Raw genomic sequence first — 115343 nt, 5'->3', positions numbered from 1 at the left:
TAAGTTTGCTCAATCAGATTTTACCCTTGCATGGCACCTACTGTTTTGGTGAATTTTTTACCACTCAGTTTGGCACTAGAATCATGCAACACGCGCTCACTTACTTAGCAATCAACGAATCCGGCTGCGGTTTAAAACGTGACGCTGAGCCAATTCAAATAGCAGACGCCGACGACTCTCTGGCAGCAATGTTCAATTTGATCCGTAATGCCTTTCAAGACCTTGAACAAGAGCACGCCTCTCTTGTCACATCAAATGTCTCATCAAATGTCACATCAAAAAATGATGCGTCGAATAATGAGACATCAAGAAATGATTGGTTACACGATTTACAAACTGGCTTACTCAATCGATTCTCTTTGCTCGGACGCCTTAGTAATAAGGAGGATATTTTTCATCTAGCCGTTCTTAGAATTCGTAACTTTCGTCTTATTAATCAACAATATGGTTACAACACGGCCGATGATTTATTTGCCCAGTTAGCGCACTATTTAAAACGCCGCTTAAGTACCAACTCAGTGGGGATTGAATTCACCTGCTACCGCTTATCTGCCAACGAAATTGCGGTCTCAATCCACAGTGACATTGCACCGAAAAAGATCGTCAGATTATTTCGCAACTTAGCCGAAGATATTGAAAGCCAAGAGTTTTCCACCATAAACAAAATAGAACACTTACTCACACTCAGCTTGTCTGTTGGTATGGCTTCCGCATTTGATGAGCTGGGCGAACTTCTCTGCGAGCAAACACACCTTTTAATCAAAGCCAGCGAAGCAAGACGATTTGCTCAAATCAATAATCAGCCCATTTATTGGAATGGTGACTTACAAGATCATGCGACCTCAGAAGAAAATCTCGATTGGATTCTAAAAATACGTAAGGCCCTCGAAAACGACGACATCTTGGCTTTCTTCCAACCGTATTATGACAGCCAAACAGGCAAAGAAGTCGGTGCAGAAGCGCTTCTTCGAGCACGCATCGACGGCAAAATAGTGAGCCCTTCTTTCTTTTTAGATTTAATAAAGCAAACTCAACTTTACGCTAAGATAACCCTCGCCATGTTGTCGAAGTGTGAACGCATACTCAACACCTACCCCAATGTCCATGTCGCGTTAAACCTCTCTGTTTTAGACTTTAAACACTATGCAACCTTAAAAGCCTTACGAGAGTTTTTTAAACGCAACCACGTTAATGGACGCTTAACATTGGAGATTACCGAATCAGAGTCCATAAAAGATTATGAATGGATCAGTCCGATCATTAACGAGTTTCGCGAAGCGGGCGCACTGTTGGCTATTGACGACTTTGGCGCGGGTTATTCGAATCTAGAAAAGCTCATTGCCCTTAATCCAGACATTTTGAAACTGGATGGCTGTATCGTTAAAACCATCGACACGGATGAAAAACTACGAAAGCTGGTTCAACACATTAACAGCCTCGCGCACTCTTTAGGCATCAAGACTCAAGCAGAGTTTGTCCACAACAGCGCGGTTAAACAACGACTAGTTGATATGAAAATAGATTATTTGCAAGGATTTTACCTATCCGAACCCTTGAGTGAATCCGAATGGCTAGAACAGTATAATGACGAAATAAACTGAAAATCGTTTGCTCACGCACGGGTGTGGGCAAACGGCAATACCTCGGTAATATGAGCTTTACGGCACATCAGCATCAATAATCGGTCCACACCCAAAGCGACGCCTGCGCATTCAGGCAAACCGTGCTCTAGTGCATTAATTAGTCGTTCATCAAACTGTCGACCCACCAAACCCAACTCTGCGCGCGTTCGTTTATCCTGAGCAAAACGTTTAGCCTGCTCTTTTGCATCGGTTAATTCATGGTAGCCATTAGCCAATTCCATACCTTGCCAATAGAGCTCAAATCGAGCGGCCACCTGCAAACCCTTTTCATCCAAATGAATTTTCGCTAAGGCCGCCTGAGAAGCTGGGTAACTATGAACAAAACACGGCGAATTTACGCCGATGGCAGGCTCTATCACGCTGGAAAAAACCAACTCTAATAAGGTGTCTCTGTCCTCTTCCTGCAAACCATATTCTGTGTACTCATGAGCATACTCTTGCAACGACAACAGGGTAGCACTGAAAGGATCTAATCCAGTGTGACGCAAAAAAGCCACCTGATAGCTCAGTCGTTCACACGTCAGCGTTTCGTCATCCAATAACACACCCAACAGGCTTTGAATGTCATCCATTAACTGCCAATGATCAAAGCCAACCCGATACCACTCCAACATAGTGAATTCAATACTATGACGACGACCGATTTCTTCCGCTCGGAATACTTTACCTAATTGGTAAATGGAACCCGAACCGGCGCACAACAAACGCTTCATCGCGTATTCTGGTGAAGTTTGCAGATAATAGGTTACGTCTTGGCCTTGTGAACGCGTCTTGCTGGTCAATACTTCAATATGAGGGTCGGTAATGCTGCCCAGTGACAAACATTGTGTATCAACTTCCATCACATTTTGCACATCAAAAAACGCACGAGTGGCTTTCAATAACTGAGCTCGTTTTTGTAAGATTAAAATATTGGCACTGGGTTGCCACAAAGAAGCGTCGTACATAGGAAACACTCAAAAAAATAAAATCCATCATAACAAAGCCTGACGCATTAATTCAGCTTACTCAATGGTATTTTAAGGCCCGTAATGCCAAAGAAAGCGATTCCGTATCATTCATCCAAACACTTTGTCGTATTACGCTCTTTTCGTTATTTTCAAGGATCTGAATGCTGGCAACGCCATTTGTCCAATACACAAACCTAATAGAATCAATACTGCCGCGATAATATGACTCATTTCTACCACTTCATCGTAAAAGACATAACCGCCCAAAATACCGAATACTGGCACCAATAACGTCATTGGCGCGACGCTGGAAATGGAGTATTTCATAATCATCTTATTCCAAAACCAATAACCTAATAATGTCGTTGGATACGCTTGAAACAATACAGAAAACAAAGTCCATTGCGTAAACTGACTGGGTAGCTCAGTAATGACCTGTGTGCCTTCAAAAATAACCGCAAGCAACAACAAAGGCAAAGGCGCAAACAACATACCCCAGACGTTAAAAGCGAAGATAGATTGCGTATTCGCCCGCTTCACAATCAAACCATTAAAGCTCCAAAATATCGATGCCATCAATACTAAGATCAAACCTTTTCCTGTCACCGCACCGCCGTCGGCCATCATGATCAAAATAAGCCCGAGCAAGGCCAGCCCTACACCCAATATTTTATTGCGTGTGATGGTTTCGTTTAAAAAAAACCAACCCACCAGCAAGCCACTCACCACGCTCATGTCCAATAACAAAGACGCCATCCCTGCCGACACACCCGCGCCAATGGATAACGTGGTTAACCCCCAAACACCCACACCAAAAGACAAGCCATAGGCCATCAAATAGCGCCATTCTACATCGGGCTTTTTGATAAAAAAGATTAAAGGAAACACGGCGAAACTAAAACGTAATGCAGTGAGCACCAAAGGATGAACCGTGCTCACGCCCAGTTTAATCACACTAAAGTTCAGCCCCCACAGCGCCATCAAAGCAAACAGCAACCCAAAGTCTCGTAATTTCATATTTTCTCTCTTCGCTAAACGGTGATGTTGAATAACATTAGTATCCGTAAAAACAATCAAAGAGAACAGATTCAATTTTTAATAAAAAATAGAGTACAATTTAAAAACCTTTTTTTACAGCACCCAAAAGCAGTGAATACAATGGCACTATACGAAACGCTTGCTCAACAGTTTATCGAAGACATACAAGCCCAAAAAATGCCTGTCGGAACTCGCTTACCTGCACTACGGTCGATGGCCAAACAACATCAAGTCAGCCTGTCTACAGCGACTAAAACCTACGACTACCTGCAACAAATGGGCTGGATATATGCGCAACCTCAGTCAGGGTATTTTGTTGCAAATCAAATAACCAGCACCTCGTTCCCAACGCTGAATGCCCATGACTTAACACTAAAAGGATTAGAACAAAGAGACCCAAAACGCTTTGCGCCATCAAGTGGATACAATCCTGCCTCGGCACTGTTTAGCCCACTTGGCACCTCCATGATATCGCCAGATTTGCAACCCAGTATTGCCTTACAGCGCAGTATTAAACGCGTCACTCGACGAGCAGGGAAACACCTTTTTCAATACCCAGACACTCAAGGCGACACTGGTCTTCGAAACGCACTGGCCGAACATTTTCGTTATTACAACCTCGCCTTTTCGGCCACTGATTTTGTCATTACCAATGGTTGTATCGACGCCGTGAAACTCGCCATCGAGAGCCTCACTAAAGAAGGCGATACCATCGCGATCAGTTCTCCGTGTTTTAGTGGTTTACTTGATTTGCTCAGCGCACTGTCACGTAAAGTGATTGAAATTCCTATTAGTGAAAAGGGCCTCGATTTAGACCATCTACAAACCATTCTGCAGCAAGGTTTAATTAAAGCCTCGTTGTTCAGTACCTCAAACATGAACCCCACAGGCATGACGTTACCCATTGAACAAAAGCAAGCCTTAGCCAAACTCGCGGCGCAATACGAAACGCCAATGATCGAAGACGATGTGTATTTCGAGCTGGGTCATCAAAAGCAACAAACCTTGCCTGCGAAGTATTGGGATAAAGAAGGTTACGTGATTTGGTGCGGTTCTTTTTCAAAAACCTTAGCCGCAGGGTTACGACTTGGATGGTGTGTTCCGGGGCGTTATTTCACGCCGTACCTAAATCAACACGCCCTAACCAGCTTTGGGGTGAATGGGCTGATGCAATCTTGCATGGCTGAGTTTATCAACACCGGAGAATACCGTTCTCATGTGAATAAAGTCCGCGGGGTGCTGACTCAACATATTCACCGCTACCAACAGTTTCTCATTGAGCATTTACCAGACAACGCAAACATCAGCACACCACAAGGCGGAATCGTACTTTGGGTACAAATCCCCGGTTTGAATGCCGTGCAGCTAGAAAAAGAAGCCAATGAACAGGGCATCGACATACGCAGCGGCGCGTGTTTTAGCACACACGACTTTTATCGCGACTGTTTTCGCATCAACTGCGGCTGGCCATTGGAAGAGAACAGAGAAGAAAACACTGTTGATAAACAGGGTATTTATCAACAGTTAAGCACGTTATGTTTATTGATTAAAAAATTGTTACATCATGCAACCGCTATCCAATAATGGCTATAAATCAAATTGTGACGGCAGTATGACCACATCGCGAATAGTCACATGACGAGGACGAGTCAGCATAAACAACAAGGCTTCGGCCACATCACTGGCTTCCATTAAACTGCCTTTATCCTTGGCTTCTTGAAGCTTTTCCGCGGGCCAGTCAGATAACAAGGTCGTAATGACAGGACCAGGTGAAACGGAGCCTACGCGAATACCATGTGGACAGACTTGGCGGCGCACGGTTTGTACAAAACAGTTCATCGCCCATTTGGACGACGCGTAAACGGGCTCCCACGGCGTTGGATAATGTCCAGCCAAAGAACTGGTCACTAAAATATCACCCACACCGCGCTCAATCATATGCGGCAACACATCACGCACATTTTTAATGACCACATTGATGTTCAGATTCAACATACGATCGATGGCGTCGTTATCGGCATCGACCAAATCTCCACCCACATAGAGCCCTGCATTGGCGTGAAAAATATCAATCACCTTGGTTTTTTCTAAAATGCGAGGAATCAGAGCACGGCAGCTTTCTGGGTCTAGCAAGTCCGCCTCTAATGTCACCACAGCATCACCATGCTTTTGTTGCAATGCCTGCAATGCGGCTTGATCTCGATCGACAATAACAACTTGTGCGCCTTCCGCTATCATTGACTCAGCACTCGCAAGGCCAATTCCTGACGCGCCACCGGTGACAACGGCAATCTTTCCTAATAATGCTTTAGACATGTTTTACCCTATTGTTGTTATTGCTTATAAAAAATGGATATAAACACACGTTATCATCATATCTAAACGAAGCTCTGCTACTTTTTTGCGCATAACTAATCTAAAACAACACTTATTCTGCTACTGAGCAAAAAGCGGAAAAGCTATCTACCTATAAGGCTAAAAGTCCATAAATAGGCGGTTTACATCCCAAAGTACCTTGATATAGCTTGTTTTGATAAACATTCAATTTTTTTGAACATTTACCTCAAAATACTCCGTTACTTTATCCACTGTTTTTTATATATAGTACTTAAAAGTTAAACAAAGCCCTCAAACATTAAGGTAAATAAACATGACATCATTTATTCAAAAAATTACTAATACAACCTCTGGTCTTGCTAGCACGATTTTGCGGATCCCTGTTGGTCTAATTTTAATGGCCCATGGCGCGCAAAAACTGTTTGGTGCTTTTGGTGGCTACGGTTTAGAAGGAACGGGGCAGTGGATGGCGTCTATTGGTCTAGAGCCTGGCTACTTGATGGCTCTATTGGCGGGCAGCGCAGAATTCTTTGGCGGTTTGGCATTGGTCATCGGTTTGCTTGTTCGCCCTGCGTCGGCGGTCATTGCTTTCACTATGTTGATGGCCATTTTTTCTGTGCATATCTCAAACGGTTTATTCATGGCAAATAACGGCTACGAATACGCACTAACCTTGTTGGTTGTCGCGGTTTCTTTGGCCTTTAGCGGTGCAGGCTCTTTCTCTATCGATAAGGCCATCTCAGCAAAAAGCTAAATGGCACTAAGCACAAGCAGATCATATCCAAAACCTCGATACCAAGGTATCGAGGTTTTTTTATGTTGAAATCAACTATGCCACTACAAACAGCCAAGAAAAAACCATAAAGGGAAACGACAATAACATTGAGCGTTTTTGGTATTGCTCACAAATGCTAACTAACGCGATGATGTTACTTCATATAAAAATACCCATTATAAAAATAACAATAGGCTATCTGTCATGTCTGATTACGTCATTATTGGCGGCGGTGCTGCGGGCTGTTTACTCGCCGAACGCTTGTCTCGCAACGCCAATCACAGCGTCACATTACTCGAAGCTGGCCCTCCCGATACAAACCCGCTCATCCACATACCAGCGGGCATTATCGGACTCATGCGAAGCAAAACATTAAATTGGGCATTACGAACAGAACCCCAACCTGAGCTAAACCAACGTTGCCTTTTCTGGCCGAGAGGAAAAACCCTCGGTGGCAGCACGTCCATCAATGCCATGTGCTATACCCGTGGGCAAGCCGACGACTTTGATCATTGGAAAGCATTAGGAAATACCGGTTGGGGTTACCAAGAACTACTGCCACATTTTAAAGCCGTAGAGAGCTTCTATCAGGGTGAAAATGAGTGGCACGGCGCTAAAGGCGAACTGTCAGTTGAACCGTTACGCCACATGAATCCTCTCTCGGACGCTTTTATCCAAGCCGGACAAGAAGCTGGCACGCCATTCAATCAAGATTGTAATGGCGAAAGCCAACACGGCGTGGGCCCTTATCATGTCATGCAAAAAAACGGTGAACGTTGTAGCGCAGCAAGTGCATTTTTAAACAAAGCGAAGTCTAGATCAAATTTAACGATTATTACTCATGCCCAAGTCGAACGTATCGAAGTTCAAAACAAACGTGCTGAAGGCGTTCTCTATAAGGTAAACGGCAGGTCTCATTTTATTAAAGCGACACGAGAAGTACTGTTATGCGCTGGCGCGCTGCACAGCCCCCAATTGCTTATGTTGTCTGGCATTGGTCCAAAAGAAACACTAGAACAGCATAATATTGACGTGAAACACGAACTTGCTGGCGTGGGGAAAAACCTCCAAGACCACCTCGACATTAGCCTTATTCATCTCGATAAAAACCGCACCAGTATTTCTTTTCACCCTAGTTTTTTGCTCACGGGAATAAAAAGTCTATGGCAGTACAGAAAACGCCAAGGCATGCTGACCTCAAACATGGCCGAAGCGGGTGGCTTCATCACCACACAACCCAACGACACACGCCCAGATGTTCAACTGCACTTTTTACCGGCTGTTGAAGCCGATCATGGCTTAAACCTTTGGCCAACGTTCAAACACTATGGCTTTACGCTTCGGGCTTGTTTACTCAGACCAAAAAGTCGTGGTGTTATCAGCTTGTATTCCAACCAAGCCAGTGATCCACCAAAAATTGACGCAGGTTACTTAACCGACGCAGACGACATGGAAGGCATGATTCGAGCATTTGATGCCGCAAGGGACATTATGAAACAACCCGCGCTGGCACAGCACAGCCAAAAAGAATGGCAACCGGGTGTATATTGCCAAACCAGAGAACAGAAAATCGCTTACATTCGGTCTCATGCAGAAAGTATTTATCATCCCGTTGGCACCTGTAAAATGGGCCACGATGCACTCGCCGTTGTCGACCAAACACTAAAAGTACATGGTATTGATAAACTTAGAGTGATTGACGCTTCTATCATGCCAACGCTTATCAGCGGAAACACCACTGCCGCTACGTTAGCCATCGCCAATAAAGTAGCCGAAGAAATATTAATGTCATTAAGATAAGTTAAAAGTAAAAAGTAAAAAGTAAAAAGTAAAAAGAGCAATCCATTCGATTGCTCTTTTTTAAACAACATATATTGGCAGTGTCTACTATTTTACTCACGATACAAAATCATACCGGCGTGATAAAGCACTCCATCTGTAAAGGTGCCATCAGCAGTAAAACCTGTGTCATCCCAATACTCAATATAGTCACCTGTGATTCGATATCGGCCTTCGTAGGCTAATTCGATGTTTCCTCTGGCTTCTACATAGCGATTGTTAGGCAAAAGCTCATGACGTATATAACCATCTACTGTCATCCACATGCCTGAATAGCTTTGCCTAATTTTTGATTCGCTATGCGTCATTACTTTCCCGCCTTGTAATAATGTGCAATCTCCTCCTCTGTAACAACCCACGCATAGTTTAATTCTTGATGAATTTTCCAGTCACCATTATCGCATCTCCAACCTATTTGAGAGCGTCCATTGAATGGGATAGCGCCACCATTTTTTTGCGTTATTGTGCCAACAAAACCAATTGCAGTGGAAGCGATTTTTTCTCCTACTAACTCACCAAAACCTTCAGTCAAAGCATGAGTCACAGTTTCTGCATTCGCTTGAAGTCCTTCCCAATTCGCACCATATACAGACGAATCATCAAACAACTGACTTTCACCAGGAGCAAAATTATCCCAATAAATTCCCTTAGGATCTTTCAAGTTGTAATAACGACTCATTTTATTTTCAAATATAAATTCGGGGGCATTTTTCTGTTTTTCCCACCCCTTCATAATCCAATGCTTATGAAGTACCAAGGGAGAGTTTACGCCTGTTTGCTCACACGCATTTCCCGCTGCCTGAAGCAGCCCTGAGCTAAAACTTGAAAGAAGTAATAAAGAAAGTGCTGATGCTATATATGTCATGATTTGCCTCTTATGTTTATCAAAATATTATCAATACATTGGTATGTCTCAACTTGCTTTGCCATTATAAAAAAGCGATATTGATTAGAGTAGTGATCCATCGGTTAACACATTGGTAAGCAAAAAATGACAATGAAAATAGACTTAAATATATTACCCGTATTTATTGCGGTTGCTGAAGAACATAATTTTCGTGCAGCAGCAGACCGATTAGGCATTACTCGCTCGGCCGTTAGCCAAATGATTCGAAAGCTTGAAGATCAACTAGGTATCGCTTTATTTACCCGAACCACAAGAAGCGTGAAACTTACGGAAGCTGGAGAACATCTTTACAGCCAAGTGCGCCCCCAATTAGAGAATGTGAATTCTTCTTTAGAAAATATTATCAGTCACAAATCCCCACGAGGATTACTAAGAATAGCGTCGACCTCCATTGCAGAGCCTTTTTTATCAGGAAAGTTTATTGTCGAGTTTTCAAAAAAGTACCCAGATATTGAATTGGATATTACAGTCACCGATGATGAATTTGATATTGTAAAAGCAGGCTTTGATGCGGGAGTTCGTCTTGGCGATAGCCTAGAACAAGATATGATCGCCCTACCTATCTGCGGCTTACAAAGAGATATGGCTGTTGCTTCGCCAGACTACATAGCGCAGCAAGGTATTCCAAAACACCCTAAAGACTTACTCAATCATCGCTGTATTGGTTGGCGCCCAAAGCTAAACAATCGCCCCTATTATTGGGAGTTTAGTGAAAACGAAAAAGACTTTGAGGTATCGGTAGAGCCTCATATCACCACTAATGACTTCCGCTTAATGTTGCGTGTTGCACTGGCTGGAGGTGGAATCACTTTTGCGACAGAAGAAACCTTCCGTCCCTTTCTTAAGACAGGCAAACTAGTCCCTTTACTCGAAGAGTTTCTACCAACTTTTTCTGGCTTTTACTTCTTTTACCCAAACCGAGAAAACATGTCTCCGAAATTAAGGGCCATGGTAGATTTTGTAAAATCTTGGAAGCAAACGAATTGATTACCAAGCTAGCTATTTAACAGCTCAAAATCGTATAAAAAAAGCCTTCGACAGAAAACGGTCGAAGGCTTTTTAGGATTCGTTTGCGAGAACAGGGACGTGTTACTTGCCTGTTGCGCGAGAAACGTATTCGCCTGTACGTGTGTCAACACGTAGGATTTCACCAATGTTGATGAACAATGGAACACGAACCATTGCACCAGTAACCAAGTAAGCCGGCTTAGAACCGCCGTTAGCGGTATCGCCTTTCACACCTGGGTCGGTGTCTTTTACTTCAAGTTCGATGAAGTTAGGTGGCGTTACGGCTAATGGTGCGCCGTTGTATAAAGTAATGACGTATTTTTCTTGCTCTTTCAGCCATTTTTTCGTGTCTGAAACTGCATTTTCATCGGCAGCGTGTTGTTCGAAAGAACCATCAATCGCCATGAAATGCCAGAACTCACCGTCGGTGTATAAATACTCCATGTCGGTGTCCATTACGTCAGCTGCTTCTAGGCTTTCGCCAGATCTAAACGTACGTTCCCAAACTCGACCAGAACGAAGGTTACGAAGCTTTAGACGGTTAAAGGCTTGGCCTTTACCCGGTTTAACGTGTTCATTGTCCAGTACCGCACATGGTTCGCCATCGACCATGACTTTAGTGCCGCCGCGCATATCGCTGGTAGTAATATTAGCCATACATCCTCACAGTATATTTTTAGAGAAAAGGCTCTGACTGACGTATCATGTCAGCCCTAAGATCTATTCAAGAGCCGCAGGCCTAATCGGCCTAGAATAAGTTGGCGCAATCATAACCCAAATGAACATAATTTTGCAGATATTTGACGTGATACCTATTCAAACAAAGAACAATATAAGCTGGTCACAGCACCTGTCACAAGCCGTAACGTCCTTGCCAGAACTGGTTAAGCACCTTGGTTTGCCTGAAAGTCTATCTCAACAAGGTATTGAGGCCCACCAAAGCTTTAAATTATTGGTGCCTCGTCCTTACTTGTCTCGTATTGAATACGGCAATCCGAATGATCCGCTGTTGTTGCAAATTTTGCCCAGCGCCGCCGAGATGCAAAACGTCATCGGTTATACGAAAGACCCATTAGAAGAAGCGGATCACAATCCACAAAAAGCCATCGTACATAAATACAAACGTCGCTTATTGGTCATCACCACAGGCACTTGCGCGGTAAATTGCCGTTATTGTTTTCGTCGTCATTTTCCTTATGGTGATAACCAATTAGCGCAAGCTGAGTGGCAATCGGTGATTGAGTATCTAGAAAAACACCCTGAGGTGAACGAGGTTATCCTAAGCGGCGGCGACCCATTGATGATGAAAGACGCCCTGCTCGCGGACAAAATTCGTCTACTCGAAGCCTTACCGCAAATAAAACGCCTGCGCATTCATTCACGATTACCCGTGGTGATTCCCGCTCGAGTTTGCGATGACATGCTGACATGGATAAACAAAAGTCGCCTCGACATCATTATGGTATGGCACATTAACCACGCCAATGAAATGGACAGCGAACTCGCTCACGCGGCATTCAAATTAAAGCAAGCCGGCGTCACTATGTTAAACCAAGGCGTGTTATTAAAAGGAATAAACGACACGGTCGCCGCTCAAGTCAATCTGAGCGAAGCCGTGTTTGATGCGGGGATTTTACCTTACTACATGTTCACTTTGGACCCGGTCGAAGGCGCGGCGCATTTTGATATTTCTATTGAAGACGCACAGCGATTAATGGGCAAGGTGGCTGCCGAGTTACCCGGCTATTTAGTACCAAGACTCGCCAAAGAAATACCCGGAAAACCCGCCAAGAGCGTATTCGCACCGCTGTTTGATACAGAAATTTAAGTTATCTTAACAACGCAATACGGCCGACTTTCACCTGTTGGCGCTGCACTTTCACGCTTGGAGCCAGTTGGTACAAATCACCATTTCGACCGATCAATTGTTGAGGTACATGACTGCGTTTTGCCACTTCTGCGTTCGCGTCCAAATGCTTCGGTTCGCCATGAACGGGAATCGCCAGTTGCGGCTGAACCCAAGTATAAAGTTGTTTCAATTCTTCTTGGCATGGATGGCCGCTCACGTGAATCGTTAAGTCGGTTTCATGAGCCTGTAAGGTGCGTATTTTTCGACCCTTGAATTGTTCGGCTAAGCGGTCTATCGCTTGTTCGTTACCCGGAATACGCATGGCGCTGAAAATCACTAAATCGTCTGCTTCAAGGCTTAGATCAAAACAATTGTCGGCGGCCAATCGGTTTAACGTCGCTCTTGCTTCACCTTGGCTTCCGGTGACGACGGCCAGCACTTCTTCTCTTGGCAAATAACCAAGATGCGCCGCATCGATAATAGGCAAATCGTCTGGCCAATGGCCAGTTACTCTGGCGGCGCTGACCATGTTCGTTAGCGATCGACCAATTAACGCGAGGTAACGCCCGGTTTCTTTGGCGACTCTGCCCAATCCTACTAAACGCGCCACATTACTGCTAAAACACCCCACCACAACACGATTCTTTTCTGCCTCAATGGTTTTCAACAAACCATGATAACAATCGCTCTCGGACGGAGAAAAACCTTCCTTTAATGCATTAGTAGAATCACAGACCATGGCCAAAATATTTTCTTTGGCTAAGGCTTTAAAAGTAGCAGGAGAAAAACCGTCTCCAATAATCGGTTTATTATCAATTTTCCAATCACCCGTGTGAAAAATACGCCCTACCGGCGTGTCGATGGTCATCGCAAAAGGCTCTGGCACAGAATGCGTTAACGCCAACCACTTCACGTTAAAAACACCAATTTTCTTGGTTTCGTTTTCCTTCACGACAATCACGGGTACGTCGTCGGCCAAACCCACTTGCAGCAATTTTCGACGCAGCACTTCGGCAGTAAACGCTGTGGTGTACACAGGACATTTGAAACGGCGCCATAAGAAAGGCAACGCGCCCACATGATCTTCATGGGCGTGGGTAATCACAATACCGGCCAAACGCTCTTTTTGCTCGCTAATAAAGCGAGGGTCTGCGCACACAATCTCGGACGTTCGAAGGTCGTCCGGTGTTAACGGTTCGTTAAAAGACACGCCACAATCGACCATTAACCATTGACCGTCATGACCATAAAGATTCATGTTCATGCCGATCTCGCCAGTGCCACCTAAGGGCAGAAACCATAAATCCTCTTGCGAGGGAATCAAAGATGAGATAACTCACTCCTTGTGAATAAAATGGAAAAATCAGTAAATGGTATCTATAGTACGCATTTTTAACGAAGACCTCTGCGTACTATTACAGATAAATTGAAAGAATCCCCAAGAGATACAAAGAAAATAGTAACGAAGGCGAGAAGCCTCTCTCTATGTAGCTCGTAGAAAGGCACTGTTTTACACTGCACTCAATCACTTAATTAAGACAGCGTGTTCTATTCCAACACGAAGATATTTTTGAAAACAGAGGACTATCAACTTGAACCTTAACATCACCACGAAGCTCACCAAGGCTTTAACCGCTTTGATTTTATTTTCTTGCTTAGCCATATTCGTTCTCTACTTGATTCAACGCTATGGCACACAATACGCCGAACACAAAATACAAGAACAGCTAGAGCACTCGGGGTTAACTTCTTTTGTTCATTATGAAAGTGTTCACTTTGATCCATTCACGTTAACGCCTTCGCTTGAGAATGTTCGTTTTGGGGCAGATAGCTCGCCTTGGTTGCGATTCGCACGGATTTCGCTCAATCAATATCCGATTAAATACCCAGATTTAGACGTGAAATTTTGGATTCAAGAAAGCCCAATCGCTAGCGTATCGGGTGACACAAAACGATGGATGCGAGCTGCAGGCATTGAAACACTGATAGGTAAAGGGTCTTTTTCATCAAAGGCTGAAGGCGAGAAAGTATTGTCACAATTCAAATTGGACATCAAAGACGTCGGAAAAATATCATTGTCGTCCAATATCAATCTATTAGATCAGTCCGTTAACCTACCAGAGCTACGCTCTGACCTTCTGGCGTCTTTTGCCTTAGGCCAACCAGAAGCCATGCTCATTATGTACGGTAAGGCCATTGAGCTTCGTTCTTTAGACATGACGTACCAAGACGCGGGATTAATCCATCATCTGTTTCCTCAGCCTGCTATCGGACAAGAATCTAAACAGTCACAACTAGATTATCTTACATTTGGAAGCCAAGCTTTAGGGCTCGCTGCTGTAGATTCAAAAGAAGCCAAGCAGATTGCTAGTGCCATTTGGGCTTTCTTAAATAAGCCGGAAAAATTGACACTGTCTTTGTCACCGTCTTCACCAGTCAATTTAAAAGCACTGGCTTTATCCGCGAGCGAGGAAAAACTGTACAACGACAGTAATATGACAATAACGAATCACTAACTAGCATTTTCTCAGCGCCGCTATGTTGGAAACTTAGCGGCGCTGACTGAGAAACGATTGCCTAAAAAGGGTTAAACATCACCCGATAGGACTGGTTAGACGTGGCTCTGGCAATGCCTTTTACCATTCTGAAAATTGACCAAACCCAGACACCAAATAACAAAATATAACCAATAAAAAAGAAAGCCAATATCACGCCAATCACACTCAAAAAGATCCCCCACCAAAAAGTACTGATAATGTTGGCGTAATGGTCTTCAAACAGAGTTCCGCGGGCTTCATTTACTTTTACCATTGCCCAAATAGCACCAATTAACCAAAAAATGCCGGTGAATATTCCCAGTAGCATAAACACATACGCAATCACGACGTTGCTTTTGGCATTCTCTTCTCTTGGTGTTAGCGGCCTAACGCGATTTTCGGGTTCAAATCCTGACATATTCAACAACTCCTTATTCACTATATTATCCAGCCAGAAGCGGACTCTCTATGCATTATAGGGATTCTTTTTCGTTTATCTCCCTCCGCTCGCCTAGCTTTATGATTTCTTTTCAATACGAATGCTTGTAACGTGTTCTCCCCTCACACTATCTCTAGGAAAAGCATGAGCAATGTAACGATTTTAGTCGATGTTCAAAACGTTTATTACACAACCCGACAAGCTTTTGGACGTTCTTTCGATTACAACACGTTTTGGCAACAAGCCACTCAAGGCCGAGACGTTGTAAAAGCCATTGCTTACGCCATAGACCGAGGTGATGAAAAACAACGTCAATTTCAGAATATTCTTCGAGCTATCGGCTTTGAGGTGAAATTAAAACCGTTTATTCAGCGATCCGATGGGTCCGCAAAAGGTGATTGGGATGTTGGTATTGCGATTGATGGAATAGAACATGGTAAAGACAGCGACGTGCTCATATTGGTTTCTGGCGACGGCGACTTTGACATACTGGCTAGAACACTGAGAGAAAAATATCAAACCAAGGTTGAGGTGTATGGTGTAGAAGCCCTAACGGCGCAGTCTTTGATCAATTCTGCCGACCACTTCACCCCTATTGATAACAAATTGTTACTCAAATAAATATAACTCACCTATATTTTTAAGAGAGAATATGATTTCTGAAAAATAACTAACTTTTATATATGTAAAAAGCGAATAGATGAGCATTCAACCAAACTCTTTATTATTAGAAACGAGACACACCCTACATAAGTGGCTTAGCCTAAGCACGGGCGTCATCATTCTTTTTTTCAGTTTTCTGAATGTCGTCATTTTAAAGCAGACGACTATTGGCTTAACAGAAGCGTTTTTTGGTCTATTGCACCTGTACTTTTTCTATTCGGCGTACCAAGGGAAGATTAAAAAATGGCATACTTATATGTTAATTACTTCTTTAACGGTCACTATTTTTTACGTGTTTTATTCTGCTGATTTAAGAGCAGGCTCCGTGTATTGGCTCATTATTTTACCGCCGTTATACTGTTTATTAGCAGGGCCAAAACTAGGCCTTGTTTACACCATTTTACTCTCTCTTCCTGCTATCTCTTTTTTATTCATCAAATCGGACATAGAAAGCTATATTCCCCATCGATCCGTACTGAATTTTTCGCTCGCGTATTTTCTGTCTTTTGCCATCTGTTATTTATATGAAACACAGTACACAAAAAGCAGTCAAATATTACATAGAATGGCATTTGAAGACCCGTTAACGGGTACTAAGAATCGACACGCATTGAAGTTTTTCTTTGATGATTTTAATCAAGAGGCTATGGACCCTTTCCAAGAAAAGTACGAACCAGAAGAAACGAGACTTTTGATGATTGATATTGACCACTTTAAGAGCGTCAATGATGAATTCGGACACGACGTCGGTGATTCGGTACTGGTGGAAATGGCCGAGTTACTTCAATCCTACACAGACAACCATCATGTTTACCGAATTGGCGGAGAAGAGTTTCTTATTATTCAAAATAGTACTTCAACGCAAGCGTATGAATTTGCAGAGTCAATTCGTAAGCGCATTGAAAACAACATTTTCAGAACTCGCCAAAAAAACATAAAAATTACGGTCAGTATTGGTATAGCAGAACTTAAAAGAGGGCAAACTTTCAGAGAGTTTTTGCGTGTCGCTGATAAAAATCTCTATTCAGCAAAGAATAAAGGACGTAATTTAGTGCACTACAACTCTATTAGTCTTTCCGAGGCGGTATAAGAGCAAAAATGCCTAGCACGCTAGTTTACATACCTATTGTTCTTAAGCGAAACCGTTAATGAGCACTCGACAACAGCCACAAACCTCGGTTCCACCTGAAGCATTACATAAATGGTTAAGCATTTTGGTGTGCGTGCTGCACTGTATGTATTTTTTATTAAACATGCTGTTGATGCAAAAAATAGGAATCGGCGCCGTACAAGTTATTGTGGCTGTCTTTAGTGGCTATTGCTTTTACTCTTCATTAAAAGAACGCTATCAGCCATGGCAAAGTTATACCTTAATGGCGCTTTTAACCTTCAACATTTTAGCGTCTGCATCATTAATGGAGTTTTGGGCGGGCGCGATCTTTTGGAGCCTAGCCTTACCACTTTGGTACTACAACTTATTTGGATTAAAAAAAGGCTTTTGTTGTAGCGCCATGATTGTCATATTTTCCGCTACCATTTTATACCTTCGAACAGACACAAGCCTTTTCATGCCCTATCGAACCGTTTTCAACTTCACCTTGGCTTATTCCTCTGTTTGGTTAATGTGTCATATCTACGAAGTACAACGCCAAAAAGCTAACCTATTTCTACGCTCTCTCGCATTGCAAGACGCCTTAACTGGTGTACAAAACCGCCACGCACTAAAAGCAGACTTTAGCGCTGTCCGTAAAAAAGCGGAAAGCATTCACATGCTCATCATTGATATTGATCGCTTTAAAAGCATCAATGATAAATTTGGCCATGACATTGGTGACTCCGTATTGATTAAAGTCGCCAATGAACTTAAACAATCAATTCAAGGCCTAAGCGTCTACCGTTTAGGTGGTGAGGAGTTTGTTGTTTTATTAAAGGGAATAAGCGATATACAAGCCTATGAACAGGCTGAAGTCATTAGAAAAGCGATTGAGCAAGCAACATTCCATAGCCATACAGATGCAATCACACTCACCGTCAGCATTGGCATCAGTTCATTACAACCAGAACAAGAATTTACCGACTTTCTGCGAGCGGCCGATGTGAAGCTTTATCAGGCTAAACATGAAGGACGAAATCAAGTACGTAATTAATGAGTAAATGTTTCTAAAAACAACGCTTCTACTTTTTCTCTCGCCCAAGGTGTTTTGCGTAAAAATTTCAAACTGGATTTCACCGACGGATCACTTTTAAAACAATTAATATTGATACGAATAGACAACTCCTCCCAGCCATAGTGCTCTACTAGATCCGTTACGACCTTTTCTAACTTCACACCATGCAAAGGGTTATTAACTTGTGTTTCGCTCATATTAATCTAATCCTGTTCTTCAATTAACGATTTTGGAGGAGTATACAGCAAGCAGAAGCAAACTCATTTTTTCTTTAACCTTACATTCTTGCTATGGTCAATTTGTTAAAAAAATAAAATTATCTAAGAATATTTGACTAATACGCAAAATCCCCAAACAATAGCATCAAACATAGGAGAATAAATGAATGGGTATTTTATCTGGCCTTAAAGGTCTATTTTCAGGCGGCGAAAGCCCACCAGAAAAAGCAGAAGAAACAATAGAGTATAAAGGTTTTTCAATCGTCCCCGCACCAATGAAAGACGGCGGTCAATTTAGAGTGGCAGCGATCATCACTAAAGGGGAAGGCGAAGATCAAAAAACACACAAATTCATTCGCTCAGATTTAATGCCAAACCGTGACGAATGTATTCAAATCACGCTTCGCAAAACAAAGTTGACCATAGACCAACTAGGCGACAATATTTTCGGCTAACGATAAAGGAAAGTAAGATGAGCGCATCAATAGGACAACACTGGAAACAAGTTAACAAATGTGAAGACCTATTAGGCGCCGATTTTATCGCTCGCACTTTTGCCTTTTCAGGCCCCAAAACCCAAGTCTATAGCACGCTCATTCATCATGTTGGCAACCCAAACGCCGAAAAAGCCATTTTGTATGTCCACGGTTATACCGATTATTTTTTTCAAACGGGTTTGGCTGAGCATTTCATTGGCCTCGGCTATCGTTTCTATGCTGTGGACCTACAAGGCTATGGTCGTTCTATTCGCCCTTCACCCCCACCCAATTGGTGTGATTCGATTGAGCAATACAGCCAAGACGTAGACATTGCCTTAGCCACAATGAAACAAGACGGCATTAATGACGTTGTCATACTAGGACATTCCACTGGCGGCTTAGTCGTGTCTACTTACTTGGCACTCCCCCATGCTTTGCCTGAGCGAGCGAGCCATTACCATAAAGCGTTTCCAGCTGTCAGTGGTCTCATTCTAAACAGCCCATTTCTTGCGCTTCCCTTTCCACCATTAGCACTCAATCAGATAAGCTGGTCCATTCGAGCCTTAGTTTCTGCTTTACCTTTTTTGTGTTTACGAGCCAAAAAAATCAATATTTATTCGAAGACACTGCACCGTAAGTTTGGTGGAGAATGGGACTATCGATTGGATTGGAAACCCGCAGAAGGCTTTGATTTGTCTTTCCATTGGCTGCGCGAAATCATCTTTGCACAACGTAATCTTGCCAATCAAAAAATAGACATTCCAACTTTGTTATGCCATTCAGACATCAGCACAATAGGAAAATCAACCATAGAAGAAACCCAACAAGGCGATGGTGTATTAGACGTCGACAGCATGCAAGACGCTGCCAGCAAAACCTTTAATAACCTAACAACCGCCTCTATTCCGAAGGGCTTCCATGATTTGTACCTATCACATCAGCCCGCTCAAACCGCCTATTTGTCGGCCATCACTGATTGGTTAAAACAGTTCAACGAAAATCACCAAGAACCCTAAGCGCCTTGGCGACGCATCACCCAGTCTAACAAACACGTTGGCAATACACGTTTCATGAAGACCGCCGCATAGGTTGGTGTTGTTACGTAATAACGCGCTCTAGGTCGTTTTGATTCTAAGGCATGAATCAATTTTTTAACCACCGCACTGGCTGGCAATGTTTGCGATGACGTCACACCTTCTTGACTGAGCCGTGCTATCGCTTCTTCGTAACCTTTTTGATGGCGACTGTTCACCATATCGATATTGTCTTTTAGCGCGGTCAACGCATTGGCACGAAAGTGACTTTCGATTGGACCGGGTTCAATCAAACTGACCTTTATCGGTGTATCGAATAACTCCAAACGTAAAGTATCTGTTAACCCTTCTAAGGCAAACTTGCTCGCGTTATAAGCCCCTCTAAACGGCGCAGCAACTAAACCAAGCACCGAACTGTTATTGATAATCCGACCATAACCTTGAGCTAACATGATACTAAGCACTTTTGTTGTCAGTTCATGAGTGCCAAAAAAATTACTCTCAAACTGCGCTCTTAATACATCCACAGGCAAATCTTCCACCGCACCAGGCTGACCATAAGCGCCATTATTAAACAGGGCAAACAAATGCCCATGCGTAATGGCTAATGTCTCCTCCAACCCTTTTGCAATCGAATCAGAGTCTGCCAAATCCAACTGTACAACATGCTTTATGCCCTGAGCTTTCAATGCGGCTACGTCTTCTTGTTTGCGGCAACTGGCCACCACAAGAAACTGACGGTCTTGAAGCATTTTGGCGGCTTCCAAACCAATGCCCGTTGAACAACCTGTAATAAGAATGGAGTACTGCATAGCGGTTCCTCATGAAGAATAAATAATCATTGTCTGGATAGTAGCAAACTGTCAAACAAAGTGCCTTCCTCTTGATTTCGATGACAGTAAATTTCGTCGTAACTGCCCATACTCTTACCTTATTTTTTGTGGCCTCTGAAGCCACTCAAGCCGCCAGTAATGAAGCAGAACTCAAGTATCAACGTTTCACGACACTCTACAAAAGCAAGGTGGTTGGCAAAGCCGATTTTGATACGGCAAAAGCCAACAGAGACAGTACCAAAGCCAAAGCGCAACAAACCTACGACCAATGGTTAGAATTAAAAAACGGTGCGCGTGAAGAAGACATCGCCCAATCCAATGCTAAGGTTCAGGCGGCGCAGGCCGCTCTGTTATGGCAGGAAAAAGCGCGTGAAGATCTCACTATTAAGGCACCGGTTGATGGCACCATTGATACACTTCCTTGGCATGTTGGAGATCGTGTTGCTTTTGGCAGTTTACTGTCTGCTCAGCGCCCTTATGCACTGGTATATTTACCCGCCAGTGTGTTAACAAAAATCAAAACGGGCGACGCCGTTAACGTCTTTGCCGATGGCATCGAAGCGCCTATTCAAGGACGAGTCAGTAATATCCGCTCACAACCTGCTTACACACCTTTTTATGCACTGAATGAGCGGGACCGAGCGCGGCTCATGTATCTAACAGACATCGACCTATTACAAGCAGACAATCTGCCCACAGGCTTGGCGGTTGAGATACGCCTACCATGAACAATTCAACACACACGACACCAGATCAAGTGGAATACGCCATTGAAGCAAAAGGTCTAAGCAAACGCTTTGGCAATAACATAGCGGTCAATAAGCTCGACTTAAAAATCCCTAAAGGCAGCATCTATGGCTTTCTTGGGCCAAATGGCTGTGGTAAATCCACCAGCATTCGTCTGCTTACCGGTTTATTAGGCGCCAGCGAAGGCGACGTCAGCATTCTAGGCAAACCGTTATACGACCACCAACAAACGCATGCATCACTCACGCTGCCAATAGGGCAATGGATCGTCGATGGTTCGGATACGGTGATTGCGTCCAGTATTCGAGCGCTGCGATACATGCCTTTAGACGAAGTAGCGAACCGTAATACGCACCACACCCAGCTTTGAAGTGGTGCAATACTTCAATCCAGAACAAAGAACTGTGGTCAATATCGTCCCAGGGCTGGTGGCTGTCATTCTTACCATGACGATGATTTTATTCACGTCTGCCGCTATCGTACGTGAACATGAACACGGCAATATGGAATTTCTAATCACAACCCCAGTTCGTCCAATAGAATTGATGATTGGCAAGATCTCACCCTACGTCATCGTCGGGCTTATACAGGTTGCGATTATTTTAAGTGTCGGCCATTGGGTCTTTTCCGTTCCGATTAGGGGCAGTTTTTGGTCTCTACTAAGCGGCTCCATTTTGTTTATTTTTGCCAGCTTAACCCTTGGACTGGTGCTGTCCACCATTGCCAAAACGCAACTACAAGCGACGCAAGTGACCATCTTTATACTGCTGCCTTCCATTTTACTTTCAGGCTTTATGTTCCCCTACGACGCCATGCCCGTTGCCGCGCAATGGATAGCAGAAGCCCTGCCCGTCACCCACTTTATCCGCATGATTCGTGCTATTGCATTGCGTGACGCCAATATTCTGCTATTGGGAAAAGACGCGTTATGGCTGGGGTTATTTACCGTAGGCGGGATAATCATTGCGTCATTACGCTTTAAAAAGACACTGGGATAGGTGTCTACCATTATACGAAAAAAACGTATATTAGTTATGAGACGTTTTTATGCACATACATTATCGAGTCTGCTTTCGCGATCATGTCATCAAGCGACAGCTTGGTATCGTAGGGAAAGGAGACTGCCCCTGCGCTAAATTTAATGCTATACGGTTTATTAAAGCGCAAATTCATCTCGATAACCGCCTCATTAAACCGACTTAGTAATGCATTAACCTCATCCATGTCCGTGTCAGACAACATCATAACGAACTCATCACCGCCCAAGCGACCTAAAATATCACTCTCTCGAAATGTCTTTTGCATTGTCTGTGTAAATTCAATCAGTACATAATCCCCTTCTTGATGCCCGTAATGGTCGTTAATTAACTTAAACTCATCCAAATCAAAGAATATAAACGTCATCGCCATTTTTTTACGAATGCACAGTTTCCGAGTGTGTTCTGCTACTGTAAAAAAGCCACGTCGACTATAAAGCATGGTCAATTCATCAAGCGTTGCCCATTGCATGGACTTAATTTCTTGCTCAATCATCGCACCAAAGTCTTTCAATAACCCTTTATCAGACTCACTGAACGTTCTGGGTTTAGTATCAAGAATGCACAAAGTTCCTAAATTAATACCCGTTCGAAGTTGAAGCGGATACCCAGCATAAAAACGAATGTTAGGATTTGCAGTAACAAATGGGTTATCAAGAAAACGATCATCTTCTAATGTATCAGCAATAACAAACACATCGTCTTGATTAATTGCATGCCCACAAAAAGAGATATCTCGCGGAGTCTCAGTCACCTCAACACCCTGACTGGATTTAAACCACTGTCGATCTTCATCTATCAAGGTAACTAAGGAGACAGGGACATCAAACATTTTCATCGCCATGCGAGTAACACGATCAAACCTTTCTTCATGAGAAGAATCTAAAATCTTAAGTGCTCGTAACGTATGCAGTCGTTCCGCTTCACTCTTCGGTTTTTCAGGTGGTTGCATGACGCTTCCTTCTGTTCTTGATCAATTGACTATAGCAGCTATTAAAAAATAAATTTTTCCTGACCAAAAGATCAGACAACTTAAACCAGTAATAACTGATAGCGGTCGATATTAAATTCTATCTGGTTTAACGCAGGACTTTACACTCATCATTTAAGTTAAGAAAACACGATATGAATTAATAAGACGCATAACTATAATGTCATTTTTTTGAAACCATTTAATTGACGAATGATATCTAAAAATAAATCCCGACCAATCGGAATCAATGCATCAGGAAAGTCATAATCTGGATTGTGTAATTGTGGACTAGTTTGACCTGCGCCCAAGGCAAACATGGCACCTTCTTTCGCCGTCGCGGTGAACTGTCCAAAGTCTTCAGACCATCGCATTGGCTCATCCAAAAGTAAGCAAGGGGTTTGCGTGGTTTCACAGGCACTGACAATACGATCGCAACCTTCTTGGGAATTGACGCTGGCTTGAAATACATCCTCGTATTCAAATGAAATACCAAGATTTTCACTTTTAGCGACCGATTGAGAAAACGCCTCGGCCTGCTCTATCAGCATTTGCATGCCTTCGTTGGTTTCACTGCGTAAGGTCACCATCACCACCGCGTCACCCGGCGATGTACCAAAAGCGACCTCACCCAATTTAGCGTGAACCACCGTCACCCAATGCCGCCCTTCTATTCCTTGATCCACGATTTTAGAAGGCAATGCACTCAATTCTTGAATAATATTACACATAACATTGGCTGGACTTATCCCATTTTCAGGGTGCGCTGCATGAGACGTTTTTCCTTTTAAATGGATAATCATGCCTCTCGAAGCGCAATTAAACGTACCCGCCCGCACCGCCACTTTGCCTAGCTCTAACCCTGGATAGTTGTGCAGTGCAAACGCATAATCTGGTTTAAGGGCAGCAAAACGTACATCGTTCACCACCTGAATCGCGCCCATCCCCGTTTCTTCGGCTGGCTGAAAACACAGCACGACACGACCCTTCTGTGGCCGAAATTTCGCCAGTTCCGCACCCAGTGCTGTCACAATACTCATGTGACCATCGTGACCACATTTATGAGAAACGCCTTTTACTTGCGAACGGTGCTTAAAAGTATTGGTTTCTTCGATTGGCAACGCGTCTAATTCACTGCGAATCAAGGTCGTGGGCCCACTATCAGTTCCATTAAATACAAAAGCAAGACCCGTTCCACCAAGATCGGTGACAATCTCGTCTGGCGAAAAAGACTGAAATTCATTGAGTATACGAACCGCGGTTGCTTCTTCTTGGTTAGAAAGTTCTGGATTCTGGTGGAGCGTTTTACGTAACGTGATTAAAGCGTCTAAAGATGACATATTTGAACTCGTTGACAATATGGCTTAAAGAATTTGAACCTAGCTCAAACATCCATTTATTGCGCAAACTCAACCATCAGATTAAGCGCTTCTTTTAAGTCTTCTAGCTCTTGGCCAGAAGGCACGGCTTGTTTCGCACATTCGTTTACCGCCATGGCATGATTCATAAAAATTTCATTTTGAGGGTAGGTAAGGTCATATCGTTTAGCAATTGTTTTCTTATACGCATCAACCTGTTCTTGCATTTTCTTCGTTTTAGATTGATCTCCGCCATTGAACTGTAATAACCCAGGAGTCACAATTTCACGTTGAATATATTGGTTATAACCTTCTAGCCCATTACGAACTTTTTTTACGGCATTTTTATCATATTTAGAACCCGTTTCATCCAGTTTCTTATCGATATGTTCGATGAGACCTTGGCACGTTTGCATTTCGTTTATCAACGCCGCCATTGATAATTGAGGGATCAAAAATAAAAGCGTTATTATAATTATTTTCTTCAACGTCATACTCCATTTAAACAATTAAGATCCTCAAAAGAATAGGCCATAAACCAAGATAGGCCAAGTGATGGCTGGTGAGTGATTTTTCTTAGCGTTAAAGAAAGCCAAAAAGCGAATCGTAGCTTGGTTGACGGCGTAGCGTAATCGGTGACCAACTTTTTCACAGGTGCCTTCTAGAGCGTCTGGTTTAAACTGTTCAACTAAAAAATTATCGGCTTCACCTTTATTTTGGAGGTGTTTTTTCTAAGCCTATTAAACGCTATTTATGACGTAAACAGACAAACTCATACTTCATAGCCGCCATACAATGACTCACCTTTAACTCATTCTATAATCTGGAGCGGCTATGTCTGACTTTATCACCGTTATGCGCGAAACTTGCCCAACACCTGTGGTAAACGCAACAAAATGGACTCGTATTGGTGGCGATCCACATACTGTGAACCTAAACGCCTACCTTTCAAAAGACGGTAGCAAAATAATGGGAACTTGGATCTGCACGCCAGGTAAATTTGAAGTGAACTATGACAAATGGGAGTTTTGCCACTTCTTAGAAGGTTACTGTATCATCACACCCGAAGGCGAAGAGCCAAAACACCTAAAAGCGGGTGATGTATTCGTCATCGAACCGGGAATGAAAGGCACTTGGGAAGTAGTAGAAACGGTTCGAAAATACTTCGTATTCGCTTAAATAATCAACTTGTGAGCTGAACATGATGTTCGGCTCACAAGGCTTTTATTCTCTCTTAGCAAATATCAAATAAGCGCTAGTCTTACCATTCATCTTCAACATCAGCAAAGATTAACCCAATCAGAATGAGTATATTTAGTAACAAAAAAAGCGAGTCGTAGCTCGCTTTTGTCGATTCCAGCAGAAGAAAACCCAAGAACTAACTCAAGGCGGTTGAGTGAAACTCTAGGTGTTCGTCGATAAAACTGGCGATAAAGAAGTAGCTGTGGTCGTAACCCGGTTGACGACGTAGCGTGATCGGGTGTCCAGTTTTTTCACAGGCGGTTTCTAGAGCGTCTGGTTTAAGCTGTTCAGCTAAAAAGTTATCGGCTTCGCCTTGATCGATAAACAAGGGTAAGCGCTCACTTGCGCTTTCGATTTGGCTTTCTACTAGACAAGTGGCATCCCATTCGTTCCAAGCGGCTTTGTCTTCACCTAGGTAACCGGTAAAGGCTTTTTCGCCCCAAGGACAATTCGTTGGATTGACAATAGGCGCGAACGCCGAGACAGATTGGTATTTCTCGGGATTTTTTAACGCACAAATCAAGGCGCCGTGACCACCCATAGAATGACCAGAAATAGAACGTTTGTCAGTGACAGGAAAGTTCGTCTCGATCAAATGTGGCAACTCTTGTACCACGTAATCGTACATGTGATAGGTGTTCGAATACGGCTCCACGGTCGCATTGAGATAAAATCCCGCGCCAGAACCAAAGTCGTAGCTGTCATGCTCGTTCGGATATTCTGTGCCGCGTGGGCTGGTATCAAGACATACAATCGCCAAGCCTAATTCTGCGGCTTTGCGAAAGGCACCGGCTTTTTGCATGAAATTTTCGTCAGTACAGGTCAAACCCGATAACCAGTACAAAACAGGGACGGTTTGTGTTTCCGCTTGCGGCGGTAAATAAATCGCAAACGTCATCTCGCCTTTTACCGACAAGCTTTCATGGCGATAGCGCTTTAGCCAGCCACCGAAGCTTTTAGTGCTAGAAAGTAATTCCATCGTTCCACTCCTTAGCGTTGGCTTTCTACTTTCTATAGGGAAGAAAGCCAACGTGATTTTCGATTGATTAGAAGCCGTTACTTTTTATCAAACAGGATAACCGTACGAATACTCTTACCTTCGTGCATCAAATCAAACGCTTTATTGATGTCTTCAAGCGGCATAGTGTGTGTCACGAATGGGTCGATTTCGATTTTTCCGTTCATGTAGTCTTCTACGTAACCTGGCAATTGGCTGCGGCCTTTAACACCGCCAAACGCCGATCCTCTCCAGACTCGACCGGTCACTAGTTGGAATGGTCTCGTTGAGATTTCTTGTCCAGCGCCAGCCACGCCAATAACAATGGATTCGCCCCAACCTTTATGGCAACACTCAAGCGCCTGACGCATGATTTGCACGTTGCCGATACATTCGAACGAGTAATCTACGCCGCCGTCTGTCATATCCACGATGACTTGTTGAATAGGCGCATCAAATGACTTCGGATTAACGCAATCCGTCGCGCCAAACTGTTTCGCCATTTCGAATTTAGATTCATTAATGTCGATGGCAATAATACGGCCTGCGCCAGCCATGCGTGCGCCTTGGATAACCGACAAACCAATGCCGCCCAAACCAAAGACCGCCACGGTGTCGCCTTCTTCGACTTTCGCTGTGTTCAACACGGCGCCGATTCCCGTGGTAATACCACAGCCTAACAAGCAGACTTTTTCTAATGGTGCATCAACATGGATTTTCGCAAGCGCGATTTCAGGAACCACACTGTATTCAGAGAAAGTAGACGTGCCCATGTAATGAAAAATCGGTTCGCCATTGATGCTAAAGCGGCTTGTGCCGTCTGGCATTAAGCCCTTTCCTTGCGTTTCGCGAACGGCACTGCACAAGTTGGTTTTGCCAGACAAGCAGAACTTACATTCCTTACATTCTGCCGTATAAAGTGGAATCACGTGATCGCCTGCTTTCAGCGTTGTGACACCTTCACCCACCGCTTCAACAACACCCGCGCCTTCGTGACCTAGGATCGCAGGAAAAACACCTTCTGGGTCTTCGCCAGACAACGTAAATGCATCCGTATGACAAACACCCGTTGCCACCATACGAACCAAGACTTCACCCGCTTGCGGATCTTGCACATCAATTTCTTCGATTTTAAGAGGTTGACCGGGGCCCCAAGCAACAGCAGCTTTACATTTCATTGTGTTCTCCAAAGTATGTTTTTAAGCAATTTTTCATCTAAATAATGGCACCCAGTGTAGTCGCAAATCATTACGACGATAATGCTCATTTTGGAAAATGATTATTGCTATACAGCAATAATCATTTTTTAATGTCACTCATTTGCGATAAAGTACCAAACATAAAATCAAGCCAAGTGAGTGAAATATGAAAAATTGGGAAGCGATGGAAGCCTTCATCGAAGTGGTTAAACAAGGTAGTTTTTCGGCGGCGGCGATTAAGCTCAGCGTTTCTGCTTCGCACATCAGTCGCTTAATCACTCAATTAGAAGCGGAGCTTGGCACCACGCTACTCTTTCGAACCACACGACGCATTCGTTTAAGCGAAGCAGGCGAGCTGTATTATCAGCATTGTCGCGGTTTACCTGAGGCGCTGAGTAGCGCGGAAGAAGTCATTTCAACGCTGAATCAAGCCCCGATTGGATTGTTTAAAATGACCTGCGCTACTACCTTTGGCGAGCGTTATATTGCGCCGCTGATGAACGATTTTTTATTGGATCACCCTAAAATCGAACTGGATTTTCACCTTACCAATCGCGCGGTAGACATCATCGACGAAGGCTATGACCTTGCTATTCGCATGGGCGCGATGAAAGATTCGAGCCATTTATCACGCCGTTTGTGTGATCGTGTTGAATATCTTTGTGCGTCTCGGGAATATATAGACCAACACGGTATGCCACATACGCTTGCAGAACTTAATAAACATCGCTGTTTGATTGGCTCAAAGAGTCATTGGTTATTTCAACAAGATGGACAACGCAAAGAAATAAAAATTACCAGCCAATGGCGAAGCAATTCTGGCCCCGCGCTAATAGACGCGGTTCGAAAAGGCTTAGGCATCGCCCAACTACCGGATTATTACGTGAATGACGACCTAGCCAGTGGCAAACTAATCGCCCTGCTCCCTCAGTATCAATATCCTTATAGTGGCGTTTGGCTGGTTTATCCAAAAGTTCGCCAGCCATCACCAAAATTGCAACGCATCTGTGATTATCTGATTCAGCGTTTTAAAGAGAATCCGGCGTTTGCCAAATAACTGGCTTATGTTTAAATACACACAAACTCATTAAGCACGTCATTACATTAAATAAGTAAATACTATGTTTTCACAAGAAGATCTCGTTCAAGTTGCTCGTCAAACCATGCCGTTTGGTAAATACCAAGGTCGTATTTTGATCGACCTGCCAGAAGCGTATTTGCTGTGGTTTGCGAAGGAAGGTTGGCCAAAGGGTAATCTAGGGCAATGGCTACAACTATCTCTTGAAATCAAAATCAACGGTTTAGAAAAACTGGTTGATCCACTGCGTAAACCAACAGAAAAGAAAAAAGACGAACCGAAAGTTCGCATTCGTTTTGATGATTAATATGACGAGGTAGGCTTTTTAGGAAACACATAAAACAGCACACCATGTTCTTCTTTATCAAAGATGAAGCCTGCTCGTTCAGAGACTTTTATTGAGGCAATATTACCGACCTTAATCTCTGCCACTAGCGGATCTTGAAAACGCTCAATGATGGCAGATAACATTTTTTGAGCAACGCCTTTTCCGCGAAAATTTGGTGCCACAGTCCAAGATAGCTCCCAAGCACCGTCAATACGATCCGCTCGACAGGTGCCAACCGATTTAGCGTTCATTTCTGCTATCCATAAGCGCCGTTGCTCAGGTTTATTCAAAGACGCTTCCAGCCACGCTAGGTGCCTATCTAACGATATTTCATCGGTATTATGGGATGCATGACGTGTTTCAGGGTCATTTCGCCACACCAATAAATCTTCCGCATCTGCCATAGTAACAGGCCGTAAACTCACTTGCTCTGTCATATCGTACCTTCTCTCCTTCCATGTTTACGCTTGATTAAAAGCAGTATACTCTTTTGTTTATTATCGCCCATATTTTGAATGTAAAATGACATTATAGATTAGGAAAAATAAACGAATGGACATCAGAATAGACGATTTATCTGGCGTAGAAATTCAGACACTATTAACTGAACACCTTGAAGATATGCACGCTGCATCACCAGCCGAATGTGTGCATGCATTGGATTTAACCGGTCTAAAAATGCCTACTATTACCTTCTGGACCGTTTGGGAAGGCAACCAACTACTCGGCTGTGGTGCGCTTAAAATACTGAACGACTCGCACGGGGAAATCAAATCCATGCGTACCACCAGTGCAGCACGTAATAAAGGGGTCGCCTCCACTTTACTACGCCATATTCTCGATTCTGCCAAGCAAAAAGGCTCAATAAAATTAGCCTAGAAACTGGATCGCAAAATTTTTTTGCGCCCGCTAGAAAACTTTATGAGAAGCATGGATTTACAGAATGCGGTCCGTTTTCCAATTACAAGCTTGATCCATATAGCGTGTTTATGACCAAAACACTATGACCAGAACACCTCAATTTAGAACAAAAAAAAGCCAGCGCGAACGCTGACCTGTTTTCATTATTTGGTAAGGGAACAACCAAATAAAGAAACCTTACCTTATCTGATCTACTCTAGATACCGCCATGAGTTAATTTGGCGGGATCAAGTAAAACAAGCAACTCTTCTCGACTTAATTCCGTATTTTCTTCTGCTACATCGACAACTGGGCGACCTTCTTTGTAGGCTTTTTTAGCAATTTCAGCGGCTTTTTCATAACCAATAATGGGGTTAAGCGCCGTGACCAAAATGGGATTACGATGCAATGCTTCGTTTAATTTACCTTCATTAACACTCAATGTAGCGATAGCGTTATCAGCAAGCAACCGCCCACTGTTGGCTAACAACTTAATGCTATTCAGTAGATTCTTAGCGATCATAGGCAACATAACGTTCAATTCAAAGTTACCGGATTGACCACCAATAGTAATCGCGGCATCGTTGCCTATCACTTGCGCGGCCACCATAGCGGTTGCTTCTGGAATCACAGGGTTTACTTTACCCGGCATAATAGACGAACCCGGCTGCAACGCCTGTAGTGAGATTTCTCCTAAACCAGCCAATGGGCCAGAGTTCATCCAACGCAGATCGTTAGCGATTTTCATATACGTCACAGCCACGGCTTTCAATTGGCCAGATAACGCCACCGCCGTATCTTGTGAACCGATGAGAGCAAAGAAGTTTTTGCCTTGAGTGAAAGTAACTTTTGTTAAGTCCGAAAGCTCTTTGGCAAAAAGAGCGGCAAATTCTGGGTGTGCATTAATGCCCGTACCGACCGCCGTTCCGCCTTGAGCAAGCTGTGTGGTTTTACTTTCTAAATACATAAGGTTGTCGATATTGTCTTGCAGCTGAGCCGCCCATGCATGGAAGGTTTGATCCAGTCGAACCGGCATGGCATCCATCAAATGTGTACGCCCCGTTTTGGTAAACCCCTTTAGCGAATCGCCTTTTTCTATAATCGTTTGCCTTAAATGAACCAGCGCAGGCAGTAAATGACCGGTTAATTCTAAGGTTGCACTCACATGTATCGCGCTGGGAATAACATCGTTGCTGCTCTGACCATAGTTCACATGGTCATTAGGATTTACCGGTGCACCATGATAGACGCTGGCTAATGTTGCAATCACTTCATTGGCATTCATGTTGGAGCTGGTACCAGAACCGGTTTGAAATACGTCCACAGGGAAATGCCGCATGAAATTGTCATCGTTTAGCAGTTCATTACAGGCATCTTGAATTGCTTTAGCAATGTCCGGCGAGAGGCATTTAAGCGTTTCATTCGCACGCGCAGCAGCGGCTTTGATCAATATAAGGGAGCGGATAAAAGCGTCTGGAAGTGCTTCGCCACTAATAGGAAAGTTATTAATCGCACGTTGGGTTTGAGCACCATAAAGCGCCTCTTCTGGCACGTCTAGTTCACCCATACTGTCTTTTTCAATGCGCATTTTCATTCTTTAATGGTGTCCTTATTGTTCGGAGGAAGAGGTAAAGTAATAACTGAGAACCCGTAAACTATGTTCCATTTTGAAGTAGTTTCTAGCGTCTTGATACGTCACAATTAAACGCTTGAGATTAGACAAAGGTAAATACACTTTATCCAAACAGGTCTGGCGCCAATGCTGAGCAATATTGGTGTCACAAACCGTATCTAGTAGCACATTAAACACACGCTGATGCAACAATGCTGCATCGGTAATATTCAAGCGTTCCGCGTATTCTTCCGTAAGATTTAAATAATAGTAGAGCAATTCCGGCGAATCTGCACACTGACCCGCTTGAATGGTTTGCTCAAGTACTGAAAATGGTACCAAATAGCGACTCATTGCGTTGCCCTCCAAAATACAAATGATAACTATTATCAATAATGTGTATGAATGGCAATTCTGTCAAGGTGTTGATAACGATTCTTATTAATTTTTATTGTTTTTTTACTCTATCCTGATAAGCATCAGTATAAAAAAGCCTCAAATAAAATGAAAAAGCCCCTGTTACATTGAAGTAACAAGGGCTTTCATTTAACCATTCATTCCGTCTATAGGAATTTAATGCTTAGTGGTGATGACCACCAACGCCATGAGAATGACCATGCGCGATTTCATCATTGGAGCCTTCACGCGCATCGACTATTTGAATATTGAACGTCAAATCTTTACCTGACAATGGATGATTAAGATCCACTGTCGCATGCTTCAATCCGGCTTTAATAATAGTAACTTGGCGCATGCCTTGGTCGGTTTTCACCATAGCCACCATGCCTGCTTTCCAACGTTTCGCACCTTGCAGATGTTTAATCGGCATTTGCTGCGTGCGATCTTCATGACGTTCACCGTAAGCGTCAGCACACGCTACCGTCACTTCAAACTCATCACCCACTGCTTTTCCTTCCATGGCTTTTTCTAAACCTGGAATGACATTACCGTGACCATGAAGGTAGGTCGCAGGGTCTTTGCCCGCAGACGTTTCGATAAGTTCTTCGCCATGGCGCAAAGTGTAGTGAAATTGGACGACTTGGTTGTCTGCAATTGACATGCTGATTCCTCATTTAAATTCAATAATTTAGCGTAACTGCTCATTTTATGGCGCATTATAAAGGCTGAGAAGAAACTTACCTAGACCCTTATTCAGCCTCTTACACTAAAAAATAGACAACTCTAATGAATCTTCTTTAATAATAATGTTCTTCACTAACGCCGCAGCGGTTTTTTCGAAAGGGGAATGATTTAACACATAAACAGGGTTTTCATCAAAATACTCAACGAGTGCTTTTTCGAAATCACTATGCAAAGAGCCCAGCGTTGAACGCAGCATTTTGTCATTAAAGCTTGAGCCTTCTACATTAATTTTAGTGATTTTTGGCGCCACTAAATACAATCGATCTTCTTCAATTCGCACACCCGATTCAAACGAAGGGCTGACTGTAGTGGTTAACGAAAAGGTCTGGCCAAAGGCCGTCAATGTGCCCGTCATATTACTGATCAAATCCACCAATACTAAGCCACCGTCGCGCTCGGTAAAATCGACATTGGCAGAGTCGATGATCAAATCAAGATTAAGCGTATTATTGTCTAACGTGAGTTTAATATGGTTTTCTTGAGGCTGAGCGAGTTGCTTCGCTACTTCTTGATTCACTTCTGCTTCACCAACACGAAAACTATTACATCCGGTTAATAGTAACGATGCAACGACCAAAACACCGACGCTAACTATATGGTCTAATCTCATTATTCTCTCCCAGTCGCATCGACAGCCATGCTGCGCATTTCAAACCAAAATCGCATAAAATCTTCTGTTACTTTTTGCTCAATATCGACGGCTTCTTCAGTAGGACAAAACAAAGAAACCGTAAAAACGTTAAAGCCCTCTGGGGTCGTAGTGATGCGTACTCGCGGCTCTGGGCCGGAAATCTTAATGTCCAAACGCTTCTCGATTAAGCTGTTATAACGGGTCGCTACCTCATGAAAATGTTCGCTGTATTCTCGAATTCTCTCGAGTATCTGCTCTTTAATAGCAAACAGGTTTACGTCATCGGTATTGCGACAAACAGAAAAGGTATGCGTCACATAACGACGCATATAGTTCAAGTTTTGCACCGTATGAACCAATAAAACACTATTCGGCACTACTGTTGTACGCCCTGTGTAAGTGTAGCTCCCGCCTTTTAAATCCACTTCAAACAACGTCGTTGAAAGCCAATCACTGTCCGTGACTTCGCCTTCATAATTAGCAATACGGATCCAATCTCCAACCTGATAAGGCCGTGTGCTCGCGCGATAAAATGCACCAACGATACAGGCGATAAATTCTTTTGTTGCGATCACCAACGCCACCATAAAGGCAGCGATCGAAATCGCGATATTTTGTAATTCAGATGACCAAATTAGAATAAAGCCAACAACTAAAAAAAGGTTAAATATGTTATCGACCGTATTGATTCTCTGACGCTTTTTATCGTGTTCAATATTCTGATTCACACGAATCATACGTTTCGTGTAACGACGCACAATATAAAACAGTAAAGCCCAAGAAATGGTTAACGCAATTTCAACATGGTCTGTAATGATAGAAAAATCTAATTGGGATAAATCGAGTTGCATAAAAACCGTTTCCTTCATCAAGAGCGCCACTTTAACAATCATTACTCAGATCAACAAATAAAAGCACTAGACAAGAGGGAAAATAATACTGTATATTTATACAGTATATTATTTCACGAGGTGGATCATGCCTGTAATTATCAAATATGTTGTAGAACGCGATGGAATCGAAAAAATGACGTTTACTTCAAAAACGGAAGCCGATGCGTACGATAAATTGTTGGACACGGCCGAAGCGCTGTATGAAATTTTAGATCAGAGCAATCTAGCCGGTGACCATAGTCAAAAAGAAGCGCTCTCCATGTACCTAGCTCAGAACAAAGAATCGCTCTTAGACGTTTTAGGTACCAAAAAGAAAGCCCCCCAAAAGTCTAAAAAAACCAACGATAAAGCAACAAATGCTCAGCTTGACCTGACCGAATCACCGTCTAAAAAAGCCCTAGAAGATCTGGTTATAGAACCGGATGAAGAAGCGGTTTACGACGAAGATGAAAACACCGTCGTATTTGATGATGAAGAGGTAAGCGACTTCGTTGAAAGTGATGCCGCATAATGCGGCATCAAATACCGCTGCCAGCCATTTCTAATGATCGCCGTCGTCATAAGCACAATTAATACCCAGAGCCTTTGCATCAAGGGCTGTTATTTCTCAATCTAAATCCTGACGCTCCAAAAAAATTCTCTCCAACGCACGCTCTCACGTATACTTTACCTCACCCTTTTTTAAATCAGGACTTTTAATGAAGCCTACCGACTCGCCTAAAAACACTGTCGATAAAAACATGCTCGGCGTCTTTCGCTATAGCCGTCGGGCGATCAACTTGGTGTGGCAAACGTCTCCCTCTCTTACGATTGGACTCGCACTCGCCACCTTGATTGCAGGCGTACTACCTGCAGCGATGGCTTACGTCGGGCAGTTAATCGTAGACGCTGTATTGGCCGCCATGGAAAGCTACAAGCAAGACCAAGTATTGCACTATGAAACAGCACTTAACTATGTGGTGCTAGAAGGGATCTTGGTTCTTATCATTGCCGCGGCACAGCGAGCATTAACAGCGCAGCAGGCCATTCTACAAGGTTTGTTAGGTCAAAAAGTTAACTTGATGATCTTAGAAAAAGCCCAAAACCTAACCCTGTCTCATTTTGAAGACTCTGAGTTTTACGACAAGCTTGTCCGCGCTCGGCGCGAAGCATCAAGCCGGCCGCTCGCCTTGGTCAATAAAACTTTTTCGTTACTTCAAAATGCCATTTCTTTATCAAGTTTTGCGGTCTTACTCTGGCATTTTTCGCCATGGGCATTAGCTTTGCTAATCTGTGGGGCGTTGCCCTCTTTTATCGCCGAAGCAAAGTTTTCTGGCGATGCTTTTTTGATGTTCCGCTGGCGCTCGCCCGAAGTCCGACAGCAAAACTATTTAGAAACGTTACTGGCTCGGGAAGACAACATAAAAGAAGTTCGCCTTTATCAGCTGGGAGAGCGTTTTTTACAGCGCTACTCTGAAATTTTCCTCAAACTGTTTAAAGAAAGTAAGCGCCTTATTCTTCGAAGAGAAACCTGGGGCTTTGCTCTTGGTGTCATCAGCACACTGGTATTTTATGGTGCCTACGGCTGGATTGTCAGTGACACCATTATTGGTGCGATCACATTAGGTCAAATGACCATGTATTTACTCTTATTCAAGCAAGGCCAAAGCTCTGTTTCAGCCTCATTGACAGCGATCAGCGGCATGTATGAAGACAACCTTTATTTGTCGAACTTATATGAGTACCTAGAACAGGAAACGCCATCGTCCACCCGTGGTTTATTAATTGGCCCAAAACCAAACGATGGTATTCGCTTTGAAGATGTGTCGTTTCAGTATCCAGGAAGTGAAAAATCCGCGCTATCAAATGTCACGCTGCATATTCGTCCCGGTCACAGTCTCGCTATTGTGGGGGAAAATGGTTCTGGTAAAACCACCTTAATAAAATTACTCACACGCCTTTACAATCCAACACAAGGACGCATTTTATTAGATGGGTTGGATTTACTCGAATGGGATGAAACCGCGCTTCTTAAGCGTGTTGGGGTGATTTTTCAAGATTTTGTACGCTATCAATTTATCGTTGGTGAGAATATAGGGGCTGGCGACAACGACCGCTTCAATGACCAAACGGGTTGGCACAAAGCCGCCGAGTTAGGTAAAGCCACCGACTTCATTGATGAACTCGACAATGACTACCACACTCAGCTTGGGCGATGGTTTAAAGGTGGACAAGAATTGTCAGGTGGACAATGGCAGAAAATCGCCTTAGCTCGTGCCTTTATGCGAGAGGACGCCGATATTTTAGTATTAGATGAACCAACTGCCGCAATGGACGCTAAAGCTGAGGCCAATATTTTTCAGCACTTTCAAGAACATACTAAAACAAAAATGGCGATTCTGATTTCTCACCGTTTTTCAACCGTTCGGCTCGCTCATGAAATCATCGTCATGGAGCATGGAGAAGTAAAAGAACGAGGCACTCATGACACCTTGCTTGCTCAACAGGGGCAGTACGCACATTTATTCAAGCTTCAAGCCCAAGGTTATCGTTAATATGAAGCTCGTTGTTATTTTGATATTACTCATTAATAAGGACAAAGGTTTTGAATCGTCGCACTTTTATTAAATCTGGTATTGCCATCGCCATAGTAGGAACATTGCCTAGGCTAGTGTTGGCGGCACAACCTTCTGAGGGGTTCGATTACGAACTGATCGTCGCGCCAGCGGATGTCAACATTGTACCAGGCGGCAGCACGCCGGCATTGAGTTTTAATGGCGGTTATCCTTCCCCCGTGATTCGAGCAAAACAACATCAGCCCATTCGCATTCGAGTCGTAAATCGATTAAACGAGCCAACCACCATTCATTGGCATGGCATGAGAATCCCAATTGGCATGGACGGTGTGCCTTTTTTAAGTCAGCCTCCCATCATGCCCGGCGACACCTTTGATTATGAATTCACACCGCCAGACGCTGGATCTTTTTGGTATCACCCGCACATGAACAGCATTGAGCAACTTGGCAAAGGCCTAGTTGGCGCGTTGATTGTCGATGAAGCAGAGAAGCCAGACTTCGATGCCGATCTAGTGCTTTGTATGAAAAACTGGCACATCAAAGACGATGGCTCTTTTACCGCCCTGACCACACCAAAAAATGCCTTCCGCATGGGAACGCCTGGGCGCGTTATGACCATTAACGGTGAAATGCACCCGATCTACGACGTACCCGCTGGCGGTGCCATTCGTGTGCGCTTATTGAACGTCGATAACACCTTGGTGTATGACGTGACGTCAACGGATTCTAATGCTCAAATTATCGCGATCGATGGCAACCCGATTGCTGAACCCGTTGCGTTAACCAATCACATGACTGCACCGGGAATGAGACTGGACCTTGGTGTAATTGCGCCTAGTAAGGTCGGAGAAACCGTCACGTTTAAGCATAAAAACAAACCTATGGTGACTATTAAAACCGTAGCGAGCCAGCTTGAAAATCGCCGACTGCCCACATTGCCACTTAATCCGATTCCTGCGCCAGATTTGGAAAATGCAGAAGCGATTAAGTTCGCTTTTGAATGGAATGCCAACATCACGCCAATCGAAAAAGATGGCAAGATAAACTACAATTTTTGGACAATGAACCGTCGTTCATGGGAAGGCATGTCTAAAGGCAACATTCCCGCCCCCCTTGCCAAACTAGAGCTTGGAAAAACCTACCTTTTCGAGCTGGCCAATTTGACGCAATACCATCATCCGATCCACATACACGGCCACACCTTTACTGTTTTAAAATCCAATAAAAAAGCCATCACCCCTTTCCACACAGACACCGTTTTACTGGGCCAGAATGAAACCGTTATTGCCGCGTTAGTCGCTGACAACCCAGGCCGATGGATGTATCACTGTCACATCATTGAACACCTTAAAACGGGCTTCATGGGGTATGTTGAAGTCAGCTAAAAGCACCGATTTACACGCGATGCATGCCAAATAAAAGGCGTAAAAAAGCCAGATCAATCATTGATCTGGCTTTTTTAAAAGTTGCTTTTTTCGACAAATAAAGACGTTTTTTACAAGTTGTCTTCGTTCTCTTCATCTACCACTTCACGCTTTGTACGTTGAGTGGGTGCCGCCAAAATTTCTAGATAAAACGTTGGCCATGCTTGGCTTTCAGCGAAGCTGATTTTGTCATTAATTTCGGCTACGTGAATAATGTCCGCTTGTTCTTCTGTTTGGCCAAATTTGCAGTCAAATCCCCAAAAGTCAGCGTATTCAGGCAATGCTTTATTACGCTCTCTTTTCAGATATTTTTTAATGTCGCTTTTAGTCGCTTCGATTAATCGAGGGTAAGCAATTTTTGGATGAGATAGCTCAAATGTTTTTTTCATTAGGGTCCTAAAAGATTAATAATCAGGAAGTGGCGTAACACGTTCCAATTGGCGAGCATAATAACGGATCAAGCCGCTTGCAGCTATGAATAAGTCGTCCAATCACCAACCTCGGCGACTTACCAACGCCTAATTAACTATTCCTTTACGACTCTGCTACGTACGCTCTTAACAAACGGTGGATAAACGTCAATTTTTCGCGAACCGCAGGAACCAAGATAAAAGGGTATAGATCCGGTTGCCCCATGCCACGGTTTAGGTTATTAACCGCAAAGGTTAAGGGTAAATATTGCGCCAAAATATCATCGAAATTATCGTGTCTATACGGGTCAATATTCACCATTACCGCCAAATTTTCTCGATTAGAACCATGCGGTTGCAGGCTCAATCCAAGGTCACTGGCGGTTTCCAATGTATCGGCAATATGCAGGTAATGCGCCCATGTTTCGGCCCAGTCTTCCCAAGGGTGAGAAGACGCATAAACACTGATAAACGATTCTTTCCACTCTGCATTAGGCGCTTTGTAATGGGCTTCTAATGCATCAGCATAACTTTCTCTGTCGTCACCAAAAAGCTCGCGAAAGTCGGCTAGAACCTCCTCATCATCAAAAACTAACGGATCCCAATAATAATGCCCAATCTCATGACGAAAGTGACCAATCACTGTACGATAGGACTCATTCATGTCTTCACGCATCTGCTCACGATCTACGGAATTTCCCTCAGCGGCATTAATGGTTACCTGACCAGAAGCATGACCGGTCATGGCACTGACATCTTCTGGAACCACGTTATTTTCCGAAATGAAATCGAATGACAAACCGTCTTCTGGTGCACTTTTTTTACTGACCAAAGGCAAACCGAGGCGCAATAAAGAGTACACTAATCTGTGCTTAGCAAACTCTAGCTGCTGCCATGCTTGACGCTCTTCTATTTTTTCTAAGTTCGGAATGTGACGGTTCAATTCACACGCCATACAGAAAGTACTGCCACCCTCTTCTACCATCCAATTACACACTTGGTGCTGATGGTTTTCACAGTAATACAAACGTTTAGCTGGCACAGATTTATCTGCCATCGCATACCAAGTATTGTCGACCGACTTTAATGCACTGATCACCATTTGATCTGGTAAAAAACCCAAAGACGACGAGCATTGCTCGCAGCGTGTGTTTTCAAACAACACAGTTTGACCACACTGCTGGCAACTGAAAATTTTCATAAAGCTCCTGCTATCGAGAGATAGATATTAATAAATAAAAATGGATAAACGAAAATACGGAATCAACCTCACGTAATTGCGCAGTAGTAGGATCATAGTTTAAAGTACGATGAAATACCTGTTTATATGCCACTTTTGAATGGGATTTTTTTTCATTTAAAAAAACAATCATTGAGATAATATATTGCAAAACAAAAGCAAAGGCTTCGCGACTATTTCTGACGTTGCTAAATACGCAAAAGTAGGTAAGACAAGTGTTTCACGCTATCTCAATGGCGAACAAGATAAGCTATCAGACCCCTTACGTGAAAAAATATTTCAAGCAATAGAGCATCTTCATTTCCGTCCAAATCACTCTGCCAGAATGCTAAAAGCAGGGCACTCAAAGCTTATTGGACTACTACTGGCGGATGTTACTAACCCATACTCCATTGATGTTCTTCAGGGCATAGAGCATGTTTGTCGACGTGAAGGTTACATGCTCATGGTATGCAACACAGACAATCAGAAAGAGTTACAAGACAGCTATTTAACACTACTCGAAGCACATCGAGTCGATGGCATAATCGTCAATACCGCCGGCATGGCGCAAAAACAAATCACCAATTTGAAACGAATCTCTTGCCCTTTGGTTCTCGTCGATCGAATCGATACTTCGCTTGGATTTGATACCGTTGGGCTAGACAACGAAGCGGCTGTCAAAGAGGTATGCACACATCTACAAACAAAAGCCTACCAATCCATTTTGGTGGTGACGGAATCCATCGCCATAGACCCTCGCCAAGCTAGAGTCGACGCGATAAAAGCGTTCACCCGAGAAAACAACGACATTAGCTGTGAGATTATAGAAATCGAGAAAATGAGTGTGGATTTGCTCATTAAGGTTATTCAAGACTTTATCGTCTCGCACCCTAATCGCAAAAAAGCCATTTTCACAACCAACGGCGTAGCGATGATGAGCACCGCGAAAGCCTTGAAACAGCTCGACATACACATTGGCTCACAAATAGGGCTCATTTCGATTGACGATCCAGAGTGGGCGCAGCTTTTTGAAGGCGGTATCACCGTTATGCGTCAACCTACAAGGGTCATAGGGCAAACCGCTTGCGAGCGTTTACTGGCGAGAGTCCAAGACAACAACGAACCTGCGCAACACATTAAGCTCAAAGCCGAACTCGTTATTCGACAATCGACTTAACCGCTCAAATTTTGTCACCTAACCCTCTCTAAGCAGACGAATCGAACGAAAGAACACCTCTACTCTGTGGTCGTTTTACTTTTCATGGAACCGATCCCATGATACTTTGGCCACATGAACTTTTGACCATTAATAACGATAAAAACGAAACGCGGAGCGCATATGGACACGACTCAACCACACTCTTTTGTCACGCTGGGTGAAGCCATGGCGATGTTTGTTGCCAACACCACGGGGCAGCTTGCAGATATTAAGACGTTTAATCGCTCTTTAGCTGGCGCAGAAGTTAATGTCACCATTGGCATGGCACGTCTGGGTTTTGAATCCTCTTACATAAGCAAAGTGGGCAAAGACAGTTTTGGTGAATTCATCCGCCAAACGATCAACAAAGAAAACATTCGTACGGACTGGATATCTGAAAGCGCCCAGCATGCAACGGGCTTTATGTTGAAATCGAATGTCACCGACGGCAGCGACCCAAAAGTCGAGTACTTCCGCCGCAATTCTGCGGCGTCCACATTAAGCGCGGCAGACATTGACGCCAGCCTTTTCAAAACTGGCGCACATTTACACCTAACTGGCATAGCTGCAGCGGTGTCCGTGCCAATGCGAGGCGCTGCGAAACACGCATTAGAACTCGCTAAGAAACAAGGCTGCAGTGTCTCTTTTGATACCAACCTACGCCCTTCCCTATGGTCTGATCAAGCAACCATGATTGCGACCATCAATGAATTTGCCTTCACCAGCGACATCGTCTTACCTGGTATAGAAGAAGGTAAAATACTCACAGGCAGTGACCAACCAGAAAACATTGCAGACTTTTACCTTCAACATGGCGTAAAAGCGGTCATCGTCAAACTTGGCAGTGACGGCGCGTATTTCAAAACCACTAATGGCGAATCTGGCACTGTGACGGGGATTCCTGTCGAGAAAGTGGTCGATACCGTTGGTGCTGGCGATAGCTTTGCCGTTGGGGTGATATCTGCGCTACTCGATGGTCAAACGATGGAACAAGCTGCTCGACGTGGAAATCTGCTAGGCTCTTTAACTGTCCAAGTTCGCGGAGACAGTGAAGCGCTGCCGACTCGAGCTCACTTAAATAGTTTAGAAAAGGTATGGTAGGGTGAAGAAAAAAGTCATTTTATACCGAGACATTCCAGCACAAGAACGCCAACGACTCGACGATCAGTTTGACGTCACTTTTTTTGATGGAATGAATGAATCCAACAAAGACGCATTTGTGATCGCACTCTCTGAAACTGAAGGCCTTATCGGATCCAATAGCACGAGCATGCCACCTACGTTACTAGATCTGGCGCCTCGACTACAGGCCGCTTCCACCATTTCTGTCGGTACGGATAAGTTTGACTTAACATACCTGAGCCAGCGTGGCATCCCCTTAATGCACACGCCAGGCGTACTGAATGAAACTACCGCCGACACCCTATTCACTCTTATTATGTGTACCGCTCGTCGAGCCATTGAGTTATCCAATATGGTACGAGAAGGCCGCTGGACAAGTAACATAGGCGAATCTCTTTACGGGACAGACGTACACGGTAAAACCTTAGGCATTATTGGCATGGGCAGAATCGGATACGCCATCGCAAAGCGCGGGCATTTTGGTTTTGATATGAAAATTCAGTACAGCAATCGACATCGTAAACCGGACGCTGAACAAGACTTAAACGCCACTTTTATGGACATGGAAGAACTACTTAAAACATCCGATTTTGTCTGTGTAATGACGCCATTAACATCTCAGACTGAACGTCTCATCGGTGCGAAAGAATTCGCCATGATGAAGAAAAGTGCTATTTTCATCAATGGTTCCCGTGGCAAAGTAATCGATGAAGCCGCTCTTGTCGAAGCCTTAAGCAATGGCACCATTCGTGCCGCAGGGCTAGACGTATTTGAAGTCGAACCACTACCGGCCAGCTCACCACTTTGCAAACTAGATAACGCGGTCTTATTTCCGCATATTGGTTCTGCAACCACAGAAACGCGGCTTAAAATGATCACGTGCGCCGTAGATAACCTGATCAATGCACTCAATGGTGACATTTCTCAAAACTGTGCAAATAAAGAACAACTCAACAGATAGTCTTTGGCTACCTGTTCTTTTTTCCTTTCTTACTCACTTAGCGGATTATCGCATTATAAAATCGTGGGTAGTCTAGAAAAACGCGCAGCATCAATGATTGCCCAAAGGTGCAATATACCGCCAACCAACCACATGAAGAACAAAATCACGGTTGCCCCTAATGCATAAGAAACGGCCGTTGTTACAAAAAAGAACAACGCCATAAAAATACGACCTTGAACCAACTGACCCAACCCAGGAACAAAAACACTGCAAATTGCGGCAAGTACATTGCCACCAGAACCTTGACCCGACATAAGCATTTCCATCGTAAAAGCAATTAAATAGACAACAAGAATAATGACAAGAGAACCAAATGAAAAGCACCCTTTTCAAACGGTTTTATTAAAAATACGCTTTTTTATCTTGGTAAGCCTGCTTAATGTGTTCTATCAGTAGTCTTAACTTTTCGGGTAAATATTTAGTAAAAGGGTAAATAGCGTAAACCCCAAGTCGTCTCGGTTGATAATCGGGCAAAATAACCACCAGCTTGCCTTGCAGCAAGTCTTCATACACACAGCAACGCGGAACATAGACAATACCAAAACCCGCCAAGGCGGCTTTGCGTAAAGCTTGGGCGTTATTGGTCGCAAAACTGCCACTGATACGAACACTTTCTTCAATGCCATTTTTTGTAAAGCGCCAATCAAAAGACCCTTGTGCTTGGTAGGTATAAGCCAAACAGTTATGGCTTTTCAATGCGTCTAGGCTTGAGACGTCACCATGCTTTTCAAGATAGCTCGGTGAACAGCAAACCACCCAATTCGATTGAATCAGAGGCTTGGCAATCAAGCTCGAATCTTCAAGCTTGCCAGTGCGAATCGCAAGGTCGAGCCCTTCTGCCACCAAATCCACAAAGTCATTTTCGAGGCGCATGTCTATCGTGATATTAGGGTATTTTTGACAAAACTCGGCAATGGCTTCCGCCAAAAGCAATTCTCCCGAAATCGTTGGAACTGAAATTTTAATACTGCCACTCAAGCCTTGGCTAAACGCCGACACCGAAGCGACGGCATCACTCACTTGGCCTTCTATATTTTTAGCATGAACGTAAAGACTTTCACCCGCTTCCGTCAGACTTAAACGCCTTGTCGTGCGATGAATCAGTTGTACACCAAGACCCTGCTCTAGCTTACTAATGCGCTTGCTCAGTGCAGGCGTCGACAAACCCGCGTATTGCGCGGCTTTATTGAACGAACCTGCGTCGGCGACATTCACAAAAAGCGTTAAATCTGCAGCGTTCAAAGAACTTGCTCCTATTTTATTAGGTCGTTTTTAGAAAGAGTTTATTATTTTATGTCGTATTTATTATAAATCAATCAAGGACTATGATTAAGAATAACAAATAGACTCGACTAAAAAGGAGCAAGGTCCATGCGTCTTAAAGACTGCCATAACTTCCACGATTTTCGTATTCTGGCTAAAAAGCGTTTACCCAGTCCGATCTTTAATTATATTGATGGCGGCTCTGACGATGAATCGACCTACCGCCGCAACACCGCCGCGTTCGAAACCTGCGACTTGGTTCCTAGCGTTCTTACAGGCGTAAAAGACGTCGACCTATCGGTCACCGTGATGGGACAAAAACTCGATCTTCCCGTCTATTGTTCGCCCACCGCTTTACAACGTTTATTCCATCATGACGGAGAAAGAGCCGTTGCCAATGCCGCCGAAAAATACGGCACTATGTTTGGTGTATCGTCGCTAGGCACTGTCAGCATGGAAGAAATTGCCAAGCAAACCTCCACACCTCAGGCGTATCAATTCTATTTTCATAAAGACCGAAAGCTGAACCGTACCATGATGCAACGCGCCAAAGATGCCGGCGTACAAGTGATGATGCTAACCGTCGATTCGATCACCGGCGGCAACAGGGAAAGAGACTTGCGCACTGGTTTTTCTATTCCTTTTAAATTGAACTTAAAAGGCATGCTGCAATTTGTCCTCAAGCCTATGTGGGGCATTAACTATGTCACCCACGAGCCTTTTAGCCTGCCGCAGTTGGATGAGCACGTAGACATGGGGAAAGGCGCTACCTCTATTGGCGACTACTTTACCAACATGCTTGACCCATCAATGAACTGGGATGATGTAGCGGAAATGGTTAAATTTTGGGACGGTCAGTTTTGCTTAAAAGGCATTATGAGCCGAGAAGACGCCCGCAAAGCGGTGGAAATTGGCTGCACTGGCGTGATTATTTCCAACCATGGCGGACGTCAACTTGATGGCTCGCGCAGCTCGTTTGACCAACTCGCGGAAATCGTCGACGAAGTGGGCGATGAAATAGACGTGATTTTTGATAGCGGAGTACAGCGTGGCACGCACGTATTAAAAGCGTTATCCCTCGGCGCCAAAGCCGTCGGCATCGGCCGCATGTACCTTTACCCACTCGCCGCCGCCGGACAACCTGGCGTAGAACGCGCATTAGGCTTGATGAAAGCCGAACTCGAACGCGACATGAAACTCATGGGCAAAACATCGATTGATCAGCTCAATAGAGAAAACCTACGGTTTCGGTCTTAGAACCTCTAAATTCCCTTCCCTCTTATCTTCAAGGGAAGGGATTGTTTTTTCTTTTAAGACCACTAAATAATATTATGCGGCCTGGTTCTAATAGTAGAAATTTAACCTATTTGCTTGACCAAACTCTCGATGTTTCGTTTTGCTTTTTCAACTGACGCTGCATGGCGATCATCCGCAAACTCTTGGTACTCCGAGCCAATTTCATAAAATTGATCAACGCCTAAATACTTAGTTAGTTCCTTAATATGTGGGCTTAAATGATTCATATGCTCACGCACACCACCAGCACCAAAGCCAAACTCACCGGATGACGTCAGTAGCACTAAGGTTTTCCCTGACAACACGGGTTCAATAGGAAAGTCCCCTCGCGCAAGATCAAACGTGAAGGTTTTACCCACTCGCATCATTTGATCAAACCATGCCTTCAATACTGCTGGCATACCGTAGTTATACATCGGGGCAGTAATCACAATCACATCCGCTTGAGCCACTTCTTCAAAATAAAGGTCAGACTGAGCCAATATTAATGTCTGCTCTTTCCCTCTTTGTCGTTCTGGCGTAAACGCCGCCGCAATCCATTCTTGGGAAATAAACTCAGGGGGGTTAAGACCAAGGTCTCGATAAGTCACTGTATCTTGATGATTTTTATTCATCCATGATGCTATAAAATAACGGCCAAATTCTTTAGATATAGAATTATAACTTGCGGTTGAGTTATCAGTTCTACGAACACTGGAATCAATATGTAGGATTTTTTTCATTTTTACGCCTCTATTATGAATAGTTAGTCGGCATAGTGTGTTCAGAAATAGTTTTGATGACAACGGATCTTATTTTGCTTATAAAGTATATATTCTCATCTATATGGCGTTTTTTATGTTTCAACAACTTCCCTCTTTAAATGCTATTAAAGCCTTTGAGTCTGCTGCTCGATTAAACAGTTTCAAAGACGCCGCCAATGAGTTGAATGTGACGCCCACCGCTGTTTCACATCAAATCAGAGCACTTGAAGATACGCTAAAGATAAGGTTATTTGAGCGAAAAATACGAACGGTCACATTAACCAAAGAAGGAGCATTGCTCGCTACTGCGGCCAATCAATCTTTACAAGATTTACTCACGACGGTGAACAAACTTAAGGGTTCTCCTCGGACCTTAACCATCAGTACGACAAACTCATTTGCTGCCATGTGGCTAGTGCCAAATCTTGCTAGTTTTCAGCAGCAATTTCCTGATATCGACATTCAAATTAGAGCAGAAGAATCACTCATAGACATTGAGCATGATAGACGCGTTGATATGGTGATTCGGTATGGCGAACCGCCCAAACAACTTGAAATAAACTCACTGATTTACCAACCTTTAATTAAAGAATCCATTGGCTTCTTTGCGACACCAAACTATTGGAAGAAACACAGCGAAAAGCCATCAAACAGTGTCTTTTTCTGCACTCGATGGCAGAACCCAAATTTGCCGAGCCTAAACATAGAGGAAACCATTAAAAACGTGGTGACAAATGAAATACCCAGCATTCGCTATTTTAATGATGAGAACCTAACGGCACAGGCCGCGCTTTCTGGGCAAGGCATTGGCGTCGTTAGCCAATTGGCCGTCGCCAACTCAGTCAAAAATGGCTGGTTAACACAGGGAGCCGGAGAAATGGCGACACCCATCTGTGGTCTACATTACTACCTCGCCACCCCAAAGCGGCTGCAAACTAATCAAGCCGCACACCACTTTAAAGACTGGCTGCAAGCGGCGTTAACAAAAGAACAGTCCATTATTAACCTTAAGTACTGATCTTTTTATAAAGGTACTTACGGCATGTTTTTTCATCTACTCGGTTGATAGTAAAGACTAAAATACCAATGACCACGACGGAAAATACAATCCGCCCCCAAAATATTGTGGTGAAGTTCGCGCCAATTAACAGAACCAGTAAAGTGTCCTCAATCAAACTGTGCAGTAGGTTGAGCAACATCATGGCGACAAAAATATCCCTTGGGGTAATGTGGCCTCGTTTTGCTTCATTAATAAGCAAGCCGCCACCAAAAGAAACACCTAGCGTGATGCCAACGATGGTTAAGTTCGTGGCTTCTCGGCTGATACCAAGCACCGACAAAATGGGCTTAAGCAAAATCCCCATGAGTTTTTCGATACCTAGCAGCTTTAAAAGACGCAAAAAAGTAATCAGCACAGCAATGACAACAAAGATCATCACCAAACTTTGGAGCTGATCCATTCCCCATGCGAGATAGCTTGGGTCACTGGTCGGTGCATGTCGCCAAACGATGTCGGCCGGCGTATTTAACAAATCCCCGCTTTGATAGATTTTATGAAAAATCCAACCCATTAATAAACTGCCGCCAAGACGAATAATCAAGGTCGCCATGATCCCAACACCTGCCTTTTTGGCTACCGCGGCTTCTAAAGGCAGCGAATGCGCGAGTAATAATAAAATCCCCAGAACCGACACTTGGGCCACGGTTAAATCCGTGTCCATGCTCATAAACACCACCAGCCCAGCGTACATATTGGTCACGATTGTGGTCGCCCATACTAAGCCCATTTCACTGGGCAAACCCACCAACGACATAATAGGGCTCAACCATTGGCTTAGTAACACGATGCCGCCGAATTCTTCGATGACTTTGATGATAATAACCATCGGAATCATGATTTTATAAAGCGTCCATGTGACGTTCAGAATTTCTTTTCCTAATCCGTTAAATAACAACCTAACCAAAAGGCCTATTCGTTTGCTCATCGTCTTGTTCTCCAAAATAATGCAACAAATTTTATGCACATCGATGGAAATATGTCGCTTAATTTAACTCAAAAAAGATACTATTATTTCTTATTTTAAATATCATAAGAAACTTTATATCGAAAAATACCAATATTGAGAAATGTATGGAAATAGACAATTTAGACCGAAAAATCTTAACTATTTTACAGCGTAATAACCGTATCGCGAATGTTGAGTTGGCTGAAGAAGTCGGCTTGTCACCTCCGGCTTGCCACAAGAGAGTAAAGCGGCTCAGAGATGACAGCATTATTGTCGGGGATGTTTCCCTTGTGAACCCAGAGTTGACCGGCAATAAGCTGACCTTATTGGTATCAGTAGAAATGGAGCGTGATCGCAAAGAGATATACGACGATTTTAAACGAGCCATAAGCAACGCCCCAGAAGTAAGACACTGCTACCAAATAACCGGTAGTTACGACTTTATGATGATCGTCATCGTGCCAGACATTCAAGCTTACGAACGATTTGTTGATCAAGTTATCCACACAGACACGAACATTCGAAAGTTTCAAACCTCGGTTTCGCTTCGAACCGTAAAAACCACCACACAGATTAACTTGAGCGACGAGATCCGCTAACTAATCTAGCAATTTCAACGCGGTTCGCAGAGGCACAGCCAACGCTGTTGAGGAAAGCGTCGTTAATGACACCGAATCACATTGCTGAAATTGACGAAACGAATCAATGGCGTCAATAAAAGCACCAATGAGCTGATCATTATCGACGCTTTTTTGTTCGAAGCTTGATTCTAAGTGCAGAAATTTTATTTCTAGCAAACGAATTTTGCGATGCGCTTTACAATCCATTCGTCCAATAAATTCTCCCCGAAAAAGCAGCGGTAAAGAAAAGTAGCCATACTTCCTCTTGGTTTCTGGCACATAACATTCGATCTGGTAATCATATTGAAATAGATGTTTGAGCCGATCACGTTGAATAACGCTGTTATCGAATGGTGACAAAATCTGCAGGCGGTTGCTCAAATTTGGCAAGCGACGCTCAAGCGCACCGGTTTCTATAAAATACACTTCTCCGCTACTAAGCTGAATTTGCTCTAACGTGCCTTGCGCTAAACGCTCGTTAACCAAAGACTTTACGGCATTACGCAGCGCTGTATCACGACGTAAGTAGGTTAACCCCTTCAGTGATACCACCCCATGACAACGAAGTTGTTGATCGACCATGTGCGTCACAAATTCTTCCATACTCGGCATAGTTACGTTGGTGGAAGAGGGTAAAACTCGCTCGGTTAAATCGTAGTTTTTTTGAAAACCAACGCGATCCTTTACCATTAGATCACCTTCCATGAACAACTGTTCCAGCGCTTTCTTCGCTGGTTTCCAGTCCCACCAGCCTGCGCGATTACTGACTTTGGTTTCGACGTCTCGGGAACGCAACGGCCCTTCCGTACGAACACGACCCAACAGTTCCGCCATCAGTTTTCTATCAGGACTTTTATTCCAATGAGTTTGACCACTTTTAATCGCGTGCTTATAAGGAAGAGAAAAACGAAAATCATCAATAGGAAGAAACGCTGCCGCGTGAGACCAATATTCGAAAATATCGCCCTCAATTAACAGCTTATTCATCATCGAAGGATCAAACTTAGGCACTCTAGAATGAAGCACATGGTGATGCGCCCGTTCCACCACCGAAATCGTATCGATCTGCACATAACCTAAATGATCAAACGCCTTACGCGCACCGGCCAAGCCGCTACCAAACGGCTGAGCTTGCAACAAACCTTGCGACGACAAAGCCAGACGTCGAAGGCGAGACAAATCTTTAGAAGACGTGAGTTTAATCATGGTTTAACGGAGCCTTGTTAAACATTTAACAAATCAGATTTGGCAAACAATCGCGCCAGTTGTGCGCTTTTCCCAGTTCTTCAAGGTAACAGAACGATATCTCTGCATGATGTCCTCAGGCACAAAAGACGTAATGCCAACATGGTCCAATAACGCTGTCATCACCGACTCGGCGGCACGAACCGCGCCATCTTCGCACTTTAACGCAATACCAAGTTTTAGCTCAGGAATCGCAGCAACATAAACGCCTTCGGCGCCCACTTTGAGAAAAACGCGTTGCTGTAATACTCTCATCATGCCTGTGCAGTAACGTTCTGTTCCCGCCACCATAAAAGGGTGTTTCACCACGGCGTCATATAAGGTTTTACAGGCTTGCTGTCGTTCTGCTGATAAGCCCTCAGGGCTCGAAAATTTGGCAAAGGCTAAGGCAAGATTCGTCAGTGGCATTGCCCACGTTGGTGCGGAGCAACCATCTGGCGACCAAGGCGCAGTGGTGTAATCGTATTCGCACATCTGCGCCATCGTATCGGCTATTTTTTTCTGTACGGGATGATCAATGCCGATGTAACCATGCGGTGCAACATCGAGTAATTTTGCTAACCCCAGCATACCCGCGTGTTTGCCAGAGCAATTATTATGCAATTGATTGGGCGTTTTTCCTTCACCTGCTAGCACATAGCCTGCCTCGACTCGCATTGGCCAGTGGCAACCGCATTCAAAGTCGGTTTCAGGCGATGCCAGCTTATCCAACATGCTTTGCACTGTTGCCACATGCTCTGGCTCGCCATTATGGGAGGCGCAGCAGATGGCAATTTCCTCGTCGCTAAAAGCAAATTTCTCGGCTCCGCCCATCTCAATAAAAGCGAGTGCTTGCATGGCTTTTATTGCACTGCGCGGGTAAACCAACGCATCGACATCGCCCCAAGATTCCACCACATCGCCCGTACTTGAGACAATAACGGCTTTAATATGATGCTCACTTTCAACAATACCGCCGCGGCTTATTTGGACGGAAAGAGAATCGTGCTGCATTCTATTACTCCTTTACCTAAAAAAAGACTTTCTTAAAAAACTAGGTTGAACTTACTGATAAAACGATACAAGAACAAGAAAAAACCACACGGTATGAAATGACCTTGGCTCACTTTTTCAAGAAAAGGCGACATAGTACGACGCTCTTTTTTATACTGACAGTAACTGACAGTATTACCCGTTATATTGTTGCCTCTCTTTACTTCGTAGGAAACGAAAGACATGCCAGAACCATTTAAGAACCTTTTTAACCAGCACGTTATTAACGACATGGCTGAGCACTTTCAACGTCATTCGAGGGAATTTGATAAAGCAGGTTTTGTCGCCGCCGCGATTGATCAGCTTGAGACGTTGGAACTAAAAGCTCGATCGCAACAAATCACCGAGGTCATGAGCCAATATTTACCGACTGACTTTGAAAAAGCAGGGCAAATTTTACTCGCCAGCTTGGCCCCAGAAACCGACGATTCAAACTCAGAAGCAAGCGGTAGTGGTATTTCAGGCTGGTCGATTATGCCAATGGGCGATTACGTGGGACGTCATGGTCTTGAGCATCATGACTTTTCAATGGTTTTACTAAAAGCCATGACCAGCCGATTTACGTCTGAATTTAGCATTCGATTTTTTTTATTATCCGCACCAGAAAAAACACTCGCGGCACTCAATAGTTGGCTTTTAGATGATAATAAACATGTGCGACGCTTGATATCTGAAGGCACTCGCCCTCGCTTGCCTTGGGCGATGCAATTGCCAGCGTTTATTAAAGATCCTTCACCCGTCATTGCACTGCTCGAAAAACTAAAAGACGACCCAGAAGAATACGTACGTCGCTCTGTCGCCAACAATCTCAATGACATCGCTAAAGATCACCCTGACCTTGTAGCCGATATTGCTGAACGATGGATGAAAGGCGCCGATAAAAATCGCACGAAGCTCATTCGTCATGCTTGTCGAACTCTGCTTAAACAAGGCAATAATAAGGTTTTAACCACGTTTGGTTATGGTAAGCCACAACTAGAAAACAACGCACTGACAATACATTCTGAGCAGGTTATTTTGAATGGAAACCTAGAGTTTACCCTCGAAATAGAATCTGCGGGCGATCATGAGCAAACCTTGATGATTGACTACATTATTCATCATCAAAAGAAAAACGGCACGACCTCACCCAAGGTATTTAAATGGAAGAAAATCACGTTAGCAGCTCACAATCGTCTCACGATGGCAAAAAAACACCCGTTCAAAATCATCACAACAAGAGTCTATTACGACGGATTGCATGAGGTAGAAATTAGTATTAATGGTCACTCTATCGCCAAGAAAAGCTTTCAATTATCAGGAAATCCTCCTCTAATGTAAGACAAAAAATATAGCCTAACGGACGATAATGAAAGAATCAGCTCGTCATCAACAACGACGCCCCACTGCTTCAACCTCGCAAAATAATGTGTGCCCGCTTTTGCAACCAGAGGCTGCCAGTCCCTACTATAATTTTTGTTTATATGAAATCCTTTCGTTTTAACTCAGAGTGAAATACGTCAACGATGTGCAAAGTTGACTCGATTTCATGGAAAGACAGCTACAATATCCTATTAACAAGCCACACAATATGGACAGTCTTCATGATGATCAAACCTCTGTTCTTACAACAAATACCATTAAAGCTACTCCTGATACTCGGTTTAGCAATGAACAGCATGGTCTTTGCAGAGCAAAGCGCTACCATTATTTTTGATGCTGAAATGCCCATAGTAAACGACTCAAAAAGCGGCAACTACGCTCAATTAGCAAGCGTCATCGATCTGTACAGAAAAAAAGACCCCGATACTTTGTTTATTTTTGGAGGAGAAAGCTTAGGACCAAGCATCCTTTCAACAATAGACAGGGGTGCGCATATCATTGATATATTGAACAGCCTTCAACCAAACGTAATGGGCATTTCAAAACGTGAATTAAGCCATCAAGAAGATGAACTCATTTTACGCACTTATGAGGCATCGTTCCCTATTGTTTCAAGCAACCTATACGACCCACTGACTTATCGACCTCCTGAAGGAATACAAACGCACGCTATCTTAAAAACAGATGCTATAACGTTGGGCTTTATTTCGGTTCTAGACCCTGATGTTGTCAATAAGTACCCAACCGATCGAATCGAAGTGACTTCACCAGAGAAAGCCATCATCAAAGCCGTCATTGAATTAAAAGCTCAAGGGGCCGATCTGATTGTCTTACATTATTCTGTTTATACCGCTGTTTTTGACCGGCTATTACAAAAAGGCACAGTGGATCTTACACTCCATAAAGATCAAAACTTTAAACTTGGCCCTTATCAAGGACTACCCCATCACCCACGCAACATCATTGTAAAAGACAAAGCGCATACGGCCGTCATACAACTCAGCTGGCAACCAGCCAATCTCAAAAAAAGCTTAAAAATCAAATACTCAGAAATCGACTTAACCGCTGTCTCACCTAAGCTTTCTGTTTTTAAGCAAGAACAGGAATACGCTCGCCAACTCAATACTCTTCTTGCAGACGTATTGGGGGAGACTACCACGCCGATTGATTTACGCAGAGAAACGCTACGCACCGCCGAAAATGGCTTTGCAGACTTTGTGGCGGACACCCTAAAACAGTTTACCAGCGCTGATCTCAGCTTAATAAACAGTGGAACCCTCCGCGGCGATGCCATTTTTCCAGCAGGCACCATACTGACCAGAAAAGACATCAGAACCATGATGCCCTATCGAAACACACTCAAATTAATAGAAGCAACAGGACAACAAATAACGGCAGCGTTAGAACATGGCTTAAGCGGAATAGACTCAACAAGCGGACAATACCTTCAAATTTCTGGCATTAAAATCAAATACGATGCAACACGTCCAGCGGGAGAACGCTTACTCTTAGTTACCTTAAACAATAAACTACTCAGCCCAACAAAGACTTACAAAGTTGCTACCCTAGATTACCTACTTAATGGCGGAGATGGGTATACAATGTTTATAAACAGTAACGTGCTTAACCATCAACAGAACCCCAATTTCACGTTACCTGACTTAATAGCAGAAAAGATTCAGGAACTAAAAATGATCGCTCCAAAAACAGATGGACGAATACTCGATATTTCAACAAAAGATTAAATATGAATAAACCGTCACCCATAAAAAAAACAGGCTATAAACAACTCAGCTTAATCAAAAAATTGGCTATTTTATTGTTGATGGTCATCGTGCTTTTTATTGGTATTGGTACCCTATTACAAACAAAATTGGAGCAAACCCAGTCCATACTAAATGACTTAACCTTCAATACTATCCCTGCGATGACCAACGCCAATCAAAGCGCGATTAAGTCCAGTGAACTTTTGTCGGCCCTAGAGCTATTAACATCATCCAATACGCCCGTAGAGCGCAGGATTGCGGAGTTTGAGGTCAACAAAAAGCTCAATGAAACCCAAGAGCAAGCCAACAAAGCCAGCTACAGTCAAAATGAGTTTCATCTTCTAAAAACCATTCAAGAGGAAATGAACAACCTCAACCGTCTTATTGATACTAAGCTCGACGTCGCAGAGCAAATCACAAAAAAACGAAAAGAGCTGGCGGAGCTAAAATACAAAACGGATAGTATGTACAAAGAGCACATAGGGCAAACGCCTCTAGATGAAATGCAAAAAACCAAATGGAACATGACTTTTTTAGAATTGATGATGCTCGTCTACGAAGTAGGAAGTACGGTCAAACTCAATGAACTACGAGATATACAACACACGATTGAATTAGAATTGAGCCATTTAGACTCTATCTCGGAAGAAACATCACCCGCATTAAAAGCACAACTACTTCCATTAAATACCGCGATAATCAATCTTTTAATACGTGAGCAGGGGCTTCTTGCGTTACAAGAAAATCATCTAAAAATGATTGGCCGAGCCCGTGGTAGAGAGCATTTCATTCGAAACTTAATCAGCGATTACAGCAACATTACAAATCAGTTCTCACTGAATAAAAACCAGTACCTGAAAGATAAAATTTTAACGCTTTCAAATGGTGTGTATACCCAAGAGGCATGGTTTGTTGGTGGTTTTATATTATTGGCGGCAATGATATGTACCATTCTGGCACTTTATACCCACGCCATAAAGCGTCTTAGAATATTGACTCGAAGAATACATAATATGACAGCTGAGCCGGTTACCTCTCATTCCAGTAAGGATGAGATTGATGAACTGTTTCATGCTTTTGATCAATTCTCAGACACCATTAATACGCAAAATCAACGCCTCAAAACACTGTCGTTGACAGACAGTCTAACCAACATAGCGAACAGACGCGCTTTTGACCAACGCTTGGCCTACGAACTGTCTAGCGACAGGGTTATCCAAACCGACCTGTCGGTTGTGTTAATAGACGTCGATTTTTTCAAGCAATACAACGACACGTATGGCCATGCTAGTGGGGATGAAGCCTTACAAAAAATTGCGATGATGCTAAGTCATACAATTCAAAGCAGTACGAACATGATTGCCCGTTGCGGCGGCGAAGAGTTCGTCGCCATACTTCCAAACAAAACGGCGAAAGAAGCCAATCTTGTTGCACAACATATTATGCAAGCCATAAATTTAGCGAACATAAAGCACAGCATGAGCAAGATCTCAGATAGAATCACAATAAGCCTAGGCGTTGCCACCAGAATCAAAGGAGAGGTCTCCGACATAGACACCCTGATGAAAAAAGCCGACATTGCGCTTTATTACTCGAAAAACCAAGGTCGAAACCGAGCAACGCATATCGATGATATAGAAGAGGTGCAAGATAACTAAACACCGACGCCTCTTATTCGTCGTAATAAAGACACCACCACCGCAAGCGCACACATGCCAAGCAAAGCCCCCGTAAAGCCAACGTTCGCCAAACCGGCATAATGGATAATTTGACCACCAATCAGCGCACCCGCTCCAATACCAAGGTTAATAATGCCAGAATACAAAGACATAATAATATCGGAGGCCATCGGGTCCACATTCAATACTCGGATCTGCATACTTAACCCAATAATCATGATCGATGCGCCCCAGAACAAAATGCTGACCATCAACAAAGACGCATTTTCAGCCACAAAATACAAGGTCGCCATGCAACAAGACATTGCTACGACGCTTGAAATCATCATCACGCTGTTCGCTTTCTCACCAAAGTAGCTAAACATAATACTGCCGACAATCCCCGCCGCACCAAACAGCAGCAAAATCAGCGTGGTAAAACCGCCACTCGCAAAGCCTACCTCGCTTAAAAACGGTTCAATATAGCTGTAAGCCGTATAATGGGCGCAGAAAATAATGAAGATAAACAAATACATACCAAGCAAGACGCGATTGCGCAGTACTTCGGGCACTTTGCTCAACGAGCCTGAAAACAAACTGGGTAAGCTCGGCAACAAACGGTATAAAGCCAACATGATGATTAAAGCGACAATGGCAATAAAAGCAAACGTAGTACGCCAGCCAAACAACTGACCAATAATACGCCCTGCTGGCACACCCAATACCATTGCAAGTCCCGTTCCCGTCGCCAATACACTCAAAGCAAACGTATGCTTACCCTGCGGGGCAACACGAATCGCAATCGACGCGGTAATAGACCAAAACAACGCGTGCGCAAGCGCGATACCAATCCGGCTGATTAATAAAATCGTAAAATTCCACGCCACCACCGACAAAATATGGCTGACAATAAACAACGAAAATAGCCATATCAACAGAGTTTTACGCTCTAGCTTACGCGTCAGCAGCATCATAGGTAGCGACATCAAAGCCACAATCCAAGCATAAACCGTCAACATCCAACCCACTTGAGCCGACGATACCGAAAAACTCTGCGCGATGTCTGATAACAAACCAACCGGAACAAACTCCGTGGTATTAAAAATAAAGGCACTAAAGCCCAGAACAAAAACACGCAAATATTGAACACGACGTGAGACCGTATTCTCAGAAGAAAAAGTTGATATCATGATGACCTGTGGAATGATCTATTGAAATATGCGTAAAAAAAGAAGCTGACTATTGTCCATTTTTTCAACAACAACGGAATAGGGAAATATGGATATTTATGGACAGTTACCTTAAATACTATGTTTAACAAATTCCAAAAATATCTGGAATAGTTCCCATGTCATGCTATACATAATTAACCACCGCTGAAGGAACAGAGATCGACATGAGCAATTTGTCTGTTAAAACAAAATTCATTATCCTCATTTTATCCATCATCATTATATTTTTAGTGGCCTTAAGTTTAATAAAAACCAAAAGTACAGAATTAGCACATCGCTTCGATCGATTCTATGAAGAGAACCACAATGTCTCGCTCAATTTAGAGCGTGTTAAAGAAGCACAGGTTAGCATCGTTCTCAATGTGCGAGGCTTGCAGATTGCCTATCTACTTTCACTAGACAAACAGATTCCTAGTTATTTAGAAACCATTTCAAAAAATTACAGCACAACCCCTTCACTTCTTTCTGAGCTAAATAAAGGTCTTTCCAACAAGCCAGATGTATCCAAGAAGCTTCAAACACTACTCAATGATTTCCAAAACAAAACAAAAACCTTTGTCAGCGCCATGGAAAACTCAGCAGATCATAAAGCGCCTTTCCCAGTGTTTTCCGCTTTTATAGGCTCTTACGAGGACTTGATGAAGTACTTTGCAACGCTCACTGACAAAACAAACACAGAAGTAATAGAAGCAAAACAGCAAACAGAAGGCGTTGTATCAGAGATTGAAATCGGCTTTTGGATTTCTATTTTAGTCTCGCTTATCATTTCCATCACACTTGGCTACCTAATTTCCAACAACATAGTCCGTGGTATTTTGGTTGTTCGTAACGCGGCACAGAATATGGCGCAAGGCTATCTTAATAAACCAGTAAAAGTGTCAGGAAACGATGAAATTGCTGAGCTTGGTAATGCGATCAATGCATCAGCTAAAAACCTACGCTCTGTTATCTCTAGTGTTCTCAGCTCGGTAGACAAGGTAAATGAAAACAGCCAAGAAGTACTCAAAGTAAATAAAGACGTGGGTGAGCATTCTGTCCACATTATGGACAACACCACTCAAGTGGTTATCGCGTTAGATCAAATGTCAGCCAATAACCGCACCATTGCTGATAACACACAACAATCGGCTGCAGCGGCCAGTGACATTAGAGTTGTCGCCCAAAATAGCTTAGTCACAGCAAACGACACTTTAGAAGCGATAAATCAGCTAGTTTCTTCGTTGAAGGATACAGGAACCGTTGTGACTCAACTGCGCCAAGAAACAACAAACATCGAAACCATATTGGACGTTATTCGAAGCATTGCCGAACAAACAAACCTACTGGCTCTTAATGCCGCTATAGAAGCGGCTCGCGCAGGTGAGCAAGGCCGTGGATTCGCGGTTGTTGCTGATGAGGTTAGAACGTTAGCACAACGCTCTCAAGACAGCGTTAATGAGATTGAAACCCTTTTGGCACAATTAAGTACGGCGAGCGGCCAAGCCGTCAATCGTATGGAAGTCAGCTTAGCGTTAGTAGAATCGTCAAAAGACCAAGTAAAGCAAACCAACGAACTCACCAGCACTATTTTACTAGGTATTGAGCGAATATCAGAGCAAACACAACAAATTGCACGTTCGGCAGAAGAACAAACAAAAGTATCCGATGACATCACACAAAAAATGCACGTGGTACAGCGTTTGACAAAACAAAGCGCAGACATAGCAAAACGCTCAGGGCTAGATATGGTTCAAAGCAGTGTTGATGTGCAGCAGCAATTAAACTTCTTTAAACTCTAATATTACTGCATTAGTTCCCGCCGGTATTGAAAGCACCCTCCCTTCCCGAAAATAGATCGACGCTTTTACTACCACCCACTTTGCCTTTATTCATTACAATAGTGGCCTCAAAATACACATAGTTTATTCAAACACCTGCACTTTTTTCACATAATTCAACGCGCCTTCTGGCTATCATTTTTTGTTTCACTGCGCTCAGTTACACCACTATATTAAAAAATTGATAAAATCGAATACTAAAAAACAATAATAACGGGAACGATTTCTATTACTATTTGTCTACAAGAGATATAATTTATTAACACTACGAATTTTTCCACTGTAAATAGGTAATCCTAATGAAACGTTCAACATTAAAAATGCCACTTCATTCTTTCAATAAAAGCGCTTCAATATTAGCTGCATCACTTTTAACCGTGAGCAGTTTGTCTGTGCACGCCAGTGGTGAAGTAAACGTCTATTCCGCTCGCAGTGAGGCACTTATTGCTCCTCTTCTAGATGCATATTCAAAAGAAAATCAAGTAAAAGTAAACCTTATTACTGGTAAAGCAGATGAGTTATTGAGTCGCCTAAAGTCTGAAGGCAGTGCTAGCCCAGCCGATGTATTTATTACTGTCGATGCCGGTCGCTTATATCGAGCAAAAGAAGCCGGTGTGCTTCAACCTTTTGAAACAAAACATCTAAGTAACGTCGTTCCTGAATATCTTCATGATCGTGATGGCTACTGGTATGGTCTTTCTCAGCGTGCTCGAGTGATCTTTTACAACCCTGAAAAAGTTTCAGCGGCCAACTTATCCACTTACGAAGACTTGGCTGACCCTAAATGGAAAGGCCAAATCTGCATTCGCTCTTCAAGCAATATCTACAATCAATCCCTTGTCGCGTCTATGATCGATGCGAATGGCGAAGCAGCGACGCTGGAATGGATTAAGGGTCTTGTTGCTAACTTTGCTCGTCCACCAGCAGGCGGTGATACAGATCAAATTAGAGCGGCAGCCGCTGGCGTGTGTAACATCGCCGTTGCCAACACGTATTACTTTGGTCGCTTAGGCTTAAGCGATAAAGCAGAGGATCGTGCTGTTTTTGACAAACTGGCTATGTTCTGGCCAAACCAAGCCGCTGACAAGCGCGGTGCGCATGTCAATGTGAGTGGAATCGGTATCACTGCATCGTCGAAAAACAAAGAAAATGCACAGCAACTCATCGAGTTCTTAACGAATAAAAAAAGTCAAGAATGGTACGCAAACGTGAACAATGAATACGCTGTGATAGAAGGCATAGCGCCACCAAAAAGTCTAGCAACGTTTGGCGAATTCAAAGCCGATACCGTCTCTTTGAGCGTACTAGGCGAAAACAATCGTCAAGCGGTCAAACTCATGGATCAAGGCGGCTGGAAATAACCCTTTTCGTTAAAAACGAATAGCACTGCTTAAATACAAAAAATGCCTTTCAGTGAGTTCCATTGAAAGGCATTTTTATAGGTGAAGCTAGAGTGAATTCAAACTTGGTCTGGGAAATCGACATTAGGCTTCTTCCATCAAACTCCAAAAAGCCTCAACCATCGGGTTTTTTAAACCTTTTTTCAGCGCAAACAAACCAATATCATAAGGTTCAAGTTCTGGCTTAACATCCAACACTTGTACCCTATCCTTCAACGGACTGTTATCAAGCACGATTTTTGGCACTACGCCGATACCAAAACCTAAACTCACCATGCTCACAATGGCTTCATTACCCGTCACCTGAGCATAGATCTTCGGCGTGATATCGTGCTGACGGAACCATTCGTCAACACGGGTTCTCGACACACCGCTTTCAGACAAAATCATCGGAATAGCCGCCCACTCTTGCGGTGCCAAAGGAACACGATTCGGCACATTAGGAACTTGTTGCTCCAATGGCGCGATAAACAACAAAGGGGAAATAGCGATCGGTTTAAACACCACACCACGCGGTAAATTGGTTGGCCGAGCGGCAATGGTAATGTCTTCTTTTCCATCGAGAATGTGCGCAATGGCGTGTTCTGGATCGCCGGTGCGCAGCTTAATCTCAATCCCTGGATACGCAATACGAAAACGCCGCAACAGCTCATACAAAAAACTGTAGCTGGCCGTCACCGAGCCATACAAGCTAATCTCGCCGCTAAGCTGGTCAGTGTTATCGGTCAATTCATGACGGATCAAATTCCATTGTCGGCTGGTATCGCGCGCGTACTTAAGAAATTTTTGCCCTTCTTGCGTTAGCACCACTGTACGATTGTCACGGTTAAATAACGCAACACCCAGTTCGTCTTCTAAATGACGAATGTTGCGTGATAAGGCAGAAATACTAATGTGACACTCGTCACTGGCACGTCCAAAATGTAACGCATCAGCCAAAGCGAGAAATTGTTTGAGGATTCTTATATTCATACTCATCATCATAATGGATATTTGCATAAAATGGGACGTTATATTGCAAATATATCAATTTACGAAAGACTGGCTTTTCTATAGAGTAGCTTCACTCACACTTGATCCACCGCTTTATAGTGTTTGATCAGCTGTCACCCTTTTTAAATATCGACGTGTTTTAATCGTCGAGACATTAATCATAAAAATCTAGGATGTGTTTATCATGGCTAATTACTTCAATACTTTGCCGCTACGTGAGCAACTTGCTCAACTAGCGAAATGTCGTTTCATGGACAGCTCTGAATTTTCCGATGGCGTAGAAGCGCTTAAAGGCAAAAAGATTGTTGTTATCGGTTGTGGTGCTCAAGGTCTTAACCAAGGCTTGAACCTACGTGATTCTGGTCTAGACGTTTCTTACACTTTGCGTGCTGCTGCGATTGCTGAAAAACGCCAATCTTGGAAAAACGCGACTGAAAATGGTTTCGTTGTTGGTACTTACCAAGAACTTATCCCAACGGCTGACGTTGTATTGAACCTAACGCCTGATAAGCAGCACACACCGGTTGTGACTGAAATCATGCCGCTTATGAAGAAAGGTGCTTGCCTATCTTACTCTCACGGTTTCAATATCGTAGAAGAAGGCATGAAAATTCGCGAAGACTTAACCGTTATCATGGTCGCGCCTAAGTGCCCAGGTTCTGAAGTTCGTGCTGAATACGTTCGTGGTTTTGGTGTTCCAACGCTTATCGCTGTTCATGAAGACAACGACCCTAAAGGTGAAGGCCTTGCACTAGCAAAAGCGTACGCGGTTGGTACTGGCGGTCATAAAGCAGGCGTTCTAATGTCTTCTTTCATCGCAGAAGTAAAATCTGACCTTATGGGCGAGCAAACTATCCTTTGTGGTATGTTGCAAACTGGCTCTATCCTTTGTTTCGACAAAATGGTTGAAGAAGGCATCGATGCAGGTTACGCGTCTCGTTTAATCCAATTCGGTTGGGAAACAGTAACAGAAGCATTGAAATACGGCGGCGTGACCAACATGCTAGATCGTCTTTCTAACCCAGCTAAAATCAAAGCATTCGATCTTTCTGAAGAACTTAAATTGATCATGCGTCCTTTGTACAACAAACACCAAGATGACATCATCAGCGGTCATTTCTCTCAAACTATGATGGAAGACTGGGCGAACGACGACGTAAATCTTCTTAAATGGCGTGCAGACACAGCAGAAACAAACTTTGAAAAAACACCTGCTGGTGATGTTGTAATCTCTGAACAAGAATTCTTTGATAACGGTATTTTGATGGTTGCTATGGTTAAAGCCGGCGTTGAGCTTGCTTTCGAAACCATGACCGCCGCTGGCATCGTGGCTGATTCTGCTTATTACGAGTCACTACACGAAACACCACTTATTGCGAACACAATTGCTCGTAAGAAGTTGTACGAAATGAACGCGACAATCTCTGATACGGCTGAATACGGTTGTTACCTATACAACCACGCTTGTGTTCCATTATTAGCTGACTTCATGAAAGGCATCAAAACCGACGTAATCGGTAAAGGCCTTTCTTTAGAAGACAACGGCGTTGATAACGCTCGCTTGATCGAAGTAAACGCAGCACTACGCTCTCATCCAGTAGAAGCGATTGGCGGTGTTCTTCGTGGACACATGGCGGATATGAAAAAAATCGTTTAATACGATTATTGCGCTCGCCAATACTTTGTTAAAAATAGACTCGTCTTGGCATCGCTCATAACATCGTAATTTACCCCTAAAAAGCCGAGCTTCAAAACTCGGCTTTTTTGTCTCTTCCTGTTCTAAACACAACATTAGGAAATACTATGGACAGCATCCGCTTAGACAATATTCTCTTCAACAAGGTAACGGTGAACTTTGATGATCGCTTTACGCTAAGCGAGATTAACTGGACCATTGAACCCAACCAACATTGGGTGATTACTGGCACCAACGGTTCTGGCAAATCGGCCCTAGCAGCGGTGCTTGCAGGGGTTGGCGGCATTGAAAACGGTTCGATTTCAGGGTTACCAAAAAATGTGGGATTAGTCTCTTTTGAAGCCCAAGCGGAGCTGATCGCCAAAGAACTGAAAAAGGATGACGCCGACATCATGGATGTCATTTCCCTCGGCACACCTGTTAATGACATGATTTTCGACCGCTGCCAAGATCCAGAACTTGCTCAAGCACTGGTGGTAAAGTTTGGCTTAAGTAGATTACTCGACCGCGCATTTCGTAAACTCTCTACCGGCGAAAGCCGAAAAGTCATGTTGATACGCGCGCTGTCCAGCAAGCCGGACTTGCTCATCCTCGATGAACCTTTTGATGGTTTAGACGTCGATACGCTCGCTATGCTGCAAGAACACCTTATCAGCATCGCCGACACGGTTCCTATGATCATGGTACTCAACCGTTTCGATGAAATGCCCTCTTTCATCACGCATGTTGCCTACATGGACAAAGTCAGTATCGAAAAAAAGAGTTCAGATAAAAAGAGTGTAGGGAAAGGTCATTTGGCACTGACGATAGATCGTCAAGATAAAACCGCCTTTAACGAGCTATATCAACTATTACATTTGAAAAATACCGATCTAAATATCCCAGCCGCTGATCCAATCAATAAGCTCCCTGAGCTAGAACCAAATCAGCCTTTGGTAAGACTAAAGCAAGCGACCATCCAATACGGCGATACAATCATTGTCAATAAATTGGATTGGACTATTGAGCGCGGTCAACATTGGCAACTTAGCGGCCCCAACGGCAGCGGCAAAACCTGCGTCTTGTCCTTAATCACTGGCGACCATCCGCAGTGTTATACTAACGATATTTTTGTGTTCGGATTTCAACGCGGTAACGGCGAAAGCATTTGGCAAATTAAGCAATTCATTGGTTACGTTTCTACAGCACTGCAATGGGAATATCGCGTCAGCACCAGCTGTAAAAATGTCATTATTTCCGGCTTTTACGACAGCATCGGCATGTATTCAAAATCGACCGATAACCAGAAGAAAATCGCCGATCAATGGCTTGCTCTTTTGGGTATGACAGATCGCGCAGACCAATCCTTTAATAAACTCTCCTACGGCGACCAGCGTCTATTGCTCATCGCCCGCGCCATGGTGAAGCACCCACCACTCTTAATTCTTGATGAACCCTGCCTTGGCCTAGACGACATAAACCGCCAGCTCGTTTTGGCCTTGATCGAAAAAATCTGTGAAGGCAAAAAAACAACGGTTCTCTACGTCAACCATCACGCGGAAGACAAAATCAAAGGAATAGAGAACTACTTGGGGTTGAAGAAGAACTAGGCTTTTGGTTGGTTCGCTGCCTTCGCAAAAAAGCCGTGTGACGCTTCATTTTCGCTTTTTTAGAAAAGTAAAGGCACGCCTACCTCATATGAAGCGTCACACTTTTTTTCAAAAGTTGATATATTAAAAAAGAAAAAATAAATTCAGAGAGTGCAGATAAAAAATACCTAACGGATCACAAGATAACGCCATTAGTGATTGATCTGGCAAACCTTAATTTATTAAGCACTAACATGATCAAAGGCATTGAGCCTTTCATTCTTCCAGGGATTGATGTAATTATCAAAGCTAAGCCAGATCAAAGAGATAAAAGTTACTTGGGGCTTAAAAAGAACAGCTAGGATTTACGCCTTCTAAAAACACAAAAGCCATCTCATTGAGTTGGCTTTTGTGTTTTTAGCAATATTTAAACTAAGCGGATTTCTAACTTCTTTCCTAATGCCGAAGCGAACTTCTCTAACGTCGACAATTTCACGTCTTCAGAGTGATTTTCAATTCGTGATATCGCGCTCTTTTGGGTGCGTAATTTATCCGCAAGATCAAGCTGAGTCAGACCTGCATTAATACGCGCTTCTTTCAGTAACACTCCGAACTTAAAGACCTGATAACCCTCATCATAATTATCCGCAAATTCGGCGTCGCTCTCTTTTCTTTTCGCTATGTATTTTTGAAGGTCACTCATAAGGGTTTCCTCTGTAAATAATTTTTTTTACGACTTTCCGCAATCTTGATCTCTTTTGGTGGTGTTTTCTGTGTCTTCTTTTGAAAGCCGTGATTAAGAATTACCAAATTATCATGATCAAAGAACCCAAACAGTCTGAAAATATTCCCACCTACCTGAACGCGTATTTCCCAAATATCATCGGTACTCACGAGCTTTTTAAGATAGGTAGTAGGAACAACTTCCAACTCTTCAACCAATTGAAGCACCCAAGCAACCTTCTGAACCTGCTTGCTATTCAAAGAATCTAAAAACTCTTCAATTGGGCACTTATCGTCATCCGTGCGATAAAAATTAATTTTCCTCATGATGGCAAGGTTAACATACACGTGAACTTTGTCAATATTCAATGGAACCGCAGCTTTTATGAAAAATAAATACGCTACCGCTGCCTACCCTTCAATCAAACCAAAAAAAGAGGATAAAAAGTCGTATTTTTTAGCGATAAGATAAGCAAACCATCAACAATGAAACCTATAGGGAACACTACGAACCATACGCTACGCTCGATAGCGTTTGTAGTGGCTTGTGTCGCACTTATCATCTAAATTTAGATCTGCTAACGCAGATCCAAAAACACCTGGCACTCATAAAGGCTATTCCACTATTGATATGACTACTGCTGGTATGCCGTCTGATGTGAAGATGATTTCTATGGCAGATATCAAGAAAGAGCGGCAAGACAAAGCCCCTTTTGTGGTTGGTTTTGATATCGATGGTACGACCTTGTTTAGCACGCCAGTTTTTTATCGTGGGCCAACAAGAGTTCTCACCCAATGGTTATTCTTATTTAGAGAATCAAGACTTTTAGGATAAGACGAACTGTGGCTGGGATGCATTCAGTATACCTAAGAACATTGCTAAAGAGTTGATTGCCCTGTACCAAGAGCGTGGCGATAGCATTTATTTCATCACACGTCGTACAGGTTCAGACAGTAATTTCACCACTGAGTATTTGAAAAAACTTTTGATATCAAAGATATACACGATGTTATTTTTGCGGGATCAAGCCGGTGCTGAGGGGATTCGTGTAATGCGCGCGGCTAGCTCTAGCTACACACTGATTCCAAAAAATGGCATCTATGGCGAGCGAGTATTGAAAGACTCCCAGTACTAAGATTCCAATTTTTTTAGCGTTACACAATGCAAAGCCGCAAGCCATTTGGTTTGGCGGTTTTTTTGTTTTCACCCTGCCATCAATCAAATGTTAATAGGATGGAACTGCACTATGCCCCCTGCCAAAACCTAAGCCGCACAACAGTTAGTTATTTCCCTTATGAGCAAGCACTTAACTTATGCTAAACAAGCGCGGAAAATCGAGCTCATTCAATGTGTCGTAACGACCATAACGGACGACTAAAAGCAAACAGAAGCAATATAGCCAAAAAGAATTATCAACAAAATGAAAGTGGTTTCGTTGCCATGTAACGATAATTTTTGTCTGCCAGAAGGAATAAAGGTCATATTTCATATGTATCATTTAGTACTTCATCAATGTAACAAAGCACATAAAATACTGCTGATTAATGTTCCTTGGCGTGAGTGATTGGTTTTAATAAAAATATTTTTTAAGTATGAACGCAGTGTGGCTTCAGTTTTTTCACTCTTTATTGCGATTGCTTTTAATGTCAGTCCTGCCACTAAATCTTCGCATAGTTCAGCTTCGGCCGGCGAGAGTGAAAAGTATTTTCCAATGATTCCTGCCGTTGGTAGCTTACGTTTAGCAGGCTCAACAATGGTCACTAAAGCACCACCCTGTGATAAATCCGTACTTTCCATGGGTCTTATCAGCACAATCAATGGAGGCCGCCCCGCACGCTTTAAAAACAGTGCGTCTGACTCATATTCACCTTGTCCCATGCTCGCGCGAATAACATGCACCGCTGATCTAAAGTACGCCTGCTGAACACCACGCTGCTGAAACATTAATCTCTCGTTACGAACTGACAACAAGGATTCTTCCAGCAGGAACGTCTTCGCAGAGGGATTAGCGTGAATCACAACCGCCTGCTCATTTAATACCAATGTTGCTTGAGGAATGGTGTTAACGACACTAATCAGTGTTTTTTGGGCAACTGTTCGATAATCAACCTGCTGATACAACAAAACAGCTTGGCGTATAAAGGGAACCAACAGATTAAGCCGTGCTAACTCTTGTGACTGGTATGCGCCCTGCTCAACCGTTCGCTGCATCGTTAGTAATGTCGTATGAGTATCTGTGCAATGAACAACCAACCAAGCACTATCAAGCATATTTTGATCAGTTTGCCAGCGTTTATAGTCTTCAGTAACGTCTAACTCATCCAGTATAGATAACGCAGAATGAAATACTCCAGGCGGTTGAAAAGTCACATACCTAGAAACCAAATCCTGCTTAATCATATTATTTTGTGTGTACCAATCTATAAACTCATCCGAAAGCCCAGCATACCAAAGGTGATCAATTTGCAACGGCTGCTTGCGAATAACCACCAACTCCGCTGCACATGCGTTGTTTGCCGTTGATAATAAATCTAGAAAATGATGAAAACCTTCACGATCAGTCAGTCCTGCATACAATGCATGAATGATCTGCGTATCTTGCTGCGAGAAAATCGAAGTCGTCGCGGCGTTATGATCTAGGAACATGGTCAAATCACCTTTTAGACACTGAAAAACAATACTAAAGTCACTGTGTGACCTACTTTATTGTCACCGTATTTTACTGAGTAAACGAGGTGCATCACTTATCTCTATCTCATAAATCTGATGTCTTTGGTTGTGCAAGCTTCATGCTTTTGCCAAATTTATCTCTGCATCCTCTGATTGCAGGCACAATCTCTCGATTGTTGTATTTTTAGCGTGCACCGGAAACCCGCCAATAGCCTGAGCTATCCATTCAACTGCGTTCGGGATGATTTCTACCAGTTGAGGGAGGTCATTAACGCATAGAAACTTGATTTCAGGATTCGTCGCTCTGATCAGCAGTGCTAGAGTATCGGCTGGAGGTTGCCCCTTTCCCTGTCCGCTTGTGATGTGAAGGTGGTCATCTGTCGTGCCGAGCTTGGCCTCGTTGTCTCTGATACAAGCATGATTATGCAGTCCCTGCGGGAGAAATTGTTCCAAGTTCCGAAATCTGTATTTTATGTTACTGAGGAAGTAATCGGGATACAGCGCAAACAATTCGGCCATTTTGGAACGTCGAAAAGGATGCACGACATGGGCAGCAGAAAACAGCTCCGTAGCGGGAAAACCGATAATTTGGGACGCATTTATTTGCATAAAATAGTGGAATTTCGCAGGGTCATCCCGTGCTTCGGCACTGCCAAGCAACCCGCTATAGTCAACCCACTTGCCTCGAAAAATAGGAGTAAGCCCGTCAAAAATGTCTGACGGTTTTAGGGGCGCAGTCAAGAACACATCATCATTAAAGTACATGAACCGCTCGCTCAGCCCTTCAATCCGCCACAGCATGCTCTCAATGGTTAAAGAGTTGAATGTGGGGAGCACTTGCGTGAACCCTTCAAAAATTTCTGAATGATAGGCAAGATGCACCTTGACCCTAATGTTTTCCGAGAGGCTTGATAAATCAGGGCCTTCTTCATCAACAACAATCCAGATTTTACCTACCCATGGCGCATGGTTTTCGATCGATTGAATGCAGTACAAGATTTCATCGTTACACAACCACCGATGAGGGTTCGATGCATTTTCATGCAGTGGCGAAGGCTCAATGGTCATATATTCTTGTCGCGTCTTACGGTGTTTCTCAGCATCCCCATTGACCCAAGTGATAACAGCATCAATCGGTTCAAGATGGAGTTCAGTTGCATTTCTTAGCATTTCAGTAGATGTCTCTTAGTGATGGCAATGGTAATGGCGACTCAGGTTCATTGTCGAACTAGTCAATTTTAAAAGGGTCAGCTATTCAATAAGTTGATTTGATAGTGAACCATCTATTAAGTTTCCAATAATTCAAAAGGTATACAGGCCAGCCTTACGCTAATTTGCCAATGAAACCTTGTACTTATTAAGAAGAACTTGCTCTTTTTCACCTTTCATATCCAAGCGGCCTTCATTCCAAATTCTGATCAAATCTTGTCTTGTTTCAGCGGGAATATGTTTGGAAAAAATCGGCCTTTCAACCAACTTCTTTTCTAAACCAGGGCGTACTATTTGAAGGTCATCATTCAGGTTGAGACGATTTAAAACGTACTGAAGGACAAGGTCATTGTCTGCGTATAAGTCGACTCTATTTTCACTGATCATCTGGAAAATTCGGTCAACCACATCATCGTAACCAGCAACCACTTCTACGAAATTAGAATTTTTAGGATCGTCAATATAATTCTGGTAACCAGCACTCATTGAGCTGTAGTCCCAACCAGGTCCAGTAGCAATGCGTTTGTCCGTTAAAGATTGAATCCCATTGTAGCGCCACGGATCATCTCGCCTAACAACAAAGGCGGAGGTGTAGGCAAACGTTTCTTCGTCGGCATAGACAAAATGGTCGTCTGGATTTTTTGAATATAAGTATTCCGGCAATATATCGCAAAGCCCCTCTCTCACCATATTCAACCCTCGTGCTAGAGGCACTTCATAGTATTCGAGCTGATAACCATTTGATGAATATATTTGCTCCAGCATATCGATAACAACACCACGCTCAGAGTCCTCTTCCGATGGAAATATTGTCATTGGCGGCCATTGGTCGTAACACACTTTTAACGCCGCAGCAGAGCCGATATGAGGCACACTGATGCCTACCAGAAAGACCATCAGAAATGAGAAATGGTTTAATCGTTGGCTGTTCGTTTTTTTATTGCTCAGCTTCTTATTTCTCAACACGATCACGACCCTTATCTTTGGCACCATACAACTTCAAATCGGCGCGTTTAAATAACTCATCAATTAAATGGTCTTTTGGCTCGGATGACTCAACGCCAAGGCTCACTGTATAAGCCACGACGTTACCATCCACTTCCAACACAGAATGGCTAATGATTTTTCGTAGTTTTTCGGCAAGTTGGAAAGCATCATCATTGCCTGTATCAGGGAGAAATATGGCAAACTCTTCTCCACCAACTCTGCCAATGAGATCAGATTTTCTTAAAGACTTCTGAATGGTCTGCGTGAAATGGATAAGTACTTTGTCACCAACAAAATGACCATAAGTGTCGTTGACCCTTTTGAAATTATCTAAATCGATCAACAAAAAGGATGCTGGCGATTTTTGACGCTGTGACAGAATCAGTAAATGTTGCGCCATTTCAAAGAAACTGCCCCGATTCAGTATGCCTGTCAAAGAATCTCTTGTGGCCAGTTCTTCCAATTTTTTATTCAAAACCTGCAAGTCTTCTGTACGCTTAGCAACGGCATCCTCTAACCAATTTCGCTTAGCTTGCTCATTCTCTAATAGCTGTTCTCGGTCCATCTCTAGAGTGGATAACATCGTATTCATGTGTTCTTGAAGCTGACTGATCTCGTTATTTTCAATGTTTGACAGATTAATCCGCTTACTCATATTAGGACTCATTTGAACTTCATTCACTTGAGTCATTAGCTCCTTCAAAGGGCTTGCCAAATAACGATCAAATGCCCAGACAAACAGCCAAAACAAAATAGATAACTTGATGATTGCTGTAATGGCAATCAGAGTAAAACCAAATAAAACTCGATCTAAAACGACTTCGGACGATGAATAAAGCACAAGTGTTCCAAGAAAGACGCTTTCTCCATTAAGTGTCCAATTTAAATCTGACGTCGTATCGAAAAGAGACAATGGGGCTGAGCCCGAGTTGTAGGATTTTTTAGAAAACATGGCTTGGGCATCTTTATCGAAAACCTCGACACCTTCGATAATGGGCATTTTAACCAATCCGGCAATGAGCACATTCAATTGATTTTCGTTGTATTGCCATAAGCTGGTAGAAATAGGCTCACGGACGGTTTCTTCCAACTGTTTCAATTCATTAAGTATTGAGTCCTGTGTTTTCACATATTCGCTGAAGAACTGCATACTTGTAATTACACAAGTTACAGCCAAATATATGAAAAAAATAACACGCATCATTTTTTGGGATAGATTGTTTGGACGTAGAAAGCTTAAAAACATTAAAACGGCCCTGCCCGATCAACATTGAACTTAGGTTAATCTTAGATTACCCACGTACTTAATGGAATAAACTTCGAACTACTCCAAAAAAACCGCTCAAATTAACGAAGGTGCGGACATCATCAACCGCACGAATTCATCCTTAACAAGAAAACCTAAAACCACTGCATTACACGGAAGTCAGATAAAAAGGAGTGATGCTTGAAATTATGGACTACTCGATGAAACCTCCCACCATTTTGATTTGCACCTAACACTGTAGTGCTGAGAGAGTCTTGCTAGTGTTAATAAGATAGTTTGTAACGTCAGTACAACAGATTAAATGACATTAGCTTGATGGCTAAGCAGTTTTACGGCCATCTCATTACCAAATCGTGCCTTACATTACGACGCAATTCCTTACAGTCTTAACATTGTTTTTTTTCTGGCAAATAGATAATTTACGCTGACGGTACAATGTATAAAATCGACTGGAGAGACACGATGATGAAGAAGAACCTACACCCTATCGATCGCATAGCAAGAGGCGTGATAGGAATCGTTATTATTGGTTTTTTACTATTAAATAACGGTTATCTTCAAGAGCCTATATTAGAAATATTATTAGCCACCTTTGGGGTGCTTAATTTGATTTCTCTCATTTCTGGATGGTGTCCTGTTTATCATTTAGCTGGCATTAGTAGCGCTAAAAATAAGTAATACTCTGTCCCATTTTCAGGAACGATATGCCGCCACTGTTAGAGCTACAGAGAGACAAGCTATTGCGTTTAAGGTTGATTCTTGTCTGCCTTGCCGTAGCTTTGTTTGTGTCTACGATTTATGTGGTTGTGTCTTATCGTCTGTCTTCTCAGCTGGGTATAGACTCAGAAGCCGTTTCCCTTCATCGACAAGCTATGTTGTTTCATGCCGAGCTTGTCGAAGCAGACAATGAAGCGACACAACGTCTACAGCACCTTATTGAACTTACCTATTTAAATGACCATGTCCGCACAGAGCTATTGTATGTTGAAGCTCATGGGGATGAACTTGACTGGTCGCTTAATCATAATATGACCTTTTCTCAAATAACGATTATTAAAGAAAAAATACACACAAAGGTAAGTCAAAACAAACCATCATCACCTATGTCTATGGTGAACGGCCTTGAAAAAATTGATGGGAAACGCTTTCTTTGGCAAGTAGTAGAAGGGCTAGATTACAAAATTGTCATGATAGAAGCGGCAAGTAGCGTTGATACAGCTCTTGACCTTATTGCTAAACGTTTATCGTTAACCTCATTCATTGTTTTTTGGATGGCAGTTTGGCTCGCTATTACGCTGTCATCGTGGATGGCTAAGCGGGTTCAAAGTAAAAATGACGCACTTGAAAGACTCGCGACGTATGATTCACTGACCGGCCTACCGAACAGACTGTATTTGATCAATATGATGCAAAACATCATGCCCGAAACACCATCGGAGTATGAAAAAACGAATGAAACACTTTTAGAAACACCTACTAGAGGCTGCTTGTTTGTAATAGATCTCGATAAATTTAAAGAAGTAAATGATACTTTTGGCCACTCTTCAGGTGATGTATTACTCAGAGCAGTCTCCCAAAAGCTTGCTTTAGCCCTTAATCCGACACAAACAGTCATGCGTATTGGTGGTGATGAATTTATTATTTGGGCACCTGATTTAGAGATAGAAGAGGCTCATAAACTCGCTCAGAAATTAATAGACGTCTGTAATGAGCCTATTATGATCCATAAACTGTCGATTAACACTGGTGCCAGTATTGGCCTTGCGTACTACCCAAGTCATGCAAAAGACGCTGAATCATTGATGGTGTGTGCAGACATTGCCATGTATGAAGCCAAGCAAAAACGCAGTGGCTGGAGCATATTCAGTGAACGAAACACACAACTCGGCCACCAACGATTACGGCTACGTGCAGACCTAGAAAGCGCACTATCAGAACGGCAAATTAAATTCCATTACCAGCCTAAAGTTGAATTAAACAGCGGGGATATCATTGGCGTTGAGGCGTTAGCGCGTTGGTATCATCCGACAGATGGAATTCTTGCGCCTGTGCATTTTATAGATTTGATTGAGCAAAGTGGTCGTATTCAGGAGTTTGGACGCTATGTGATTCAAAGCGCGATTCAACAATTAGCACTATGGAAAACACAGGGGTTATCGACACCCATCGCTATTAACTTATCGCCTTATAACCTGCTTGATCCCGATTTATTAGAGTTCACCTTGGCGCTACTAAAACAGTATTCAATCGATACAAAACAGTTAGAAATAGAACTCATTGAATCGTCGACAAGCATCAATATCGACTATATAGCTAGTCGCCTAGATGACTTTAAACAAGCAGGTATTACTCTGGCTATCGATGATTTTGGAACAGGAATGAGCTCTTTGTCTTACATTAGTAATATCAAAGTGAATAACATCAAAATAGATCGATCTTTCATCTGTGATATTGAAGACGGCGCCAATAAAAAAGCCATCGTTTGCGCGGCAATTACCTTGGCGACCTCCTTCAATTGCAATGCTATTGCAGAAGGTATTGAAACAAAAACTCAAGCAGATACTCTCATCAAAATGGGTTGCCTTTATGGCCAAGGTTATTATTACGCTAAACCAATGCCTACGGATGAGATAGAAGCCTTGTTATTGAGCTACGCTTCTTTGCCGATTTAACAATCAGTTACTGCTCTTCGTATAGAATAAAGAAGTGAATCAGCTCTTTTATTTTTCTCGATCTCGCTGTTTCAACTTGACCAAATGAACAAACTCCCACAGAATTATGACTCTATTAAACCTACAAGGAGATTATTGATGATTGTATTCAATTCAACGCCGATTCAGACAGCACAGAGCGTTAGAATTTAGAACTGCGTTAATACTTTCATTAGCACTTTTCTATAACCTCCTCTCTTTTAAGGCCCCATTTTGGGCGTCTTTCTTTGCTTTGTCTTATCCGGCGTTTTTAGTTTTATCCAACTAATTTTTGTTCTTTTTAGCCGGAGCTAAAACATTGAATATTTCTACATTACAGCCTTTAGGTTGGAATCACTTCTTTTTGCAACAGACAGACACGCAAACATTTGAAAAACTACAATCAAATGAATTATTGATCTTTCGTATCAGTGCCATACATCGATCAGTGATCAAAGGATTAGGCAGCAATTGGCCTGAAGGAGAAGTCGAGCTACTCTGCCCAGAGTGTTTTCAGCCTGTGAGCGATTTTTTTTGCGTGGGTGATTGGGTTATTACTGAGCGTACTAACGAGCACTTTCGTATTCTTAAAGTACTTGAGGCCAAGAACCAGTTAGAGCGCTTAAGTAACCATAAACGTCAGCTGATGGCAGCCAATTTGGATTATCTGTTCATCGTCACCAGTGCAAACAGCGACTTTAATATTAAGCGATTAGAGCGCTATCTTGCCATGGCTTACGAATGTCAGATAGAACCTGTTATTGTGCTTAATAAGATCGATTTGACGGACGATGTTGACGGTTTTCTAGATCAAATCCGTTCTTTATCCGTGCATAACCTTGCGGGGGTTTCGGTGTTAAAGCCAGACTCACTATCATCGCTTTCTCATTTTCTGATACCCACGGCCACTATCGCGATGGTTGGGTCTTCTGGTGTAGGAAAGTCTTCTTTAGTCAACGCACTTTTCACTCATGCTCAGAAAAAACAAAGCGATATTCAATCTGTTAGTGAAATACGTGAAGACGACGATAAAGGGAAACACACAACCACCTCAAGACAGTTGATAATCAACGAACAAGGCGTTCTTTTTATTGATACTCCCGGCATTCGTGAGTTGAAATTACTCAATGCACAAGAAGGCATAGAGCAAACTTTTGACGACATTATTCGGCTAGCCAAGGAATGTAAGTTTACGAACTGCACCCATCAAACCGAACCTAGTTGTCAAGTATTACAAGCCTTAGAAAGTGGTATATTGCCCTTATATCATTGGCAGAATTACCAAAAACTGCTCAAAGAAGACGCCTATAATGCTCGCTCAGCACAGGGGGCATACGCACAAAAACAACACCAGAAAACGTTCAGTAAAAAAGTATTTCGTGAACAAATGAAGCACCGGGAAAACAAGGGGAATAATAAATAAGAAACAAAAAAAGAGGCTCTCAGTGAGCCTAACGCTGTTCACTTCAGGGTTAAATTTAATTGAATAGCCTCAGAAAATCCGATTAAGCTTTCTTTATCGGATTTTTTGCTCTGATTAATACTCATTCCCACGTTATTTTTGATGCTCAGATAGGCGTTTATCGGAAAGCTGAAACGCCATATTAGCAGAAGTCATGTTAGATAAGATTCCAGATCGCAGTATTACACTCTTAGACCGAAATTTTTGGAGTGCCAATCTCATGCATGCATTGATGAATGGGGAAATGAACGACATTGGTTAATCCCCAAACGCAGTAACACTGTGTATGAGGTCATTGAAGAATATGGCGATGGCGTATGAAAGTCTCCCTACAAGCACGCAAGAAGGACTCTAATCTGCCCAAATATTGGGATGTACGAGCTATAACCTATGACGTTCAAGGTAAAGCCAAGACGGTACTGACATCACTTCCTATCAGCGACTACCCAGCTGATAAAATTGCTCTGCTGTACCATCAGCGCTGGGAAATTGAACTAGGAGTTCGTGACATCAAATCTTCCATGCTCAACAACGCCATTACGTTGCGCAGTAAGAAAGTCGATCTAATCTACCAAGAAATGTGGGAGATGTTGCTTGCCTACAACATTGTACGTCGAGAGGCGAGTCATGCGGCGGCATCACATGATCAACGAGCGAGCGATGTGCGTTTACTTTTATTACTTCCAACGTGATCGTGATGGCAGCCGCCAAGCCAGAATCGAAGATAGGAATGCGCCTTTTTATTATTATAATAAAAGAAACTTACAACTTGGACTGTTCACTTAACCATACGAACAAGTACTTGCTAGGACTTTAATTTAAAACGCCTATTATTTTTCTCGAAGCGCAAATCTAATCAACACCAAGAAGCAACCTAGCATTCCACCCAACAAAGCACCTAAAATAGCAATTAGAGACCGTTTAGGCGATGTACGACCAAGGGGCTTTTCTGGCGATTCAATATATCGAAACGTTTGAAAGGAAACCGTGGAGTCTATTTTCAAAGACCCCAATAAATTTAGCTTTGAGTCAACTACCTGCAGTCTCGGATCTATAATATTAAGCTGATTAAGACTAAGGCTGTCTAAGACTTTCACTTTAGCTTCTAACGCATTTGAACCAATATTAATTACAAATAACTCTTGATTCCCTAAATTTTGCTGAGGCTGGCTCACACCAGCCGCCTGAGCAATTTTCAAAGCATATTTTGCCAGCTCTTGCTCACTTTTCAATCGGCTTTTTGCCTGATCTACCAACAAGGCTTTTTGTTGACCTAATTCACTGTGCTTACCCTCAACCGCTGACTTCAAATTAGCAAGCGCGATATTCTGAGCTTTCATTTCGATGTACCCAACATACCCATTTAAAAAGCCGAAGCTCTTTTCAGCAGTGTGCTGTATGCCTTGCAAAGTATATGATTCAATACCACTTTTAGTGGTAGCTACATTTTCAGTCAATTTTTGATACCACTCACCATACAATTTGGCTTCAGCATTTTTATAGTCTTCTTCTTTCATATCTTTTTGCAAAACCGTCAATTCTGCTTGAAAATCAGAAGACGAAGAGATGTATGCTTTTTTATTGGCTCTAGACTGGTATTGTTGTATGAAAATTTGGAACAAATTTTTAGAAAGAAGAAAGCCATCCAGCTTATTACTAACCAACAAAGCACCATCTCCTTGATAAATATCAAATACTGGCTGGAAATTATTCACCATTTTTTGATAAGCCGAATAATCACTGATTTGTGGCGCTGTTACTACGGTTTCGGTAGTCCATTTTTCTTTCACTAACAATGCATAAGCAATAGCAATGGCAGCACAAATAACCGTCACGGCAATAATTGTAATTTTACCCTGCCAAAGTGCAACAACAAGTTCTTTTAAATCAATTTCATCGTCTTGATGATCAAATTGATATTTTTCTAATACAGATTTTTGTTCAAATTGATCTGGGGATAATTGACCTTTTGTCACCACTCGCCTCTCTTAACAAGATAAAATTTCTTTTAATAAACCCTATTTAGGGTAGAGCTAGATATTTAGCCAATACTATTAGATGTATAAATCAAATCCCAAACACCGTGTCCTAAACGCTCACCGCGTTGTTCAAATTTAGTCAGTGGACGCCACTCTGGCCGCGGATGATACAAGCCTTTCCCTGCAGCATTCTGGTAACCCTCCTGTACCTCCATCACTCCCATCATATGCTCCGCATAAGGCCGCCAATCTGTTGCCATGTGAAAATGACCTCCATCCTTTAATACATTTGCCACTTGTTGGGCAAATAAAGGCTGAACAATACGACGCTTATTGTGCTTCTTTTTATGCCAAGGATCGGGGAAAAATAATTGGAAAGCACTCGCGGTGTTCTGTGGTAAACAGTTCGCCATGACTTCTATAGCGTCATCACAATACACACGTAAATTAGTAATGCCTTCTTCTTTTGCTAACATCATCAGTTTAGCAACACCTGGCGGATGCACTTCAATACCGATAAAGTCTTTCTCTGGTGCATTTTTCGCCATTTCAACCAACGACGCACCCATACCAAAGCCGACTTCAAGCACCACGTCTGATTCACGACCAAACACAACCGCATAGTCAATTCGACCATCAGCAAGATTTAAACCATACACGGCCCAGTTTGCATCGTAGTTTTTCTGTTGACCTTCCGTCATTCGTCCGCCACGTACAACAAAGCTACGAATGGTGCGTTTTTTAATGGGTTCTTGACTGCCTGTGTTTTGCTCTTGCATGGTTTCAAATCGCTTAATGTGTTCTATAGTAAAGAAGCTAACGGTTAAGTCCATTAGGCTCAATTCGGTTATTGATCGACCATGGTTTTATGGTGATCTGGCGGGCACGTATCCTACCCGAAAAACAATATTCTGTCCCGCTTTGCTTCTTGTTTTCGATGCAGCCTAGTCTGATGTCGCTTTAGATGCCGTTGATCGCCATAACTGCCAAGCCAAACAACCCCAAGCAACGAGATAACATAAACCACCTATCGGCGTCACAGCGCCTAAAAGCGTATAGCCTGTTAATGCCATGACATACAAACTGCCTGAAAACACCATATTGCCTATAAAAAAAAGAGCCAATATGTTTTTGCAAGACGGTAAATAAGAAGACAAGGCAACGACAATAAGACCCGCAAGCGCATGGTACATAAGGTATTGGCTGCCAGTATGCCACCAGCCAAGTGCGTTAGCATCAAGGATACGACTAAGGGCGTGCGCACCGAACGCACCAGCAGCAACCGAGATACATGCTTGGATCGAAAAAAGAGCCGCCCAGTTGGAAAGCGCTGGTGTCAAAGGCTTATGATTTTCTGACTTGTAACTTTCTAAGTTGTTTACTGAAGAGCGAACAGCGGATTCAGTGTCTCGATTTGACATCAATTATTCCAGTACGTTTAGATAGCCATTACTACCAATGGCGTAATAGCGACTGTCTGCCCCAAATGCCAAGGCAATAACACTGGCACCGGAAGGTCGTCCTTTCGGGGTATAAAGTGTCCACTCTTTTTGAACAATGCCGGTACTCACCTGAACGAGGGAAACATTGCTATTCACTTCACCAATAAGAATGGATCTATCGTCTTGAGAGAAAACAGCTTGGCTAATCGTGATATTACGGTATTTCAATGCACCAGTATCAAGAACGGTTAATTCTTTGCCTGTTCTAGTCGACCAAATTTTTGCATTACCTAACTTGGCTGCACCGAACGCGTATTTACCATTAGCCGACAATGCCACACTGCCAATACGATTACTCAGCGGCCATTCGTATTTTTTTTCACCGGATTGCATATCCCAAAGAATCACATTCGAGGAATCGTCACCTGTGATACCGAGCGCTCCATCCGGTGTAATATCAACGGCACGAACTGTGGATCCCGTTCGTAACGTCTGTTTGATACCACCCCGTTTAACATCAAAGAAACGCGCGGTTTGATCGTTTAACCCAATTAAGGCGTAATCGCCGTTTTGAGTCAGTTTCACCGATTGAACATCGCCTGGCGTCGTCCAAAACCCTTCCGATTTCCCCGTCGTTGTATTCCATAACACTAACGTACGGGAGCCACCAGTAGCGGCATATTGGCCACTTGGATCAATATCAACACCAATGAATGATGAGTATTCGCCTTGGGCGTCATTCCAGCTAAAACGACGTTCATTGACAGCATTTATCCAATAACTACCACCATGCTGAATAGAGCCGACCAAGGCTGATGAACCATCGTCGCTTAGCACCGCAGAATACAAACCCTGAACTGCGTATTTAGCGGTTCGAACTGGCGCCTCAGCAGAGCAAGACAACAACGCCGCAGAGCAGAAAATAGTTAAGCTAAGCTTAAGCGCTTTTTTCACTGTGCGCTTCATGTAATTCCTTAATTAACTGATCCTCATATTGAAACCGCTCAACCATTACCAGCGTCAACGCTTGTAATGAAAAAGGCAAAGCCTCAAGTTGAGCATTGCAATGCTCTTTCGTGTCATATTTGTCGTTAAACTCAACAGCCACTTCTGTTGAGCTATCAATAAGAGGCAATAAATTGCGCAACAGCACAGAGGCTCCATCATCATCAAATTCCTTCGCCTCCAATGCGAGCTGCTCATAAACAGTAAAATGACCCGCTGAAACATAATCCACCAGCATTTCACACACGCTTAGAATCTTAGGCGTGTCCGTCGGCGTAAATTCCCCACGATCACGTAAATACACCCACATTTCTATTAGCTGACGACGTTGCTCTAACCAACGATCAATAATCACATGAACTCCGCCCCATCGCTCTTGGGCTGTTTTACAACTTTCTAACATATGATAACTCCATCAGGTGTTAATTATTCTTAGCTTATCTCAAGCATATTCCGATACGTAATCTCCTGCAAGACAATCGCCTGAGGGGTTTTGTAACCTTTTATTAGATAAATGTTCTTTTGATAGCACGTAACGCAATAAGAATATTTATGAAGGCCATGCCGACAAAAGCCACCAAGGTCCAACCGGGAATACTAATACCCAGAAAGGTCCAAACGACGTCACCACATTCACCCGTTCCCATCACCATGGCTTGCATAATTTCTTGCCATGGAAATACGTCAAACATATAACTCAGCCCTGGTAAACACGCTGGTAGCTCATCCGTTGGAAGGCTTTGCAAATACAAATGGCGCACAGCCAAGGCCGCGCCAAAAAAAGACAATACCACCACAATCCAAGAACATACTTGTCGCGCTTTTTGACTGGACGTTAAGGCCGATGCCAAAGACACAACCCCTATAGAGAAAAAGAAAATGCGCTGCAACATACAAAGAGGACAAGGCTCAAGCGCCATTTGATATTCCATATAAAAAGCCACCGCCAAAAGGGCAAAAGCCGTCAATGCCACCAAACCATGAAAACGACGAGCAGATAAAAACGCAAACATATACGAAGATCCCTAAACTGACTAAATGGATATTTTTAATTGAATAACAAAACTTAAGACAGCAGGAAAATAGAAAAGTGCAAAATACCTACTGACACAACGCTTTAATGCCAGTTAGTATACTGTCAATTGGAATGAATACGAGAGCCTAACATGTCATTGATGATGTCCCTATCTAACAAGCCACGCACATTTGCGCTACTACTACTTTGCAGCGTTATGAGCAGCATAAGCTATGCAGAAGAAGAAGGTGAAAAACCGATACCGGCTTATGTTGAGTTAAAACCTAATTTTGTCGTCAATCATGTAGGCAATGAATCTCAACTTAAATACATTAAAACCAGCATAAGCATTCGCACGGATGAAACCAAAAAAGAGTTAATTGAAGCAAACATGCCACTGGTCAGAGATGCCATAGTCATGTTTCTTAGCTCTCGGACCACAGAACAAGTCACTGGTGCGATTGCACGTGAGAAAACGCGCGCAGATGCTGCTATTGCAGTTAACACAGCCTTGGAAGAAGAAACAGGAAAAACGCCGGTCCAAGATATTTTATTTGCGAGCTTCGTCACTCAATAAAACAAGCAATAGATGAAGCAATAAAAAAGCGTCGTTTGTTGTTGTGTAAAATAACGCCAACAAGCGACGCTTTATTTAAACTAGCAAAAGCAAATTCGTACTAAAGTAGGTTACAACTCTTTAATGTCATCCGGACTAACATAACCAGCCAGTTTCTCGGTTGCTTCATTATTAAAAAACTTCTCCATCTGTTCCATTACGTATTTACGTGACTCAGGTTGCATCAAATTTAGCTGCTTTTCATTGATCATCATGGTTTGAAGCAACTGCCACTCTTGCCACGCTTGTTTAGAAACGGTTTGTAAAATCTCCTGACCTTTAGCACCGGGTAATGGCGCACGATCTAACGCTTCCATTTCTTTCTGGAACTTTTTACAAAAAACAGTATTCGCCATAAGGATCACTCGCCATCATATAGGGTATGAGATGAATAATGGCGCTAACACAGCAAAATTCAAGGCTTCATGTGAATAAGCTAAGATAACAACCCCCTCTGTAGAAACAGGGAGTCAGTCTTTAAAAAACACTATAGATAACTTCGAGCGAGCCCAAGCAGGACAAATGCACTAATCAAAAGAAGGATGGGTGGGCGTTTGTACTTCAACCAAGCAAATCCAATTCCCACCACAACAACATCCCACCAGCCCACCAAACTTGATGTGCCAATAGGATAATACAAAGCTGCTATTAATATGCCTACTACCGCTGCGTTCAAGCTGCCCACAGCAGAACGAAAGCGCGCATGGCGGGACAAACCCTGCCATACACTTTGAGCACTCAACATAAGTAACAAGCCCGATAGAAATACCGCGACTGTCGCAACCGCCGCCCACACCCAAAGATTAGCACCTTCAGGCGCAGCTGCTGCCCCAAGAAAGCTGGCCATGGAAAACATAGGGCCCGGAACCGCCTGAGCGGCGGCATAGCCTAATAATAAATTCGCATCAGACACGATATCTGAGACAAACGCTGACAACATGGGGAGAACAACATGGCCACCACCAAAAACCAGCGCACCTGCCTGATAAAAGCCTGCAAACAAACCACTCAGCCCCGTATCCAATACAAAGCTGACAAGAAACAGTGATATCGCCAAGACAAACACTAACCCTGCCCCTCTAATTTTAGGCAAAGGTTCATCGGCGGAGGAAATAACAGAAGGAGTCAGCAGTCCAACACTAGCCGCCATGAATAAAACAATTAGACTCGCAAAACCAAATGGATAAAGCACAATAAACGCCGCACTAAATAAGGCGATGACCGCCATTATTCTGGACTGACAAAACGAGCGCCACATGCTGACACAAGCATCCGCTACCACGACGACCGCCAACAGTTTTAAGGCATGAACGACGCCATCAAACACAGTGCTGCCTTGCCAATGACTACCAAACTGAGCCAATAGCACCATGACAATAAAAGAAGGCAACGTGAAACCGATGAACGCAGCCAAGCCACCCAGATAACCTGCACGATGATAACCTAGAGCAAAGCCAACTTGACTAGAACCAGGACCTGGAACAATCTGGCTTAATGCTACCCATTGCGCATATTGGACATCGCTCGCCCACTTTTTTCGCTGGATAAACGTTTGATTAAAATACCCTAAATGCGCCGCCGGCCCACCAAAGCTGGTGAAGCCAAGCAGCAAAAACGAAAGAAAGACCTCTAATACACGTTGAAAATAGTGGGGGCTTTGATGGGACATGGTCACTTCCAATATTTTTTGTCATCGCGCCCTAGAACGCGCATTCTAGAGCGTGCATTCTAAGTCACTTATTTTAAATTATTTTTTCTAAAATACTTCTCACCGGCGCAGGCAAGCCAAGCGCTAACGCCTCTTGTTGACTGAACCATTGGTATTTATCCCCTTCCATTATCCAATTGGCTGCTGCCATTTGAATTTGGCTTGGGGAAATATCCAGATGATAATGACTAAAAGTATGTCTAAAAGATGACAAGGGTATGACAGAGCTCACCTGTGCGCTAAATCGTTGCTCAATATGCAGCACTATTGACTCATCAGAGGCCAGTTCAGGCAGGCTCCATAATCCCCCCCAAATCCCCGTCTGAGGGCGCTTTTCTAGTAGTAGCTGTTCCTGTTGATTCATTAATACCAACAACTGAATGCTCTTTTCTGGCTTGGCGGCTTTTTTTGGTTTACGGATAGGAAACTGAGTGGGATCTGGTGTTTGCCGACCGGCACAGTCGCTTTCTAATGGGCAAAGCAAACATTGCGGTTTGGAGCGAGTACAAAGCGTTGCCCCTAAATCCATCATCGCTTGAGTGTAATCACCACAGCGCTCAATTGGCATGTAATTTTCAGCAAGCTCCCACATGGCATTTTCGGTTTTCTTTTCACCTGGCCAAGTGGGCACCGCATGAAAACGTGAAAGTACGCGTTTTACATTGCCATCTAAAATCGCGGCTTGGACACCACGAGAAATAGATAGAATAGCCGCCGCTGTCGAACGACCAATGCCTGGTAATTCACACACACCTTCGACACTTTGTGGAAACTCACTGTCGAATTCATCCACCAGCATTTTCGCGGCTTTATGCATATTACGCGCTCGAGCGTAATATCCTAGCCCACTCCAGTGCGCTAGCACCTCATCTTGCTCAGCCTGCGCTAACACTTCAACACTTGGAAACGACGCCATGAACTTATGGTAATACGGAATAACGGTGGTCACTTGCGTTTGCTGCAACATGATTTCAGAAATCCATACTCGATACGGTGTTTTATTCTCTTGCCAAGGCAAGCTTTTACGCCCGTATTCATCAAACCACGCTAAAACACGGGGCGCAAAATTCTTAACTGGTTGCATTCATTTCTCACGATTACAGCAGTTCAATTAAACTGCGATTAAAACAAACTTTTTAATTTTTCTTTCAGCTTTTCTTTTGCTCTTTCAGCTTCGGCTTGACGCTTTTCTTCAAACTCAGCTTTTAGTCGCGCTTTTTCTGCGGCTAACTTAGTCTCCAATCTGGCTTTCTCGGCTTGTTTTTGCACTTCTAATTCCGCTTTTAGTTCAGCCTCTTTTTCTTTAAGACGCACCTTTTCAGCCTCTAATTTGAGCTTCAACTCATCTTTCGCTAAATTTGCAAATAACTTACCAAAACCTTTTATATCAGGGCGGCACAAACCGGCAGGGTCATCGCTAAACTGTCCTTTGCATACAATAGGAAAAGCCAGCTTGGTTAGCTTGGCATTGACACGGCATGCTTTGTCTAGTTCGCTTCCCGCAATGCCAACATTGGCTTGATAATTCAAGGAAGAATCCGGCAGAGAAATCACACCATCGCCGGTTACTTGAATACCCGCCGAACTTATTTTTAAACCCGGTGTAGAAACCTTTCCATTCACAATATGAGCAGGAAAACGCATGGTTTCAAACGGCGTATCTGGGCCAAACTGATCTTCGTTAATGCTTTCTTTCCGTATCGCGGCAATCCCTTCACAGACGGTTTTTGTCAAATTGGTTCCCACCAAAGCACCGTTTTTAATTTCTACCAATAAGTCGCCTTGCAGTGATGACATCAGAGCATCGATTTGGTTGCCTCTCGCGCTGAGTTCACCGTTTAAATAGGTCGCGCCTGCGACTTTATCCATGTCCATAAAATCGACTAACAAAGGTTGAATTTGCACACCATCAATGGCGGGGGATATATCGACAATAGGTGTATTGCCTCGTACGTCCAAACTCACTTTTGAGGTGATATTGCCCTTATACAAAGAAGCACGCAGCGGATAGATTTTCACTAAACCTCTAGCCTGAGTGGAATCCAACTCTATTTTGTCTATTTTTATTTTTTTGACCGTGAGGCCTTCAAACACAACACCGACATGACCGTTTAAGCTTCGGATCAAATCCACTGGAATCAACTCTCCAACATCACCGCTATTTTGTACGGCGCCCGCTACGTTGCTATTTTGTTCCGCACCATCTGCGCTTGTATTTGATGCGACTCCATCGTCTTTGTTTATCACGACGTCTTCTGGGCTGGCTTCAACGGGCGTGGGAAGGTAACGGTCTAGGTTTAAATTCTTACCCGCAATACTGACATCCCAACGTAGCGGAGATAAATCCACCACCGCATTGGCTTCTATTTTCGTTTCGTCCATCGTAATCGAGATAGGCTGAGCGATAATCGAATCCAAGCTACCCTCGAAGGTAATGTTTGCTCGTGCTTTGGTCAGCGCGGTGTTATCCGACATATCCGGTATCGGCAGATTCAAACGCGTCATCAAGTATCGTGGATTGAATTCGCCTACCGATAATACACCCGAAAATTGCGGGCTACTCAAGACTTGATAGGCTTGGATTTTGGCATCAACATTCACACCCAACGTACTAAATGCCAGCCCTTCTACCAAGACATTTTCTTGGGGCAAATCCAAGTCAATATTAGTCGCACTTAATTTCACTTCTATTGGGCTCGTTGGTAACGCATCACTAGACACGCCCCCAGACAACACAAGTGAGTCTAACGACAAGGATTCCCTTTCTGGAAACACCGCTAAATTCGCGTTCAACTTCGCTTTTAACTGTAATGGCGTATTACCTTGTAAATCACTTTGTGTCAGCGCAACGTCCATCGCCATTGGCCATGCTTTATCCCACTGCACATCGTTTAGTTGCACGTTAAAAGTTGCGTTAATCAATTGCTTGGTTTGTTCATCGCGGTATGTGACTTGCGCGTTTTCAATGCGTAGCTCATCGAGTTGGATATCAGGTAAATTCACTGGGGTCGCGCTTTCACTGGATTCCTCGACAGAAGGCGTTGCCGTAGCAGATAAAGACCCTGATGCAGCTTCAGAGAGGGAGGTGCTTGACTCAGGTATGTCCAATTGCCAGTTACCTTGCCCTTGTGCATCTTTGTTTAAACTTGCTTTCAAGTTCACAAGGTTCACTTTATTAACCTGAATTTTTTTTTCTAATAAAGGCAAAATAGCCAAACCGAATTCAGCGCGATCAAACTGTAAAATTTCCGCGTCTGAACCCAACGCCACACCAAGGTTTTCAAGCTCAAGACCAAGCCAAGGAAAGAACGACCAGCTGATATCACCGTCCAAACGTAAATTCACATTGGCTTTTTCCAAAGCGACGCTTTTTAACTCATCCTTAAAGTCATTTGGATTCACAAACAGCATGACATACGCCAGCAATACGACAATGAACGCCAATAAACCGGCAACTAATAATGAAAGTCGCTTTATCCAAACCATGAACAACTCCTTGAATGAATTAACCTAGATACAAACATTAACCCCCTCCCAACCTCCCCCTTAGCAGGGGGAGGAGCTTGGTTTTCTTCCCCCTCTCAACTCCCCCCTTTTTTTAGTAAAAGAAGGAGTTAAAGTTCCCTCTCCTTTCTTCAAGGGGAGGGTTAGGGTGGGGTTCTGCTTATTTAAAAATCGCCTAATCATAGCATTCGATGTTGTATATTATCGATGCAAAGCGTTGTCCAATAGAAATAACCCATAAAAAAACACTCAGATAAAACATAGAAGCCAAAGAGCGCTCGTTCTATAATGGCTACTTATGTTTTATTCAGTGGCGGCTACTCGCCACAATCACTGCGGAGAAACCAATCAATGTCCGATCGCATTGCCAGTGTCGAGCGTAATACGCTTGAAACTCAAATCAAGGTGTCGATTAACCTAGACGGTACCGGTAAATTCAACTGCATCACAGGCGTGCCTTTTCTTGATCACATGCTTGAACAAGTGGCACGTCATGGCCTGATTGACTTAGACATCCATGCGGTTGGCGATCTTCACATTGACGCTCACCACACGGTAGAAGACTTGGGCATTACGCTAGGACAAGCTTTTGAAATTGCTGTTGGCGATAAAAAAGGTATCAAGCGCTATGGCCATGCTTATGTTCCTTTGGATGAAGCATTGTCTCGTGTCGTCATCGATTTTTCTGGTCGTCCCGGCTTAGAAATGCACGTGCCGTTTACTCGCGGTTCAGTGGGCGGTTTTGATGTGGATCTGTTCTCTGAATTCTTCCACGGCTTTATCAACCACGCGAAAGTCACGCTTCATCTAGACAACCTTCGTGGTAAGAACACACACCACCAAGCAGAAACTATTTTTAAAGCCTTCGGTCGTGCGTTACGCATGGCGTTAGAGGTTGACGAGCGTATGGCAGGCCAAATGCCTTCTACTAAAGGTTGTTTGTAGGATTCTCTTAGTATGAGTAACAGCAAAAATCCCATGGGTAATATGAGAAAATCTACTGTTGCAGTCATCGACTACGGTATGGGCAACCTACATTCGGTTGCCAAAGCGCTTGAACATGTCGCGGATGAAAACACCTCCGTTATTGTGACCAGCGATCCAGCCGTCATTGATGCCGCTGATCGTGTTTTACTTCCAGGCGTTGGTGCTATTCGTGATTGTATTGGCGAAATGCACAATGCGGGTCTCGTGCCTAGCATTCGCAAAGCCATGGCGGAGAAACCGTTTCTCGCCATTTGCGTGGGCATTCAATCTTTGATGTCTCACAGTGAAGAAAACGGTGGTGTTGACTGTTTGAACCACTTTCAAGGCAACGCTCTATTCTTTGGCGAAAAACACACAGACCATGACGGCAGTAAGCTAAAAGTGCCGCACATGGGTTGGAATCAGGTCAAACATACTATTGACCACCCGCTTTGGGCTGATATTGATGACAATGCCCGCTTCTACTTTGTACACAGTTTTTATGTTGTGCCAGAGAATAAAGCAGAAGTCGCCGGCACCTGTGATTACGGCCTAGAATTCTGCGTCGCGCTCGCACGAGACAATGTTTTCGCGGTACAGTTTCACCCAGAAAAAAGCCACAAAGACGGTCTTCAGCTTTACAAGAATTTCCTTCACTGGGATGGCAAGCCATAACGGTCACTTATTCATAATCCAACGAAGACCTTTACGCGGTATTAGGAGTCATTTATGGGCTTAGCAAAACGTATTATTCCTTGTCTTGACGTGGACAATGGTCGAGTAGTCAAAGGCGTTCAGTTCCTTGACATTCGCGACGCTGGCGACCCAGTAGAAGTGGCTAAACGCTACAATGAGCAAGGCGCCGATGAAATCACGTTTCTGGACATTACGGCTAGCTCTGACGACCGAGCAACTACCGTTCATATGGTAGAAGCCATTGCCAGCCAAGTCTTCATTCCCTTAACCGTCGGTGGCGGCATTCGTACCTGTGACGATATTCGTCGCATGTTAAATGCTGGAGCAGACAAAGTCGGCATCAATACCGCGGCGGTGTTTAATCCTGAATTTGTTCGTGAAGCCGCACAACGTTTTGGCTCTCAATGCATTGTGGTTGCCATTGACGCGAAAAAAGTCAGTGCCGAAGGCGAACCTGATAAATGGGAGATTTTTACCCATGGAGGTCGTAAACCGACTGGTTTAGACGCTGTAGAATGGGCGAAAAAAATGGTCGAATACGGTGCGGGAGAAATTCTCTTAACCAGTATGGATCGTGATGGTACAAAAAATGGTTTTGACCTTGGCGTAACACGTGCCATTAGTGAAGCGGTTCATGTGCCTGTTATCGCCTCTGGCGGTGTGGGCAATCTTGATCATCTTGTCGATGGAGTTATCAAAGGCAAAGCCGACGCGGTACTCGCTGCCAGCATTTTCCACTTTGGTGAATACAGTATTCAAGAAGCCAAGCAGCGCATGACTGATGCGGGTATTGAAATGCGCCTATAACCGCTATTTTATGACCTACGGTTGCTGTGAATAGAAAATCCAAAACGCGATGTTTAGTTAACATCGCGTTTTTCATGGTGAAGTCTGCATATTTTGTGCACAAGGTATCTGTGACTTGCCGAAAAGAAGCTTCGGCGAGTACAATCCTTAAAATTTAATTTTGCCGTATTCAATTGAAGGAAGACTTCTTGACCACTTTAACCAATGCTTTGCAAGCGCTGGCAACCCATTGCCAGCAAGCCGCGACAACGTCTGCATTAACATTTCATCGTGGCGTGGAACGAGAAGCGCTACGAGTTGATCGTTCCGAAGGGCACATTTCGCACAAACCCCACCCCAAAGCATTAGGTTCTGCGTTAACTCACAGCTCCATTACAACGGATTACTCTGAGTCTTTGATGGAATTCATTACGCAGGTTCATCCTAGCGTTGAAGGCGTCATTAAAGAATTGGACGATATCCACAACGTGGTTAATCATGAACTCTACAAGCAAGACGAATGTTTATGGCCTGCCAGTATGCCGTGTTACTTGGCGGGCAATGAAGATGTCCCCATTGCTTATTACGGCGAATCGAATACAGGAAAACTAAAACGCGCTTATCGCGAAGGTTTGTCTAACCGCTATGGTCGGATCATGCAGTGTATCGCAGGTATGCATTACAACTTCTCGTTTGATCAAGACTTCTGGTCTTTCTTAGAAAGCTATAAAGGCAAAACCGCCCTTTCTCAAGCAGAAAAACAAGCCTTTCAATCGGACAGCTATTTCGCTTTGATTCGTAATTTTCGCCGTAGCTCTTGGATGCTGTCATTACTGTTCGGCGCCTCTCCTGCGATTGACGAAAGCTTTTTACCGAAAAAGCCTGACAGCTTAGAAAAGCTTGAAAAACACACGTGGTTTGGCCCTAAAGCGACATCCCTTCGTATGAGCGACCTTGGTTATCAGAACAAAGCTCAAGCGGATTTATACGTTTGCTATAACGAAGTCGATACGTACATCAGTACCGTCAAAAAAGCGTTGCAAACACCTTATCAGCGTTACCAAGACATTGGTGTGAAGGTCGACGGTCTGTACCGTCAGTTAAACAGCAATCTTTTGCAAATTGAAAACGAGTATTACAGCGACATTCGCCCTAAACGTGTCACTCAGCCTGGCGAACACCCAAGTGCTGCATTGCAAGCGAGAGGCGTTGAATACATTGAAGTACGCATTATGGACCTAGATCCTAGCTCTTCCATTGGCATGCAGTCTTCTACCCTGTATTTCATTGATGTCTTCTTGCTGTATTGCATGTTGCGCGGCGACGAGCGCCTAGGCAGTGCAGAATGCAACCAGCTACGTAAAATGCAGCAAGAAATTGCGTCTCATGGCCGAGATTTAGACATGAACTTCGATTTTGGCCAAGGCCCAGTAAAATTGCGTGATAAAGCAGAAAACATGCTTGATGCTCTGACGGAAGTCGCGGATTTTTTATCCACTAAAACAGGCAACCCTGCTTATCAACAAGCGGTTGAGGTTCAAAAAGAAAAATTAACCAACGAAGCCCTTTTGCCTTCTGCTCTATTATTAGAGCGCAGCAAAGCAGAACAAGGCTACCAAAGTGCCATGCTGACCTTATCAAAAGAACAACAAGCAAACTGGATGGCTTGCCCTTTATCCGACGAATTAACACACGAATTCATGGAGAAAGCAGAACGCTCTTTACGCGAGCAGGAAGCGATTGAAGCGGCGGATGAGGTGGATTTCGATACCTTCTTAAGAAGGTATTTAACACCACAATAAATTAGCAGTTCACTACTCACTAAATGTAAAAAAAGCCTCATATGAGGCTTTTTTTCGTTAACGCAAGCAAACCTGCCGCTTTAAGCATTTGGCGAAACTGGAATGCCTTCAAGATTGTCAAGTACCAACCATTCAGCCAGTTTGATACGCAGATCATCAACTCCGTCACCACTCAACGATGAGAAGGTCTGTACCGTGCCATCAACGCCGTGCTCTTTAACCGCTTTTTGAACGGCTAACATGGTTGACTTTGCTGGCCCACGCTTTAGCTTGTCTGATTTTGTTAATAAGACATGCACCTTCATTCCATTGGACTTAGCCCAGTCCAACATCATTTCATCAAACTCTTTTAATGGGTGGCGGATATCCATGACTAAAACAACACCAGCCAAAGAGCGACGATTCATCAAATAGTCTTGCATGTGTGCCTGCCAGACTTTTTTCATAGCAATAGGAACTTTTGCAAAACCATAACCTGGAAGGTCAATTAAACGACGATCTTCAACGTTTATCCCAAAGCAATTAATAAGCTGAGTTCGACCCGGCGTTTTTGAAGTCCGCGCTAGTTTCTTTTGGTTCGTAAGGGTATTTAATGCCGTCGATTTGCCGGCATTCGAGCGACCTGCAAAGGCAACTTCTACACCTTGGTCTAGAGGACATTGAGAAAGTTTCTCAGCACTCTTTATAAAGTGTGCGGACTGGAAATTTGAGTCAAAAGGGGTCATAAGTTGATATTCGTCAGTAGATTCGGATTGGCATTCATATTTATTTCATAAGCTGTATATAATGCCAGCAAACACAGTGATATGCCATGTTAAACCATCAAAGTCGGCAGAATCACGTTAATTGACCTAATTAAAGGTTTTTCGATTATTACAAAAATGCATAAATAAGAATTCGCCTACGGTTTTTTTCATGTAAATATTATGTAAACTTGCTAATAACATAGAACCTTCAGCCTTAAATAGAATCGTATTTTATTGCAATTCTGTGCATGATATAAAAATACTTTGATTTACACGATTAGGAGCTACACATGATAAAGCTGTTTTCAGCGCTGATACTTTCTTTCTTTATCTCACTTCCGGCAACGGCCGCTGAGTACAGTGATGGTAATGGCTACACAACCATAAAAACACCAGTTCGCACCAGTGATCCAAGCAAAATAGAAGTAACTGAAATTTTTTGGTACGGGTGCCCACATTGCTACAAACTTGAGCCCATTACTCGAGCTTGGGAAGAGAATATGCCAAGTGATGTTGACTTCAAATTCTTACCTGCCGTTTTCGGCCGTGGTTGGTTAGCGCATGCAAAAGCTTTCTACGTGGCAGACTTACTTGGTATTGAACATAAACTGCGTGCAGATCTTTTTAATGCTATCCATGTTGAGCGTCGTAACCTAAACTCTGAAGACGCACTTGCAAACTTTTTTGTAAACTATGGCGTTAGTGAAGATGAATTTCGTAAACAGTACGACTCTTTTGCTGTCAACAGCCGTTTGAGTCAAGCCGACGCGAAAATACGTGCTTATGGCGCTCGTGGTGTTCCAGGGTTAATCGTCAATGGCAAATACCTAGTGACGGCAGAAACAGCTAATGGCAATGAAAATATTTATAAAGTGATCGATTTTTTGATCGAAAAAGAACGTCAAAAATAATATAAAAAGAGGCAATATGACGGAATCATCAAGTGACAAACTGATTGAAGCGTTACGTAAAGCTGTTTCTAGAACCAGCATGCTGGCAGAAGGAAATGACCCTGAACTTGATTCCGTTGTTCGCCAAATTCGCCAAGTTGTCAATAAAGGGGCTAAGGCTCAAGAAATACAAGATGTGCTCAATAATGCCGAGCCACTCTTAATAAAGAGTGACGAAGCACTAACGGATAGAGCCAAACAGGTCCGTAGCACATTACAGGAGCTGATAGACCTCCTCGAAAGGCAAACCAGTAAAAGAGTCCCTCAAAATGAGAAGAAGCAGCTCGAAGCTCAAATACGCTCGAACTGGCAAGTATCATCACAATGGCCTCAGCTTCTAAAAGGCTTTTTAACGCTTGCAGAGAACACCTTAAATCAACCTGAAGACGTAACAAGCCAATCAAAGAGTTCTTTTTTAAAACGCTTTTTTAACCGGAACTCTGATTCAGCACCTAAAAATAATGATCAAGAAATTATGGCGCAAATTAGCCACACCTTTGCTGGGCTAATGAATAATTTATCGCTTCCAAGCATCTATGATGAAGACATCGTTGATCTTAAAAGAGCATTACTGGGAAACAACAATATTCAACAACTTCCAGGACTGCTTGATGAAGTTATTAACTTCATCATGATCGCCATAGGAAAAACCCAAGAAAGTTTGACGAATTATCTAACCCAACTAAATAAACAACTCGCTAGCATCAATGAATCTATCTCTACCAGCTACCATTCACAAAAATCACTATCTGAAAGTAGGGAAGGCTTTAACACAAAACTTCAAATGCAAGTTGAAGATACTTCGTTAGCCATCAATGGTGTAAAAGATTTAGATAGCTTAAAAAGCCTCATTAATGATCGACTGTCGACTATTTCTAGTACCATGACAGAGCATCGAGCACAAATGATAGAGCAGGAAAAGCATTCAGCTCAATCCATCACATCACTGAAAAACAAAGTGACACGAATGGAAAAAGACACCGCATCACTGCGCACACTGTTACAAGAAAAGCTTGCTCAGGCGATGACAGATTCCTTAACCGATTTACCAAACCGCACAGCCTATCAAGACACCATTCTGCCACTCTGTAAAATCATGCAAAAAACCAAGAAACCCATTTGTTTAGCGGTTTGTGACATAGATCACTTTAAGAGAGTAAATGACTCTTGGGGGCATCTCGCAGGCGACAAAGTACTAAGGCTAGTACCAAAACAAATTCGCAGCGTTTTATTAAAAGAAGACCTCATGTTCCGCTATGGTGGCGAAGAATTCGTCATTGCGTTCCCAAATACTTCACTTCCTCAAGCCATTGAACGCGCTGAAGCCATCCGACTTGCGGTAGTCAAAACACCCTTCAATATGCAGGGTGAGCCAGTTACAATTTCCATATCTATTGGTATCGCCGAGCTTAGCGCCCAAGAGGAGCCAGAGTCGTTATTTTCACGAGCTGACAAACAGCTATATCTAGCAAAAGAGGCAGGCCGAAATAAAGTCATGGGGAATAAATAGAACCGAAAATCGGTATCAGAGCCTTGCTGTCGCGGTTACAATAAGCACTCACCATTAAATACATCTTGTCAAAAGCTGTTAAAGAGCTGTTACACAAAGAAAGCGGCGTGCGATGCCACCACTAGGATGAAGTAGTTTATGCAAGACGATCAGAAAAAAACCACAGATTTTGGTTTTAAAGAAATTCCTACCGATGAAAAAGTACAAGCCGTCGCGCAAGTTTTTCATTCCGTCGCCACAAAATACGACATAATGAATGACCTTATGTCTGGTGGCGTTCATCGCCTTTGGAAACGCCATACAATTAGTCAATCGGGTGTTCGTGCTGGAAATTGTGTATTAGACATCGCTGGTGGAACAGGTGATTTAACACTTAAGTTTTCACGCTTAGTGGGTAGCGAAGGACAAGTTATTTTAGCGGATATCAATGATTCGATGCTAAAGGTTGGTCGTGACAAACTGGCTAATAACGGCATTATTGGTAACGTGAAATTCGTTCAAGCCAATGCAGAGGCATTGCCTTTTCCTGATGATACTTTCGACTGCATTACCATCGCGTTCGGTTTGCGTAATGTCACTGATAAATCCAAAGCACTCGCGTCTATGTATCGTGTTTTAAAGCCTGGCGGCCGCTTATTGGTTCTGGAATTTTCTAAACCAGAGTCTGAGCTACTTTCTCAAGTCTACGACCAGTATTCTTTTCGCCTGCTGCCAGCAATGGGGAAATTGATCGCTAACGATTCTGAAAGTTATCGCTATCTTGCTGAATCCATCCGCATGCACCCAGACCAAGAAACCTTAAAGAGTATGATGAATGACGTTGGATTTGAGCGCACAAGTTACCAAAATTTAACAGGCGGCATTGTAGCGCTTCATAAAGGATTTAAATTCTAATCATGTTGACCAGCTTTTTTCGATTACTGCGCATACTATGCACCGTCATCCGCTTTCGTCTTGATGTTTTTATTCCTTTCGCCTTATTGCCTTGGTATATCCGCTATACGCTTGGACTAGTTTGTTCTATTGGTCGCGAGCGCGCCAGTAAAAATAAGGGTGAACGACTTCGTCTTGCACTTGAGTCCCTTGGCCCTATTTTCGTTAAATTTGGACAAATCTTATCCACGCGACGTGATTTGCTTGACGACGATATCGCCGATGAACTGGCAAAACTACAAGATAAAGTGCCCGCTTTTTCTGGTGATGTGGCGCAAGCTATCATTGAAAGAGACTTGAAAGCGCCAATCAATGAACTCTTTGCGGAGTTTTCTACTATTCCATTGGCCTCAGCGTCAATAGCACAAGTTCATACTGCCAAGCTCCATTCCGGCGAAGATGTTGTTATAAAAGTTATTCGTCCAAAAATAGAAAAGACCATCAGCAAGGATATTGGTCTGCTTTATACCTTGGCACATCTTGTTGCCAATATGAGTGATGACGGCCGACGCTTAAGACCTGTTGAAGTGGTAACAGATTACGAATACACCATACTGGATGAACTGGACCTCGCGAAAGAAGCCGCAAATACAGGGTTGTTACAACGTAATTTCATGGATTCCGATTTACTTTATGTACCACAGGTTTATTGGGATTATAGCCACCGTAATGTCATGGTGATGGAACGTATCTCTGGTATTCCAGTTGCTGATATTACCGCTCTAAACAAAGCCAATGTGGACATGAAATGCTTAGCTGAACGAGGGGTTGAGATCTTTTTCACACAAGTTTTTTCTCACAGTTTTTTCCACGCTGATATGCACCCTGGTAATATTTTCGTTGATGCCAGCAACCCGCAAAAACCTAAATACATTGCGATTGATTGCGCAATTATGGGAAGCTTGGACGATGCAGACAAAAGCTATTTAGCGCGTAACCTATTAGCTTTTTTCCAACGAGATTATCGTTTGGTTGCCAAATTGCACGTCGAAAGCGGCTGGGTTCCGAAAGGCACCCCTGTCCATGCTTTTGAGTCGGCTATCCGCAGTGTCTGTGAGCCTATGTTCGCCAAGCCATTAAAAGACATCTCCTTTGGACAAGTACTGATCGGTTTATTCCAAACGGCTCGTCGTTTTAACATGGAGGTACAACCACAGTTAGTTCTATTGGAAAAAACACTGCTCAATATTGAAGGCTTAGGTCGTCAACTTTATCCAGATCTAGATCTCTGGGTAACGGCCAAGCCATTCCTAGAACGATGGATGCGCGAACAAGTCGGTCCAAAACGCGTCATTGAAGAAGTCCGTAAACAAGCGCCACAGTGGGCTGGTCAGCTTCCACAGATACCTAATTTGATTTTTACGGCATTATCGCAAATGTCACATCAGGAAGAGCGCATGCAAGCGCAAACGCATGCGATTAATGAGCTGGGTAAAGAGCTTAAAAAAGGCCGACATAATCTGCCTTTTCGCTTGCTCGGCTTATTCAGTCTAGCAGCCGCTTGGGTGGTAACGGACCCAGCCTCTCTGAACCATATAAAAGACGCTGACTTGACCAGTCTAGGGTTATTTTTGACGGGCGTTTACTTGCTTGTCCTAAAACCGTAACATTCGAGAGACTATAATGAGAGCTGATATACTGGCTGAATTAGCAGCCACACTAGAACAACGTAAAAATGCGGCGGAAGACTCTTCCTATGTCGCTAGCCTACATGCAAAAGGATTAAACAAGATCCTAGAAAAGGTAGGTGAAGAAAGCATTGAAACCATTATTGCCGCTAAGGATGCTGTCATATCTGGCGACAAATCCGATTTGATTTATGAAACCGCTGACCTTTGGTTTCACACTCTTGTCATGTTATCTCATTTAGATATTGGCCCTGATGCTATACTTGATGAATTAGCACGTCGATTTAACTTATCTGGCTTAGACGAAAAAGCCAGTCGTTCTAAATAAATTGTAGGAGAAATGTATGTTAGGCGGAATTAGCATTTGGCAATTATTAATTGTTTTAGCCATTTTAATACTCATATTTGGTACTAAAAAACTTAAGAACCTTGGCTCCGACTTAGGCGGTGCTGTTAAAGGTTTCAAAGAAGCTGTAGACAAAGAAGCTGACACTGAAGAAGAGAAAACGGCCCAGCATAAAGTCATTGATGCTGAAGTCAAAAAAGACGATAAGAGCGCCTAATCTGTGTTCGACATTGGCTTTTCTGAACTCCTCGTTGTTTTCGTTGTTGCCCTGTTAATTCTGGGCCCTGAGCGCTTGCCCTATGCCGCTAAAACAGCAGGGCTGTGGGTTCGTAAAATTCGTCGCAGTATCAATTCTGTGCAAAGAGAAATCAATGCTCAACTTGATCACGAAGAACTGCAGCAAAAAATTGGCGAAACTAACCAACGCCGATTAAAAGAAGGGCAAGCAATACAAAACACCATCACTCCCTATCCTGAAGAACACAAAACGGAAGTATCTGAACCTGAACCATTAAAGGCGTCCGCTGCTGACACAGAAAATCAGGAAAAAGAGAATAAAATGACCGGAGATGACGGTATAACCCTGTCCGCATCAGATAAATCAGAGTCAATTGAGCCTTTACTATTAGACGATGTTGAGAAAACACCCAGAGCAGCATCTCGTAGCTAGTAATTATTTGAATAGACTTTCTCTAAACTCTTTATTCTAACGACGCGCGGACCTATCGCATATTATGAGTACAAATTCTTCCAATCAAGCCCCACTGGTCGCTCATCTTATTGAGTTAAGAAATCGTTTACTTAAAACCGTTCTTGTCATACTGGCTCTTTTTATTGGTTTATACTCATTCGCCAATGATTTGTATTTAATTGTCTCTGAACCGTTGCGACTGCTACTACCGGTTGGTAGTTCATTAATTGCAACCGAAGTCGCCTCACCTTTTCTAGCCCCGCTCAAGTTAACGTTTGCGGTCGCTGTTTTATTGTCTGTGCCTTACACTCTGTTTCAAGCGTGGTCTTTCATTGCACCCGCTCTGTATAAAAATGAAAAGCGTATTGCTATTCCTTTATTGGTTTCAAGCATATTTCTTTTTTATGCTGGCGTACTGTTCGCTTATTTCGCTGTACTACCGCTGATTTTTGGCTTCTTCACCACGGTCGGACCAGGCGAAGTGACTGTCATGACGGACATCAACAACTACTTAAACTTTGTTCTAAAGCTGTTTTTTGCCTTTGGCGTGACGTTTGAAATTCCTGTCGCGACTTATTTGCTCATCAAAGCTGGCGCAACCACAGTGGCAACACTCTCTAAAAAGCGCCCTTATATATTCCTTGGCTGCTTTGTCGTTGGAATGCTGATAACACCACCAGACATCTTCTCTCAAACCCTTCTCGCCATTCCAATGTGGATGCTATTTGAACTTGGGCTTATTGCGGGCCGCACAGTGAAGGTCGTGGTAGATGGCAATGAAGAAGACAATGAAACCAACCATTCAAACAATACAGAAAAATGACTTTTCCACCACCAAAGCAATAATTTCAATCCAACATAAAGGTAACAGGGCCATCATTGGTAAAGGAAACCTTCATATCCGCACCAAAACGCCCTGTTTCGACTTTGTTATATTGTGATCGTACTCTGTCCACAAAATCATTGAATAAACGCTCACCTTCTGCAGGAATGGCTGCCGTCGAAAAACCAGGGCGAAGCCCTTTTTTGGTTTCTGCTGCCAAGGTAAATTGAGAGACCAATAGAACACCACCATTTACTTGCTGAACATTCAGGTTCATTTTGCCTTCTTCGTCGCCAAACATGCGGTACTTTAACAGCTTGTCAGCAAGCCGCTGTACATCAACGTCACTATCACTTTTTTCAACACCAACCAAAACAAGCTGTCCATGATCGATTGCACCTATGGTTTCACCATCAACCACAACGCTAGCATTCAATGCCCGTTGCACTAAGAGCTTCATTCTCGTTCCTTTTATCCATAAGACTTTCCGCACTTACTTTATCAAATGCCAGAAAAAACAAAAGCGCCCTAAGGCGCTTCTGTCGCTCCTGAATTCACTTACATGAACTCATTTGCTGCTGCTTCTTTAAAGCAATTCTTTCGAATTACTTTATCAAACTATTTATTTACGACCGAAACGCTTACGTTCGTTTTCAGTCAATAACTTCTTACGAACACGAATACTTTCTGGCGTTACTTCTACCAATTCATCGTCTTCGATGAACTCAAGCGCTTGCTCTAGCGTTTGGCGAATAGGTGGCGTCAACGTCAATGCTTCATCTGTACCAGATGCACGTACGTTAGTCAGCTGCTTACCTTTAACAGGGTTAACTGCCAAATCGTTATCACGTGAGTGAATACCGATAATTTGACCTTCGTAAACTTCAACCGCGTGCCCTAGGAACATACGTCCACGGCTCTGTAAGTTAAACAAAGAGTAAGCGGCCGTTTTACCTGTCAGCATGCTAACCAATACGCCGTTTTTACGACTTTGAACTTCGCCATCTTTCACTGGACCGTAATGATCGAAAACACTGGTCAAAATACCAGAGCCAGACGTCAATGTTAGGAACAATCCACGGAAACCGATCAAACCACGTGATGGCATCATGAATTCAAGACGTGTACGGCCTTTGCCATCTGGTTCCATGTTTGTTAACTCGCCTTTACGCAAGCCAATTTCTTCCATGATAGAACCTTGATGTTGATCTTCAACATCGATTACTACCATTTCAAATGGTTCGGATTTAACACCGTCAATTTCTTTGATAACTACTTCTGGGCGAGATACACCCATTTCGAAACCTTCACGACGCATACTTTCAATCAATACAGACAAGTGAAGCTCACCACGACCAGATACGATGAATTTATCTGGTGTTTCACCTTGCTTAACACGTAATGCAACGTTGTGGATAAGCTCTCGATCTAGACGGTCTGAGATATTACGAGTCGTTATGTATTTACCTTCTTTACCAGCGAACGGAGAATCGTTCACCATGAAAGTCATGCTTACTGTTGGCTCATCAACGGATAAAGGTGGAAGCGCTTCAACACAAGTAGGATCACACAACGTATCAGAGATGCTTAGACCATCAATACCATTGATACAAACGATATCGCCAGCAGACGCTTTATCAGTATCAACACGTGCCAGACCATGATAGCCCTTCACGTTTAGTACTTTACCTTTGCGCTCTTTACCGTCAGCAGATTTAACTACAACTTGCTGGTTAGGAGACAAACTACCGCGTGTGATACGACCTACACCGATAACACCAACATAGCTGTCATAATCCAATGCAGAAATTTGCATTTGGAAGGTGCCTTCTGGATCTACATCTGGCACAGGCACGCTATCAACAATCATTTGATAAAGCGGTGTCATATCATCTGCCAAATTATCTGGATCAGTACCAGCCTGACCATTGATTGCAGAAGCATAAATAACAGGGAAGTCTAATTGTTCTTCCGTTGCACCAAGGTTATCAAAAAGATCAAATACTTGATCCATAACCCAATCAGGACGAGCACCAGGACGGTCGACTTTGTTGATAACAACAATCGGACGCAAACCTTGCTCAAATGCTTTAGAGGTTACAAAACGTGTTTGCGGCATTGGACCGTCAACTGCATCAACCAATAGGCATACGCAATCAACCATAGAAAGCACACGTTCTACTTCACCACCGAAGTCAGCGTGTCCAGGTGTGTCTACGATATTGATACGGTAATCCTTCCACATAATTGACGTGTTTTTCGCCAATATAGTGATACCACGTTCTTTTTCTTGATCGTTAGAATCCATGATTCGTTCAGAACCCTCATCTTTACGATCCAACGTGCCGGATTGGCTCAATAGTTTATCAACTAAGGTAGTTTTACCATGGTCAACGTGCGCAATGATGGCAATATTGCGTAACTTACTAATATCATTAGACATTTATAGTTCTCTGTATTTGGTGTGAGCAAAAAGACAAACCGCCGCTTGATACGGGCGGGTATGCTCTTCAAGCGTCTCGGATCTTGGTGCGGGATAAAATTCGCGCAATTGTACCCTTATATTGAAAAATATCCCATTAAAGTGGAGAAAAAAGTCCATATAAATACTTCAATAGGGGAACAATGCACATTCAGTTCAGAACGGTAACATCCAATTACTACAATAGTGCTACCGCTTAACAATGCTTAATTAGGGCAAATAAACACCAACATTCTCATACCCCTTACCCAACAGATAAGAAGCATGCATACGACTCATGACCCCTTTCCCACAATAAAGCAGATGGGTTGTACCAGAATCTAGTTCTGACCAGTTAGAGTCTAATGCAAAGAAAGGAATAACCTTAACAGGCCGGCCACTGACTTTTAATGGTCGGTTAATCGCTTCATCTGGATGACGGATATCAATAATGACTTCATCGCCCACAGGCATACGAACTACCGGCACTTCACCTTGATACTGTTTAGCAACATCATCCATTACATTTTGAATAGACATCGTCTGCGCATTGGCAATCGCTTGCTCTAAGACGTCAAAATCAAAGTTAGATTCTTGTTGTTCAACACGATACATTTTGGCTCGAATGGTCGGCTTAACCGAAATCACACCACAAAACTCTGGCATACTGGCGGCGAACGGCGCGGTGCCTATTTCGATTGCCTTGTCGATGATTTCTTGTTTATTCGTGGTAATTAAAGGCCTAAGTACTAATTCTTCCGTGACTTGATCAATTACCTTTAGATTAATCAAGGTTTGACTCGATACCTGAGCCACACTTTCGCCTGTTACTAAGGCTTTTGCACCAACCTGCTCCATCAGTTGAGAGGCAGCACGCAACATCATACGCTTTAGGATAACGCCCATTTCAGCGTTATCAACTTTCGTCAAAATCTCACCAACAACCGCCTCAAAAGGTACTGTGATGAATTTTACATTTAATGCCGAACCATATTTCTCCCAAATAAAATGAGAAACCTGCTTCACACCTATCTCGTGAGCATCACCACCTAAGTTGAAAAAGCAAAAATGCGTTTTTAGCCCGCGACTCATGGTTAAAAAAGAACTGACTGTTGAATCATAGCCGCCAGACATCAAAGATAAAACGGGATCTTGCGAACCAAGTGGGTAACCACCCAAGCCTTTTACACGTTGCTCGATCATCCACACCCGATTATCACGAATATCGATAGGAACCAGTACCTCAGGATTTTTTAAACGTACAGCCAAAGCACCACATCGTGCTTTAAGGCAGCCGCCAATATGCCGCTCTGCATCTACCGAAGTAAAGTCATGGTGCCCTACGCGTTTGACTCGCACTGCAAATACGGCGTCTTTTATTGTCTCACCATACGACACTATCGCTTGCTCAACGATGCCATCAAGATCGATAAAGGGAAACTCACGAACAAATTGAAAATGCGCAATACCCGCGACATTAGACAAGGCCTCAGTAAAGCCCTCTCGTAGCTCATCTTTATCAGAAAAGACCTCTATAAAATCCCAATTTCCAGACACAGTAACATCGGCATCATATTTTTTTAGCACCAACCTTATATTATGTCGAAGCTGTTTAATAAAAGACTTTCTGACTGGATTGCTTTTAATGGTGATTTCTGCAAAGAACTTAACAATAAATTTCATGGCGGGTGTAATTTATACCAAATATAAGAAAGGGCGCGTAGTATAAAGAAAAGCGTATCGATACGAAAACGCTAAATTCGCACCAATATAGATCAAATACACCTAATAACGACCCAAAATAGTGCAGACATGATTTTTTAAAAGCATATTCAGACTATTAGCAACTGCAATTTAAAATGAAAAGCCTCTATCTTATTGTTATATAAAACATTATAAGGCCGCACGAAATTCTGGCACAAGTTATGCTTACTTTATACTTGATAAATAACTCGATAAATGACGCTTTATATTAAAGCACTCTTAAAAAACGAAAAGTAATTTCGCTTTCACTACGACTGGAGAACAACTATGTCAAACAAGACCCTTGCCTTGATTGCTGAGCATGACGCGAAGTGGGTTGACCTTCGCTTTACCGATTTTAAAGGTAAAGAACAACACGTATCAATTCCAGCTATTACGGTAGACGAAGAGTTTTTTGAAAACGGTCAGATGTTTGATGGTTCTTCCATTACTGGCTGGAAAGGTATCAACGAATCAGACATGATCATGATGCCTCAGGACGACACCGTTATTATCGATCCTTTCACTGAAGAGCCGACTGTTATTGTTCGCTGTAACATCATTGAACCTTCTACTATGCAAGGCTACGATCGTGATCCACGCTCTGTTGCCATTCGCGCTGAAGAGTTTCTAAAGTCTACCGGCCTTGGCGATACTGCATTCTTCGGTCCTGAGCCTGAATTCTTCATCTTTGATGATGTTCGCTGGAAAACAGACATGTCTGGTTGTTCAGTAGAAATTAACTCTGAAGAAGCGGCTTGGTCTTCTAATAAGAAGATTCAAGGCGGCAACATGGGCCACCGTCCTTTCGTAAAAGGCGGCTATTTCCCAGTACCACCTGTTGATTCTCATCATGACCTACGCGCTGCAATGTGTGGCGCAATGGAAACAATGGGCTTGGTTATCGAAGTTCATCACCATGAAGTAGCGACTGCTGGCCAAAACGAAATCGGTGTTAAATTTAACACACTCGTTAAAAAGGCAGATGAAGTTCAAATCCTTAAGTACTGCGTACATAACGTAGCTCATGCTTATGGCAAAACGGCGACATTTATGCCGAAACCAATCGTTGGCGACAACGGTTCTGGCATGCACGTTCACCAGTCATTTTGGAGAAATGGTGAAAACCAATTCGCTGGCGATCAATACGCTGGCCTATCTGAAATGGCGCTTTACTACATTGGCGGTATTATCAAGCACGCTAAAGCATTGAATGCGTTCACTAACGCTTCAACTAACTCTTACAAGCGTCTTGTTCCACATTTCGAAGCGCCTGTAATGCTTGCTTACTCAGCTCGTAACCGCTCTGCTTCTATCCGTATCCCATACGTTGCAAGCCCTAAAGGCAAACGTATTGAAGCTCGTTTCCCTGATCCAACCGCTAACCCATACCTAGCATTCTCTGCAATGTTGATGGCAGGTATAGATGGTATCAAAAACAAGATTCACCCAGGCGATGCAGCAGACAAAGATTTGTATGATTTACCGGCTGAAGAAGCATTGGCTATTCCTCAGGTTGCTGGCAGCCTAGAAGAAGCGCTTAAATGTCTAGACGAAGATCGCGGATTCTTGACTCAAGGCGGCGTGTTCTCTGATGACATGATCAATGCTTACATCAAGCTAAAAACAGCTGAAGCACAACGCGTTGCCACAACAACTCACCCTCTTGAGTTTGAGCTGTACTACAGCCTATAAACTATTAGGTCGTTAAAATACCTAAAAAGCCTCGACGCAGATCGGGGCTTTTTTTGCACAAAATAAGCATCACGGCCACACCAGCATGCACTATAATTGTGCATTTAGATTTTTCATTGATACAAAAGCCTTAATATATAAGCTATTTCGAATCGCCCAATGTTGGTTCGCTTTTTGCAACTACCATTATAGGAAACAATAAGAGGCCTTCGCACGAGGTCAGAAGTGACGTAAAGACGCATTTATTTTTAACAGCGTATTTATAAGTACACACTTCGTGCAAAGAGTTCATAAAGCAGGAGTCAATAGTGAGGCACTGTCTGTGTATAGCTTATTAATCGACCACTTATCCACCGCTGTTGTTCAATTGAATGACAAGCTCGAGATCGAATACTTAAATCCGGCCGCTGAAATGCTGCTCGCAGTAAGTCGTCGTCGAATTTATGGCCACGACCTTGGAGCCGCTTTTCGTGAAAACGAAGACAGCATCCACGCCCTCCAAGCCGCTATAGAGTCCGGCCACCCATTCACTAAGCGGGAAGCTGAAATCGAGTGCAGCAATAACAAAAAACTTTTTTGTGATTACACAGTTACCCCGATAATGGGCACATCAAATGACACAGAAAGCCTAATTATAGAACTGTATCCACGAGACAGAATGAAGCGCATCTCACAAGAAGATGAGTTAATAGCGAACCATGAAACCAGCAAAGAGCTGGTACGAGGTCTTGCCCACGAAATCAAAAATCCTTTAGGTGGAATCCGTGGTGCTGCGCAGCTTATTAGTCGGGCCTTTACCGATGAAGCGCTAAATGATTACACACAAGTCATTATTGAAGAATCTGATCGTTTACGCGATCTTGTTGATAGGCTATTAGGCCCCAGACAACTTCCTAAAAACAAACCTCTAAATGTACACAAAGTAATCGAACGAGTCAGGCAGTTGATTTCCGTTGAAACCGACAATCAAATCCAGCTCATTAGAGACTATGATCCTAGTATTCCAGATTTGATTGGTGATGAGTCACAATTAATACAGGCATTACTCAATATCACCAGAAACGCTATGCAAGCCCTAATGGAAGACGAAAACAATCATAGTAAAACCATTCATATAGTGACTCGTGCTTTACGTCAATTCACCATAGGTTCAAAACGTCACCGCTTAGTTTGCAAAATCAGCATCATTGACAATGGTCCTGGCATTCCTGAAGCCATATTAAAAACACTATTTTATCCAATGGTAAGCGCTAGAGCGGATGGAACCGGTTTAGGCCTTTCTATCGCCCAATCCGTTATTCACCAACACCACGGAATAGTGGAGTGCAACAGTTACCCTAAAGAAACCGAATTTAATATATTGATTCCCATTGATATGGCAGTCCAACACCAGGAGAAACACTCATGACACCAGAAGAAACCGTATGGATTGTTGACGACGACCGCTCAATTCGCTGGGTATTGGAAAAGACATTAGAGCAAGAGGGAATTCAATGCCGTCTGTTTGAATCTGCTGAAAACCTAGTAAACATGTTAGATAAAGAGCAGCCAAGTGCCATCATCAGTGACATTCGCATGCCTGGAATGGATGGCTTAGCACTGCTCGAAAAACTACAAAAAGATCACCCCTATTTGCCTGTCATCATTATGACGGCGCATTCAGACCTTGAAAGTGCCGTGGCATCTTATCAAGGAGGCGCGTTTGAATATCTACCAAAACCGTTTGATGTTGAAGAAGCCGTTAGCCTTGTAAAACGCGCCATACTGCATCATAGAAATGCACGACCCAGCACAGATTTTATGGAAGAAGAAGTCGAGCCAGAAGTAGACAAAGAAATCATCGGTGAAGCCCCTGCCATGCAGGAAGTTTTTCGCGCCATTGGCCGACTCGCTAACTCAAACATCACTGTGCTAATTAATGGAGAATCCGGAACTGGTAAGGAGTTAGTCGCAAAGGCATTACATACTCATAGCCCTCGCACTGCTAACCCTTTCATCGCCCTTAATATGGCTGCCATTCCACACGATTTAATTGAATCAGAACTATTTGGCCATGAGAAAGGCGCATTCACCGGTGCGAATACTCAGCGCCGCGGCCGTTTCGAACAAGCCAACGGTGGCACCTTATTTTTAGATGAAATTGGTGACATGCCAGCCGAAACACAAACTCGCTTACTGCGAGTTCTTGCAGACGGCGAGTTCTATCGAGTAGGCGGCCATATCGCGGTGAAAGTCGATGTTCGTATCATTGCTGCCACACATCAAAATTTAGAAAATTTGGTGCAAAAAGGAACATTCCGTGAAGATTTATTTCATCGTCTAAACGTCATCCGCATTCATTTGCCTAAGTTATCAGAGCGCCGTGAAGACATTCCAAAATTAGCACGCCACTTCTTGAGTCGTGCCGCAGATGAGCTTTCTGTTGAACCTAAGCTGCTGACCAAAGAAACCGAAAATTATCTTACTCAACTGGAATGGCCCGGTAACGTTCGTCAGCTAGAAAATACTTGTCGCTGGCTAATCGTTATGGCGTCAGGACGTGAAGTATTAGTTGAAGATTTACCACCAGAATTACTCGCAGCCGCACCTTATGAACAGCCATTCGCATCATGGGAGGAAGCCCTTAGAAATTGGGTCGACAGCACACTAGCAACAGGACAAAAAGGCATTCTCGATCAAGCTGTTCCAAAATTTGAGCGTATTATGATTGAAACCGCTCTCGCCCATACAGGTGGACGCCGTCGAGATGCGTCTCTTTTATTAGGCTGGGGACGTAATACGTTGACACGTAAAATCAAAGAATTAAACATTGATCATGCGGAACAAGACGACGATTAATCGCTTCTAGCTAAGAAAAAACAATGCAGGCAAAGCTATTCACACATTGCCTGCGTTATCTCAGCTTTTCTCCTATTTTTGACTTGCTTTTATACCCACAATCCCCTACTAATTAATGTCTATTGAATGACTATTAATAAACAGGAAAACGGTTATGTATCCAACACTCCAGTCCATGGGTATCACAAGCATACAGGACATTGAAAAATTCACTTTACGCTTTGAAGGCGGCCACGATGTTTTAAAAATTTATTACCGTCGTGAAAAAGGTTCTTTGCTACCTAAAAGTAAAAAATTCAAATTTGGTCGCTCAACAAAAACGGTATTAGCTGACGGTGGCCAGCAAACCTATCGTCAAGTACAAGAGCCTTCTCTTATCGTATTACGAGCAATGGAAGAGCTGGAACTCATTGTTGGCAGACAACATGAAGTTAAAGTGACAAAAGATGACTTGGTCAAAGAGCTTGAACATCTAGAAAAAGTGGTAAATAGCAAGATCAATGAAATCAAAGAAAAAATTGCCGCAATGAAATAAGTCTATTCAGACTATGTAGCAGGTATTCCTTCCTCTTGGCTGAGTCAGTATGACCACCTTGCTGATAGAAGGAAGTCCTGCTAGCCCCTTTCTAAAAATCTCGCTACAATCTTCTGCACTAATATCTTTCTAACACCCATTCGAGCCTTCATTCATATGCGCCTTATAACTTCTGAAACCGAGCTTGCTGACATCATTCGAAAAGGCGGCGTCATTGCTTACCCTACCGAAGCAGTTTGGGGATTAGGCTGTGATCCTTTTAATGAACTAGCTGTACGACGAATTTTAGCACTGAAATCTCGCTCTGAATCAAAAGGGTTGATTCTCATTGCTGGCTCTCAAGAAGAGCTAACACCTTGGCTAAAAACATTAAACAGCGATGCCATACAGCGTCTAGTCAGCCTTAATGAGACACCGACCTCTTGGGTAGTACCCGATACTCAAATCACCCCCAGCTGGGTAAGAGGAGAACACAAAAGCGTCGCTATACGACTCTCTCAGCATAGCCCAGTACAGCGCCTATGTGCCGCTTTTAAAGGCGTGATTGTATCTACGTCGGCAAACCCTGCAGGACTTGCTCCTGCGATGTGTGAAGACGAGGTCTATGCGTACTTTGGGGACAAAATTGACGCTATCTTTCATGCGTCACTTGGAGAAGCTTCCCAACCTTCGCAAGTTAAAGACATTTTGACGAACAAACTCTTTAGAGCATAGCACGTAACACATTTTTCACTTCTGCCGACGCCTCTATTGAACTTCTTGTGTAAAAACGATCTTTTTATCCACATAAATAAAAAAGCGGCATTTCATTTAATGTATAAATGAAACACCGCTTTGATAATAAGCGTAAAACTAGATAACTCTATAGAAGAGAATTTCTAGCTTAGTGCCCGCCCAAATAAGCTTCACGCACTTCTGGGTTAACCAATAATTCCTGACCTGAGCCCGTCATACGAATCTCACCATTGACCATCACATAGCCACGATTAGCCAGTTTCAATGCATGATTGGCGTTTTGTTCTACAAGGAAAATTGTCATACCCGTGCTAGCTACATCTCTCAAAATTTGAAAGATTTGCTTAACAATAATGGGGGCTAAACCTAGGCTCGGTTCATCCAATAATAACAACTTCGGACGGCTCATCAATGCTCGAGCAATCGCCAGCATTTGCTGCTCACCACCAGACATAGTTGAAGCTCGCTGATTACGACGCTCCAATAGGCGAGGAAACAATCCAAACATGCGCTGCATATCTTCTTCGGCATGATCCATGCCGATCGGAATCGTCCCCATCAAAAGGTTTTCTTCTACCGACATACTTGGAAAAATACGTCGGCCTTCAGGTGATTGAGCAAGACCATTCGACGCAACATAATGCGCAGATTTTTGTGAAATATCCTCACCACGATAAATAATTTCTCCAGAAGAAATACGTGGCTGTCCAAAAATAGACATTAGTAACGTCGACTTACCCGCACCATTTGCTCCAATCAAGGTAACAATTTCACCTTCATTGATCGTTAAAGAAACTTTTTTTAACGCTTGGATTGGCCCGTAATGGACATCAACCTCTTTAAATTCCATCAAAGATGTCATAGTGTCACCTCTTCATCATCTTCTTCTGCACCAAGATAAGCAGCAATGACTTTCGGGTCGTTTTTAATGTCATCAGGACCACCTTTTGCGATGACTTCACCGTGATCCAATACAACAATATAGTCCGAGATGTCCATAACCATCCCCATGTCGTGCTCTATTAACAGCACTGTTGTATTGTGCTGGTCACGTAAAACACGGATCATTTTGGTAAGTGCTTCGGTTTCAGAAGGGTTTAAACCCGCCGCAGGCTCATCCAAGCAAACGATCTCAGGATTCGTACACATAGCACGAGCAATTTCTAAACGACGCTGCTGACCATAAGAAAGCTCTCCTGCTAAGCGATTCGCTGAATCTACAAGATCCACGACACCCAACCAATAGAACACACGTTCTAATGCTTCTTCCTCAGACTTCCTATATGCCTTGGTATTTAAAATGCCTGAAATCAAACTGCGATTGACTCGCATATGCTGAGCAACCAATAAGTTTTCCACAACAGACATTTCTTTAAACAATCGAATATTTTGAAAAGTCCGAGATAACCCAGCACGATTCACTAAATGCGAACCACCAAACATTTTGTACTTAAGGCGACGAAAGAAAGCAAAGGGAGATAAAAAGTCTGTTGGCTGGAAAGGCTCTCCCAACACTTTGATTATGCTGGTTTCTTTTCCTGCGGCGGACAGTAAAATTTTACCACCCGTTGCTTTATAGAAACCTGTAAGACAGTTAAATACCGTTGTTTTACCTGCCCCATTTGGTCCAATCAAGGCAGATACGGAGCCACGCTTTATATCAAAGGTCACATCATTTAACGCTTTAATACCGCCAAAGTGCATCACCAAGTTTTCTACTTTTAAGACATGTTCTTGGCTCATTTCACTGCCCCTTTTCTCGTTGCAAAACCGGTTCGCGTTACACGAACAATACCGCGAGGTTTCCAAACCATCATTACTACCATCAAAATACCAAACATTAAGACACGGTACTCGGCGAACTCTCTTAATACTTCAGGTAAAACAGTAAGACAGAAAGCGGCAATAACCACCCCCAACGTTGAGCCCATACCGCCCAAAACAACAATGGCAAGAATTAACGCAGACTCAAAGAAAGTAAAGGAAGACGGATTAACAAAACCTTGGTAGGTAGCAAAAAACACACCCGCTAAACCACCTGTTGACGCACCCAACATGAAGGCAGAAAGTTTTACCAATACATGATTCAAACCAAGTGAACGACAAGCAATTTCATCTTCACGAAGTGCTTCCCAAGCACGGCCTATCGGCATTTTCACCAAGCGATGCTTGATAAAAAGAACCGCCCAGACAACAGCGAATAAGACCAAATATATAAACATATATTTGTAGGCAGAATCGTACGGAAGATTAAAAAATTCATGGAAGGTTTGACCATCACTAGAACGACGCTTGAATTCGAGTCCGAATAGCGTTGGTAACGGTGCAGAAATACCATTAGGCCCATGAGTAAACGACGCCCAGTTGGTTAATACAAGACGAATAATTTCCCCAAAACCAAGGGTAACAATCGCCAAGTAATCGCCGTGCATACGTAACACTGGAAAGCCCAGTATTGCCCCTGCAAATGCCGCTAAAAGAGCGGCAATCGGTAACATTGACCAAAAACCAAGCCCTAGGTTTTCATAACCCAATGCTAAACCATAAGCCCCAATAGCGTAAAAGCCAACGAAGCCCAAATCCAGTAAGCCTGCAAGGCCCACAACGATATTAAGACCAAGGCCAAGTAGTACGTAGATTAACCCTAAGATAACCACCGTAAGTACGTATTTAGAAGCAATGAAAGGGACTAAAAGTCCTACCGCAATCACCAATGGGATAATCCATACCATCTTCGATTTATGCCCAGGCGCGAGAACCGTTGCGCCATCATCGTTGCTAGCATAGCGAAATGCCATTGCAACGCCTTTTTCTGTCTGAAAAAAGCTAGAGATAGCAAAACGCCCAACAACAACAATCGCGACCATCCAGGCCACTTTGTCAAATTCAAAATCAAAGTCATAACCATCCAGCAGCACCCCAACAATAGGGCCAAACAAGATGAGCGCTAAAAAACCCGCAACGAGCGAATCAATGCTACTTTTCTTAAAATTTATTCCAACTGCTTGGCTCATTTATACTTTCTCCACTTCAGGTTTGCCTAGAAGGCCACTTGGGCGAATAATCAGAATGAGAACCAATAAAGAGAATGAGAAGACATCTTTATAATCAGAGCTGATCAATCCAGCAAACAAGGCTTCGGACAAGCCAAGAATAAGTCCACCTAACATAGCACCAGGTAACGAGCCGATACCACCCAATACCGCAGCAGTAAAGGCTTTAATGCCAATAATAAAGCCGACATAGAAATCAAATGCACCATAATCGAGCGTTATAAGCACACCCGCTAAGGCGGCCATCATGGCACCAATAACAAAAACGGTTGAAATAACTTTATCCGTGTCTATTCCCAAAATAGAAGCCATTTTTCGGTCTTGCTGAGTGGCACGACACATACGGCCTAACTTTGTTTTTTGAATAACGTAAGTCAATATGCCCATTCCCAAAAGGGAAATAAACAAAATAAGCAATTTCATATAAGTAATTTGTACAAAACCATCACCCACCGTAAAGCGGATAGCGCCAGTCAAAAGAGTAGGTACACCTTGTTGGTTAGCCCCCTGACTAAGTTGTACATAGTTCTGTAAAATAAGAGACATACCTATCGCCGAAATCAATACGGCTAAGCGGCTAGAGTTACGCAATGGACGGTATGCAATACGCTCGATCACCCAACCGTAAGCACCTGTCACAGCAACCGTTAAAAATAACGTGCCGATGATAATGATAGGGAAAGATTCGATACCGAAAAATGTTAAAAGAGCAATGGCAATAGCCGTGATATATGCAGACACCATGTAAACATCACCATGGGCGAAGTTAATCATGCCAATAATGCCGTATACCATAGTGTAACCGATCGCAATGAGCCCATAAACAGAGCCAAGGGTAAGACCGTTTACCAACTGCTGGAGAACGATATCCATTGTAAGACCTCGTGGGAGTTTTAGCTAAAATAGAGAGGACTTGTTTACTGGCACTATCCTTATGCCAGTAAAAAAGTGAATTAAACTAAATAGAAATTAGTTTACTTGATGATATTTACCTTGAGCATCCCACTCATACATAACGTAATCAGAAACGGTCAAATCGCCTTTTTCATCAAAGTCTTTCTTACCCATTACGGTACTAACAGAATTAGACTTCAACCATTCAGAGGCTTTCACTGGATCTAAGTTGTTATTAGATAGTGCTGCAGCAACGACTTGCATCGCAGTATAAGAGTAAAGCGTATAACCTTCTGGCTCATAACCGCCATCACGGAACTCTTTGATTACTTTTTTGCCCGCTGGGTATGACGTTGGGCTTGCACCAAAGGTCATCAATACGCCCTCAACATATTCAGGAGAACCCGCAACAGACACAAACTCGTCAGAAACGATACCGTCACCTGACATAAAGATGGCTTTAGAGCCTTGTTCACGTAACTGACGAACTAGTGGGCCAGCTTCGGAATGGAGACCACCGAAATAAACAACATCAGCATCAACTGAGCGAATTTTCGTGATAACCGCGTTGAAATCTTTTTCGCCACGCGTTAGACCTTCGTACATCACTTCTTTTAAGCCGTAAGCGTTAAGAGTTGATTTCATGGCATCAGCAAGACCTTTACCATAAGTATCTTTATCGTGAATAACCGCAACACGTTTAGCACCTAGAGTATCAACAATGTAGCTTGCTGCTACGTCGCCTTGCTGGTCATCACGACCACATACTCGGTAAACGTTAGGAAAACCTTGATCGGTAAGCATAGGAGCTGTAGAGGCAGGTGTTACCATTAGAACGCCCGCTTCTTCATAAATTCTTGACGCTGGAATAGATGAAGATGAACAGAAATGACCGACAACCGCTAACGCACCATCGGAATCGACAAGACGGTTAGCAATAGAAACGGCTTGCTTAGGTTCACAAGCATCATCCGCTTTTATAAGCTTGATCATTTCACCATTAAGGCCGCCCGCAGCATTGATGTCTGCTGCTGCTTTTTCAGCCCCTTTCCACAATTGCTCACCGAATGCTGCATAAGCGCCTGTATGTGGACCCGCCACACCAATGACCACATCTGCATGAGCCATTGTTACCGCTCCAGCAACAGCAAGAGATATTAATGTTTTTTTAATAACCGCATTTGACATAAGAAAAGCCTCTACTCGTTTTGTGTTTTATCGTTATTATTCAAAAGCAAGAAGTGTTCCAAAAAATTATAGTCCTCATGGAAAGGTATAAATTATGGAACTTTCGCAGCAAGTATTCAAAAAATGTGCACCGCAACAAGGCTACACAGTAATATTAGACTAATCTTTGGTCAATAGTAGTGCGCACAAATAATGTAAAAAACGTAAACAAAATTCTATTTGCTTTTAAAAAGGCGAAATAAAACACTGTTCAACGTGTTTTTTATAGTTTTTTGTACTTATAGAAGGGGTGTTTCGCACTGAGTAAGCACAAAAATTGGAAGTGGTATGTAAAAATTTATATCAAGGGATATATGTAGCAACCACAATAGGTCAGGCTACTTATACAATGTATTACAAAAAGAAAAACAAAAATTAAAAAAAACTCTTATTTTTTATCAAAAAACTCCGGCCCAATAAAAACATAAAGTGTGAATTACTCTTTGGTATGCTGAGGCATTGTCTCAAGTACGTCAGATAAGCGAACAAGACGAACACCGTCAGCTTCTAAATGGTTAAGACGC

General features: G+C 43.1%; 117 protein-coding genes (2 of these 117 only partly in view). 59 read left to right on the top strand and 58 right to left on the bottom strand.

Features of this window, described 5'->3' with window-relative positions:
• Positions 1-1601, top strand: partial view of a bifunctional diguanylate cyclase/phosphodiesterase gene (locus tag M3I01_RS02625; protein ID WP_255894020.1) — the 3' portion only. It extends 967 nt beyond the left edge of the window; the window shows 1601 of its 2568 coding nt (coding positions 968-2568); its start codon lies off the left edge, out of view; the stop codon is at positions 1599-1601.
• Positions 1602-1612: 11 nt separating this feature from the next.
• Here the strand turns inward: M3I01_RS02625 and epmA are convergent, their stop codons facing one another.
• Both epmA and M3I01_RS02615 read right to left on the bottom strand, forming a co-directional pair.
• On the bottom strand, positions 1613-2590 hold the full coding sequence (epmA, locus tag M3I01_RS02620) for an EF-P lysine aminoacylase EpmA (protein WP_255894019.1): 978 nt from the start codon (positions 2588-2590) through the stop codon (positions 1613-1615).
• 132 nt (positions 2591-2722) lie between these two features.
• Positions 2723-3610 (bottom strand): EamA family transporter, encoded by an 888-nt coding sequence (locus tag M3I01_RS02615; protein ID WP_275564898.1) that lies wholly within the window; start codon positions 3608-3610, stop codon positions 2723-2725.
• Positions 3611-3751: 141 nt separating this feature from the next.
• Between M3I01_RS02615 and M3I01_RS02610 the strand changes: the two genes are divergently transcribed.
• Positions 3752-5215: an aminotransferase-like domain-containing protein gene (locus M3I01_RS02610; protein WP_255894016.1), complete on the top strand. Its 1464-nt coding sequence runs from the start codon at positions 3752-3754 to the stop codon at positions 5213-5215.
• Positions 5216-5218: 3 nt separating this feature from the next.
• On the opposite strand, the gene M3I01_RS02605 is transcribed toward M3I01_RS02610, so the two are convergent.
• Positions 5219-5947 carry an SDR family oxidoreductase gene (locus tag M3I01_RS02605; RefSeq protein ID WP_255894015.1) on the bottom strand — a complete coding sequence of 243 codons (729 nt, stop codon included), beginning with the start codon at positions 5945-5947 and terminating at the stop codon, positions 5219-5221.
• Positions 5948-6281: 334 nt separating this feature from the next.
• Here M3I01_RS02605 and M3I01_RS02600 point away from each other — a divergent pair, with 334 nt between their 5' ends.
• Both M3I01_RS02600 and M3I01_RS02595 read left to right on the top strand, forming a co-directional pair.
• The gene (locus M3I01_RS02600) at positions 6282-6722 is read left to right on the top strand and encodes a DoxX family protein (protein WP_255894013.1); all 441 of its coding nucleotides are present in this window, start codon (positions 6282-6284) and stop codon (positions 6720-6722) included.
• Positions 6723-6947: 225 nt separating this feature from the next.
• The gene (locus M3I01_RS02595; protein WP_255894012.1) at positions 6948-8543 is read left to right on the top strand and encodes a GMC family oxidoreductase; all 1596 of its coding nucleotides are present in this window, start codon (positions 6948-6950) and stop codon (positions 8541-8543) included.
• A 92-nt stretch (positions 8544-8635) separates the two neighbouring features.
• On the opposite strand, the gene M3I01_RS02590 is transcribed toward M3I01_RS02595, so the two are convergent.
• Positions 8636-8890, bottom strand: coding sequence for an Atu4866 domain-containing protein (locus tag M3I01_RS02590; protein ID WP_255894011.1), 255 nt, complete (start codon positions 8888-8890; stop codon positions 8636-8638).
• Complete coding sequence (locus tag M3I01_RS02585) at positions 8890-9447, bottom strand: hypothetical protein (RefSeq protein ID WP_255894010.1); 558 nt, start codon at positions 9445-9447, stop codon at positions 8890-8892. The genes M3I01_RS02590 and M3I01_RS02585 overlap by 1 nt, the downstream gene beginning before the upstream one ends.
• Positions 9448-9573: 126 nt before the next feature.
• Here M3I01_RS02585 and M3I01_RS02580 point away from each other — a divergent pair, with 126 nt between their 5' ends.
• Positions 9574-10476 (top strand): LysR family transcriptional regulator, encoded by a 903-nt coding sequence (locus M3I01_RS02580; RefSeq protein WP_255894009.1) that lies wholly within the window; start codon positions 9574-9576, stop codon positions 10474-10476.
• A gap of 102 nt (positions 10477-10578) precedes the next feature.
• Here the strand turns inward: M3I01_RS02580 and efp are convergent, their stop codons facing one another.
• Positions 10579-11154 (bottom strand): elongation factor P, encoded by a 576-nt coding sequence (efp, locus tag M3I01_RS02575; RefSeq protein WP_112136670.1) that lies wholly within the window; start codon positions 11152-11154, stop codon positions 10579-10581.
• 121 nt (positions 11155-11275) lie between these two features.
• On the opposite strand from efp, the gene epmB reads away from it, so the two are divergent.
• Complete coding sequence (gene epmB / locus M3I01_RS02570) at positions 11276-12325, top strand: EF-P beta-lysylation protein EpmB (protein ID WP_255894008.1); 1050 nt, start codon at positions 11276-11278, stop codon at positions 12323-12325.
• A 1-nt stretch (position 12326) separates the two neighbouring features.
• On the opposite strand, the gene M3I01_RS02565 is transcribed toward epmB, so the two are convergent.
• On the bottom strand, positions 12327-13610 hold the full coding sequence (locus tag M3I01_RS02565; RefSeq protein ID WP_255894007.1) for a ribonuclease J: 1284 nt from the start codon (positions 13608-13610) through the stop codon (positions 12327-12329).
• A 328-nt stretch (positions 13611-13938) separates the two neighbouring features.
• On the opposite strand from M3I01_RS02565, the gene M3I01_RS02560 reads away from it, so the two are divergent.
• Positions 13939-14862 carry a hypothetical protein gene (locus M3I01_RS02560; RefSeq protein WP_255894006.1) on the top strand — a complete coding sequence of 308 codons (924 nt, stop codon included), beginning with the start codon at positions 13939-13941 and terminating at the stop codon, positions 14860-14862.
• A gap of 61 nt (positions 14863-14923) precedes the next feature.
• Here the strand turns inward: M3I01_RS02560 and M3I01_RS02555 are convergent, their stop codons facing one another.
• A complete protein-coding gene (locus M3I01_RS02555) occupies positions 14924-15301 on the bottom strand; it encodes a DUF4870 family protein (protein WP_255894005.1) in 378 nt (125 codons plus the stop codon).
• A 165-nt stretch (positions 15302-15466) separates the two neighbouring features.
• Here M3I01_RS02555 and M3I01_RS02550 point away from each other — a divergent pair, with 165 nt between their 5' ends.
• The 3 genes from M3I01_RS02550 to M3I01_RS02540 all read left to right on the top strand — a co-directional run bounded on the left by M3I01_RS02550 (position 15467) and on the right by M3I01_RS02540 (position 18132).
• The gene (locus tag M3I01_RS02550; protein ID WP_255894004.1) at positions 15467-15943 is read left to right on the top strand and encodes an NYN domain-containing protein; all 477 of its coding nucleotides are present in this window, start codon (positions 15467-15469) and stop codon (positions 15941-15943) included.
• Positions 15944-16022: 79 nt separating this feature from the next.
• Positions 16023-17075 (top strand): GGDEF domain-containing protein, encoded by a 1053-nt coding sequence (locus tag M3I01_RS02545; RefSeq protein ID WP_255894003.1) that lies wholly within the window; start codon positions 16023-16025, stop codon positions 17073-17075.
• A 58-nt stretch (positions 17076-17133) separates the two neighbouring features.
• A complete protein-coding gene (locus tag M3I01_RS02540; RefSeq protein WP_255894002.1) occupies positions 17134-18132 on the top strand; it encodes a GGDEF domain-containing protein in 999 nt (332 codons plus the stop codon).
• Here M3I01_RS02540 and M3I01_RS02535 read toward each other — a convergent pair.
• Entirely contained in the window at positions 18129-18350 is a 222-nt protein-coding gene (locus tag M3I01_RS02535) for a VF530 family protein (protein ID WP_255894001.1), read from the bottom strand. The two genes, M3I01_RS02540 and M3I01_RS02535, sit on opposite strands and share 4 nt — an antisense overlap.
• 188 nt (positions 18351-18538) lie before the next feature.
• Here M3I01_RS02535 and M3I01_RS02530 point away from each other — a divergent pair, with 188 nt between their 5' ends.
• Positions 18539-18826 carry an HlyU family transcriptional regulator gene (locus M3I01_RS02530; RefSeq protein WP_255894000.1) on the top strand — a complete coding sequence of 96 codons (288 nt, stop codon included), beginning with the start codon at positions 18539-18541 and terminating at the stop codon, positions 18824-18826.
• A gap of 17 nt (positions 18827-18843) precedes the next feature.
• Positions 18844-19866, top strand: a complete 1023-nt coding sequence (locus tag M3I01_RS02525) for an alpha/beta hydrolase (RefSeq protein ID WP_255893999.1) — start codon at positions 18844-18846, stop codon at positions 19864-19866.
• Here M3I01_RS02525 and M3I01_RS02520 read toward each other — a convergent pair.
• Complete coding sequence (locus tag M3I01_RS02520) at positions 19863-20696, bottom strand: SDR family NAD(P)-dependent oxidoreductase (RefSeq protein ID WP_255893998.1); 834 nt, start codon at positions 20694-20696, stop codon at positions 19863-19865. The genes M3I01_RS02525 and M3I01_RS02520 overlap by 4 nt on opposite strands.
• Before the next feature lie 80 nt (positions 20697-20776).
• Here M3I01_RS02520 and M3I01_RS02515 point away from each other — a divergent pair, with 80 nt between their 5' ends.
• Genes M3I01_RS02515 through M3I01_RS02505 form a run of 3 tightly spaced genes read left to right on the top strand, consistent with a single transcriptional unit; the run spans position 20777 to position 22462 of the window.
• Positions 20777-21445: an HlyD family secretion protein gene (locus M3I01_RS02515; protein WP_255893997.1), complete on the top strand. Its 669-nt coding sequence runs from the start codon at positions 20777-20779 to the stop codon at positions 21443-21445.
• Positions 21442-21834, top strand: a complete 393-nt coding sequence (locus M3I01_RS02510; protein ID WP_255893996.1) for an ATP-binding cassette domain-containing protein — start codon at positions 21442-21444, stop codon at positions 21832-21834. Before M3I01_RS02515 ends, M3I01_RS02510 begins: the two co-directional genes overlap by 4 nt.
• A gap of 34 nt (positions 21835-21868) precedes the next feature.
• Positions 21869-22462, top strand: coding sequence for an ABC transporter permease (locus M3I01_RS02505; RefSeq protein WP_255893995.1), 594 nt, complete (start codon positions 21869-21871; stop codon positions 22460-22462).
• A 34-nt stretch (positions 22463-22496) separates the two neighbouring features.
• Here the strand turns inward: M3I01_RS02505 and M3I01_RS02500 are convergent, their stop codons facing one another.
• The 3 genes from M3I01_RS02500 to M3I01_RS02490 form a co-directional block, all read right to left on the bottom strand.
• Complete coding sequence (locus M3I01_RS02500) at positions 22497-23453, bottom strand: sensor domain-containing diguanylate cyclase (protein ID WP_255893993.1); 957 nt, start codon at positions 23451-23453, stop codon at positions 22497-22499.
• A gap of 194 nt (positions 23454-23647) precedes the next feature.
• Entirely contained in the window at positions 23648-24811 is a 1164-nt protein-coding gene (locus tag M3I01_RS02495; protein ID WP_255893992.1) for an amidohydrolase, read from the bottom strand.
• Positions 24812-24867: 56 nt separating this feature from the next.
• Positions 24868-25317 carry a hypothetical protein gene (locus M3I01_RS02490; protein WP_255893991.1) on the bottom strand — a complete coding sequence of 150 codons (450 nt, stop codon included), beginning with the start codon at positions 25315-25317 and terminating at the stop codon, positions 24868-24870.
• 346 nt (positions 25318-25663) lie between these two features.
• Here M3I01_RS02490 and M3I01_RS02485 point away from each other — a divergent pair, with 346 nt between their 5' ends.
• Entirely contained in the window at positions 25664-26008 is a 345-nt protein-coding gene (locus M3I01_RS02485; protein WP_012068575.1) for a cupin domain-containing protein, read from the top strand.
• Between the two features lie 199 nt (positions 26009-26207).
• On the opposite strand, the gene fghA is transcribed toward M3I01_RS02485, so the two are convergent.
• On the bottom strand, positions 26208-27050 hold the full coding sequence (gene fghA / locus M3I01_RS02480; protein ID WP_255893990.1) for an S-formylglutathione hydrolase: 843 nt from the start codon (positions 27048-27050) through the stop codon (positions 26208-26210).
• A 77-nt stretch (positions 27051-27127) separates the two neighbouring features.
• Positions 27128-28246 (bottom strand): S-(hydroxymethyl)glutathione dehydrogenase/class III alcohol dehydrogenase, encoded by a 1119-nt coding sequence (locus M3I01_RS02475; protein WP_255893989.1) that lies wholly within the window; start codon positions 28244-28246, stop codon positions 27128-27130.
• A 187-nt stretch (positions 28247-28433) separates the two neighbouring features.
• Here M3I01_RS02475 and M3I01_RS02470 point away from each other — a divergent pair, with 187 nt between their 5' ends.
• Complete coding sequence (locus tag M3I01_RS02470) at positions 28434-29324, top strand: LysR family transcriptional regulator (RefSeq protein ID WP_255893988.1); 891 nt, start codon at positions 28434-28436, stop codon at positions 29322-29324.
• A 64-nt stretch (positions 29325-29388) separates the two neighbouring features.
• The gene (locus M3I01_RS02465) at positions 29389-29652 is read left to right on the top strand and encodes a DUF3820 family protein (protein ID WP_112136611.1); all 264 of its coding nucleotides are present in this window, start codon (positions 29389-29391) and stop codon (positions 29650-29652) included.
• On the opposite strand, the gene M3I01_RS02460 is transcribed toward M3I01_RS02465, so the two are convergent.
• Entirely contained in the window at positions 29649-30110 is a 462-nt protein-coding gene (locus M3I01_RS02460; protein WP_255893987.1) for a GNAT family N-acetyltransferase, read from the bottom strand. The two genes, M3I01_RS02465 and M3I01_RS02460, sit on opposite strands and share 4 nt — an antisense overlap.
• 115 nt (positions 30111-30225) lie before the next feature.
• Here M3I01_RS02460 and M3I01_RS02455 point away from each other — a divergent pair, with 115 nt between their 5' ends.
• A complete protein-coding gene (locus M3I01_RS02455) occupies positions 30226-30552 on the top strand; it encodes a GNAT family N-acetyltransferase (protein WP_255893986.1) in 327 nt (108 codons plus the stop codon).
• Positions 30553-30790: 238 nt separating this feature from the next.
• Here the strand turns inward: M3I01_RS02455 and M3I01_RS02450 are convergent, their stop codons facing one another.
• From M3I01_RS02450 to M3I01_RS02430, 5 genes are all read right to left on the bottom strand, one after another.
• Positions 30791-32167 (bottom strand): class II fumarate hydratase, encoded by a 1377-nt coding sequence (locus M3I01_RS02450; RefSeq protein WP_255893985.1) that lies wholly within the window; start codon positions 32165-32167, stop codon positions 30791-30793.
• 15 nt (positions 32168-32182) lie between these two features.
• Positions 32183-32539: a hypothetical protein gene (locus M3I01_RS02445; RefSeq protein ID WP_255893984.1), complete on the bottom strand. Its 357-nt coding sequence runs from the start codon at positions 32537-32539 to the stop codon at positions 32183-32185.
• A 226-nt stretch (positions 32540-32765) separates the two neighbouring features.
• The gene (locus M3I01_RS02440) at positions 32766-33245 is read right to left on the bottom strand and encodes an FKBP-type peptidyl-prolyl cis-trans isomerase (protein WP_255893982.1); all 480 of its coding nucleotides are present in this window, start codon (positions 33243-33245) and stop codon (positions 32766-32768) included.
• 105 nt (positions 33246-33350) lie between these two features.
• Positions 33351-33938, bottom strand: a complete 588-nt coding sequence (locus M3I01_RS02435; protein WP_255893981.1) for a DUF1439 domain-containing protein — start codon at positions 33936-33938, stop codon at positions 33351-33353.
• Complete coding sequence (locus tag M3I01_RS02430) at positions 33938-34828, bottom strand: mechanosensitive ion channel family protein (protein ID WP_255893980.1); 891 nt, start codon at positions 34826-34828, stop codon at positions 33938-33940. The genes M3I01_RS02435 and M3I01_RS02430 overlap by 1 nt, the downstream gene beginning before the upstream one ends.
• Before the next feature lie 109 nt (positions 34829-34937).
• Here M3I01_RS02430 and M3I01_RS18535 point away from each other — a divergent pair, with 109 nt between their 5' ends.
• The 3 genes from M3I01_RS18535 (at position 34938) to M3I01_RS02415 (ending at position 38792) form a co-directional block, all read left to right on the top strand.
• Positions 34938-35363: a YebG family protein gene (locus M3I01_RS18535; protein ID WP_394358960.1), complete on the top strand. Its 426-nt coding sequence runs from the start codon at positions 34938-34940 to the stop codon at positions 35361-35363.
• Between the two features lie 187 nt (positions 35364-35550).
• Complete coding sequence (locus M3I01_RS02420) at positions 35551-37386, top strand: ABC transporter ATP-binding protein (protein WP_255893979.1); 1836 nt, start codon at positions 35551-35553, stop codon at positions 37384-37386.
• 50 nt (positions 37387-37436) lie between these two features.
• A complete protein-coding gene (locus M3I01_RS02415; protein WP_255893978.1) occupies positions 37437-38792 on the top strand; it encodes a multicopper oxidase family protein in 1356 nt (451 codons plus the stop codon).
• A gap of 110 nt (positions 38793-38902) precedes the next feature.
• Here M3I01_RS02415 and M3I01_RS02410 read toward each other — a convergent pair whose 3' ends face one another.
• A complete protein-coding gene (locus tag M3I01_RS02410; protein WP_255893977.1) occupies positions 38903-39220 on the bottom strand; it encodes a DUF6172 family protein in 318 nt (105 codons plus the stop codon).
• Between the two features lie 145 nt (positions 39221-39365).
• Positions 39366-40442: a zinc-binding metallopeptidase family protein gene (locus M3I01_RS02405; protein ID WP_255893976.1), complete on the bottom strand. Its 1077-nt coding sequence runs from the start codon at positions 40440-40442 to the stop codon at positions 39366-39368.
• A 184-nt stretch (positions 40443-40626) separates the two neighbouring features.
• Between M3I01_RS02405 and M3I01_RS02400 the strand changes: the two genes are divergently transcribed.
• From M3I01_RS02400 to M3I01_RS02390, 3 genes are all read left to right on the top strand, one after another.
• Positions 40627-41640 (top strand): LacI family DNA-binding transcriptional regulator, encoded by a 1014-nt coding sequence (locus M3I01_RS02400; protein ID WP_255893975.1) that lies wholly within the window; start codon positions 40627-40629, stop codon positions 41638-41640.
• A 162-nt stretch (positions 41641-41802) separates the two neighbouring features.
• Positions 41803-42762, top strand: coding sequence for a sugar kinase (locus M3I01_RS02395; RefSeq protein WP_255893974.1), 960 nt, complete (start codon positions 41803-41805; stop codon positions 42760-42762).
• Between the two features lies 1 nt (position 42763).
• Complete coding sequence (locus M3I01_RS02390) at positions 42764-43744, top strand: 2-hydroxyacid dehydrogenase (RefSeq protein WP_255893973.1); 981 nt, start codon at positions 42764-42766, stop codon at positions 43742-43744.
• Between the two features lie 53 nt (positions 43745-43797).
• On the opposite strand, the gene M3I01_RS02385 is transcribed toward M3I01_RS02390, so the two are convergent.
• Together M3I01_RS02385 and M3I01_RS02380 are read right to left on the bottom strand one after the other, a co-directional pair.
• Positions 43798-44040, bottom strand: a complete 243-nt coding sequence (locus M3I01_RS02385) for a hypothetical protein (RefSeq protein ID WP_255893972.1) — start codon at positions 44038-44040, stop codon at positions 43798-43800.
• Between the two features lie 88 nt (positions 44041-44128).
• Positions 44129-45028: a LysR family transcriptional regulator gene (locus tag M3I01_RS02380; RefSeq protein ID WP_255893971.1), complete on the bottom strand. Its 900-nt coding sequence runs from the start codon at positions 45026-45028 to the stop codon at positions 44129-44131.
• A gap of 129 nt (positions 45029-45157) precedes the next feature.
• Here M3I01_RS02380 and M3I01_RS02375 point away from each other — a divergent pair, with 129 nt between their 5' ends.
• Positions 45158-46306: an alpha-hydroxy acid oxidase gene (locus M3I01_RS02375; RefSeq protein WP_255893970.1), complete on the top strand. Its 1149-nt coding sequence runs from the start codon at positions 45158-45160 to the stop codon at positions 46304-46306.
• Positions 46307-46407: 101 nt separating this feature from the next.
• Here the strand turns inward: M3I01_RS02375 and M3I01_RS02370 are convergent, their stop codons facing one another.
• The gene (locus tag M3I01_RS02370; protein ID WP_255893968.1) at positions 46408-47067 is read right to left on the bottom strand and encodes an FMN-dependent NADH-azoreductase; all 660 of its coding nucleotides are present in this window, start codon (positions 47065-47067) and stop codon (positions 46408-46410) included.
• A 115-nt stretch (positions 47068-47182) separates the two neighbouring features.
• On the opposite strand from M3I01_RS02370, the gene M3I01_RS02365 reads away from it, so the two are divergent.
• Positions 47183-48106: a LysR substrate-binding domain-containing protein gene (locus tag M3I01_RS02365; protein ID WP_255893967.1), complete on the top strand. Its 924-nt coding sequence runs from the start codon at positions 47183-47185 to the stop codon at positions 48104-48106.
• On the opposite strand, the gene M3I01_RS02360 is transcribed toward M3I01_RS02365, so the two are convergent.
• Entirely contained in the window at positions 48096-49073 is a 978-nt protein-coding gene (locus M3I01_RS02360; protein ID WP_255893966.1) for a hypothetical protein, read from the bottom strand. The two genes, M3I01_RS02365 and M3I01_RS02360, sit on opposite strands and share 11 nt — an antisense overlap.
• Positions 49074-49219: 146 nt before the next feature.
• Between M3I01_RS02360 and M3I01_RS02355 the strand changes: the two genes are divergently transcribed.
• Entirely contained in the window at positions 49220-49693 is a 474-nt protein-coding gene (locus M3I01_RS02355) for an Lrp/AsnC family transcriptional regulator (RefSeq protein ID WP_255893965.1), read from the top strand.
• On the opposite strand, the gene M3I01_RS02350 is transcribed toward M3I01_RS02355, so the two are convergent.
• From M3I01_RS02350 to M3I01_RS02340, 3 genes are read right to left on the bottom strand one after another with little or no spacing between them, the layout of a single operon-like run.
• Positions 49694-50920 (bottom strand): winged helix-turn-helix domain-containing protein, encoded by a 1227-nt coding sequence (locus tag M3I01_RS02350; protein ID WP_275564897.1) that lies wholly within the window; start codon positions 50918-50920, stop codon positions 49694-49696.
• A 33-nt stretch (positions 50921-50953) separates the two neighbouring features.
• On the bottom strand, positions 50954-51952 hold the full coding sequence (locus M3I01_RS02345; protein WP_255893962.1) for an asparaginase: 999 nt from the start codon (positions 51950-51952) through the stop codon (positions 50954-50956).
• A gap of 32 nt (positions 51953-51984) precedes the next feature.
• Entirely contained in the window at positions 51985-52176 is a 192-nt protein-coding gene (locus tag M3I01_RS02340) for a hypothetical protein (protein ID WP_255893961.1), read from the bottom strand.
• On the opposite strand from M3I01_RS02340, the gene M3I01_RS02335 reads away from it, so the two are divergent.
• From M3I01_RS02335 to M3I01_RS02325, 3 genes are all read left to right on the top strand, one after another.
• Entirely contained in the window at positions 52175-53311 is a 1137-nt protein-coding gene (locus tag M3I01_RS02335) for a DNA alkylation repair protein (protein ID WP_275564896.1), read from the top strand. The two genes, M3I01_RS02340 and M3I01_RS02335, sit on opposite strands and share 2 nt — an antisense overlap.
• A 263-nt stretch (positions 53312-53574) precedes the next feature.
• A complete protein-coding gene (locus M3I01_RS02330) occupies positions 53575-55098 on the top strand; it encodes a bifunctional metallophosphatase/5'-nucleotidase (protein ID WP_255893958.1) in 1524 nt (507 codons plus the stop codon).
• 2 nt (positions 55099-55100) lie between these two features.
• Positions 55101-56777 (top strand): GGDEF domain-containing protein, encoded by a 1677-nt coding sequence (locus tag M3I01_RS02325; protein WP_255893957.1) that lies wholly within the window; start codon positions 55101-55103, stop codon positions 56775-56777.
• Here the strand turns inward: M3I01_RS02325 and M3I01_RS02320 are convergent.
• A complete protein-coding gene (locus M3I01_RS02320) occupies positions 56774-57967 on the bottom strand; it encodes a sugar transporter (RefSeq protein ID WP_255893956.1) in 1194 nt (397 codons plus the stop codon). The genes M3I01_RS02325 and M3I01_RS02320 overlap by 4 nt on opposite strands.
• Positions 57968-58173: 206 nt before the next feature.
• On the opposite strand from M3I01_RS02320, the gene M3I01_RS02315 reads away from it, so the two are divergent.
• Both M3I01_RS02315 and M3I01_RS02310 read left to right on the top strand, forming a co-directional pair.
• Positions 58174-59787: a methyl-accepting chemotaxis protein gene (locus tag M3I01_RS02315; protein ID WP_255893955.1), complete on the top strand. Its 1614-nt coding sequence runs from the start codon at positions 58174-58176 to the stop codon at positions 59785-59787.
• A gap of 338 nt (positions 59788-60125) precedes the next feature.
• Positions 60126-61187 (top strand): Fe(3+) ABC transporter substrate-binding protein, encoded by a 1062-nt coding sequence (locus M3I01_RS02310; RefSeq protein ID WP_255893954.1) that lies wholly within the window; start codon positions 60126-60128, stop codon positions 61185-61187.
• A gap of 123 nt (positions 61188-61310) precedes the next feature.
• Here M3I01_RS02310 and ilvY read toward each other — a convergent pair whose 3' ends face one another.
• Positions 61311-62198, bottom strand: coding sequence for an HTH-type transcriptional activator IlvY (gene ilvY, locus M3I01_RS02305; RefSeq protein ID WP_255893953.1), 888 nt, complete (start codon positions 62196-62198; stop codon positions 61311-61313).
• 205 nt (positions 62199-62403) lie between these two features.
• Between ilvY and ilvC the strand changes: the two genes are divergently transcribed.
• Both ilvC and modF read left to right on the top strand, forming a co-directional pair.
• Positions 62404-63876 (top strand): ketol-acid reductoisomerase, encoded by a 1473-nt coding sequence (ilvC, locus tag M3I01_RS02300; protein ID WP_255893952.1) that lies wholly within the window; start codon positions 62404-62406, stop codon positions 63874-63876.
• A 146-nt stretch (positions 63877-64022) separates the two neighbouring features.
• Positions 64023-65504, top strand: a complete 1482-nt coding sequence (gene modF / locus M3I01_RS02295; RefSeq protein WP_255893951.1) for a molybdate ABC transporter ATP-binding protein ModF — start codon at positions 64023-64025, stop codon at positions 65502-65504.
• A gap of 406 nt (positions 65505-65910) precedes the next feature.
• Here modF and M3I01_RS02290 read toward each other — a convergent pair whose 3' ends face one another.
• Positions 65911-66186: a helix-turn-helix domain-containing protein gene (locus M3I01_RS02290; protein WP_255893950.1), complete on the bottom strand. Its 276-nt coding sequence runs from the start codon at positions 66184-66186 to the stop codon at positions 65911-65913.
• On the bottom strand, positions 66183-66575 hold the full coding sequence (locus tag M3I01_RS02285) for a type II toxin-antitoxin system RelE/ParE family toxin (RefSeq protein WP_255893948.1): 393 nt from the start codon (positions 66573-66575) through the stop codon (positions 66183-66185). The genes M3I01_RS02290 and M3I01_RS02285 overlap by 4 nt, the downstream gene beginning before the upstream one ends.
• 178 nt (positions 66576-66753) lie before the next feature.
• Between M3I01_RS02285 and M3I01_RS02280 the strand changes: the two genes are divergently transcribed.
• Positions 66754-67041, top strand: a complete 288-nt coding sequence (locus M3I01_RS02280) for a hypothetical protein (protein WP_255893947.1) — start codon at positions 66754-66756, stop codon at positions 67039-67041.
• Between the two features lie 172 nt (positions 67042-67213).
• A complete protein-coding gene (locus M3I01_RS02270; protein ID WP_255894816.1) occupies positions 67214-67342 on the top strand; it encodes a hypothetical protein in 129 nt (42 codons plus the stop codon).
• A 374-nt stretch (positions 67343-67716) separates the two neighbouring features.
• On the opposite strand, the gene M3I01_RS02265 is transcribed toward M3I01_RS02270, so the two are convergent.
• From M3I01_RS02265 to M3I01_RS02250, 4 genes are all read right to left on the bottom strand, one after another.
• Positions 67717-68853 (bottom strand): helix-turn-helix transcriptional regulator, encoded by a 1137-nt coding sequence (locus M3I01_RS02265; RefSeq protein ID WP_255893946.1) that lies wholly within the window; start codon positions 68851-68853, stop codon positions 67717-67719.
• A gap of 141 nt (positions 68854-68994) precedes the next feature.
• On the bottom strand, positions 68995-70047 hold the full coding sequence (locus tag M3I01_RS02260) for a Stealth CR1 domain-containing protein (RefSeq protein WP_255893945.1): 1053 nt from the start codon (positions 70045-70047) through the stop codon (positions 68995-68997).
• A gap of 159 nt (positions 70048-70206) precedes the next feature.
• A complete protein-coding gene (locus tag M3I01_RS02255) occupies positions 70207-71052 on the bottom strand; it encodes a substrate-binding periplasmic protein (RefSeq protein WP_255893943.1) in 846 nt (281 codons plus the stop codon).
• Positions 71039-72223 (bottom strand): GGDEF domain-containing protein, encoded by a 1185-nt coding sequence (locus M3I01_RS02250; protein ID WP_255893942.1) that lies wholly within the window; start codon positions 72221-72223, stop codon positions 71039-71041. Before M3I01_RS02250 ends, M3I01_RS02255 begins: the two co-directional genes overlap by 14 nt.
• Before the next feature lie 579 nt (positions 72224-72802).
• Here M3I01_RS02250 and M3I01_RS02245 point away from each other — a divergent pair.
• The 4 genes from M3I01_RS02245 to M3I01_RS02230 all read left to right on the top strand — a co-directional run bounded on the left by M3I01_RS02245 (position 72803) and on the right by M3I01_RS02230 (position 77184).
• Positions 72803-73018 (top strand): YgaP family membrane protein, encoded by a 216-nt coding sequence (locus M3I01_RS02245; RefSeq protein WP_255893941.1) that lies wholly within the window; start codon positions 72803-72805, stop codon positions 73016-73018.
• A 26-nt stretch (positions 73019-73044) separates the two neighbouring features.
• The gene (locus M3I01_RS02240) at positions 73045-75012 is read left to right on the top strand and encodes a putative bifunctional diguanylate cyclase/phosphodiesterase (protein WP_255893940.1); all 1968 of its coding nucleotides are present in this window, start codon (positions 73045-73047) and stop codon (positions 75010-75012) included.
• 337 nt (positions 75013-75349) lie between these two features.
• Entirely contained in the window at positions 75350-76453 is a 1104-nt protein-coding gene (gene rsgA / locus M3I01_RS02235; RefSeq protein ID WP_255893939.1) for a ribosome small subunit-dependent GTPase A, read from the top strand.
• Between the two features lie 356 nt (positions 76454-76809).
• Entirely contained in the window at positions 76810-77184 is a 375-nt protein-coding gene (locus tag M3I01_RS02230) for a transposase (RefSeq protein WP_255893938.1), read from the top strand.
• A 138-nt stretch (positions 77185-77322) separates the two neighbouring features.
• On the opposite strand, the gene M3I01_RS02225 is transcribed toward M3I01_RS02230, so the two are convergent.
• The 6 genes from M3I01_RS02225 to M3I01_RS02200 all read right to left on the bottom strand — a co-directional run bounded on the left by M3I01_RS02225 (position 77323) and on the right by M3I01_RS02200 (position 81931).
• Positions 77323-78468 carry a Wzz/FepE/Etk N-terminal domain-containing protein gene (locus M3I01_RS02225; protein WP_275564895.1) on the bottom strand — a complete coding sequence of 382 codons (1146 nt, stop codon included), beginning with the start codon at positions 78466-78468 and terminating at the stop codon, positions 77323-77325.
• 65 nt (positions 78469-78533) lie between these two features.
• Positions 78534-79250, bottom strand: a complete 717-nt coding sequence (gene trmB, locus M3I01_RS02220; protein WP_255894784.1) for a tRNA (guanosine(46)-N7)-methyltransferase TrmB — start codon at positions 79248-79250, stop codon at positions 78534-78536.
• A 165-nt stretch (positions 79251-79415) separates the two neighbouring features.
• Positions 79416-79892 carry a DUF423 domain-containing protein gene (locus M3I01_RS02215; protein WP_255893936.1) on the bottom strand — a complete coding sequence of 159 codons (477 nt, stop codon included), beginning with the start codon at positions 79890-79892 and terminating at the stop codon, positions 79416-79418.
• A gap of 3 nt (positions 79893-79895) precedes the next feature.
• A complete protein-coding gene (locus M3I01_RS02210; RefSeq protein ID WP_255893935.1) occupies positions 79896-80879 on the bottom strand; it encodes a WD40 repeat domain-containing protein in 984 nt (327 codons plus the stop codon).
• A complete protein-coding gene (gene rsd / locus M3I01_RS02205) occupies positions 80851-81321 on the bottom strand; it encodes a sigma D regulator (RefSeq protein ID WP_255893934.1) in 471 nt (156 codons plus the stop codon). Before rsd ends, M3I01_RS02210 begins: the two co-directional genes overlap by 29 nt.
• Before the next feature lie 103 nt (positions 81322-81424).
• On the bottom strand, positions 81425-81931 hold the full coding sequence (locus M3I01_RS02200; RefSeq protein ID WP_255893933.1) for a disulfide bond formation protein B: 507 nt from the start codon (positions 81929-81931) through the stop codon (positions 81425-81427).
• Between the two features lie 219 nt (positions 81932-82150).
• Between M3I01_RS02200 and M3I01_RS02195 the strand changes: the two genes are divergently transcribed.
• Entirely contained in the window at positions 82151-82510 is a 360-nt protein-coding gene (locus M3I01_RS02195; protein ID WP_255893932.1) for a flagellar basal body-associated FliL family protein, read from the top strand.
• A 110-nt stretch (positions 82511-82620) separates the two neighbouring features.
• Here M3I01_RS02195 and M3I01_RS02190 read toward each other — a convergent pair whose 3' ends face one another.
• The 4 genes from M3I01_RS02190 to M3I01_RS02175 all read right to left on the bottom strand — a co-directional run bounded on the left by M3I01_RS02190 (position 82621) and on the right by M3I01_RS02175 (position 87743).
• Positions 82621-82905, bottom strand: a complete 285-nt coding sequence (locus tag M3I01_RS02190; protein WP_255893931.1) for an oxidative damage protection protein — start codon at positions 82903-82905, stop codon at positions 82621-82623.
• Between the two features lie 131 nt (positions 82906-83036).
• A complete protein-coding gene (chrA, locus tag M3I01_RS02185; RefSeq protein WP_255893930.1) occupies positions 83037-84218 on the bottom strand; it encodes a chromate efflux transporter in 1182 nt (393 codons plus the stop codon).
• Positions 84219-84291: 73 nt separating this feature from the next.
• Entirely contained in the window at positions 84292-85341 is a 1050-nt protein-coding gene (mutY, locus tag M3I01_RS02180) for an A/G-specific adenine glycosylase (RefSeq protein WP_255893929.1), read from the bottom strand.
• A gap of 38 nt (positions 85342-85379) precedes the next feature.
• Positions 85380-87743, bottom strand: a complete 2364-nt coding sequence (locus M3I01_RS02175; protein ID WP_255893928.1) for an AsmA family protein — start codon at positions 87741-87743, stop codon at positions 85380-85382.
• Positions 87744-88112: 369 nt separating this feature from the next.
• Between M3I01_RS02175 and hisB the strand changes: the two genes are divergently transcribed.
• The 4 genes from hisB (at position 88113) to gshA (ending at position 92011) form a co-directional block, all read left to right on the top strand.
• Complete coding sequence (gene hisB, locus M3I01_RS02170; RefSeq protein WP_255893927.1) at positions 88113-88706, top strand: imidazoleglycerol-phosphate dehydratase HisB; 594 nt, start codon at positions 88113-88115, stop codon at positions 88704-88706.
• A gap of 12 nt (positions 88707-88718) precedes the next feature.
• Positions 88719-89402: an imidazole glycerol phosphate synthase subunit HisH gene (gene hisH, locus M3I01_RS02165; protein ID WP_255893926.1), complete on the top strand. Its 684-nt coding sequence runs from the start codon at positions 88719-88721 to the stop codon at positions 89400-89402.
• A gap of 54 nt (positions 89403-89456) precedes the next feature.
• Positions 89457-90230: an imidazole glycerol phosphate synthase subunit HisF gene (gene hisF / locus M3I01_RS02160; protein WP_176336311.1), complete on the top strand. Its 774-nt coding sequence runs from the start codon at positions 89457-89459 to the stop codon at positions 90228-90230.
• Between the two features lie 188 nt (positions 90231-90418).
• Positions 90419-92011, top strand: coding sequence for a glutamate--cysteine ligase (gshA, locus tag M3I01_RS02155; RefSeq protein ID WP_255893925.1), 1593 nt, complete (start codon positions 90419-90421; stop codon positions 92009-92011).
• An 80-nt stretch (positions 92012-92091) separates the two neighbouring features.
• Here the strand turns inward: gshA and yihA are convergent, their stop codons facing one another.
• Positions 92092-92736, bottom strand: a complete 645-nt coding sequence (gene yihA / locus M3I01_RS02150) for a ribosome biogenesis GTP-binding protein YihA/YsxC (RefSeq protein ID WP_255893924.1) — start codon at positions 92734-92736, stop codon at positions 92092-92094.
• Positions 92737-93047: 311 nt separating this feature from the next.
• On the opposite strand from yihA, the gene M3I01_RS02145 reads away from it, so the two are divergent.
• The 8 genes from M3I01_RS02145 (at position 93048) to tatC (ending at position 99638) form a co-directional block, all read left to right on the top strand.
• The gene (locus M3I01_RS02145) at positions 93048-93668 is read left to right on the top strand and encodes a thiol:disulfide interchange protein DsbA/DsbL (protein WP_255893923.1); all 621 of its coding nucleotides are present in this window, start codon (positions 93048-93050) and stop codon (positions 93666-93668) included.
• 16 nt (positions 93669-93684) lie between these two features.
• Positions 93685-95217 carry a GGDEF domain-containing protein gene (locus M3I01_RS02140; protein WP_255893922.1) on the top strand — a complete coding sequence of 511 codons (1533 nt, stop codon included), beginning with the start codon at positions 93685-93687 and terminating at the stop codon, positions 95215-95217.
• Between the two features lie 138 nt (positions 95218-95355).
• Positions 95356-96111 carry a bifunctional demethylmenaquinone methyltransferase/2-methoxy-6-polyprenyl-1,4-benzoquinol methylase UbiE gene (gene ubiE / locus M3I01_RS02135; RefSeq protein ID WP_255893921.1) on the top strand — a complete coding sequence of 252 codons (756 nt, stop codon included), beginning with the start codon at positions 95356-95358 and terminating at the stop codon, positions 96109-96111.
• A gap of 2 nt (positions 96112-96113) precedes the next feature.
• Complete coding sequence (gene ubiB / locus M3I01_RS02130; RefSeq protein WP_255893920.1) at positions 96114-97757, top strand: ubiquinone biosynthesis regulatory protein kinase UbiB; 1644 nt, start codon at positions 96114-96116, stop codon at positions 97755-97757.
• Positions 97758-97773: 16 nt separating this feature from the next.
• On the top strand, positions 97774-98106 hold the full coding sequence (locus M3I01_RS02125; protein WP_176336316.1) for a phosphoribosyl-ATP diphosphatase: 333 nt from the start codon (positions 97774-97776) through the stop codon (positions 98104-98106).
• Between the two features lie 16 nt (positions 98107-98122).
• Positions 98123-98341: a Sec-independent protein translocase subunit TatA gene (tatA, locus tag M3I01_RS02120; protein WP_112141272.1), complete on the top strand. Its 219-nt coding sequence runs from the start codon at positions 98123-98125 to the stop codon at positions 98339-98341.
• A gap of 3 nt (positions 98342-98344) precedes the next feature.
• A complete protein-coding gene (gene tatB / locus M3I01_RS02115; protein WP_255893918.1) occupies positions 98345-98794 on the top strand; it encodes a Sec-independent protein translocase protein TatB in 450 nt (149 codons plus the stop codon).
• Positions 98795-98858: 64 nt separating this feature from the next.
• Positions 98859-99638 carry a twin-arginine translocase subunit TatC gene (tatC, locus tag M3I01_RS02110; protein WP_255893917.1) on the top strand — a complete coding sequence of 260 codons (780 nt, stop codon included), beginning with the start codon at positions 98859-98861 and terminating at the stop codon, positions 99636-99638.
• Positions 99639-99663: 25 nt separating this feature from the next.
• Here tatC and dtd read toward each other — a convergent pair whose 3' ends face one another.
• The 3 genes from dtd to thiI all read right to left on the bottom strand — a co-directional run bounded on the left by dtd (position 99664) and on the right by thiI (position 103782).
• Positions 99664-100098 (bottom strand): D-aminoacyl-tRNA deacylase, encoded by a 435-nt coding sequence (gene dtd, locus M3I01_RS02105; protein ID WP_255893916.1) that lies wholly within the window; start codon positions 100096-100098, stop codon positions 99664-99666.
• A gap of 162 nt (positions 100099-100260) precedes the next feature.
• Entirely contained in the window at positions 100261-102081 is a 1821-nt protein-coding gene (gene typA, locus M3I01_RS02100) for a translational GTPase TypA (protein ID WP_275564894.1), read from the bottom strand.
• Between the two features lie 249 nt (positions 102082-102330).
• Complete coding sequence (gene thiI / locus M3I01_RS02095) at positions 102331-103782, bottom strand: tRNA uracil 4-sulfurtransferase ThiI (RefSeq protein ID WP_255893915.1); 1452 nt, start codon at positions 103780-103782, stop codon at positions 102331-102333.
• Positions 103783-104130: 348 nt separating this feature from the next.
• Here thiI and glnA point away from each other — a divergent pair, with 348 nt between their 5' ends.
• From glnA to M3I01_RS02070, 5 genes are all read left to right on the top strand, one after another.
• A complete protein-coding gene (glnA, locus tag M3I01_RS02090) occupies positions 104131-105537 on the top strand; it encodes a glutamate--ammonia ligase (RefSeq protein WP_275564893.1) in 1407 nt (468 codons plus the stop codon).
• A gap of 322 nt (positions 105538-105859) precedes the next feature.
• Positions 105860-106945, top strand: a complete 1086-nt coding sequence (gene glnL, locus M3I01_RS02085) for a nitrogen regulation protein NR(II) (RefSeq protein ID WP_255893913.1) — start codon at positions 105860-105862, stop codon at positions 106943-106945.
• Entirely contained in the window at positions 106942-108375 is a 1434-nt protein-coding gene (gene ntrC, locus M3I01_RS02080) for a nitrogen regulation protein NR(I) (protein ID WP_275564892.1), read from the top strand. The genes glnL and ntrC overlap by 4 nt, the downstream gene beginning before the upstream one ends.
• 154 nt (positions 108376-108529) lie before the next feature.
• On the top strand, positions 108530-108910 hold the full coding sequence (locus M3I01_RS02075) for a DUF3461 family protein (RefSeq protein ID WP_255893912.1): 381 nt from the start codon (positions 108530-108532) through the stop codon (positions 108908-108910).
• Positions 108911-109066: 156 nt separating this feature from the next.
• A complete protein-coding gene (locus M3I01_RS02070) occupies positions 109067-109624 on the top strand; it encodes an L-threonylcarbamoyladenylate synthase (protein WP_275564891.1) in 558 nt (185 codons plus the stop codon).
• Positions 109625-109793: 169 nt separating this feature from the next.
• Here the strand turns inward: M3I01_RS02070 and M3I01_RS02065 are convergent, their stop codons facing one another.
• From M3I01_RS02065 to M3I01_RS02040, 6 genes are all read right to left on the bottom strand, one after another.
• A complete protein-coding gene (locus M3I01_RS02065; protein WP_255893909.1) occupies positions 109794-110507 on the bottom strand; it encodes an ABC transporter ATP-binding protein in 714 nt (237 codons plus the stop codon).
• A complete protein-coding gene (locus tag M3I01_RS02060) occupies positions 110504-111388 on the bottom strand; it encodes an ABC transporter ATP-binding protein (protein WP_255893908.1) in 885 nt (294 codons plus the stop codon). The genes M3I01_RS02065 and M3I01_RS02060 overlap by 4 nt, the downstream gene beginning before the upstream one ends.
• Positions 111385-112659, bottom strand: coding sequence for a high-affinity branched-chain amino acid ABC transporter permease LivM (livM, locus tag M3I01_RS02055; RefSeq protein WP_255893907.1), 1275 nt, complete (start codon positions 112657-112659; stop codon positions 111385-111387). Before livM ends, M3I01_RS02060 begins: the two co-directional genes overlap by 4 nt.
• A complete protein-coding gene (locus tag M3I01_RS02050; RefSeq protein ID WP_255893906.1) occupies positions 112660-113571 on the bottom strand; it encodes an ABC transporter permease subunit in 912 nt (303 codons plus the stop codon).
• Positions 113572-113667: 96 nt separating this feature from the next.
• Positions 113668-114780, bottom strand: a complete 1113-nt coding sequence (locus M3I01_RS02045; protein ID WP_255893905.1) for a branched-chain amino acid ABC transporter substrate-binding protein — start codon at positions 114778-114780, stop codon at positions 113668-113670.
• A gap of 475 nt (positions 114781-115255) precedes the next feature.
• On the bottom strand, positions 115256-115343 hold the 3' end of the coding sequence (locus M3I01_RS02040) for a divergent polysaccharide deacetylase family protein (protein ID WP_275564890.1). Its footprint extends 1091 nt past the window's final position; 88 of the gene's 1179 nt are visible here — the last part of the coding sequence; its start codon lies off the right edge, out of view — the gene reads right to left on this strand; the stop codon is at positions 115256-115258.

This window comes from Marinomonas maritima (genome assembly GCF_024435075.2).
Classification (GTDB): domain Bacteria; phylum Pseudomonadota; class Gammaproteobacteria; order Pseudomonadales; family Marinomonadaceae; genus Marinomonas; species Marinomonas maritima.
Note: the sequence above shows the minus strand (reverse complement) of the source record. Positions and strands in the feature narration are given on the sequence as shown.

Coding starts and splice junctions, on each gene's coding strand:
- M3I01_RS02410 (WP_255893977.1), bottom strand. CDS start 39,220: ATGAAAAAAACATTTGAGCTATCTCATCCAAAAATTGCTTACCCTCGA.
- M3I01_RS02070 (WP_275564891.1), top strand. CDS start 109,067: ATGCGCCTTATAACTTCTGAAACCGAGCTTGCTGACATCATTCGAAAA.
- M3I01_RS02520 (WP_255893998.1), bottom strand. CDS start 20,696: ATGCAGTACTCCATTCTTATTACAGGTTGTTCAACGGGCATTGGTTTG.
- ntrC (WP_275564892.1), top strand. CDS start 106,942: ATGACACCAGAAGAAACCGTATGGATTGTTGACGACGACCGCTCAATT.
- M3I01_RS02375 (WP_255893970.1), top strand. CDS start 45,158: ATGCGTCTTAAAGACTGCCATAACTTCCACGATTTTCGTATTCTGGCT.
- M3I01_RS02230 (WP_255893938.1), top strand. CDS start 76,810: ATGAAAGTCTCCCTACAAGCACGCAAGAAGGACTCTAATCTGCCCAAA.
- M3I01_RS02545 (WP_255894003.1), top strand. CDS start 16,023: ATGAGCATTCAACCAAACTCTTTATTATTAGAAACGAGACACACCCTA.
- M3I01_RS02395 (WP_255893974.1), top strand. CDS start 41,803: ATGGACACGACTCAACCACACTCTTTTGTCACGCTGGGTGAAGCCATG.
- M3I01_RS02420 (WP_255893979.1), top strand. CDS start 35,551: ATGAAGCCTACCGACTCGCCTAAAAACACTGTCGATAAAAACATGCTC.
- livM (WP_255893907.1), bottom strand. CDS start 112,659: ATGAGCCAAGCAGTTGGAATAAATTTTAAGAAAAGTAGCATTGATTCG.
- M3I01_RS02290 (WP_255893950.1), bottom strand. CDS start 66,186: ATGAGTGACCTTCAAAAATACATAGCGAAAAGAAAAGAGAGCGACGCC.
- M3I01_RS02140 (WP_255893922.1), top strand. CDS start 93,685: ATGACGGAATCATCAAGTGACAAACTGATTGAAGCGTTACGTAAAGCT.
- tatA (WP_112141272.1), top strand. CDS start 98,123: ATGTTAGGCGGAATTAGCATTTGGCAATTATTAATTGTTTTAGCCATT.
- ubiB (WP_255893920.1), top strand. CDS start 96,114: ATGTTGACCAGCTTTTTTCGATTACTGCGCATACTATGCACCGTCATC.
- rsd (WP_255893934.1), bottom strand. CDS start 81,321: ATGTTAGAAAGTTGTAAAACAGCCCAAGAGCGATGGGGCGGAGTTCAT.
- M3I01_RS18535 (WP_394358960.1), top strand. CDS start 34,938: ATGCCTGTAATTATCAAATATGTTGTAGAACGCGATGGAATCGAAAAA.
- M3I01_RS02050 (WP_255893906.1), bottom strand. CDS start 113,571: ATGGATATCGTTCTCCAGCAGTTGGTAAACGGTCTTACCCTTGGCTCT.
- M3I01_RS02200 (WP_255893933.1), bottom strand. CDS start 81,931: ATGTTTGCGTTTTTATCTGCTCGTCGTTTTCATGGTTTGGTGGCATTG.
- yihA (WP_255893924.1), bottom strand. CDS start 92,736: ATGACCCCTTTTGACTCAAATTTCCAGTCCGCACACTTTATAAAGAGT.
- M3I01_RS02465 (WP_112136611.1), top strand. CDS start 29,389: ATGTTTTCACAAGAAGATCTCGTTCAAGTTGCTCGTCAAACCATGCCG.
- thiI (WP_255893915.1), bottom strand. CDS start 103,782: ATGAAATTTATTGTTAAGTTCTTTGCAGAAATCACCATTAAAAGCAAT.
- M3I01_RS02585 (WP_255894010.1), bottom strand. CDS start 9,447: ATGACATATATAGCATCAGCACTTTCTTTATTACTTCTTTCAAGTTTT.
- M3I01_RS02595 (WP_255894012.1), top strand. CDS start 6,948: ATGTCTGATTACGTCATTATTGGCGGCGGTGCTGCGGGCTGTTTACTC.
- typA (WP_275564894.1), bottom strand. CDS start 102,081: ATGTCTAATGATATTAGTAAGTTACGCAATATTGCCATCATTGCGCAC.
- M3I01_RS02335 (WP_275564896.1), top strand. CDS start 52,175: ATGCCAGAACCATTTAAGAACCTTTTTAACCAGCACGTTATTAACGAC.
- M3I01_RS02485 (WP_012068575.1), top strand. CDS start 25,664: ATGTCTGACTTTATCACCGTTATGCGCGAAACTTGCCCAACACCTGTG.
- M3I01_RS02175 (WP_255893928.1), bottom strand. CDS start 87,743: ATGGTTTGGATAAAGCGACTTTCATTATTAGTTGCCGGTTTATTGGCG.
- M3I01_RS02065 (WP_255893909.1), bottom strand. CDS start 110,507: ATGACATCTTTGATGGAATTTAAAGAGGTTGATGTCCATTACGGGCCA.
- epmB (WP_255894008.1), top strand. CDS start 11,276: ATGAACATAATTTTGCAGATATTTGACGTGATACCTATTCAAACAAAG.
- ilvC (WP_255893952.1), top strand. CDS start 62,404: ATGGCTAATTACTTCAATACTTTGCCGCTACGTGAGCAACTTGCTCAA.
- M3I01_RS02270 (WP_255894816.1), top strand. CDS start 67,214: ATGTTATTTTTGCGGGATCAAGCCGGTGCTGAGGGGATTCGTGTAATG.
- M3I01_RS02310 (WP_255893954.1), top strand. CDS start 60,126: ATGAAACGTTCAACATTAAAAATGCCACTTCATTCTTTCAATAAAAGC.
- ilvY (WP_255893953.1), bottom strand. CDS start 62,198: ATGAATATAAGAATCCTCAAACAATTTCTCGCTTTGGCTGATGCGTTA.
- M3I01_RS02190 (WP_255893931.1), bottom strand. CDS start 82,905: ATGGCGAATACTGTTTTTTGTAAAAAGTTCCAGAAAGAAATGGAAGCG.
- dtd (WP_255893916.1), bottom strand. CDS start 100,098: ATGAAGCTCTTAGTGCAACGGGCATTGAATGCTAGCGTTGTGGTTGAT.
- M3I01_RS02260 (WP_255893945.1), bottom strand. CDS start 70,047: ATGCTAAGAAATGCAACTGAACTCCATCTTGAACCGATTGATGCTGTT.
- M3I01_RS02215 (WP_255893936.1), bottom strand. CDS start 79,892: ATGTCAAATCGAGACACTGAATCCGCTGTTCGCTCTTCAGTAAACAAC.
- M3I01_RS02365 (WP_255893967.1), top strand. CDS start 47,183: ATGTTTCAACAACTTCCCTCTTTAAATGCTATTAAAGCCTTTGAGTCT.
- M3I01_RS02610 (WP_255894016.1), top strand. CDS start 3,752: ATGGCACTATACGAAACGCTTGCTCAACAGTTTATCGAAGACATACAA.
- epmA (WP_255894019.1), bottom strand. CDS start 2,590: ATGTACGACGCTTCTTTGTGGCAACCCAGTGCCAATATTTTAATCTTA.
- hisB (WP_255893927.1), top strand. CDS start 88,113: ATGTCCGATCGCATTGCCAGTGTCGAGCGTAATACGCTTGAAACTCAA.
- M3I01_RS02555 (WP_255894005.1), bottom strand. CDS start 15,301: ATGTCAGGATTTGAACCCGAAAATCGCGTTAGGCCGCTAACACCAAGA.
- M3I01_RS02605 (WP_255894015.1), bottom strand. CDS start 5,947: ATGTCTAAAGCATTATTAGGAAAGATTGCCGTTGTCACCGGTGGCGCG.
- M3I01_RS02360 (WP_255893966.1), bottom strand. CDS start 49,073: ATGAGCAAACGAATAGGCCTTTTGGTTAGGTTGTTATTTAACGGATTA.
- M3I01_RS02455 (WP_255893986.1), top strand. CDS start 30,226: ATGGACATCAGAATAGACGATTTATCTGGCGTAGAAATTCAGACACTA.
- M3I01_RS02535 (WP_255894001.1), bottom strand. CDS start 18,350: ATGAGCGAAACACAAGTTAATAACCCTTTGCATGGTGTGAAGTTAGAA.
- M3I01_RS02075 (WP_255893912.1), top strand. CDS start 108,530: ATGTATCCAACACTCCAGTCCATGGGTATCACAAGCATACAGGACATT.
- M3I01_RS02350 (WP_275564897.1), bottom strand. CDS start 50,920: ATGATTAAACTCACGTCTTCTAAAGATTTGTCTCGCCTTCGACGTCTG.
- M3I01_RS02515 (WP_255893997.1), top strand. CDS start 20,777: ATGACAGTAAATTTCGTCGTAACTGCCCATACTCTTACCTTATTTTTT.
- M3I01_RS02265 (WP_255893946.1), bottom strand. CDS start 68,853: ATGTTCCTAGATCATAACGCCGCGACGACTTCGATTTTCTCGCAGCAA.
- M3I01_RS02355 (WP_255893965.1), top strand. CDS start 49,220: ATGGAAATAGACAATTTAGACCGAAAAATCTTAACTATTTTACAGCGT.
- M3I01_RS02530 (WP_255894000.1), top strand. CDS start 18,539: ATGGGTATTTTATCTGGCCTTAAAGGTCTATTTTCAGGCGGCGAAAGC.
- M3I01_RS02320 (WP_255893956.1), bottom strand. CDS start 57,967: ATGATATCAACTTTTTCTTCTGAGAATACGGTCTCACGTCGTGTTCAA.
- M3I01_RS02405 (WP_255893976.1), bottom strand. CDS start 40,442: ATGAAAATTTTCAGTTGCCAGCAGTGTGGTCAAACTGTGTTGTTTGAA.
- M3I01_RS02430 (WP_255893980.1), bottom strand. CDS start 34,828: ATGAAGGAAACGGTTTTTATGCAACTCGATTTATCCCAATTAGATTTT.
- M3I01_RS02385 (WP_255893972.1), bottom strand. CDS start 44,040: ATGTCGGGTCAAGGTTCTGGTGGCAATGTACTTGCCGCAATTTGCAGT.
- M3I01_RS02615 (WP_275564898.1), bottom strand. CDS start 3,610: ATGAAATTACGAGACTTTGGGTTGCTGTTTGCTTTGATGGCGCTGTGG.
- M3I01_RS02495 (WP_255893992.1), bottom strand. CDS start 24,811: ATGTCATCTTTAGACGCTTTAATCACGTTACGTAAAACGCTCCACCAG.
- M3I01_RS02330 (WP_255893958.1), top strand. CDS start 53,575: ATGATGATCAAACCTCTGTTCTTACAACAAATACCATTAAAGCTACTC.
- chrA (WP_255893930.1), bottom strand. CDS start 84,218: ATGTCCCATCAAAGCCCCCACTATTTTCAACGTGTATTAGAGGTCTTT.
- M3I01_RS02325 (WP_255893957.1), top strand. CDS start 55,101: ATGAATAAACCGTCACCCATAAAAAAAACAGGCTATAAACAACTCAGC.
- M3I01_RS02125 (WP_176336316.1), top strand. CDS start 97,774: ATGAGAGCTGATATACTGGCTGAATTAGCAGCCACACTAGAACAACGT.
- trmB (WP_255894784.1), bottom strand. CDS start 79,250: ATGCAAGAGCAAAACACAGGCAGTCAAGAACCCATTAAAAAACGCACC.
- hisF (WP_176336311.1), top strand. CDS start 89,457: ATGGGCTTAGCAAAACGTATTATTCCTTGTCTTGACGTGGACAATGGT.
- M3I01_RS02580 (WP_255894009.1), top strand. CDS start 9,574: ATGACAATGAAAATAGACTTAAATATATTACCCGTATTTATTGCGGTT.
- M3I01_RS02510 (WP_255893996.1), top strand. CDS start 21,442: ATGAACAATTCAACACACACGACACCAGATCAAGTGGAATACGCCATT.
- hisH (WP_255893926.1), top strand. CDS start 88,719: ATGAGTAACAGCAAAAATCCCATGGGTAATATGAGAAAATCTACTGTT.
- M3I01_RS02470 (WP_255893988.1), top strand. CDS start 28,434: ATGAAAAATTGGGAAGCGATGGAAGCCTTCATCGAAGTGGTTAAACAA.
- M3I01_RS02550 (WP_255894004.1), top strand. CDS start 15,467: ATGAGCAATGTAACGATTTTAGTCGATGTTCAAAACGTTTATTACACA.
- M3I01_RS02540 (WP_255894002.1), top strand. CDS start 17,134: ATGAGCACTCGACAACAGCCACAAACCTCGGTTCCACCTGAAGCATTA.
- M3I01_RS02060 (WP_255893908.1), bottom strand. CDS start 111,388: ATGAGCCAAGAACATGTCTTAAAAGTAGAAAACTTGGTGATGCACTTT.
- M3I01_RS02590 (WP_255894011.1), bottom strand. CDS start 8,890: ATGACGCATAGCGAATCAAAAATTAGGCAAAGCTATTCAGGCATGTGG.
- M3I01_RS02460 (WP_255893987.1), bottom strand. CDS start 30,110: ATGACAGAGCAAGTGAGTTTACGGCCTGTTACTATGGCAGATGCGGAA.
- M3I01_RS02145 (WP_255893923.1), top strand. CDS start 93,048: ATGATAAAGCTGTTTTCAGCGCTGATACTTTCTTTCTTTATCTCACTT.
- M3I01_RS02600 (WP_255894013.1), top strand. CDS start 6,282: ATGACATCATTTATTCAAAAAATTACTAATACAACCTCTGGTCTTGCT.
- tatC (WP_255893917.1), top strand. CDS start 98,859: ATGAGTACAAATTCTTCCAATCAAGCCCCACTGGTCGCTCATCTTATT.
- M3I01_RS02565 (WP_255894007.1), bottom strand. CDS start 13,610: ATGAACATGAATCTTTATGGTCATGACGGTCAATGGTTAATGGTCGAT.
- M3I01_RS02210 (WP_255893935.1), bottom strand. CDS start 80,879: ATGAAGCGCACAGTGAAAAAAGCGCTTAAGCTTAGCTTAACTATTTTC.
- M3I01_RS02340 (WP_255893961.1), bottom strand. CDS start 52,176: ATGTCTTTCGTTTCCTACGAAGTAAAGAGAGGCAACAATATAACGGGT.
- mutY (WP_255893929.1), bottom strand. CDS start 85,341: ATGCAACCAGTTAAGAATTTTGCGCCCCGTGTTTTAGCGTGGTTTGAT.
- M3I01_RS02045 (WP_255893905.1), bottom strand. CDS start 114,780: ATGTCAAATGCGGTTATTAAAAAAACATTAATATCTCTTGCTGTTGCT.
- efp (WP_112136670.1), bottom strand. CDS start 11,154: ATGGCTAATATTACTACCAGCGATATGCGCGGCGGCACTAAAGTCATG.
- modF (WP_255893951.1), top strand. CDS start 64,023: ATGGACAGCATCCGCTTAGACAATATTCTCTTCAACAAGGTAACGGTG.
- fghA (WP_255893990.1), bottom strand. CDS start 27,050: ATGGAATTACTTTCTAGCACTAAAAGCTTCGGTGGCTGGCTAAAGCGC.
- M3I01_RS02345 (WP_255893962.1), bottom strand. CDS start 51,952: ATGCAGCACGATTCTCTTTCCGTCCAAATAAGCCGCGGCGGTATTGTT.
- M3I01_RS02525 (WP_255893999.1), top strand. CDS start 18,844: ATGAGCGCATCAATAGGACAACACTGGAAACAAGTTAACAAATGTGAA.
- glnA (WP_275564893.1), top strand. CDS start 104,131: ATGTCAAACAAGACCCTTGCCTTGATTGCTGAGCATGACGCGAAGTGG.
- M3I01_RS02475 (WP_255893989.1), bottom strand. CDS start 28,246: ATGAAATGTAAAGCTGCTGTTGCTTGGGGCCCCGGTCAACCTCTTAAA.
- M3I01_RS02450 (WP_255893985.1), bottom strand. CDS start 32,167: ATGAAAATGCGCATTGAAAAAGACAGTATGGGTGAACTAGACGTGCCA.
- M3I01_RS02500 (WP_255893993.1), bottom strand. CDS start 23,453: ATGCAACCACCTGAAAAACCGAAGAGTGAAGCGGAACGACTGCATACG.
- M3I01_RS02245 (WP_255893941.1), top strand. CDS start 72,803: ATGATGAAGAAGAACCTACACCCTATCGATCGCATAGCAAGAGGCGTG.
- M3I01_RS02195 (WP_255893932.1), top strand. CDS start 82,151: ATGAGCAGCATAAGCTATGCAGAAGAAGAAGGTGAAAAACCGATACCG.
- M3I01_RS02440 (WP_255893982.1), bottom strand. CDS start 33,245: ATGTCAATTGCAGACAACCAAGTCGTCCAATTTCACTACACTTTGCGC.
- M3I01_RS02370 (WP_255893968.1), bottom strand. CDS start 47,067: ATGAAAAAAATCCTACATATTGATTCCAGTGTTCGTAGAACTGATAAC.
- M3I01_RS02240 (WP_255893940.1), top strand. CDS start 73,045: ATGCCGCCACTGTTAGAGCTACAGAGAGACAAGCTATTGCGTTTAAGG.
- M3I01_RS02250 (WP_255893942.1), bottom strand. CDS start 72,223: ATGCAGTTCTTCAGCGAATATGTGAAAACACAGGACTCAATACTTAAT.
- M3I01_RS02445 (WP_255893984.1), bottom strand. CDS start 32,539: ATGAGTCGCTATTTGGTACCATTTTCAGTACTTGAGCAAACCATTCAA.
- M3I01_RS02315 (WP_255893955.1), top strand. CDS start 58,174: ATGAGCAATTTGTCTGTTAAAACAAAATTCATTATCCTCATTTTATCC.
- M3I01_RS02435 (WP_255893981.1), bottom strand. CDS start 33,938: ATGAGATTAGACCATATAGTTAGCGTCGGTGTTTTGGTCGTTGCATCG.
- ubiE (WP_255893921.1), top strand. CDS start 95,356: ATGCAAGACGATCAGAAAAAAACCACAGATTTTGGTTTTAAAGAAATT.